Here is an 81,674-nt window from a genome sequence, read left to right on the forward strand (position 1 = left end):
GTTTCCACTTCACGTCTCATCCAACCAGCCGCGGCATCGATACCCGGCATTCAAAGCACCATGTCGTTGGCGCTGGTAATCGCCAGTACCACGCCGGTAATGATCAGGCCGAACACAGAGCCGATCAGCAGGATCGCCAGAGGCTCGATCAGCACCAGGGCCTTTTTCATTCGCGCCTGCCCGGCCTCTCCATAGAGCGTCGCCAGGCTCTGCAGCATCTCCGCGAGCTGCCCGGAGGCCTCTCCAACCCGCACCAGGCTCGAACCGATGGACGTGACCGCCTGGCGCTCCTCCAACGCTGCCGACAAGGCGATGCCGGCCCGCACATCCTGGGTGACTCGCTCCAGGGTCCGGCGCTGCCGGGCAATGCGGACGCCATCGGCGGAAAGCGCCAGGGCCTCCACCAGCGGCACACGATTTCCCAGCAGGGTTCCAAGCACCTTCGACCATTGCGCTATTTCCGCCTGCATCAACCATTCCCCGACTACGGGCAGGCGCACCAACTGGTCGAGCGCATGGGCGCGGAGCGCCGGATTGCGCAGCGCCACGGCAATGCCGCCAGCAAGCAGCAGGACGGCGAACGCCAGCAAGCCGGAACTCTCGTTGCTCCATACCCCGATGCTCAGCACTGCCCAGGCAAGCCACGGAAGCTGGGCGGTCTCGTTCAGGAGATTGGCGAATTTCGGAACGACGAAGACGAACAGGGTCGCCACGGCGAGCACCCCGCTGAGCACCAGAATCGCAGGGTAGATCAGCGCCCCTTGCAACTCGGCGCGGGTTCGCCGTTCGTATTCCATCTGTGTGGCACAGTCCCTCAGGGCTCCTGCGAGGTTTCCGGTCATCTCGCCGGCCGCCACCAGTTGATATACATAGCGCGGCAAGTCGAGGCCGGCGCTCTCCAGCACCACGGGAAAGGATTGCCCCTGGCGCAGGCCATTGGCCATCGCCTGCAGGGCGGTAATCAACTTCGGGTGGCGCGCACCTCGCTCCTGAGCCTCCACCGCGTCGGCCATGCTCACTCCCGCCGCGAGCATGGTGGCCAGCTCATGGATGGCCATGTTCAATTCCTCGGCCTTGAGCCGACGTCGCGAGCCCAGGTTGCGGCGTTTCACCTCCAGGCTGAGCGGGGTGAGCCCCTGGCGCTGCAACTGCCGCAGCGCATCCTGGCGCGTGGGGAGGCAGAGTTCGCCACGAACGCGCCTGCCCTTGCGATCGACGGCTTGGTAGATGAAATTCATGGGCTTAGCCGCTGGTCACGCGATGCACCTCGTCAAGACTGGTCATACCCAACCAGGCCTTGATTAAGCCATCTTCACGCAGATTGCGCTGTCCCTGGCTGGCGGCAAGCCGATGCATCTGTTCGAGGGAAGCTCTCTGCACGATCAGGTCGCGCATCTCGGAAGACAGATCGACGAGTTCGTAGATGCCCACACGGCCGCTGTAGCCGGTACCTTCGCAGCGGCCGCAGCCTCGCGCCACGCGCCATTGCGCTGCCTGCCCCGGGAACAGCCGCGCGGTGGCCGCCTCGGTCGCTGCCAGATCGGCCGCAGCAAGGGTTGGCTCGCAATGTTCCGCGCAGTGGGCGCACAACCTGCGCACCAGTCGCTGGGCCTGGACACCGCGCACCGGCGAAGCCACCAGGAAGGGTTCCACGCCCATGTCGATCAAGCGCGTGAAGGCGCTCACCGCATCGTTGGTATGCAGGGTCGAAAGCACCAGGTGACCGGTGAGCGAGGACTGTACGGCGATCTCCGCCGTCTCCAGGTCGCGTATCTCCCCGATCATGATCACATCGGGATCCTGCCGCAGGATCGAGCGCAAGGCGGCAGCGAAGGTCAGGCCGATGTCGGCATGGACCTGGACCTGGGTGATATTGGGCACCTGGTATTCCACGGGATCTTCCACGCTGATGAGCTTGCGCACGCCATCATTGATTTCCTCCAGCGCGCCATAGAGCGTGGTGGACTTGCCCGATCCGGTGGGGCCGGTCACCAGGATGATGCCGTGGGGTTCCGCTACCCATGCACGCATCCTCCGCAAGTGGTCCGGGAGCATCCCGAGCCGGTCCAGGCGCAACCCCTCGCGCTCCTTCGGCAACAGGCGCATGACCACCGATTCGCCATGCACCCCTGGCAAGGTGGAGACCCGCACGTCGAGCTCCGTACCGCTGACCCGGATGCTCATGCGTCCATCCTGCGGCAACCGTCGCTCCGCGATGTCGATGGCGGAGATCAGCTTGATCCGCGAGACGACCGCCGCGAATCGCTCGCGGGGAAGGCTCAGTTGGTCGTGCAGGACGCCGTCGACGCGGAAGCGGATACGGAAGTCGAACTCCCGGGGTTCGATGTGAATATCCGAAGAGCGCTTTTCCATGGCCTGGCTCATCACGTTGTTGACGAGTTCGACTACCGGCGCCTCCTCCGCCAGCTCCCGCAGGTAGCGGATGTCTTCGCTGCCGTAGGCGTGCCGATCCGCACCTTGCCGAGCCAGGTCCAGGGAATGCTCCAACCAGCCGTCCAGATCCTGGGAGCGGCACAGCACCGCTTGAATCGAGCGCTCCGGATAGAAATAGCCCAGGGTTTCGCGTATCGAAGGAGATAATGGGTCACGCGCCGCGAACAGCAGTTGCTCGCCCTCCTCCCAGACCACCAGCTGTTCTTCGACGAACCAGTCGGTATTGATCGGGGTACTGAGCAGGAATGCGGCGATGGACTCTTCGCTCGGCTTCCGCAGGTCGGCCCCCACCATCGGCAACCGCAGTTGCTCCGCCAGCACCTGCATGAGGGTATTTTCCGAGATGGCTCCGGAACGCACGAGAATGCCTCCCAGACGGCCGCCAAGCCGGCGTTGCAGGTCGAGCGCCCGCTCGAGTTCCTGGCCGCTCACCAACCCGCGTTCGAGCAAACGCTGCCCCAGCGGTATCCACTCGGCCGTCACCTGCGGGCCCGGGGAAACGGCCTCAGAGGACATCTGCAAAACCTTCCTGTACCCGACGGAACCAGAGGAAGCCCGATGAACAGACCAGCAGCGACGCAACGCAATAAACGCTGAAGACCCCAAGGGTCGGATAGGGAGCATCGAAAAGGATCGCCCTGACCATTTCCACCGGGATCGTCAGCGGATTGAGGTACAGGTAGGGCTGCATTACCGGTGGCAAGGATGACAGCGGATAGAACACCGGGCTGATGAATAGCAGAAGCACCAGGAGAAACTGGACGAACTGCCCTATGTCGCGAACATAGACCCCGAGCCCCGCGAGGAACCACGCCAGCCCCGTCACGCAGAGCAGGAAGGGGAGCAGGGCAAGCGGTAGCAGAACCAGTTGCCAGCCCGGCTCGACGCCGCTGAAGAGAAGAAAGATACAGAGCACCAGATAGCCGAGCATGGCGTTGAAGAAAGCGGCCAGCAGCGGTGTGAGGGGAAGTATCTCCAGGGGAAAAACCAGCTTCTTCACGTAGTTGGCGTTGGCCTGGATGATAGTCGGGGCCCTGGACAGGCTTTCAGCGAGAATCCCGTTCAGCAGGAGTCCGGAAAACAGGGTCAAGGCGAAGGAGAGCGTGCTCTGGCTTCCGCCCCAGCGCGACTTCAGCACGAAGCCGAAGACAAACGTATAGATCAGCAAGAGCAGGAACGGCGAGACGATGATCCAGATGCGGCCCAACATGGCGTCGCGATAACGCAGTTCGACCTCGCGCCGGGTCATGACCAGCAGGAGCCTGATGCGACTGGCGAGACTGGCCGGTACCAAGAGGGAACCACTCACAGAAAAACTCTCCACGGCGAAGAAGAACAGAACCCGCTAACCATGAAGGATCGAAGCGAGCGGGGCCATCAGCCCCCACTACTTCTGGCGTAAGGTTTTTCTGATTCGATAAGAGCCTTCAACAGGCTGAAACACCTTGGCACTCCCGCCAGATTGAACGCCCCTCATCTGCGTACCCGCAGGAGAACGCCCGGACGATCCGGGCAAGGGGCAACGACTCTCACCGAGAAGAGCCGATCATCCTGGGAAGTGCACCCTCGATATCCAGCAACCGGCGCAATGAAACCGGGCGAAGACAAGACCCATCTTCGATGCAGTGCGTTTTCCACACGACGCGCGAAACCTGCAACGAAAGTGGATGCATCGCAAGTCGCCTGCCCGCCGAACCGAGATAGCGAACCTGCCATGCGTCTGCTCGGTGGCCGTATCCCGCTATATCGACCTCAACGCTCCGGCCCGCGCACCCGGCCCCGCCAATGCGACGGGGTGTCGCCCGCCTCTTTGCGAAACAGCCTGACGAAGAAGCTGACATTCTCGTAGCCCACCTCGTAGGCAATCTCGCGAATCGACAGCGGGGTGGCCAGCAGCAACTTCTTCGCCCGGTCGACCCGGACCTGTTGCAGGTAACGGATCGGCGAAAGCCCGGTGGCAGCACCGAAGCGACGTTTCAGGGTACGCAACGCAAGGCCGGCCTGGGCGGCCATACGTTCCAAGCCGAGGGGCTCGGCGTGGTTGGCCTCGATCCAGTCCTGCAACGCAAGGATGCTCTCATCGCGATGGTTGCGGCGACCCGGCAGGATCGGACTCAGGCGTTGCGCATCGGCGACCAGCAGGTGGGTGGCGCAGAGCTGCGAGAAGCGGTCGCCTCGCTCCCGGGCGATGATTTCCAGCAAGGCATCGAAGCAGCCGCCCAGGGAGCCGGTGGTATAGAGTCCGTCAGCCTGCAGGTACGAACGCTGGCCGATGAAGCGGCATTGCGGATAGCGCCTGGCCAACTGCCGAACGTAGGCCCAGTGGCTGGCCAGCAGGAGACCGTCGGCGCGCCGGCTGGCGGCCAGCCAGGCGGCCCCGGTGGTGAGGGCGAGGACCCGGGCACCGGCGTCGATCCGCTGCGCGATCCAGGCCAGGCTCGCCGCATCCGGTACGAAGCCGGCCAGCCGCGCTCCCTCGATGGCGGGAATCACCAGCAGGTCGCAGTCCGCGTCGATCTCCAGGATCGCGTCCGCTCGCAGCGAATGGCCGCTGGCGACCGTCACCTCGCGGGCCGATGCAAGGATGCGCACTCGAAAGGATGGCTCCAGGCCGATATGCGCCTCCAACAGAGAGACGATGCGGAAAAAGTCCGCCACGGCGAACACCCCCATCCCCCAGCAACCATCGTAGGCTAGCACCGCAACTTCTTTCACCGCCCCTCCTGGCCCGATCGGACTATCGAAGAGCCCTTTCGAGGATCGTTTCCTGCGAAGAGCCTACATAGTATCGACAAGCCTCCCGTCACCCTAGCGACGGATAAGGCCGGCCCATGCCGACCAATCGGCCTATTGCGCCAGTCAACCACCCGAGACTCGAGAAGGAAGCCGTCCATGTCCCCCATAGAAAGCCGCGAATACCGGATCGACACGCCCCGCGGGCAGCTCTTCGCCAAACGCTGGACGCCCGCCGCAGCCGGCTCCGCGCTGCCGATCGTGCTGCTGCACGAGTCGCTGGGCTGCGTGGCGTTGTGGCGGGACTTCCCGGAACGGCTGGCAGCCGCCAGCAGACGTCCGGTGGTCGCCTATGACCGGCTTGGCTTCGGCCTCTCGCCTGCCCACCCCGATGCCCTGCCCCTGGACTTCATCGAAGACGAAGCGCGCCGGGACTTTCCCGTCGTCCTGCGACAACTAGGGATCGAACGCTTCATCGCCTTCGGCCACAGCGTTGGCGGCTCGATGGCGGTGGCCTGTGCGGCGGCGTGGCCGCAGGCCTGTCAAGCGCTGGTGGTCGAAGCGGCGCTGACCTTCGTCGAGCCCCTCACCCTAGACGGCATCCGCGCCGCCGACCGCGTCTTCGCCCGCGACGGACAGTTGCAACGCCTGGAACGCTACCACGGCGAAAAGGCACGCTGGGTATTACGCAGCTGGGTGGACACCTGGCTTTCCGAAGACTTCGCCGACTGGAACCTGGACGCCGACCTGGCGCGGGTGCGCTGCCCGATCCTGAGCCTGCATGGCGAACTCGACGAGTATGGCTCGCAACGACATCCGCAACGCCTCGCCCGCCTTGCCGGCGGTCCGGCAACGTTGCGACCGCTACCGGGTTGCGGCCACGTTCCCCATCGCCAGCAGCCAGAAGCGGTGCTGGACGCGGTGGTCACGTTCCTCCGCGGTCATGACTGAAGACTCGAAGCGCTTTCGATAGCTCAGCGGATCACCCCGGCGCGCACTGTCAGCGGCCAACTGACCCGATAGCGCGTCTGCGGGTCGCCCCAGGCTTCGCGCAGCTCATCGACGAACGCGGCGCCCGGATCCTGGCCAAGGGCCTTGCCGGCTTCCTTCACCGCCGACCAGGTACCGACATAGCCCAGCAGTTCGTCCAGGGTCCAGGCCACCTCGATGGCCAGGTCCGGCAGGCGACGCTCCTCGAAGGGGAACGGCAGATTGCGGTAGCCCTCCTCCACGTGGCGCCGCTCGGCAGGCCAGTAGGGGCCGACGACCTGGTGGTAGAAGTGCTGGACCAGCGGTTCCATGGGGCCGTCGACATGCAATACGCCATAGGTAACCAGAGCCAGGATGGCGTCCGCACGGGCCACACGCCGGACTTCCTCGTAGAAGCGCGGCAGGTCCAGCCAGTGGGCGGCCTGGGCGACCGTCACCAGGTCGGCGCTGGCCGCCGGCAGCCCGCTGTCCTCGGCCAGGGCCACGCGATACTCGACCCGCTCGCGAGCCTGCGCCTTGTCGATCTGCGCGGCGCTGGCGTCGGTACCGACCACCCGTTCGAAACGCTCGGCCAACAGCACCGTGAGCTGTCCGGTGCCGCAGCCGCAGTCCAGGGCCAGGCGGGTGCCGGGGCAGAGCGCGGCCAGCTCGTCGACCAGCCGCGCCGGGTAGGTCGGACGATGTGCGGCGTAGTTCGCCGAACCGGTGGAGAAATGATCCTTGAAAGGTGCCGTCATGGGACTCTCCCGAAATGATCCCGGCGACCACAGGGACCATGGCCGTCCAGGCTGCCGCCTTACACTAGGCGAATCCCGTCGATACGGAAACACGACTTTCGGTCACCTTGGAGCACCGTCTCACTACTGCATGTGGTGCAGCAATCAACTGCAAAGAACCTACCTGGTCATCCCCGGATGCTTCATTAGACTGCCGGAACGACGAACGCAGCCAAGGAGACCGCCATGCCCAGTCGCATCACCCTCAACGCAAACGGAGGCCCCGAGGTCCTGCGCCTGGAGCAAGTCCAGGCGCAGCAACCGGGCCCCGGCGAGGTCTGGCTGGAGCAGGCCGCCATCGGCGTCAATCCGCTGGACCTCGGCCAGCGCTCGGGAGCGGTACCGATTCCGCTGCCGTCCGGCCTCGGCCTGGAAGGCGCCGGAGTGGTCGCCGCGCTGGGTCCGGGAGTCTCCGGACTGGCGCCGGGCGACCGCGTCGCCTATGCCACCGGCCCGCTGGGCGCCTATGCCAGCGCCCGGCTCTACCCCGCCGAGCGCTTGCTGAAGCTGCCCGACACACTCGCTTTCGAGGACGCGGCGGCTCTGCTGTTCAAGGGGATCACCGCGCACTACCTGCTGCATGCCACCTACCCCGTCGGGCCCGGCACACGCATCCTGCTGTACGGCGCGGCGGGCGCCGTCGGCCAGTTGATGGCGGCCTGGGCCCGGCACCTGGGCGCCTGGGTGATCGGCGTGGTGTCGAAGGCGGAAAGCGTCGAGCGGGCCAGGGCTGCCGGCTGCGACGAGGTGCTGGTGTTCGACGCGGCCAGTCTCGCCGCCCAGGTCGCCGAGCTGACCGCCGGGCGCAAGGTCGATGTGGTCTACGACCCCATCGGTCGCGCTACCTTCGAGGCGTCCCTGGACAGCTTGCGTCCGCGCGGCCTGCTGGTGTCCTTCGGCGCTACCTCCGGCGTGCCGCCAGCCGTCGAAGTCGCCACCCTCAACGCCAAGGGTTCGCTGTTCCTCACCCGTCCCTCGCTCGCCGCCCACACCGCCAACCCGGAGGAATACCGGCTACGCGCGCAGGCTGTGCTGCGCGCCCATGCAGACGGTGTCATCCAGCCCCGGGTCTGGCGGCGCTACCCGCTGGCCGAGGCGGCCGTGGCGCATACCGATCTGCTGGAGGGACGCTCGCAAGGCGCGCTGGTACTCTTGCCCTGACCCACCCGCAAGAGGCGCATGCATGCAACCGTTCGACAGCCGGCAGGCCGATGAAGTCGCCACGCTCCTGGCCCTGGCCGAGCACGGTTCGTTCGCCGCCGCCGGCCGCGCCCTGCAACGACATCCCTCGGTGCTCTCGAAGCGGCTCGGCGCACTGGAGCGTCGCCTCGGCATCCGCCTGGTCGAACGCACCACCCGGCAACTGCGCTTCACCGATGAAGGCGAGCGCCTGGCGAGCCGCTTCCGCCAGGCCGTCGACCTGCTCGACGAGGCCGAGCACGAAGCCAGCCTGGGCGCCGCGCAACTGCGCGGACGCCTGCGCGTCGCCCTGCCGTCGGCGATGGGCCGGCTCTGGCTCGGTCCGCTGCTGGCGGAGTTCGCCCTGGCGCATCCGCAGGTGGTGCTGGAAACCGACTATTCGGAGCGCTTCGTCGACATCATCGCGGAAGGCTTCGACCTCGCGATCCGGGTCGGCGAACTGGCCGACAGCCGCCTGGTGGCCAGGCGGCTGTGCGCCCATCGGCGCATCCTCGGCGCCGCTCCAGACTACCTGGAGCGGCATGGGGTACCGCGTATCCCGGCCGACCTGGCGGCACACAACTGCCTCGGCTTCAGCGGACTGCACTCGTACCCGGAATGGAAGCTGACCCGCCAGGACGAACAGCAGCCCGTGCGGGTACGCGGCTCGATGGTCAGCAACGACAACGAGGCCCTGCTCTGCGCCGCACGCCAGGGCCTGGGCATCTTCGCCGCCGGCGAGTGGCTGATGAGCCGCGACCTCGAAGCCGGCAGGCTGGTACGGGTGCTGCCGGAGTGGCAACTGGATGCCGACGCCGGCGTCTACCTGGTGCGCCCCTCGGCGCGCTACGCCACGGCGGCGGCCAGCGCGTTCCGCCAATGGGTGGAAGCGCGGTTCGCCGCGGGCCCGCCCTGGCAGCGCCAGCGGGACTGAGCGGTATCCGCGAGCGGCTCGCCGAGGATCGCGCCGCCTCCCGCCCCTCGCTCCCGGACAATCCGGATACCCTCCCGCCAGCATGCGGATAGCCAATGACCCGCCGGCCGGTTCCTACTAGGCTGGTTCGCTTCGCTTTCCCGTTTTCCCACTCCAACAACAACCCGATGAGGAATCCAGGCATGGGACAGTACGTCAGCATCGCCGCGTCCGACGGCAGCGGCCGGTTCGACGCGTATCTCGCGCTCCCCGCCAGCGGCAAGGGGCCGGGCGTGGTGATCGGTCAGGAAATCTTCGGCGTCAACGCGAACATGCGCGCGGTGGCCGACCTGTACGCCGAAGAGGGCTACGTGGCCCTGGTCCCCGACCTGTTCTGGCGGCTCCAGCCGGGGGTCGACCTGGGCTACGACGAAGCGGCCTTCGCCAAGGCCATCGAGCTGTTCCAGCGCATCGACCTGGACGCCGCGGTGGACGACATCGCCGCCTGTATCGAGCACCTGCGCCAACGCGAGGAGGTGGTCCACGCCGGGATCGGCTTCGTCGGCTTCTGCATGGGCGGCAAGCTGGCCTACCTCGCCGCGACGCGCACCGACGTCTCCTGCTCGGTGGGCTACTATGGCATGGGCATCGAGGCGCTGCTCGACGAGGCGAAACAGATCAAGGGCCGGCTGGTGCTGCATTTCGCCGAACAGGACGCCTACTGCCCGCAGCAGGCCCGCGACGCGATCCTGCCCTGCCTGCGCAACCTGCCCAAGACCGAGTTGTACCTCTACCCCGGCGTCGATCACGCCTTCGCCCGCGTCGGCGGCATGCACTTCGACAAACCGGCCTACCTGATGGCCCACGAACGCAGCATCGCCGCCCTGAAGCGGGAGATCGGGCCGAACTTCGACCTCTCCGCGCTGTGGGACGAGCATGTGCGCCACGAGTTCGATACCCGCGACGTCGCCGCGACCATGGCGACCATGGTCGCCGAGCCCTACGTCAACCATGTCCCGACCCTCACCGGCGGCGTCGGCCAGCGCGAACTGAGCCGCTTCTACCGCCATCACTTCATCCACGGCAACCCGCCGGACATGACCCTCACGCCGATTTCGCGGACGGTGGGGGCGCTGCAGGTGGTCGACGAGTTCGTCATGCGCTTCACCCACAGCTGCGAGATCGACTGGCTGCTGCCCGGCGTCCCACCCACCGGGCGCTTCGTGGAAATCCCCATGCTCGGCGTGGTGCGCTTTCGCGGCGACCGCCTGTACCACGAGCACATCTATTGGGACCAGGCCGGCGTGCTGGTGCAGATCGGCCTGCTCGACCCGCAGGGCCTGCCGGTCGCGGGGGTGGAAAGCGCGCGCAAGCTGCTCGACGAAAGCCTGCCGTCGAACCGCCTGATGGCGCGCTGGGCAGCCAGCGAAGGACTCGGCCTCTAGCGGCCGGCTAGCCGCCGAGCAAGGCGCAGAAACGCGCCAGGTCGACGTTACCGCCGCTGAGCAGGATCCCGACCCGCTTGCCGCGCAATTCGTCCTTGCGCTGGCGGGCGGCGGCCAGGCCGAGGCAACCGGTGGGCTCGACCAGCAGCTTCATCCGCGCGGCGAGGAAGCGCATGCCATCCACCAGTTCGGCGTCGCTGGCGGTGAGGATGTCATCGACGTTGCGCTGGATCAGCGGGAAGGTGAGATTGCCCAAATGCTGGGTCTGGGCGCCATCGGCGAGGGTCTGCGGCGTATCGATATGCACGATGGCGCCGCTGCGCAGCGAACGCTGGCCATCGTTGCCGGCCTCCGGCTCCACCCCGTAGATCCGGCAGGCCGGCGCCAGCGCGCGGATCGCCAGGGCGCAGCCGGAGAGCAAGCCGCCGCCGCCGAGGGGCGCGAAGAAGGCGTCCAGCGGACCGACTTCTTCGAACAGTTCCTTGGCCGCGGTGCCCTGCCCGGCCAGCACGTCGGGGTGATCGTAGGGCGGGATCAGGGTCAGGCCATGGCGCTGCGCCAGGTCGCGGCCGATCTGCTCGCGATCTTCCGTATAGCGGTCATAGAGCACTACCTGCCCGCCGTAGCCACGGGTCGCCTCGATCTTCACCGCCGGCGCGTCGGCCGGCATCACGATGGTCGCCGGGATCCCCAGCAAGCGCGCCGAGAGGGCGATGGCCTGGGCGTGGTTGCCGGAGGAGAACGCCACCACCCCGGCGGCACGCTGCTCGGCGGAAAACCGCGACAGCGCGTTGAAGGCGCCGCGGAACTTGAACGCTCCCATGCGCTGCAGGTTTTCGCATTTGAAGAAGACTTCCGCGCCGAGTTCTTCGTCGAGGGTACGCGAGGACATCACCGGCGTGCGGTTGGCATGCCCGGCGATCCGCGCGGCGGCGGCGATCACATCGTCGTAGGTAGGCAGGTCGTGCATGGTCGGTTCCTTGAACGCGGGAAGGATGACTGGCCGGCGCCTCGCGCAGGGCGCATGGGCGAAACGCCCGTCCGCCGACCCGCCACAAGATTACCAGTGGGAAGCCGCCAGCAGAGCCTCGGCGAACGTATCGCGGGCGCCTGGAGAGCGAAGGCGTGCGACTGGTTCCAGCGGACGGGCTCGCCTGACCGATCAGTCGCGACTGGCGAACGAATCAGCCGTGAGCTGTTGACAGGACTCGTGTGTTGAAAATACTCTGCATACATTGCTGCACACAGCATGGAACACAACGAAACACGCAGCGATAGGTTATTTGCCCTTCTGCCTACAAGAACAAATCAACGGAGAGGTCAAAATGGTTCGTTTGCTTCCTCGCTCCATCCGTCACCTACTGGTCTGTGCGGGTGCCCTCGGCATCCTGCTCGGCCACGCCCCTTCCCAGGCCGCCGACGATGCTTCTCTGTGGCAGAACGTACAGAAGGCCGGCGTGCTACGCTGCGGCGCCGCGGTCGCCGCGCCGTATGTCATGCGCAATGCCGGCAGCGGCCAATACAGCGGTTACTTCGTCGACCTGTGCCGCAACTTCGGTGAGAAAGTGCTGAAGGTCAGGGTGGAATTCGTCGACACCAACTGGGACAACCTCGTCGCCGGGCTGCAGAGCGGCAAATGGGACCTGGCCATGGCCCTCAACCAGACGCCGGAGCGGGCCCTGGCGGTATCCTTCTCCGCACCAGCGACCGATTACCAGGTGTCGCTGGTGGTCAACAAGGAAAACCCCAAGTTCAGCGGGGCAGGCAACGCCATCGCAGATTACGACAAGCCCGGTGTGACCTTTGCGGTGATGTCCGGCACAGCCCAGGATAAGGCGATTTCCAATGTCGTCAGGCAAGGCCGCGTGATGCGCCTGCCAGGCATGGACGAAACCCGCCTTGCCCTGATGTCGCGGCGTGCCGACGTGCTGGTCGATGCCAGCGACACCAACCATCTGTACACGCTGGCCAACGCCTGGGCGAAAGAGGTCCTGCCCCGGCCGGCGCTGGCCAAACAGGGCGTCTCCTTCGGTATGCGCCGCGACGTTTCGGCAGCGGACCTGCAGGTTCTCAACATCTACCTGACCCAACGCCGCGAGACCGGCGAGATCGACCGGCTGGTGGACGAGGCGTCCGCCCAGGTCAACGCCCAGGCTTCCGCCCAGTAATCCTGCTCAGCAGATCCCGACTCGCATAGCGGGCTGCCTCCCCACTGGCGGCCCCGGAGAAGTCCTGCAATGAACATTCCCCGTTTGGTGGCTACCCAGCCACAGGTTCCGCTCGCCTCGAACATCTCCCTCGACGGCGACTTCATCCAGTTGCGCGGCGTCCGCAAGACGTACGGCGAACAACTGGTGGTAATGGACGACATGAACCTGGACATGCGCGCCGACGACCGCCTGGTGATCATCGGCCCGTCCGGTAGCGGCAAGAGTTCCCTGCTCCGGGTGCTGATGGGCCTCGAAGGCATCCAGGGCGGCACCATCTCCTTCCAGGGCAAGCCCTACATCAACGGCGAGCGACGCCACGGCAAGCCGCTGGACGAATCCCTGCGTACGCAGATCGGCATGGTCTTCCAGCACTACACCCTGTTCCCGCATCTATCGGTGCTGGGCAACCTGATCCTCGCACCATGCAGGGTCCGCGGCTGGTCCAGGGCCGAGGCCAGCGCAAAGGCCCACGCCTACCTTGCCCGCCTGGGCCTGGAAAACAAGTTGCACGCCTACCCCAGCCAGCTTTCCGGCGGCCAGAAGCAGCGCGTGGCGATCGCTCGCGCACTGATGCTCGAACCCCGGCTGATGTTGTTCGACGAAGTCACTTCGGCGCTCGACCCGGAGATGGTCATCGAGGTGCAGAACGTGATGCTGCAACTGGCCGAGCAGAAGATGGCGATGATCATCGTCACCCACGACATGCATTTCGCCCGTCACATCGCCACCCGAGTGGTGTTCTGCGCGAATGGCAAGGTGGTCGAGCAGGGCCGCCCCGAACAGATATTCAGCCAACCCAGGGAAACCCGCACCCGCGAGTTCCTGGAAAAGGTCGTGCACCTGGACTGAGGAGGCGGCGTCGTGAACTACCAGTTCGATTTCCACTTTCTCGGCGGCAGCCTGCCGGCATTGCTCGATGGCCTGAAGGTCACTCTGGAGTTGGCGCTGGTGTCGAACCTGATCGGTCTCGTCGCCGGATTCGGCCTGAGCCTGATGACGCTCAGTCGCTGGTTCTTCATCCGCTGGCCGGCGCAGCTGTTCGTCGAATTCTTCCGCTGCACCCCGGCGCTGCTGCAGATCGTGTGGTTCTTCTACTGCTTGCCGATGCTCTTCGGCCTGTTCATCGAGCCCATCGTCATGGGCTTTCTGGCCCTGGGTCTGAATCTCACCGCGTTCAACGCCGAAGCCTACCGGGCCGGCGTACAGGCGGTGCCGCGCGAACAGCTGGATGCCAGTACCGCCCTCGGCCTCAAGCCCTGGCAGCGCACGCTCCACGTGGTGCTGCCACAGGCCCTGCGCAGCGCAGTACCGGTGCTGATGACCAATGGCATCGGCAGCCTGCAGCAGAGTGCTCTGGTGGCTATCGTCGCGGTTTCCGACCTGATGTACGTGGGCAAGAGCCTGGCCACCGAGGCCTACCGTCCGCTGGAAACCTACACCCTGATCGCCCTCGTCTATTTCGCCCTGTCGCTGCCCGTCGGCCAGTTGGTGCAGTACCTGGAGCGGCGCCAGGATCTGGCCGTGCAGCGCTGAGGAGAAACCGCCATGCAGCTCGACTTCACCCTCGTTTTCGCCTATTGGCATGTGCTGCTCAAGGGCCTGGGCCTGACCCTCGCTTTCACCCTGGGCTGCGCATTGCTCGGCAGCCTGGCCGGCTTCGGCCTGGCCCTGCTGCGCAACGTACGCAGCCGTCTGCTGAAGGTCCCGGCGATACTCTTCGTCGAATTCTTCCGCGGCACGCCATTACTGATCCAGCTGTTCTGGGTGTTCTTCTGCTTTCCGGTGGTGTTCGGCCTGGATATTCCGCCCTACGTCTCGGTGGCCATCTCCCTGACGCTGTTCATGACGGCGATCACCAGCGAGACCTTCCGCGGCGCGCTGAAATCCATCGCCGCCGAACAGCACGACGCCTGTGTCGCGCTGGGCCTGACCATGCGGGTCAAGGTGTTCTACGTGGTTTTCCCGCAGGCCCTGCTGCGCGCGGTTCCACCGCTGCTGTCGAACCTGGTCAGCCTATTCAAGGAGAGCGCTCTGATCTCCTCCGTCGGCGTCGCCGACCTGATGTTCGTCGGCCAGAACATTTCCAACAGTACCGCGCGGCCAGTGGAGTTCCTCTCCGCCGTCGCCGTCATCTATTTCCTCGTCGCCTTCCCGCTGACCCGCCTGGTCGGCATGGTCGAGGCGCGGATGCTCAGACGCTTCGCCTATTGACCCACCCCACCGAACCGGAGACGCACCATGCACATGCAAGGCATCCTGCCCGCTCTCGTCACGCCCTTCGACAAATCAGGGGCCGTCGATCACGACACTCTCGCCTCGATCATCGAGTACCAGCTCGAGGCCGGCGTCAGCGGTTTCGTACCCCTGGGCTCCACCGGCGAGTACTACGCCCTGACCAACCCGGAGCGCCGCCAGGTGCTGGCTACCGTCAAGGAAGTGGTTGGCGACCGCGCCCTGCTGATCGCCGGCGCCAACGGCTCCTGCACCCGCGAGGTGCTGGAGCAGGTCAGGCAGACCGTCGATGCCGGCTACCACAACCTCCTCATCGCCCCACCCTACTATGCACTGCCGTCGCAAGCCGAGCTGATCCAGCACTACAAGACCATTCTCGAGGCCTTCCCCGAGATCAACCTGGTGCTCTACAACTACCCGGTGCGCACCAACGTGGAAGTCGGCTACGAGGTGCTCGGCGCGCTTGCCGACCACCCACGCGTGATGGGTATCAAGGAGAGCAGCGGCAACCTGCTGCGCGCCATCGAGATAGGCGAAACCTACAAGGGCAGGCTGCAACTGTCCTGCGGCTCGGACGACCAGGCCCTGGACTTCTTTATCTGGGGCGCCAGCAGTTGGATCTGCGGGCCGGCCAACTGCTTCCCGGACCAGGTGGTGGACTTCCACCGCAAATACGTCTCCGGCGACCTGGCCGGCGCACAGGCCGTGGTGCGCTCGCTGTTCCCGGTGATGGCCAGCATGGAAGCCGGCAAGTTCGTGCAGAAGGTCAAGTACGGCTGCGAGCTGGCCGGCTTCGCCGCCGGCGAAGCGCGCGCCCCGCTACTGCCGCTGAGCGATCAGGAGAAGACCGAGTTCCGCAAAGTCTTCGAGGCGTCCCAGCGCTGAGCACCCCCGCACCGGTACCCCGCCATAGGTGGCGGCGGTACCCCAAGGAGCCCGAGATGACCCGTCATACGTTCCGCTGTATCGAAGGCCATACCGAAGGCATGCCGGTGCGCATGGTGATCGCCGGTGCACCCGAGCTGAGCGGCGCCAGCATGAGCGAGCGGCGCCGGCAGTTCGTCGCCGAGCACGACTGGATTCGCCGCGCGCTGATGCTCGAGCCACGTGGCCACGGCCACATGTCCGGCACTCTGCTCTATCCGCCGCTGAGCGCGGAGGCCGATTTCAGCCTGCTGTTCATCGAGACGTCCGGCTGCCTGCCGATGTGCGGGCACGCCACCCTGGGTTCGATCGCCTTCGCCCTGGAAAGCGGCCTGGTCGAACCGCGCACGGCAGGCGAAGTGCTGGTGGACGTTCCGGCCGGGCAGGTTCGCGCACGCTATCGGATGGAAGGCGGCAAGGTTGGCTCGGTGCGTTTCACCAACGTGCCGAGCTTCCTCCTGCTACGCGACCTGACGGTCCAGTTGCCGGCCTTGGGCGAGTTGCGCCTGGACATCGCCTACGGCGGCAACTTCTACCCTATCATCGAGCCGCAACCGAACTACCCCGGTTGCGAGCACTTCAGCCCGCAGCAACTGCTGGAGTGGGGGCGCGAAGTGCAGCGGCGAATCAACCGCGAGTTCACCGTGGTCCATCCGCAGGACCCGAGCATCCGCGGCGTGCGGCACTGCATGTGGACCGGCCGCCCCCTGGCGGCGGACTCCGACGGGCGCAGCGTGGTGATCGCCGGCGACAGCCTGGTGGACCGCTCGCCCTGCGGTACCGGTACTTCCGCACGAGTCGCCCAACGCCATGCGCGGGGGCTGCTGGCGCCCGGCGAGGTGTTCCGCCACGAAAGCCTGATCGGCAGCCGTTTCGACGCGCGCGTCGAGTCCGCCACCGAACTGGCCGACGGCACCCCGGCGGTGTATCCGAACATCGAGGGCCGCGCCTTCATCACCAGTCATTCGGAGCATCATGTGGACCGCAGCCACCCCTATTGGAACGGCTTCAGCCTGGAAGACTTCTCCGGCACAGCCCATCACGACGAGAACCTGAAATGAACGGATCGCAGGCCCCTGTCCAGGACGCGGTGGTCATCGGCGGCGGCATCGTCGGCGTCTGCTGCGCGCTCTACCTGCAACGCGAAGGCTACCGCGTCATCCTGGTCGACCCCGCCGCTCCCGGCGACAGCACGGCGAAATGGAGTTGCGGGCAGATGGCGGTGAGCGAGGTGGTACCGCTGTCCAAGCCGGGCATTCTGATGAAAGTCCCTGGCTGGCTGTTCGACCAGCAGGGTCCGTTGGCCCTGCGCCCCGGCGCCCTACCGGGCATCTTGCCCTGGTTCCTGCGCTTCGTCGCCTGCGCCAGGCATTCGAAGATCACCGAGATCGCCCGCGACCTGGCGCGGCTAACCCATCGCGTCTACGAGGACTACGCGCCCTTGCTGGATGCCTGCCCAGACAGGAACCTGCTGGGCCAGCGGCCGATCATCGAGGTGTTCGACTCCCCCGCCGCCCTGGTCCGCGAACGTCCGCATCTGGAGCTGCGTAGGAGCCTGGGATTCAAGTCCGAAGAACTGGACGCCGCCGCCATCGGCGATCTGGAACCGGCCCTGGCCGGAAAGTTCGACCATGGCCTGCTGTTCCCCGACTGGCGCGCGGTGAGCGACACCGAAGGCTTCATCGCCGCGCTGACCGAAAGCTTCATCGCCCAGGGCGGCATCCGTCTACGCGATGAGGTCCGTCGTATCGACGAGAGCGCCGACCGCGCCAGCGGTGTAACCCTCGCCGGCGGCCAGCGCCTGCCGGCCAGCCTGGTGGTGGTCGCCGCCGGCACAGGCTCGCGGCGCTTCTTCGGGCAGTTGGGAGTCGCCATTCCGCTGGTCGGCATCGCCGGCTACCAGGCCGTATTACCCGCGCCCGGCGTGGAAATCCGTCACTCGGTGATCTACGCCGACGGTGGTTTCTGCTTCAGCCCCATGACCCGCGGCCTGCAGATCGGCGGCACTATCGAATTCGCCGGCCCCGACGCCGAGCCGAACTTTCGACGCGCCGAAATCATCCTGGAAAAAGCGCGCCGCGTGTTGCCTCGATTGAAAACCGAGCAGGTCGAATTCGGCGTCGGCTACCGGCCGTTCCTGCCCGATACCAAGCCGGTGATCGACCGCTCGCCGCGCCTGAACAACGTGCTGATGGCCTTCGGCCACGGCCAACTCGGCCTGACCCTCGGCGCCACCACCGGCCGCCTGGTCACCGACCTGGCCGCGGATCGCCAGCCGGCCCAGGACCTGACGCCTTTCTGCGCCCATCGTTTCGCCCTTATCGGAGGACTCGCATGAACTATCAGCAGCTCTATATCGACGGCCAGTGGATCGCTCCCGCCAGAGGCGGCAGCTTCGAGACCTTCGATCCGAGCGACGAATCGTTGCTCGCCCGTGTCGGCGCCGCCACCGCCGAAGACATCGATACCGCGGTCAAGGCCGCCCGCGCCGCCTTCGACGACGGTCCCTGGCCGAACCTCGCCGGTGCCGAGCGCGCCGCCGTACTGCGACGCATCGCCCAGGGCATCCGCGGCCGCCAGCGGGAGCTGGCCGAACTGGAGGTACGAGACAATGGAAAGCCGCTGCCCGAAGCCCTGTGGGACATCGACGACACCGCCGGTTGCTTCGATTTCTACGCCGACCTCGCCGAACGGCTGGACACGAACCGGGAGCGGCAGATCGCCCTGGCCGACGAGCGCTTCAGTGCCGTGGCGCGCAGAGAACCCGTCGGGGTGGCCGGCGCGATCATCCCCTGGAACTTCCCGATGCTGATGGCTTCCTGGAAGGTCGCACCGGCACTGGCCGCCGGCTGCTGCATGGTCCTCAAGCCTTCGGAGCTGACCCCGCTGAGCGCCTTGCACCTGGCTGAAATCGCCCATGAGGCCGGCTTGCCGGCGGGCGTGCTGAACGTGGTCACCGGTCTCGGCGCGGACGCCGGCGCACCGCTGGCCGAGCACCCGGATATCGACAAGCTGGCCTTCACCGGCAGCGTCCCCACCGGCAGCCGGATCATGCAGGCCGCGGCCCGCGACATAAAGAACATCAGCCTGGAACTGGGCGGCAAGTCGCCCTTCGTGATCTTTGCCGACAGCGACCTGGAAGCCGCGGTGGAGTGGATACTGTTCGGCATTTTCTGGAACCAGGGCGAGGTCTGCTCCGCCACCTCCCGTGTGCTGGTGGAGCGCGCCCTGTACCAGCCCCTGCTCGAACGCCTGGCCGAGGAAGCCCGCAAAATCACCATCGGCAACGGCCTCGAGAAAGGCGTCCTGCTCGGTCCGCTGGTGAACAGGACCCAGTACGACAAGGTGCTGCAGGCCATCGCCCGTGGCCACGAGGATGGCGCGCGGCTGGTCTGCGGCGGCAAACGCCCGGCCGGCCTGGACAAGGGTTTCTATGTACAGCCCACGGTATTCGCCGACGTGCCGGAAGACGCCTGGATCTGGAACGAGGAAATTTTTGGGCCGGTGGTCTGCGTGCGCCCTTTCGACGACGAGAAGGAAGCCGTACGTTCGGCCAACGCCTCGCGCTTCGGCCTGGGTGCCGCAGTGATGTCCCGCGACCTGCAGCGCTGCCAGCGCGTCGCCCGCCGCCTTCGTGCCGGAATCGTCTGGATCAACTGCTCGCAGCCGACTTTCACCGAGGCGCCCTGGGGTGGCTACAAGCACAGCGGCATAGGACGCGAGCTGGGCGAATGGGGCCTCGACAACTACCTGGAAACCAAGCAGATCACACGCTACGACAGCGACCGCCCCTGGGGCTGGTATATCAAGTGAGGTAGGAACGATGCGCTGGAAGAAAACGCTACAACTGGCCGAGGTGCACTGCGAGGGCGAGATCGGCAAAGTGATCACCGGCGGTGTGCTCGGCATCCCCGGCGCGACCATGCTGGACAAGATGAACCACATCAACCGGGTGGACGATAGCCTTCGCCGCCTGGTGACGCTGGAGCCACGCGGCTGCCTGCAGATGTCGGTGAACCTGCTGCTGCCGCCGACCCGCCCGGAGGCCCACGCCGGCTTCATCGTGCTTCAGGCCGACAAGGCCCACCCCATGTCCGGCAGCAATTGCATCTGCGTGGTCACCGCTTTGCTGGAGCTGGGCATGTTGCCGATGCACGAACCGGAAACCACCGTCGTGCTCGACACCCCGGCCGGCCTGGTCACCGCCCGCGCACGCTGCTCCGACGGGCGCTGCCTGAGCGTTTCGCTGGACATGGTAGCGTCCTTCGTCGAGCAGCTCGACGTTTGCATCGACGGCGACGCGTTCGGCCCGCTGACCCTCGACCTGGCGTTCGGCGGCGTCTATTACGCACTGGTGGACGTCGACCAGGTCGGTCTGCGCATCGCTGCGGAGAACGCCCGCCACTTGGCCGACGCCGGAGTCCGCCTGAAGGAACTGATCAACCGCCAGGTGCGCGTACGCCACCCCTTGTATGCCGGGATCGACGAAGTGGCCTACGTGATGTTCCGCAAGCGCCTGGACGCCCGCACCTACCAGACCTGCACCACCTTGCCGCCGGGTCGGGTCGACCGCTCGCCCTGCGGCACCGGCAGCTCGGCCAACCTGGCGACGCTGAGTGCGCGCGGCCTGGTACAGGTCGGCGAACGGCTGCTGTCGCGCTCCATCATCGGTGGCGAATTCCAGGTCGAGCTGCTCGGCCATACCGAGGTTGGCGGACGACCTGCGATTCTCCCCCGAGTGGAAGGACGCGCCTGGCTGTATGGCCTGCAGCAGCTCGGCATCGATCCGGACGACCCGCTGGCAGCCGGATTCATGCTCAGCGATACCTGGGGTCCGGCATTCCCGAGGCCGACCACGCCACGCTAAGATGACGGGCTGGTCTGTATGACACAGTCCGCGAACACCGAGACCTGATGATGGGCAAAGAGCAAGAAACCGAAAGCGGCGGACGGCGCCATGGCGGCCGCTACATCTACGAGGAACTGCGTCGGCAGATCCTCACGCTGAAGCTCAAGCCCGGCGTACAACTGGACGAAGTGTCTCTGGCCGCACAGTTCGGCCTGTCCCGCTCGCCGGTGCGCGACGCCCTGGCGCGCCTGGTCACCGAAGGCCTGGTGACCATCCTGCCCAACCGAACCACCCTGGTCACACCGTTCGAGATCGAGGAATTCCCCAACTACATCGCCGCGCTGGACCTGATCCAGCGCGCAGTGACACGCCTGGCGGCCAGCCAGCACAAGGAGGACGACCTGGAGAACATCCGTCGGGCCGACGCCGCCTACATGGAAGCGGTCGCCAGCGGCGATTTCCAGGCCATGTCGGAACTGAACAAGGCGTTCCACATGAGTGTCGCCGAGGCCGGCCGCAACCCATATTTCATCAGCTACTACGAGCGCCTGCTGGGCGAAGGCCAGCGCCTGCTGCACCTGCATTTCGACCACATCGTCAGCTCGGCCAGCTCGATCAAGCTGGGCCGCGACCACGACGAGATCATCGAAGCCATCACCGCACGCGACGCCGACGCCGCGGAAAAGGCCGCCCACGAGCACACCATGCTGTTCCAGCGGCGCTTCCTCGACTACATGCAGCAGAACCTCACGGCCAGGATGTCGGTGAGCTGAACCGACGGCTCACTCGTCCAGGTAGCCGTCCCTGATGCCCTTCGAGCGGCGGTAGAGGTAGAGCCCGAGGCGCAACACGACGAGCACGCCGAAGAACACCCCGACGGTCACCCAGGTGTTGCCGAAGAACCATTCCAGGCAGACGTAGAGCAACGCCAGCGGTATGCAGACGAGGGTCATCAGCAGGTAATGCTTGATCATTGCGGCGGGCACTCCTCTTCTTCGTCCTTCAGTGGGCATTTGACGATCTGCTTGCCCGTCTGCCAGGCGGCCTGGGTGGCCACGGCCTTCTTGATGGTATCGGCATGGGCGGCCTTGCGCGCGGCCAGCTTGGCCGCGCGGTTGGCGGTGTTGGCCGCCTGTCCGGAAAGGGTCCTGATCGCCTTGGCGGACTGCACCACGGTCTTGCCGGTGCTGAGCATGCCCGGCGCCACGGTGCCAATGGCCGCCGAGGCGCCGACGTGTTTCCAGTTGATGTCGATGCACTTCCACTTGATATCGGTGAGGTCGCGATCGTTGTCCCAGTTGTCCTTCATCTGCCCCAGCACCTGCTTGCCGGTCTGCATCCCCAGCTCGATGCCGGCGCCCAGCGCCGCTCCGATCGCGGCGCGGGCGGCGAAGGCGCCGATCACCACCAGCGGGATGATCAGGCCGGTGGGATCGTAGGCCAGCGTGGGCGCGTTCAGCGCGTAGGCATAGGGGTTGGGCCCACCGCCCAGGCCGAGCGGGTCCTGGCTGGCATAGCGCCCGGCTTCCGGCAGGTAGTAACGGTAGCGGTTGTAGTAGAGGCCGCTTTCTTCGTCGTGGTACTGCCCCTGGAAGCGGATCGGCTGCGCACCCGGCTGTCGTTCCGGCGCCACCGCCCGCCAGTCGTCCGGAACGCCCTGCCAACGCAGTTGGCCACGTTCGTCGCTCAGTTGCAGGGGGGTACCGAGGTGGTCGGTGTGGAAGAAAGCGACCCGCGCCTCGCCCAGCGCCGGCACGCATTGCGCCGGCAGCGGCTGGCCCTCGGCGGCGAACGCCTGGCGCAGTTGCAGCAGCTCCGGGGGATCGGGCTCGCAGGCCTGCTCCAGGCGCAGCAACGGGACGAAACCGCCCGGTTCGTGAACGGTGGTGCGCAGTTCCCGCGCAAAGGCTTCGGCGCATTGGCGATCGCCGTCCCAGCCGAAGCGCACCTGCTGTTCGACACCCTCGCGCAGCACCACCTTGGCGATCCGTCGCGACAGCGCGTCGTAGCGGTAGCGCGCCTCCAGCCGCGTGCCGTCGGCGCAATCGCGCAACAGATGGACCAGGCGCTGCGCGCCGTCGTAGGCCAGGCGCAGGCGCTCGCCGTCGGCGCCGATACGCTCGACCAGGTTGCCCAGCGCATCGAAGCGATAGCGGTTGCCGGCGATCCTCTCCACGCGGTTGCCGGCCCAGCGCGCCGGACCTTCGCCGGCCTGGCTCGCGCGTGCCTCGGAGCGACTGAAACCGGAGCGGTACAGTTCGTTCTCGGCGAATGCCTGGCGAGCGTCCTCGCGCGCATGCTCGCCGACGCCCTCCAGGCGGTTGCCGGCGGCGTCGTAGCGGTAGGCGCTGGCCGCCGCGCCAGCGCGCCGGCTGGCCAGTAGGCGACCGCCGAGGTCGTATTCGTAGCGCACCGACGGATACTGGTTGTCGTCGATGCCGACCAGTTGTCCAAGTCCGTCGTAGCGATAGCCGCGCTGCCAGTCGAAACCGCCGGCCAGACGCAGACGGCTGCGCTGCAGGCGTCCCAGCGGCGCGTGCTGGCGCTCCTGGGTGAACAACGCGTCATCCTGCCCGTCACGGCGGGCGTCGCGACGCACCTCGCGGTGCAGGGCGTCGCGCTCGAAGGCCAGCTCGACCGCACCGACCAGCGCGCCGTGCAGATGACCCGGGCCATAGGTCAGCCAGGCGACCGGCGGCGCGTCGCCGTAGCGGCTGGTCTGGCGCACGCCCAGCGCATCGTGGCTGTGCTCGACGCTGTAGACCCAACCGTCGGCATGTACCTGGCTTTCCAGGCGCAGGTTACCGACCTCGTCGTACGTGTAGCGCACCTCGCAATCCGCCCCGCCGGCGCTGGCCAGGCGGCCGTCGGGCAACCAGCGGTAACGCTCGACCAGGGCCGGTGCGTGCTCGGTGGCGGGAACCCGGATGCTCGCCAGGCGGCCGTCGCGGTCGTAGGCATAGGTGGTCTCGCGACCGTCGGCATCCTCGCGGGCGACCAGTTCGTCAGCGGCGTTGTAGCGATAGCATTGGCGACGACCGTCGAAACCGGTCTCTTCCACCAGACGGTCCAGCAGGTCGTAGCGGAACTGCGCCTGGACGCCGTTCTCGTTGGTCAGGGCGACCAGCCTGCCGGCTTCGTCGTGCAGGTAGGACAGTTCGCCGCCGCCGGCGTCGGAAACCCGCGCCAGCAGATCGCCGTGGCCCCAGGAAAACAGCGTGGCGTGCCCCTCGGCATCGGCGATACCGGTCTGCCGCCCAAGGGCGTCGTATTCATAGCTCAGGGCGCTGCCGTCGGCCAATTCCAGGCCGATCAGTTGTCCCAGCGGGTCGTAGCGGCGCCGGGTCAGTTGTCCCAGCGGGTCGCTGCTGGCGACCAAACGCCCTTCGTTGTCGTAGTCGTAACGCCAGACCTGGCCGGAACAATCGGTCAACGCCGCCAACAGGCCGAAGCGGTTCCACTCCAGGCGCCGCTCGCCGCCGCGCGGGTCGACGATTCGCGTCGGGCGGTCGGGCAGGCGCGGGTCTTCGTAGGCGTAGCGGGTGCTGCCGGCCGGGCCGCGCACCGTCGTCGCATTGCCCCGTTCGTCGCGCTCGAAGGTCCAGCGGCGCTGCATCGCGTCCTCCAGCTCGACCAGCAGCCCGGTCTCTTCGTCGACGCGCTTGCGATAGCGCGCCTTGCCCGGCGACTCCTCCTCGAGCATCCGCCCCTGGCCATCGCGCCGGCGCCGCGTCTCCCGCCCCAGCGGGTCGCGCATGGCGACCAGGCGGCCGAACAGGTCGTAGTCGAACTCGCTACGGCTGCCGTCGGCCCTGACCAGCGCGGTCCAGCGCCGCTGCCCACCCTCGCCGGCGAACTCGTAGCGTTCGACGCGGCCGAGGCTGTCGCTGACCTCGGTGGCATCGCGCAGGTAGCGGAAGGTACGGGTCAGGCCGCCCGCCTCGATCTGCTTCACGACCCGCCCGTGCGGAGCATGGACATCCCACTCGTAGCGAACCTCCAGCCCGCCCGGCTCGCCGTGGGCGACCAGCATGTGCTCGCGCCAGGCGAATACCCGGACCACCTGGCCGAGGCGGTCGCGCACGGCGATCAGGTCGCCGCTGTCGCTGAACTGGTAGCGCACCAGCCAGTCGAGCCCCGGGCTCTGCGGATCGATGTAGTCCGGCGGCGGTCCGTCGTGGCTGGCCAGGATCACGCCGAACAGACGCAGGCCATCGTCGCCCTCGCTCGGCTCGCAGGCCTGCTGGTAGACCAGAGCATAGCTGCGCCCGGCGCTGTCGCGCACGCCGGTGAGCAGGCCACGTCCGCTCCAGCGGAACTCGGTGCGGTAGCCGGCGCGGCCGAAGCTGGCCTGCAGGCGCCAGATACCGTCGGGGCAACGCTGGAAATGCAGGTAGCTGTGGCCGGACAGCACCAGCACGGAGCCCTCCTGCGTCTGCAGTTCGGCCGGCACCGCCGCCCAGCGCCCGCGCCAGGCCTGCGCTGCGCCGCCGTTCGAACCGCCGCGGCGCAGCCACAGCTCCTCGCTGCCGGAATAATGCTGCGCGCCGGGAGCCAGCGCGGGAAAGCCGATCCGGCGGCCCTGGGCGTCGACCAGCACGCAGGCGTCTTCGCTCAGTTCCAGGTACATGCTCTCGCCCGGCAGCCACCAGCCCCGGCCGAGCCGGCCGATACGCGGGTTGCTCGACAGGTAGCCACGGGCGAAGGTGAAGGTGTCCGGCGCAGCCAGGGCGAAATCGACCTCTTCCGGCAACAGCTTGCTGCCGAGCATCGGGTTGACCGGCTTGCCCACCAGCGGCACGCAGGCGGACGCCCGGTCGGCCAGGCCGACCGCGCTGCTGCCGACGTGCACGGTGGGCGAGCCGGTGGAGATAACCCCTCCCGAGACTTTTTCGCCGACATGGGAAACCGGTAGGCCACTCATCTATCCATCCTTCCTTGGGAAAAGCCGCGACAGGACATCCGCCCGCCGCTCAACAGTTGATATCGACATTGGGCGAGAGGATCTCGATCTCCCCCGGGGTCAGGCGGATCGTGCTCTGGCCGCAGCGCAAGAGGATCTCGCGGTCGGCGGTCAGCTCGATGCGCTGGCTGCCGAGGGTGATGCTCTGACCGTCCAGGGTGATCTTCGAGCCATCGTCGCTGCCGCCCACGCTCACTTCGTAGCTATCGCCCACCGACAAGGTCTTCTTCTTCATCACCTGGGTGCTCTGGTTCAGCCCGACCACGGTGTTCATCATCATGCCGACGTTCAGGCTGTAGCCGAGCCCGACGTTTTCCATGCGCCCCATGCCGACGTTCTGCAACGAGGCCATGAGGATGGTTTCCGTCTTGTTCATGCCGATCCTGACCGTCTCGTTGCGGTCGACCGTCTTGCTGCGGTTGGCATGCACGGTGATGGTCTCGTTGTTGTCCACGGTCTCGGTGCGATCGTGCTTCACATGCACCGTCTCGTCGTGGTCGATGGTCTTGGTCCGGTCGTGGCCGACCCAGTGGCTCTCGTCGTTCTCGACCTCGATGTCCTGGTTCCTCTCGGCATGGATGAACAACTGCTCGGCGCCCTTCTTGTCCTCCATGCGGATCTCGTTGAAGTTGGCCGGCGTGCCGCCCTTGCTCGAACGGCTCTTGGTGCCGCTCTGGGTAGCGTTCGCCGGCAGCTCGTAGGGCACCGTCTGCTCGGCGTTGTAGACCCGCCCGGTGATGATCGGCCGGTCCGGGTCGCCTTCGAGGAAGCTGACGATCACTTCCTGGCCGATCCGCGGGATCTGCACCGAGCCCCAGTTCTTCCCCGCCCAGGCCTGGGAGACGCGCATCCAGCAGGAGCTGTTCTCGTTGGACTGGTCGTGGCGATCCCAGTGGAAATGCACCTTGACCCGGCCATACTGGTCGGTCCAGATCTCCTCGCCCTTGGGCCCGACCACCACCGCGGTCTGCGGGCCGCGCACCACCGGCACCGGGGTCGACGGCAAGGGGCGGAAAGCCTGGCCGGCGTCGATACAGTCCAGCTCGCTCTCGAACTGCGCGCCGCCCCCGCCATTACCGGTCTCGTAGAGTTCCTGGACTACCCGGTACTCGGCGCCAACCACCAGGTATTCGCGGTTCTGGTCCAGGCGCGGGTAGTTGCTCAGGTGGAACAGATGGCCCGCCCCGATACCCCTGGCGCATCCCCGCAGGCGAACTCGCTCGTACTGGGTCTGGATCGCCTCGATGCGGGTCCGTGCATAGTGTTCGCCGTCCTGGCTCTGCACATACTCGCCAGGGTAGTCGTAGAGCGGGTAGTCGGCCGCGGCATGGGCGCGCCCGACATTGGAGCGCACTTCCAGGCGGGTGCCGGGACGCTGGAAGTCGTAGTCGTTGAGGCTCAGCGAGCCGGGCTGGACCTCGCGCGCCATGTGCCAGTCGAAGAAGTGGTCGCGCTCGCGATGGCCGAGGCTCGGCGGGTAATAGGGCACGCTGGTGTAGCCGGCCGGGCTGTGGTGCGCGCCGTAGGCATCGGAGAGCACCAGGATGTGGCGCTTCTTTTCGTGGCGGAACCAGTAGTAGATGCCTTCCTGCTCCATCAGCCGGCTGACGAAATCGAAGCTGGTCTCGCGGTATTGCACACAGTATTCCCACTCGCGGTAGGAGCGGCTCAGGGCGTCCTCGAAGTCGGAGAAGCCGAGGTCGCGGAACACCTGCTTGATGATGTCCGGGACCTTCTGGTTCTGGAAGATGCGGCAGTCGGAGGTGCGCGTCAGCAGCCACAGCCAGGGCCGCAGGGTGACCTGGTAGCTGGCGAACTGGCCGGCGCCGGCGCCCTGGCTACAGCGCGCGACGATGCCGTGGAAATACCGCCGGCTGCCGCCGGGGAGTTCCAGCGCGAGGCTCATCGGCTTGCCCAACAGGGCATCCAGAGGCAAGGCGGGATTGCTCGAGACCAGTTCGAGCTCGTGGCTGAACAGCCGGCCCAGCTCTTCGCGACCCTCCAGCCGTTGCAGTTGCAGGACCTCGGGTCCCAGCGGGGAGTCCACGTGTACCAGGCGGGTGTGTTGGGAGAACAGCATGGGAAATCTTCCTTGATAGTCACCTGCGGCGGGCGGCCCGAACAACGCGCCAGCAGCGCGCCAGATGATCGTACAACCCCGTGCCGTCGCGAAAGGCTAGCCAATAGCCACGACACCCCTGCCCGCCTCCTGCGGACCCGCCGACCCTAAGCCAGAAAAAAAACCGAAGCAACGACGGCTTTGTCGAAAAGTATTTCCGCTCCGTGCGCGATGCGTCGCATTGGCCCATTGCCCGATCCCCGGCAAAAATGAGATATTCACGAACGTGAATCATTCTCATATCTCAAACCCATCTCCCCGCCTGCTGCTGGTCGAAGACGACCCGCGCCTGCGCGAGGATCTCGACGCGCATTTCCGCCAGCGCGGCTTCCGCGTGACCGTCTGCGGCGATGGCTCGCACGGGCTGGAAGCCGCCGGGCGCGAAGCGTTCGACCTGGTGTTGCTGGACATCATGCTGCCCGGCCTCGACGGCCTGGCCCTGCTGGAGTTGCTGCGCCGCGAGCAGGCCACGCCGGTGATGCTGATGTCGGCCCTGGGCGCCGAGCAGGATCGCATCAGCGGCTTCACCCGCGGCGCCGACGACTACCTGCCGAAGCCGTTCAGCCTGGCCGAGCTGGATGCCCGCACCGACGCCCTGCTGCGCCGCGTACGACTGGACCGCCTGCCGTCGGCGCAGCGGCGGGATACCCGGCTGGTGTTCGACGACCAGGCCCAGGATGTGCTCCACCAGGGCCTTCCGGCGGGGCTGACGCCATCCGAATACCGCCTCCTGGCGACGCTCCGCGAACACGCTGGCGAGGCGCTGAGCAAGCCGTTCCTCTACCGGAGCGTGCTGCACCGCAGCTACACGCGCCTCGACCGCGGTCTCGACGTGCACGTCTGCAACCTGCGGCGCAAGCTCGCCGCGGTCCCCGTCCGTCACCTGCAGATCCAGGCGGTGCGCGGCCAGGGCTACCTGCTGGTGGAGACGGAACACCCCTGATGCGCAGGCACCCGCTGTTATGGAAACTGGCGCTGCTGCAGGTCGGCTTCTGCCTGCTGCTGACCTGGCTGATCTACACCTGGGGCCTGTCGGTGGAGCGCAGCACCTACTTCCTCGCCCCGGCCGACCGCCACTACCTGGCGGATTACGCGCGGCAGGCGGAGGATGCCTGGCGCAGCGAGGGCGCCGCGGGCGCCGAACGCTTCCGCAAGGAACTGTCGGCGAAGGAAGATACCTGGGTGGCGCTGGTCGGACCGCACCTGGAAAGCCTCGGCAGCACGCCGCTGAGCGCCGAGGAGTCGAGCCACCTGACCTTCATGCGCAAGCTCGACTGGCCGATGAGCCGGCGCCTGCAGGACGAACTGCCGTACGTCAGCATCGAGTTCCCCGGACATCCCGAGCAGGGCCGGCTGGTAATCCAGTTACCGGAGCGCCTGCTGCCCGGCGGACTGACCCCCTGGACCCACCTGGTCACCCACGGCATAGTCCCGACCTTGCTGGCCGCCCTGCTCGGCCTGCTGCTCTACCGCCACCTGGTGGTGCCGCTGAACCGCTTGCGCGATCGCGCCGACGCCCTGCGCGCCGACGAACTGGAAAGCACTCCCCTCGCCGCACCGCTGGCGGCCCGCCGCGACGAACTCGGCGAGCTGGCCCAGGCCCTGGAGCACATGGCCGAGCGCCTGCGCCTGAGTCTCGCCCAGCAGCGCCTGCTGCTGCGCACCCTGTCCCACGAACTGCGCACGCCGCTGGCGCGCCTGCGCATCGCCCACGACAGCGAGCTACCGCCGGAACAGTTGCGCCAGCGCCTGGATCGCGAAATCGGCGACATGCAACGATTGCTGGAAGACACCCTCGACCTCGCCTGGATGGACACCGAGCGCCCGCAACTGCCCACCGAGCCGGTGCTGGCGCTGTCGGTGTGGGAAGCGCTGCGCGAGGACGCCTGTTTCGAAAGCGGCTGGGACCCGGCGCGGCTACCCTGCCGCTTGGGCGTCGACTGTCGCGTCGAGGTCCACCTGGACAGCCTGGCCCAGGCCATGGAAAACCTCCTGCGCAACGCCATCCGTCACTCGCCCGAGGACGGCACGGTCAGCCTCGACGGCGAGCGCGAGGGCGACTTCTGGCACCTGCGCCTGCAGGACCAGGGCCCTGGCGTGGCGGAAGACCAGTTGGAACGCATCTTCCTCCCCTACCAGCGCCTGGACGATAGCGCCGGCGAAGGTTTCGGCCTCGGCCTGGCGATCGCCCGGCGCGCCATCGAGCTACAGGGCGGCCGGCTCTGGGCCAGCAACGGCAAGCCCGGATTGTGCCTGCACCTGTGGCTGCCGGCGGCCGCCTGAGGGCGAAGTGTTTAGAAAGTTAATGCGCTTTACTCTCAAATAACAATCAATATCATTCGTGATCTCTTGCATTTCGCTGCATTGCCCGGAGATCACCGATGTCCTCACGCGCCCTTCCCGCCGTTCCCTTCCTGCTGCTGTCCAGTTGCCTGCTCGCCAACGCCGTACACGCCGCCGGCCAGGGCGACGGCTCCGTCATCGAGCTGGGCGAGCAGACCGTGGTCGCCACCGCCCAGGAGGAAACCAAGCAGGCGCCGGGAGTTTCCATCATCACCGCCGAGGACATCGCCAAGCGACCGCCGAGCAACGACCTGTCGCAGATCATCCGGACCATGCCGGGGGTCAACCTGACCGGCAACAGCTCCAGCGGCCAGCGTGGCAACAACCGGCAGATCGACATCCGCGGCATGGGCCCGGAGAACACCCTGATCCTGGTCGACGGCAAGCCGGTCAGCTCGCGCAACTCGGTGCGCTACGGCTGGCGCGGCGAGCGCGACAGCCGCGGCGACACCAACTGGGTGCCGGCCGACCAGGTCGAGCGCATCGAAGTGATCCGCGGCCCGGCGGCGGCGCGCTACGGCAACGGCGCGGCGGGCGGCGTGGTGAACATCATCACCAAGCAGGCCGGCGCGGAAACCCACGGTAATCTCAGTGTCTACAGCAATTTCCCGCAGCACAAGGCCGAAGGCGCCAGCGAACGGATGAGCTTCGGTCTCAACGGGCCGCTCACGGAAAACCTCAGCTACCGCGTCTACGGCAACATCGCCAAGACCGACTCGGACGACTGGGACATCAACGCCGGCCACGAATCCAACCGCACCGGCAAGCAGGCCGGCACCCTCCCCGCCGGTCGCGAAGGCGTGCGCAACAAGGACATCGACGGGCTGCTCAGCTGGCACCTGACGCCCGAGCAGACCCTCGAGTTCGAGGCCGGCTTCAGCCGCCAGGGCAACATCTACACCGGCGACACGCAGAACACCAACAGCAACAACTACGTGAAGCAGATGCTCGGCCACGAGACCAACCGCATGTACCGCGAGACCTACTCGGTCACCCATCGCGGCGAATGGGACTTCGGCAGCTCGCTGGCCTACCTGCAGTACGAGAAGACCCGCAACAGCCGGATCAACGAAGGCCTGGCCGGCGGCACCGAAGGCATCTTCGACCCCAACAACGCCGGCTTCTACACCGCCACCCTGCGCGACCTGACCGCCCACGGCGAGGTCAACCTGCCGCTGCACCTGGGCTACGAGCAGACCCTGACCCTCGGCAGCGAGTGGACCGAGCAGAAGCTCGACGACCCCAGCTCCAACACCCAGAACACCGAAGAAGGCGGCTCGATCCCCGGTCTCGCCGGAAAGAACCGCAGCAGCAGTTCCTCGGCGCGGATCTTCTCGCTGTTCGCCGAGGACAACATCGAGCTGATGCCCGGCACCATGCTCACCCCAGGCCTGCGCTGGGACCACCACGACATCGTCGGCGACAACTGGAGCCCATCGCTGAACCTGTCCCACGCGCTCACCGAGCGGGTCACCCTGAAGGCCGGTATCGCCCGCGCCTACAAGGCCCCCAACCTGTACCAGCTGAACCCCGACTACCTGCTCTACAGCCGTGGCCAGGGTTGCTACGGGCAAAGCACCAGTTGCTACCTGCGCGGCAACGACGGCCTCAAGGCCGAGACCAGCGTGAACAAGGAACTGGGCATCGAGTACAGCCACGACGGCCTGGTAGCGGGGCTGACCTACTTCCGCAACGACTACAAGAACAAGATCGAATCCGGCCTGTCACCGGTCGACCACGCCAGCGGCGGCAAGGGCGACTACGCCAACGCGGCGATCTACCAGTGGGAGAACGTGCCCAAGGCGGTGGTCGAGGGCCTCGAAGGCACCCTGACCCTGCCCCTGGCCGACGGCCTGAAGTGGAGCAACAACTTCACCTACATGCTGCAATCGAAGAACAAGGAAACCGGCGACGTGCTCTCGGTGACGCCGCGCTACACCCTCAACTCGATGCTCGACTGGCAGGCCACCGACGACCTCTCGCTGCAAGCCACGGTCACCTGGTACGGCAAGCAGAAGCCGAAGAAATACGACTATCACGGCGACCGTGTCACCGGCAGCGCCAACGACCAGCTCTCGCCCTACGCCATCGCCGGCCTCGGCGGCACCTATCGGTTGAGCAAGAACCTGAGCCTCGGCGCCGGCGTCGACAACCTGTTCGACAAGCGCCTGTTCCGCGCCGGCAATGCCCAGGGCGTGGTCGGCATCGACGGGGCCGGCGCGGCGACCTACAACGAGCCCGGACGGACCTTCTATACCAGCCTGACCGCGTCGTTCTGAGCCATAACGAGAAAGCCTGATGAGAACCTCCCTGCTCGTCGCCGCCCTGGGCCTCGCCCTGGCGGCGGCCCTGCCCGGCGGCGCGCCGCTGGCGCAACCGGACCCCGAGGCGACCATGGACCGCAGCCTGCTGCAACGCCAGGACCTGCCCTATCGCTTCAGCGCCGTGGACCTGGACTCCGTCGATGGCCAGCGGCATTACCGGCTGTGGCTCGGCCGACCGCTGCAGGCACCGCCCGCCGCCGGCTACCCGGTGGTCTGGATGCTCGACGGCAACGCCGCCGTCGGCGCCCTCGACGAGTCAACCCTGAGACACCTGGCCGACGGCGACGCGCCGCTGCTGGTCGCCATCGGCTACCGCACGCCGCTGCGCATCGACCGCGCCGGGCGTACCTTCGACTACACCCCCGCGAGTCCCGGCCAGGCCGATCAGCGCGACCCGCTCAACGGCCTGCCCAGCGGCGGCGCCGACGCCTTCCTCGACCTGCTGCGCGACGGCATGCGCCCGGCCGTGGCGGCGCAGGCGCCCCTGGACACTGCGCGACAAACCCTCTGGGGACACTCCTACGGCGGCTTGCTGGTGCTCCACGCACTGTTCACCCGTCCCGGCGAGTTCGCCCGCTACGCCGCGGCCAGCCCGTCGCTGTGGTGGCGCGACGGGGCGATCCTCGGCGAGCGAGCGGGGCTCGAACAGCGCCTGCGCGGAAAGCGCGCGGAACTCCTGCTCTGGCGCGGCAGCGCCGAACCGGCCAGCCCGCGCGGCTCGCTGAAAGCCGAGCCGGGCCAGGCGATGGCGCGGCTGGTAGATGACCTGCGCCGGGTTGCCGGGCTCACGCTGGACTTCCAGCCGCTCGACGGCCTGGGTCATGGCGAAACGCTGGGGGCCTCGTTGCGCCTTCTGCTCGCCCGTCCGGCGGTGGAACGCCAGCGCTGAAGGCGCACGCTCCCAGGAGGCCTTTACGCCGTCCCTTTCTTCCGCCCGCGGGAGAAGGTCGGGCTGTAAGGAAGACCGACGCAACGGCGGATAACCGCTTCGCGGTTATTCGCCCTACCGGAGGCCAGGCATCCGCGCGCCGCTGCATCCCTCTACGCCGCACGGCATCCTCTCCCGCCTGCGGGAGAGGGTTGGGGTGAGGGAAAATCGCCCTACGCCACCACCGGAATCAGCGGGTCGGCCGCCGCCAGCGCCACGGCGCGGTCCGCCGCCGGCGGGTAGATCCACACGCCATTGATCTCGGTCTTGATCTTCTTGCCCTCCTCGCGCACGAACCGTACCTGGCGGTCCCAGCCCTCGGTGAACACCGCGCCCCAGCCGCCGAGGTCGAGACAGGTCACGTACTTCACCTGGCTGTAGGGAATCGGCTCGACGCCGAGCAGGTCGGCGGCCACGTTATTGCCGGCCGAGCGACCCAGGGCGATGGCGTGCTGGCAGGTCATCAGGGCATGGTTGCCGAGGTCGTCGGTAGCCGCGCGGGCCACGTCGCCGGTGGCGTAGACATCGTCGAGACCGAGCACCTTGAGGTTGCGGTCGACATGCAGGCGACCCTGGGCATCGCGCTCGCCCGGAATCTGCCCGGTCAGGGTGCTGGCCCGCACGCCCACGGTCCAGACCACGGTCTTCGCCTCGATCCGCTGGCCGTCGTCGAGCGTCACGCCCTCGGCATCCACCGCCGCCACCGAACGCCCCAGGCACCACTCCACGCCCAGTTCCGCCGAGGCCTCGGCGATCAAGCCGCTCAGGTCCGCGCCCATCGATGCGCCGATGGCGGCGCCGCGGTCGACCACGATCACTCGCAGCGCCGCTTTCTCGCCGAGGATCGCCCGCAGGCGCGCCGGCATCTCGGTGGCGGTCTCGATGCCGGTGAAGCCGCCGCCGGCGACCACCACGGTGTTGCGTGCCGGCGAATCCGGCAAGTCGCGCAGGGCATGCAGGTGTGCCTCCAGGCGCAGGGCGTCTTCCAACTGGTCGACATCGAAGGCCGCGTCGATGCCGACGACACTCGCCGGACGCCACACGCCGCTGCCGGCCGCCAGTACCAGGCGGTCGTAGTCCAGCTGCGCCGGCGTGCCCTCGGCATCGCGGTACTCCACCCGCTTGCCGGCCACGTCGATGCGCTGCGCGCTGCCCTGCACGAAACGCACGCCGACCGCGGCGAACAATTCGCCCAGCGGCGCCGCCATGCGCTGCACGTCAGGCTCGTAGAAACGCGGGCGGATGCGCAGCTCAGGCTGCGGCGCGAGCACCGCGACCTCGACGTCGTCGCGGCCCTGGCGGTCGAGCTGGCGGACTGCGCTCAGCGCGCTCCACATGCCGGCGAATCCGGCACCGACGATCAGGATACGTTGTTTCATTGGGGGCTCCTGGAGGGAAAGGACGGGATGTCCGGAGAAAGGCCTCTCCGTAACTACGACTATATTTGTCGTAGTTACGGAGATCAATCCCCGAAAAGCGCTCCGACAGGCAACCGCCCCTCGCCGTGAAAGAGAGGGAAAGACGGCGAAAACATACGGAAATAAGCCGAGATAGAGCGCTTCAAGGCGGAAGACAGCGGACGACCTGTCCTTGTGAGCGACCTGAAAACCGCGCAGAATATTGCGAATATTTCTGTCGGAGTTAGTGATGGCTCTCTATAGCGCCGGCGTCGAATACGGCATCCACTGCCTGTTGTTCCTCGCCGACGAGAAAGGCGACAGCCGCGAGTCCAGCGTGCGCACCCTCGCCGAGTTGCAGGGCGTGCCGCCGGAACTGCTGGCCAAGGTCTTCACCCGCCTGGCCAAGGCCGGCCTGGTGGCTGCCACCGAAGGCGTGCGCGGCGGCTTCCGCCTGGCGCGGCCGGCCAACGAAATCAGCGTGCTCGACGTGGTCCGCGCCATCGACGGCGACAAATCGATCTTCGAATGCCGCGAGGTCCGCGAGCGCTGCGCGATCTTCGAAGGCAACCCGCCTTCCTGGGCGACCCGCAACACCTGCTCGATCCACGCGGTGATGCTCACCGCGCAGAAGCGCATGGAAGAAGCGCTGGCCCAGCAGACCATCCTCGACCTGGTACGCCGGGTGGGGCGTATCGCGCCGCCGGAGTTCGGCGAAGAAGTGCTGCGCTGGATGGATGCCAGCCGGGAAGGACGCGGCGGCTCCCGCGACTAGCCCTGGCGCATACGGAGCGGCGCCGCAAGCCCGTTTCGCGGAAAACACCATTGTCGACTGCGGTGCTAATCGCGCCGGCGTTTCTCCCTACCCTATCGCCAGAGGCCGCCGCAGAGCGGCCGCCGGCCCACTGCAATGGCCCGTGACCAACTTGCGTGATAGGTGAACGATGGAACCTGGCAGCTACCAACTGACCATGAGCGTGCTCATGACCCCCGACAAGGCGAACTTCTCCGGCAACGTCCACGGCGGCGCGCTGCTCAAGCTCCTCGACGAAGTGGCCTTCGCCTGCGCCAAGCGCTACGCCGGACGCTACGTGGTGACCCTGTCGGTGGATCAGGTGATCTTCCGCGAGCCGATCCATGTCGGCGAACTGGTGACCTTCCTCGCCTCGGTGAACTACACCGGGCGCACTTCGATGGAGGTCGGGGTGAAGGTGATGACCGAGAACATCCACGAGCGCACCGTGCGCCATACCAACAGTTGCTTCTTCACCATGGTGGCGATGGACGACCAGCGCCGGCCGGTGGCGGTGCGTCCACTGGAACCGGAGACCGCGATCGAGAAACGCCGCTACGCCCAGGCCCTGGCCCGGCGCGAGCAGCGCAAGCTGATGGAACTGCGCTACCAGGAGATCCGCGAACAGGTGGATCACGCGATGCCGGCCTGAACACCGCCCGGCCCGCGGGCCGGGTTCTCAGCCCTCGCCGACCAGGCTTTCGAACGCCTCTTCCAGCACGCTGGCGCTGCCGGGGCGAACCACCCGCGCTACCTCCCGGCCGTCGCGAAGAAAGACGAAGGTCGGCCACAGCTTGACCTGGAACGAGCGCCCCAGGCGGCGCCCGGGACCGTCCTCGACCTTCAGGTGGCCGACCTCCGGATAGTCGCCGAATACTTCCGCCAGCAGCGGCTGGGCGGCCTGGCAATGGCCGCACCAGTCGGTACCGAACTCCACCAGCGTCGGACCGGCGAGCCGGTCCAGTTCGTCGCGCGCCGGTGCCTCGGCGCTGTATCGGGTCTTCATACGCTGCTTCTCCATGAACTTGGCTGACAGGACGGCAGACTCCCGCGGCGGCGCCAGGTTCGACCCGCGCGACGATGGACTCAGCGTTTCCGCACGCGCGCCATGCAGCGCTGGTAGCGTTCGTCGACGCGCTTAGCGAACCAGGCGGTGGTCAGCTTGCGGGTGATCTTCGGGCTCTCCAGGGCGATCCCCGGCAGCACGGCGCGGGGCAGCGTCTTGCCGGTGGCGCTTTCAGCCAGGGCGAAGACCTTGCGGTACAGCGCGCTGTCGGCGAACTCCGGGCTGTCGCCCTGCTCCAGCGCCCGGCGGATCGCCGCGTCGCTCATGTCCAGGCGCTTGCCGAGGCTGCGCACGGCCAGTTCGGTGGAGCCCGGCGTGCGCGTGCCGTAGCGGATCAGATCGCCATCCAGCGCCAGCGGAATCCCCGAGACGCGACTCACCGCGCTCTGGAACGCGGCGTTGCGACTGGCATACCAGCCGGCGTTGAAGTCGGCGAAGCGGTACAGCGGCGCCGGGTAGTCCGCCGGATAGCCAAGCAGGTGGGCGATGCCGAAATACATGCCGCCGCGTCGGCTGAACACCTCGCGGCGGATGCTGCCGTCCAGCGGATAGGGATAGCCGTCCGCGTGCTGCTCGGCGAAAGCGATGCTGACCTGCATCGGCCCGCCGGTGTGTACCGGGTTGAAGCCGCCGAACAGCTTGCCGCCCATGGGCACGATGGCGATGAAATCGTCGAATGTCTCGCTCAGTTCCTTCTCCGTGCGCGCCGCGGCCAGGCGCTGGCTGTAGGTGCGGCCATCGGGCGACTTGATATTCAGCGCCGAGCTGACCAGGAACGCCGGCACGTGCAGCTTGCCGGCACGACGCTCGACCTCGCGGGTGGCGATCCTGCCCAGGCCGGCCACCGGCGGGTCGACCTGGTAGGTGGACTCCTGCTCGGTCACCGCCAGCACCGCACAAAGATTCTCGTCGCTGGGGTAGATCTGCTGGGCGGAAAAGGCCGCGTAGATATCGCTGGCCCACCCTTGGCGATCGCGCACCGTGGCCGGCATCAGGCGGACGATCTTCGCCCGTACTTCGTCGGGGTTGGGCGGCGGCGGCTCCGCCGACCGCGAACTGCACCCGGCCAGCGCCAGGAGCATGAGCAACCCCGTTACGCCGCGACCCTGGCGTACTGCTTTCATCTGCGATTCCCTGTTCCGTTGCGAAGTGGGCGGCCGGTGGCGACCGCCGAAGCCAGGGCATTCTAGCCGAGCATCCGGCGGCTTCCGTACCGTCCGTCACGCACGGTCGCGGTTCAGAGCGCTGCGTCGGTGCGCTGCCGCTTGACCCGACGCCAGGTCGAGGGCGAGGCGCCGGCCAGCCGGAGAAAGATCCGCGAGAAATGCGGCTGGTCGGAAAAGCCGCAGGCGACGCCGATCTGCGAAAGCGGTTCGTCGCTGCCCAGCATCAGCTCCTTGGCCCGGTCGACGCGCATGCGCATCAGCCATTCGTGGGGCGAAACACCGGTGCTGCACTTGAAGGCCTTGGTGAAATAGCTGCGCGAGAGCCCGCACTCCTCGGCCAGGCGCGCCACCGATACGCCCTCGGCCAGATGCCCGGCGATCAGCTCCTTGGCCCTGCGCAATTGCCAGGGCGCCAGGCCCTTGCCGGTGCAGACCGGGACCTGGGTCGAAGCGAAGCGATCCTGAACGTGGGTCAACAGCGCCAGCATGACCTGTTCGATGAACAGTTCGTTGCGCTCGCCCGCCCTGGCGAAGCTGGGCAGCAGCGCCAGCGCCAGGTGATAGACCACCGGATCGTCGACACCGATGATCCGCTCCGGCTCGGCGGACGCGCGTTGCCCTTCTTCGTAGAGAAACTCCTTTATCGAAGCGCGCGGCAACATGAAGCGGACATTGTCGTAAGTTGTCCGGTGCTGGCACTTTATTTCATCGCCAAGATAGGCGATGGAGATACTTTTCCGTGGATGTCCGCCATCGAAAACCAGTTTGTTTCCATTCCAGAGACGATGGGAATTGAAATCGCGCAACTGCACGATGACGGAAAACGAATCGGCACAAGGAATATGGATCACCTTGTCCGGATCGGGAGTCGCCTCACTATTGCGAATCAAGGCGTACCCTTCTCCCCTTATGATGTTCCCTGGCGTGGATTGGTCGCCCTTTGTTCTGTCTATGGCAACAGTCATGACTCCCCCTGATTCCATGCGCCTGATGATCTCGTGACACTTTTCTCTCGACGCGAAAAACGACGCACGAAAGCTCCCCCAGAGATTAATCCGAGGGAGCCGTTCCGGGGAAATCTAACCGACGAAGATAACTACCAGATTACTGCGCTGTTACTCGATGATATAGCGCTCAACCCTTTTCCTGTTCCGACGGGCCAGCGGCCTGGTCGAGGCGATGCCGACCCGGTAGTTGCCCCAGCACATGGCCGACCGAACCCGCCTTGTCGCAGGCCGAGGCGAACGCGCAACCGCCGAGCAATTGCTTGCCGACCGGGATGACCTGCTCGCCGAGCAGGATGCCGAGCAACCCCACCAGCGCCACCAGCGGCGGAGCCGGCGAACGCACCTGCAGCAGGCTGTAGACGATCCCCACCAACAGTCCGGCGCCCAGCGACAATACGTAGAGCTTCATCTTCGTTCTCCTTCGCGGCCGTGCCGCCCGGCGGGCCGGAGCGGCACGGCCGGCATTCACTTGGCCGGATTCGGGCCGATGCGTTCGCCGTGGGTCACCCGCTCGGGCGCCTTGTGCACCATGGTGTAGGCGTAGTCCACGCCCATGCCGTAGGCCCCGGAATGCTCCTTGGCGATGGCCATCACGGCGTCGTAGGTATCCCGGCGGGCCCAGTCGCGCTGCCACTCCAGCAGGACCTGCTGCCAGGTCACCGGTACCACGCCGGCCTGGACCATGCGGTCCATGGCGTACTTGTGGGCGTCGCTGGAGGTGCCGCCCGAGGCATCGGCCACCATGTAGATCTCGTAGCCGCCCTCGAGCATGGCGCAGAGGGCGAAGGTGGTGTTGCAGACCTCGGTCCACAGCCCGGCGACCACGACCTTCTTGCGCCCCGCGGCGGCCAGCGAGTCGCGCACGTTCTGGTCGTCCCAGGAGTTCATCGAGGTGCGTTCGAGGATCTTCTGCTCGGGGAACACCGCCAGCAGCTCCGGATAGGTCGGGCCGGAGAAGCTGTCGGTTTCCACCGTGGTGATGGTGACCGGGATGTCGAATACCTTCGCCGCCTTGGCCAGGCCCACTACGTTGTTCTTCAGCGTCTGGCGATCGATGGACTGTACGCCGAATGCCATCTGTGGCTGCTGGTCGATGAAGATGATCTGGCTGTTCTGCGGAGTTAGAACTTCGAGATAGTGGCTCATGATTGTTTCCTGACAACGAACGATGAATTCCAGCTGTTGCGCACAACAGCACGCGGGCCAACAGATAATTTCCCGTGGCCGGCCAGACTATGAAGCATGGATATTGGAAAAAACAAACTTTTCGAGAAAATAAATCACTGAACTGCGACCCTGGATAAAGTTGAACGACGATATTCAAAATATTCGACACATCCATACAAAAAGCGCACACGGAGACAATAAAAAAAAGATTACCAGCTAGCAGAATCGACAGTCCGTCCTATAAGAAAAAGCCCCATGAAGTTCAGGATATTTCTCGCGCCTTACTTGCTATCGATTACCAGCAAGTTGCGCTTGCAGGAGGATGCGTCATTCGGGAAAACCGCTCTTTCGTCCCGTACGTTTCCCGCCGCACCTATCCTGTCCGGTGGCCTCTCTCGCCGCCGCCCTCGCTGACCGATTCCGCCCCGCTGCCAGGAGCACGCCATGAGCCACGATCCGCCGAGCAAGGACCGCCGCCATTTCCTCACTACCAGTTCGGTGCTGGGCGCCGCCGGAGTCCTGTGGTCCGCCCTGCCCTTCGCCAACGCCGCCAGCCTTTCTCCCGCAAGCAACCCAGGAGGTTCCATGACCGCCGACCTGATCCTGCACAACGGCCGCTTCCACACCGTGGACCGCGACAACCCCACCGCCACCGCCGTGGCGATCAAGGACGGCAAGTTCCTTGCCGTCGGCAACGACGCCGAGGCGATGCTCCATCGCGGCAGCGCCACCCAGGTGATCGACCTGCAGAAGCGCACCGTGATCCCCGGTCTCAACGACTCGCACCTGCACCTGATCCGCGGTGGCCTCAATTACAACCTGGAGCTGCGCTGGGAAGGCGTGCCCTCCCTGGCCGACGCCTTGCGCATGCTCAAGAACCAGGCCGAACGCACGCCCAGCCCTCAGTGGGTGCGGGTGGTCGGCGGCTGGAACGAGTTCCAGTTCGCCGAGAAGCGCATGCCGACCCTGGAGGAATTGAACAAGGCCGCGCCGGACACCCCGGTGTTCGTCCTCCACCTGTACGATCGCGCCCTGCTCAACCGCGCCGCCCTGCGCGTGGTCGGCTACACCAAGGACACGCCCAACCCGCCCGGCGGCGAGATCGTCCGCGACAGCAGCGGCGAACCCACCGGCATGCTGATCGCCCGGCCCAACGCGATGATTCTCTACGCCACCCTGGCCAAGGGACCGAAGCTGCCGCTGGAGTACCAGGTCAACTCCACCCGCCAGTTCATGCGCGAACTCAACCGCCTCGGCCTGACCAGCGCGATCGACGCCGGCGGCGGCTTCCAGAACTACCCGGACGACTACCAGGTGATTCGCGAACTGGCCGACCAGGGCCAGCTCACCGTACGCATCGCCTACAACCTGTTCACCCAGAAACCGAAGGAAGAACTCGCCGACTTCAAGAACTGGACCGGCAGCGTCAAGTACGGCCAGGGCAGCGATTTCTTCCGCCACAACGGCGCCGGCGAGATGCTGGTGTTCTCCGCCGCCGACTTCGAGGACTTCCTCGAACCGCGCCCGGACCTGCCGCAGACCATGGAGCAAGAGCTGGAGCCGGTGGTCCGCCACCTGGTGGAGCAGCGCTGGCCGTTCCGCCTGCACGCCACCTACGATGAATCGATCTCGCGGATGCTCGACGTGTTCGAGAAAGTCGACCGCGACATTCCGTTCAACGGCCTGCCCTGGTTCTTCGACCACGCCGAGACCATCACCCCGCGCAACATCGAGCGGGTGCGGGCACTCGGCGGCGGCATCGCGATCCAGGACCGCATGGCCTTCCAGGGCGAGTATTTCGTCGACCGCTACGGTGCCAAGGCCGCCGAGGCCACGCCGCCGATCCAGCGCATGCTCGCCGAGGGCGTGCCGGTGGGTGCCGGCACCGACGCCACCCGGGTCTCCAGCTACAACCCCTGGACCTCGCTGTACTGGCTGGTCAGCGGTCGCACCGTCGGCGGCATGGCCCTGTATCCGCAGGGCCTGCCGCGGGAAACCGCGTTGCAACTGTTCACCCACGGCAGCGCCTGGTTCTCCAGCGAGCAGGGCAAGAAAGGACAGATCAAGGTTGGCCAGCTCGCCGACCTGGCGGCGCTGTCGGCGGACTTCTTCGGCGTCGAGGAAGAGGCCATCAAGTGGATCGAGTCGGTGCTCACGGTGGTCGACGGCAAGGTCGTCTACGCCGCCGCCGAGTTCGACAAGCTCGGTCCGCCGGCGCCGCCGGTGCTGCCGGACTGGTCGCCGGTGGCCAAGGTACCCGGCCACTGGCGGCAAGGCGCGCCGCTGACCGCCCAGGTCCACCAGTGCGTCGGTGCCTGCACGGTACACGCCCACGAGCACAACCGCGCGCGCCACTCCAACGTACCGGTGAGCGACTTCCAGGGCTTCTGGGGCGCATTCGGCTGTTCCTGCTTCGCTTTCTGACGTACCCGGGCGGGCCCTTCGCGGCCCGCCTCGCCCGGAGTTTTCCCGATGATCCGCGTTCGACCGGTCGGCCGCCTGGCCCTTTTCCTGGCGCTGGGCGGCACCTCGCCGTGCCACGCCGCGACACAGGAAGCCAAGGCGCCCGACTACCTGGAGTGGCGCCTGCTCAACCGCAACTACTTCCTCTACAACGACTATCGCCGCGCGGACGCCGGGCGCGGCTACCGCAAGGAATGGGCACACGGCCTGATCGCCGACCTGGAGTCGGCCTATACCCCCGGCCGCGTCGGCTTCGGCCTCGATCTCCACGGCTTCGCCGGCTTCAAGCTCGACGGCGGACGTGGCCATGCCGGCACCGGCCTGTTGCCGCTGGACTCATCCGGCGATAACGCCAGCGAGTATTCCGACGCCGGCGCCGCACTCAAGCTGCGGCTCGGCGAGAGCCTGCTCAAGGTCGGCGAGATGACCGTCGAGACCCCGGTCTTCGATACCAGCGACAAGCGCCTGCAACCCCAGTACGCCAGGGGCTTCTTCCTGCAGAGCGACGACCTCGACCGCGTGCGGATCCAGGCCGGGCGCTTCACCGCCTTCAAGGAACAGGCCTCCAGCTCCGGCCATGGCGACTTCGACGGCTACGGCGCGAGCACCGCCGGCAGCGCCATCGGCTTCGCCGGCGCCAGCCTGGCGGCCAGCGACAACCTGAGCGGCTCGCTGTTCGCCGCGCAACTGGACAACGTCTGGCGCCAGGTCTATCTCAACATGAACCTGCAACGTGCCGCGTTCAGCCTGGATGGCAACCTCTATCGCACGCGCGACCAGGGCCGCAGCCGGGCCGGCGCGATCGACACCCTGGCCTACAGCCTGCAACTGAAGTACCGCGTCGGCGCGCAGGGTTTCTCCCTGGCCTACCAGCGTGTCCATGGGGATACGCCGTTCGACTTCGTCGGAGGTGACTCCATCTACCTCGCCAACTCGATCAAGTACGCCGATTTCAACGGTCCCGGCGAACGCTCCTGGCAGGCCCGCTACGACCTCGACCTGGCCCCGTTCGGCCTGCCGGGGCTGAGCTTCATGGCGCGTTACGTCAGCGGCCGCGCCATCGACGGCAGCCATGCGCCGGCCGGCGGCGCCTACAACCCGCTGGGCGCCGATGGCCGCTACCGGCCCTTGCAGGGCAGCGGCGGCAAGCACTGGGAGCGCGACCTCGACCTGCGCTACGTGTTCGCCTCGGGCCCGCTCAAGGATCTCTCGCTGAACGTCTCGCACCTCAGCCACCGGGCCAACGCGGCCCAGGCCGGCGACGACATCGACCGCCTCTACCTGATCGTCGAATACCCACTCAAAGGCTCGCTCTGACCATGACCGCACCCGCCGCCTCACCCTGGAGTCCCCTGCGCCAAGCCACCTTCCGCTGGCTATGGCTGGCCAGCATCGCCTCGAACATCGGCACCTGGATGCACGAGGTGGGCGCCGGCTGGCTGATGACCTCGCTCTCCGCCAGCCCGCTGAACGTGGCCCTGGTGCAGGTCGCCGGATCGCTGCCGATGTTCTTCCTGGCCCTGCCGGCCGGCGCCCTCGCCGATATCGTCGACAAGCGCCGCTACCTGCTCGGCGTGCAATTGTGGATGGCCTTGGTGGCCACCCTGCTGGCCAGCCTCACCCTGCTCCAGTTGACCAGCGTCTGGCTGCTGCTCGGCCTGACCCTGTGCATGGGCATCGGCACCGCGCTGATGATGCCGGCCTGGAGCGCCACCACTCCGGAACTGGTGGGCAAGGACGAACTGCCGGCGGCGGTGGCGCTGTCCAGTGTCGGGGTCAACCTGGCGCGGGCGGTCGGACCGGCCATCGCCGGGGTCCTGGTGAGCCTGGTCGGCCCCTGGCTGACCTTCGCCCTCAACGCCCTCTCCTTCTTCGCGGTGATCGCCGTGCTGCTGGCCTGGAAACGCAAGGCCGTGCCCTCGGTGCTGCCGGCGGAACGCCTGTTCGGCGCCCTGCGCGCCGGCTGGCGCTACAGCCGCAGCTCGAGGCCGCTGCAATCGGTGCTGGTGCGCGCGGTGGCGTTCTTCCTCGGCGCCAGCGCCGGCATGTCGCTGCTGCCCCTGATCGTGCGCGGCGAACTGCATGGCAACGCCATGGACTTCGGCCTGCTGCTGGGCAGCGTCGGCGTCGGCGCGGTGCTCGGCGCCGCGTTCCTGCCGCGCCTGCGCGAACGCCTCGGCAGCGACCGCCTGGTGCTGCTCTCCAGCGTGCTCTACGCACTGGTGCTGGTGGCCCTGGCGCTGCTGCGCAACCTCTATTTGCTGGTGCCGGTGATGCTGCTCAGCGGCGCGGCATGGATCGCCGTGCTCTCCAGCCTGCAGGTCGCCGCGCAGACCTCCGTGCCGGCCTGGGTCCGCGCCCGCGCGCTGGCGGTCTACATCCTGGTGTTCTTCGGCAGCATGGCCGCCGGCGGCGCCCTGTGGGGTCTGCTCGCCAGCCACCTGTCGATCACCTTCGCCCTGCTCTGTGCCAGCGCCGCGCTGCTGCTCGGCCTGTTCGCGTCGCTGCGCTGCCGGCTGCCGGTCACCGAGGCCGAGGACCTCGCGCCGTCGCTGCACTGGCCGGCACCACTGGTCGACGAAGAGGTGGACCAGGAACGCGGCCCGGTGATGGTCACCCTCGAGTACGACATCGACCCGCAGGACGCCGCGGCATTCCAGGCGGCGATGGTCGAGGTGCGCGCCATGCGTCGGCGCAACGGCGCGGTGTCCTGGGGGCTGGTCCAGGACAGCGGCAACCGTCGCCTGTGGCTGGAGTTCTTCATCGACGAATCCTGGCTGGAGCACCTGCGCCACCACCAGCGGGTGACCCGCGGCGAGTTGCGGGTCGAGGCCGCCGCCCGGCGCTTCCAGAGCGCCGGCGTGGAGGTGCGCATCCGCCATTACCTGCACGGCGCGGCCAGGCCTTGAGCCTGCCGGGCGACGGTCGTCGCCTGCCCCTGGCGGATCCGCCCACGGCTGTTATCCTGCTCGCCGATGGCGCCACAAGGACGGTGGTCGGTAGCGATGCCGCGCACCCGCGGCGCCGCGAACGCAACCCACAGGGAAGTCCATGCATGTCCTACGACTACGAGAAAACCAGCCTCACCCTCTACCGGGCGGTATTCAAGGCCAACTACGACGGCGACGTCGGTCGCTACCTGCGTCCCGACAAGGAACTCGCCGAGGCTGCGGAAGTCGCCCCGCTGCTGCATCCGACCTTCGACAGCCCCAACACCCCTGGCGTCCCCGCCCGCGCGCCGGACATCGTCGCCGGCCGCGACGGCCTCTACGCCCCGGACACCGGCGGCACCTCGGTGTTCGACCGCGCCGGCGTGCTGCGCCGCGCCGACGGCGACTTCGTGATACCCGACGGCACCGACATCCCGCCGGACCTTAAGGTGAAACAGGACAGCTACAACAAGCGCCTGCAAGCCACCCACTACACCATCATGCCGGCCAAGCCGATGTACCGGGAGGTCCTCATGGGCCAACTGGACAACTTCGTGCGCAACGCCATCCGCCGCCAATGGGAAAAAGCCCGCGGGCTCTAGGAGTGAACCATGAACCTGAAACCCCAGACCCTGATGGTGGCGATCCAGTGCGTCGCCGCGCGCACCCGCGAACTCGACGCGCAGTTGCAGAACGACGACCCGCAGAACGCCGCTGAACTCGAACAGTTGCTGGTCGGCTACGACCTCGCCGCCGACGACCTGAAGAACGCCTACGAGCAAGCCCTGGGCCAATACAGCGGCCTGCCGCCCTATGACCGGCTGATCGAAGACCCGGTGTCCTGACGGCCCGTGGGCGGGCCGTCGTTGGCCCGCCCGCTCCAGCGCGCGCAGAGAAACGACAGATGGTCTTCGGCTGGCACGGCGACACCATCACCCGCGACACCGCAGTGTGCCGCGACTAGCGCAACGCCCAGGACGTAGGGCGTTTCCTCGTCGGGCTGCGCGGCGCCGACTTCCGCTTCGATCGTGCCTTCATGGCCTGGATTGGCGACGGCGCGGCAAAGCCCCTGGGCGAGGTGGCGGACGAACGGCGGCGGCGCCACGCCGACACCAGCCCCTCCGCCTGAGCGAACGCTCAGGCGCGGAAATGGCTCGGCGGCTGGCCGCTCCAGCGCTGGAAGGCATGGCGCAGGCTGGCGGTCTCGCTGAAGCCGAGTTCCTCGGCGATCCGGTAGATCGGCATGTCGCCGCTCTGCAACAACTCCTTGGCGCGGGCGAAGCGCAACTCGTCGAGCAATTGCTGGTAGCTGGTGCGCTGCTGCTGAAGGTGCCGGCGCAGGCTGCGCGACGAACAGTTCAGGCGCCGCGCCAGTTCCTCCAGGCCGGGCGGGTCCTGCAGGCGCTCGGCGAGGATCGCCCGGACCTTGTCCAGCCAGGCGCGACGCGCGGCCAGGTCGATGTTCTGCCGCCGGCACTGTTCCAGCATCTCCCGGTGGGTCACCGGGTCGGCCAGCGGCAACGGGCGCTCCAGCCATTCGGCGGCGAAGCCGATGGCGCTGCGCTCGCGTTCGAAGTGCAACTCGCAGGCGAAACCCTCGGCGTAGGCCCGCGCCATCGCCTCGTCGCCGGCATAGTCGAAGGCCGCTTCCAGCAAGGGCAGCGGCTGGCCGAGCAGGTCGGCGCAGGTGACCTTCAACGAGCCCAGGCAAAGCTCGGTGTTGAATGGCCGCAGCGCCTCGTCCTCGCCGTAGCCGGTGGCCACCAGCCAGGCGCGGCCGTCGGCGACCTCCAGCGACAGGTGGAAGTAGGTGCCGAGCAAGACCGGATAGCTGAGGCCGATGCGCAGCGCCTCGCCGAGGGTCGGCGCGGAGAGCAGCGCGTAGCCGAGCAGGCCGTAGGCGGAAATCCGCGTGCGCAGCCCCAGGCGCAGGCCGAGGGCAGGCTCGTCGCTGAGCCGGCAGGCGTTGGCGAACACCTGCTGCTCCTGCCAGGGGCTGATCAGGCGCCGCAGGTCGAGCAGGTCGGCGGGGGTGATGCCACTGCCTTCGAGCAGTTGCTCGCGGGCGAACCCTTCCTTCTCCAGCAGCGAGAGAGTGAGGGTCGACATGTGCAGCGAGTTGAGCCAGGTGGCGCGGGAGAAGGTCGAATCGATCATGGCGTGCCCATCGTTACCGGTGGCCGCGCCGCGCTGTTACCGCGCGGACGGGATACACAGGGTAGGCAAGTTGCGTGCCGCCGCGCCTGTCGCCGGTCCCGCAGGCAGTTGGCTCAACCGCGCGAGAGGAAGCGCATACCCTCCTCCAGGCCGCTCAGGGTCAACGGATACATCTGTTCCTTGACCAGTTCGCGGACCAGGCCGGTGGACGCCGTGTAGTTCCAGGTGTCCTTCGGATAGGGGTTGATCCAGATGAGCTTCTTGTACTTCTCCATGAAGCGCTGCATCCAGACGTAACCGGCTTCCTCGTTCCAGTGCTCGACGCTGCCGCCGGCCTGGGTGATTTCGTAGGGCGCCATCGCCGCGTCGCCGACGAACACCACCTTGTAGTCCGGACCGTACTTGTGCAGCAGGTCGAAGGTGGCGGTGCGTTCGCTGCTGCGACGCAGGTTGTTCTTCCACACCGACTCGTAGATGAAGTTGTGGAAGTAGAAATACTCCAGGTGCTTGAACTCGGTCTTGCAGGCCGAGAACAGCTCCTCGCAGACCTTGACGTGGGCGTCCATCGAGCCGCCGATGTCCAGCAGCAGCAACAGCTTCACCGTGTTGCGCCGCTCCGGGCGCATCTGGATGTTGAGCAGCCCGGCGTCCTTCGCGGTGTGGTCGATGGTGCCGTCGATGTCCAGCTCCTCCGCCGCGCCCTCGCGGGCGAACTTGCGCAGGCGCCGCAGGGCGATCTTGATGTTGCGCGTACCCAGTTCGACCTGGTCGTCGAGGTTCTTGTATTCGCGCTGGTCCCAGACCTTGGCCGCCTTGCCCTGGCGCTTGCCGGCGTCGCCGACGCGGACGCCCTCCGGGTTGAAGCCGCCGGAGCCGAACGGACTGGTACCGCCGGTACCGATCCACTTGTTACCGCCGGCATGGCGCTCCTTCTGTTCCTCGAGGCGTTTCTTGAACTCCTCGATCAGCTTGTCCAGGCCGCCGAGGGACTGGATCTGCGCCTTTTCCTCATCGGTCAGCAGGCGCTCGAACTCCTTGCGCAGCCATTCCTCGGGGATCAGCGCCTTGAGGTGGTCGTCGAGCTTCTCCAGGCCCTTGAAGTAGGCGCCGAAGGCCCGGTCGAACTTGTCGAAGTGGCGCTCGTCCTTGACCATGATGGTGCGCGCCAGGTAGTAGAACTCGTCCATGTCGGCGAACACCACGCGGTGCTTCAGGGCGTCGATCAGGTCGAGCAGCTCGCGCACCGACACCGGCACCTTGGCTGCGCGCATTTCGTTGAACAGGTTGAGCAGCATGGCTGCGACCTCGTCTGTTGTCCGTTGATCCCGGCGCGCGAGCGCCGGTCAGTATTGGTGTTCCTGCGGCAGGTCGTCGGCGATGACGTACCAGTCGGCTTTCGAACCCACGTAGATGTGCCGCTGCGCTACCGATGGCAGCGGCGAGTCGAGGGTGCCGAGGGCAATAGAGGTGTACGTCGGGTCCTCGTTGCCGCCAAGCCACTGCAGGTTCGATCCGCAGTGTCGGCAGAAGGTACGGGTGACGCCTGGCGACGAGTGGTATTCGGCCACCGCGTCCGCTCCGGCGACATAGCGGAACGCCTCGCGGCGCACCTTGCCGTAGGTGGCGAACGCCGCGCCGTGGGCCTTGCGGCACTGGCTGCAATGACAATGACTGGCCGACTCGATGGGCGCGTCGATTTCATAGCTTACCGCGCCGCACAGGCAACTTCCGCTGAGCATGGGATGTTCCTCCGCTGTCTGGCGTGCCGCCCCGCAGCCCTTTCCCCGGAAAGGGCCGACGCACTCAGCGGCTGGCGCGGCGGCTCATGAACGCCAGGCGCTCGAGAAGCTGCACGTCCTGCTCGTTCTTCACCAGGGCGCCGGCCAGCGGCGGGATCGCCTTGGTCGGGTCGCGTTCGCGCAGCACCGCTTCGCCGATCTCGTCGGCCATCAGCAGCTTCAGCCAGTCGACCAGCTCGGAAGTCGAAGGTTTCTTTTTCAGGCCGGGCACCTTGCGCACGTCGAAGAAGATGTCCAGCGCCTCGCTGACCAGCGACTGCTTGATGTTCGGGTAGTGCACGTCGACGATCTTCTGCAACGTCTCGCGGTCGGGGAAGGCGATGTAATGGAAGAAGCAGCGGCGCAGGAAGGCGTCGGGCAGTTCCTTCTCGTTGTTCGAGGTGATGATGATGATCGGGCGCTGCTTCGCCTTGATGGTTTCGTTGGTCTCGTAGACGTAGAACTCCATCTTGTCGAGTTCCTGCAGCAGGTCGTTGGGGAACTCGATGTCGGCCTTGTCGATCTCGTCGATCAGCAGGATCACCCTCTCCTGGGCCTCGAAGGCCTCCCAGAGCTTGCCCTTCTTGATGTAGTTGCGCACGTCGTGAACCTTGTCCACGCCCAGCTGCGAATCGCGCAGGCGGCTTACCGCATCGTACTCGTAGAGGCCCTGGTGGGCCTTGGTGGTGGACTTGATGTGCCAGGTGATCAGCTTGGCGCCGAAGGACTCGGCCAACTGCTCGGCGAGCATGGTCTTGCCGGTGCCCGGTTCGCCCTTCACCAGCAGCGGCCGCTGCAGGGTGATGGCGGCGTTGACCGCGAGCTTGAGGTCGTCGGTGGCGACGTAGGACTGGGTGCCTTCGAACTTCATCAGGAAATCCTCGAACGGTAACGCCCTGGCTGGAAAACCGGGCAGTTCAGTATTGTTTGAAAACCCGACTATAACGCGGGGACAAGCGCACTGTGAACGCAGACGGGTCATTCAGTCACTGAATGCCCGGCCACCTCGCGACCCGCCGTTCCGCCCGCGTCTTCAGCCGTCGTCGTCGCGCGTCGCCGGGGAACGCTCGAAACGAGCGTTGAACGCCTCGACGAACGCGTTGCGGAGAATCCCGAGGAACGCCTGGAACGCGCTGACGTCCCGCTGGTGGACATTACCGCTCAGGCTCACACGGGTTGCGAACTGGTCTTTGCGCTGGTTCTTCAGCACCGTCTCGCCACCGCCGACCAGCGCCTCCCACACCGAGCGGAACAGGTTCTTGTCGCCATCCTCCACGTCCTGCCGCCAGTTGAATACGTCCACGTCGCGCAGCAGCGGCTTGATGTAGCCATCCAGCTGACCGCGCTTAGCCTGGGCCTCCAGCACCAGGTCGCCGGTGCCGGCATTGAAGTCGAACTTGCCATAGGCGCTGGCGAAGTCGTTGAGCCGCTTCAGCTCGACGCGGGTGACCCGCAGGCGCAGGTCGAAGTCCTCGAAGTCGCTCAGCGGGTCGAAATGCGCCGCCACTTCCAGCGGCGCCTGGCCGAGTATCCGCGCCGTGCCTTCGAGACGCGCCGGCCGCTCGCCCCGGGCGTCGGCCACGTTGGTCAGGTTATAGATGCTGGCGTTGAGCGCCGAGGCGTGCAGGTTCACCGGCGGCTTCGAAGTGAAGTTGCGGAAACGCAGGGTGCCGTCCACCACCCGCACCTCGTTGAGGGTGATCGGCAGCAGCTTGTCCAGTTGCTCGCGCCAGTCGGTGCCGGCACCGGTCTGCGAGGCGTCGCGGTCGCCGCCGGCATCGACGAAGTTGAGCTGCGGACGCTCGAAGACCACCCGCGCCACTACTGCGTGATCATCCCAGAGCGCCTGCCAGCTCACCGACAGGTCGATGCTCGGCGCGTCGAGGAACGGCACCGGCACCTTGCCGTTGTCCTTGACGATGCTCAGCCCGTCGATCCGATACGCGCCGCGCCAGAGCGCCAGGTCGACGTCGGCGATGTGCCCACGGTAGTCGCCCATGTCGGCCAGCTTGCCGTTCAGGTAGTCGCGCACCAGGTACGGCAGCGCCAGGTGCAGCGCCAGCAACAACAGAAGCAGCGCCGCCAGGCTGCCCAGGGGAATGGCATAGCGTTTCTTCATCGGTACGGCCCTCCTGGACAGTGGACACGCGCGGCGCGCCGCTGGTTCGAACGCGTCTGGACGCGCGGGCGGGGGCGGAATAGGCTGATTGATCTTTCTCCATGCGACAAGGACACCATCATGAGCCGCATCTTCGCAGACAACGCGCAGTCCATCGGCAACACGCCGCTGGTCCAGATCAACCGCATCGCCCCGCGCGGCGTCACCATCCTGGCCAAGATCGAAGGGCGCAACCCCGGCTATTCGGTGAAGTGCCGGATCGGCGCGAACATGATCTGGGATGCCGAAGCCAGCGGCAGACTGAAGTCCGGCATGACCCTGGTCGAGCCGACCTCCGGCAACACCGGCATCGGCCTCGCCTTCGTCGCCGCCGCACGCGGCTACAAACTGATCCTGACCATGCCGGCGTCGATGAGCCTGGAGCGACGCAAGGTGCTCAAGGCGCTGGGCGCGGAGCTGGTCCTGACCGAACCGGCGAAGGGCATGAAGGGTGCGATCCAGAAGGCCGAGGAACTGGTCGCGGGGGATCCCGGGAAGTACTTCATGCCGCAGCAGTTCGACAACCCGGCCAACCCGGCGATCCATGAGAAGACCACCGGCCCGGAGATCTGGAACGATACCGAGGGCGCGGTGGACGTGCTGGTCTCCGGGGTCGGCACCGGCGGCACCCTCACCGGCGTCTCGCGCTACATCAAGAACACCCGGGGCAAGCCGATCCTCGCCGTGGCGGTGGAGCCGGTGACCTCGCCGGTGATCAGCCAAACCCTCGCCGGCGAGGAGGTCAAGCCCGCCCCGCACAAGATCCAGGGCATCGGCGCCGGCTTCGTGCCGAAGAACCTCGACCTGTCGCTGGTCGACCGGGTCGAGAAGATCGGCGACGACGAAGCGAAGAACATGGCGCTGCGCCTGATGCAGGAAGAAGGCATCCTCTGCGGCATCTCCTCCGGCGCGGCGATGGCCGCCGCGGTGCGCCTGGCCGAGGAGCCGAACATGCAGGGCAAGACCATCGTGGTGATCCTCCCCGATTCCGGCGAGCGCTATCTTTCGAGCATGCTCTTCGACGGCCTGTTCAGCGAACAGGAACTGACCCAGTAACCACCGACCCGCGGCGCCGCAGCGAACCGGCGCCGCCTTGCGCCAGGCGTATCGAATCATGCTGGAAACCTCGCTCTTCGTAGCCACCCTCGCCACCCTGGGCATGCTCTCGCCCGGCCCGGACTTCTTCCTGATCATCCGCAACGCGGCGCGCTACCAGCGCTCGGCGGCGATGATGACCTCGCTGGGGGTGATCCTCGGCGTGGCCACCCACATGGCCTACTGCGTCGCCGGCCTGGCGGTGCTGATCACCACCACGCCGTGGCTGTTCAACGCGCTGAAGTACACCGGCGCGGTCTACCTGATCTGGATCGGCATCCAGGCCCTGCGCTCGCGCGGCGGCGGCACGCTCGACCTGGCGGTCGGCGGCGTGCAGCGCGTCGGCCACTGGAGCGCGTTCCTCCAGGGCTACCTGTGCAACCTGCTCAACCCCAAGGCCACGCTGTTCTTCCTCGCCGTGTTCACCCAGGTGCTGAGCCTGGACTCCAGCTTCGCCGAGAAGCTCTGGTACGCCGGCATCATCGTCGGCCTCGCCGTACTCTGGTGGCCGCTGCTGGTGGTGCTGATCCAGAGCGCGGTGGTGCGCCGCAGCCTGGCCAGGGCCCAGGGGGTGGTGGACAAGCTGCTCGGCGGCCTGCTGATCGCCCTCGGGGTCAAGGTCGCCCTGAGTTGAGGCAGGCAGGCGGAGCGACGCCCCGTTGCGGTGCCGCCTACTGTCTGCGGGCCCGCAGGTAAAAGCCGCCCCTTTCCTCGCTTCCGGCAACGCGGGATAAAACCCGGGTGCCGGCCAGCGTTGCCGGCGCCCCCTGAGCGCCGGCGGCGAACCAGTCCGTCGCCGACGCTGTCGTCAGCCGACAGGACACCTACAACAATGAAGACCCGCATCGCTTCCCTCACCCTCCTCGCCCTCGCTTGCGGCAGCGGTGCAACCCTCGCCGCGGACAACCTGAAGATCTACAACTGGTCCGAATACATCGCTCCCGAAACCGTGGCGAACTTCGCCAAGGAAACCGGCATCCAGGCCACCTACGACGTCTACGACAGCAACGAGACCCTCGACGGCAAGCTGATGACCGGCCAATCCGGCTACGACGTGGTATTCCCGTCGAACCACTTCATGGCCAAGCAGATCCAGGCCGGCGCCCTGAAGAAGCTGGACAAGTCCCGGTTGCCCAACTGGAAGAACCTCAACCCGGTGCTGCTCAAGGCCCTGGAGGTCAACGATCCGGGCAACCAGTACGGCTTCCCCTACCTCTGGGGCACCACCGGCATCGGCTACAACCCGGCGAAGATCAAGGCGGTGCTCGGCGACGACGCGCCGCTGGACTCCTGGGATATCTTCTTCAAGCCCGAATACATGCAGAAACTGAGCAAGTGCGGGGTGGCGGTGCTGGACAACGGCCCCGAGCTGCTGCCCATCACCCTCAACTACCTCGGCCTGCCACACCACAGCCAGAAGGCCGACGACTACAAGCAGGCCCAGGCGGCGCTGCTGAAGGTGCGCCCGTACATCCGCTACTTCCACTCCTCGAAGTACGTCAGCGACCTGGCCAACGGCGAGATCTGCATGGTGGTCGGTTTCTCCGGCGACATCCTGCAGGCCGCGACCCGCGCCAAGGAGGCCAACAACGGCGTGGAAGTGCGCTACTCGACGCCGAAGGAAGGCTCGCCGCTGTGGTTCGACATGGTCTCGATGCCGGTCGATGCGCCCGACGAGAAGGCCGGCTACGCCTTCATGAACTACCTGCTGCGTCCCGAGGTGATGGCCGCGATCAGCAACCATGTGCACTACGCCAACGGCAACCTGGCCGCCGACCCGCTGGTGGACGCCGAGATCAAGGCCGACCCGGCGATCTACCCGCCGCAGGAGAAGATGGCCAAGCTGTTCGCCCTGGAATCCATGCCGCAGAAGATCGACCGCGTGCGCACGCGCACCTGGAACACGGTGAAGACCGGCAAGTGAAGCCCGGCGCCGGCCCGGTTTGTCGCCGGGCTGGCGTTTTAGCGCAAGGCTCGCCCACAGGCTCGTCAAATCCCGGACGGCCCGCTATAGTCCCTCTCGTTGTCTTCATCGACCGGATAGCCTCCATGAACCAGCGCTCGCACAGCTCGCTCCCCGCCCTTCCGGTAGCCACCGGCGAGGTCGGCGCGCTCCAGCCGTGCGCCAGCCTGGGCTGCGTTTCCCCTCCTGTAGTCGCCTCGCCTCCGCCTCCCCCTCCCGGTTCGGCCGCCTGCCCGCCGCCGGGCGTCAGTCCCTGACGAGCGCGGTAGCGCCCCAACTCTCTTCCACAGCCCGCCGCAAGCAGCGCCATCCGCTGCCGAGGCGTGCCGTCCGCCGCCGGCCCGAGCCCGCGGCATGCCCGACTACAAGGTGGCAGATCCATGTTTGCACTGAACAAATCCGCACTGGCCGGCCTGGCCAGCACCAGCCTCTTCGTCCTGCTCTGGAGCAGCGGGGCCATCGCCTCGAAATGGGGCCTGGCGCATTCCTCGCCGTTCGCCTTCCTGGTGTTCCGCTTCGGCATCGCCCTCGCCTGCCTGCTGCCGCTCGCCCCGCTGCTCAGGCTGCGCACGCCGCGCAGCGCGCGTGAGCGCGGCAAGGCCCTGCTCACCGGCCTGGTGATGCTGGGGATCTATCCGATCTTCTATATCTTCTCGCTGAAGCTGCAGGTCACTCCCGGCATGATGGCGACCATCCTCGGCGTGCAACCGATCCTCACCGCCGTCATCCTCGAACGCCGGCAGTCGCCGGCGCGCCTGTTCGGGCTGCTGCTGGGCCTGGCCGGCCTGGTGCTGGTGGTCTACCAGGGCATCGGCCTGGCCGGGATGTCCACGGCCGGCATCCTCTGCGCACTGCTGGCGCTGGCCGGCGTCACCGGCGGCTCGATCATGCAGAAGGGCATCCGCGAGAACCCGCTGGGCACCCTGCCCCTACAGTACCTCGCCGGCCTCGGCCTGTGCCTGGCGTTCGTGGCCTTCCAGCCGTTCGAGTTCGAATGGAACGCCGGCTTCCTGGTCCCCGCGCTATGGATGGGCGTCGTGGTCTCGGTGGGCGCGACCCTGCTGCTCTACCGGCTGATCGCCCAGGGCAACCTGGTCAACGTCACCAGCCTGTTCTACCTGGTGCCGGCGGTGACCGCGATCATGGACTTCATGGTCTTCGGCAACCGCCTCGGCTGGCTCAGCCTGCTGGGCATGGGGCTGATCGTGGTGGGGCTGATGTTCGTCTTCCGCAAGGCCGGCTGAGCGAACCGAGCGGGTCGCGGCCCGCCCTTGGCAGAGCGCGCGCGGATTCAGTTCTGCGCGAGCTTGCCAGCCATCGCCGCGAACCCCGGCCCCGGCACCGCCGTCACATCGCGCGACCCCACCGGCTCGCCGCACTCCGGGCAGACCATGGTCGGCCGGAACTTGTGGCCACAGGCCTTGTGCACGTACTCCACCGGAGCGCCGCGGCCCTCGTCGAGCCAGCGGTCGCCCCAGTTGGCCAGGGCCAGCAGCACCGGATGCAGGTCGTGGCCCATCTCGGTGAGGCGGTACTCGTAGCGCGGCGGTCGCTCCTGGTAAGGCACCTTCTTCAGCGCGCCCGCCTCCACCAGCCGGCTCAGGCGGTCGGCCAGTACCTGACGGGTGACCCCGAGGCTGGCCTGGAACTCATCGAAGCGGCGCATGCCGAGAAAGCAGTTGCGCAGGATCAGCAGCGTCCAGCGGTCGCCGAGGATCGCCAGGCTGCGCGCCATCGAACAGGGCGTTTCGCCGACTTCTTGCCATTTCATGGGGTTCTCCCGGAAAAACCTCCGTCCATTCTAGGGGGCCGCTTCGGAGCTTGACCAGTTCCAAATTGGAACTTAGTATCCGGCCGAAAAGGTCATGGACCCGGCGCGCTCCTGCCAGGATCGGACAAACCAGCACTACGGACGGGTCCCATATCAGCGCCCGCATAGTAAGTTCCGATTCGGAACTGTAGAAGCGTCGAGCATGAGAGGGAAAGGCCGATACGACGGGGTTCCGTGTGCCGCCCGCGCGTCGTCCTTGCAGCACAGCGTCAGGCAGTCCCGAAAGAACGAAGCCCGCACGGCTGGGGTGCGCCCCAGGTTGCGCCGGCAACGACAACAACGAGGAACACACCGTGACTACGCCGTCCCCGCAATGGAAGAAGACCGCCTGTATCCTCTGCAGCCTCAACTGCGGGCTGGAAGTGCAGACCGAGAATGGCCGCATCAGCAAGATCCGCGGCGATGACGACCACCCCGCCTCGCAGGGCTACGTCTGCGAGAAATCGCAGCGCATGGACTACTACCAGAACGGCGCCGACCGCCTGGACACGCCGATGCGCCGGCGCCCCGATGGCAGCTACGAAGCCATCGACTGGGACACGGCGATCCGCGAGGTGGCGGAGAAGTTCCTCGCCATCAAGCGCAGGCATGGCGGCGAAAGCATCCTCTACTACGGCGGCGGCGCGCAGGGCAACCACCTCGGCGGCGCCTACGGCGACAGCACGCTGAAGGCCCTCGGGGTGAAGTACCGCTCCAACGCCCTGGCCCAGGAAAAGACCGGCGAGTTCTGGGTCCAGGGCAAGATGTTCGGTACCGGCGTGCACGGCGACTTCGAGCATTGCGAGGTGGCCATCCTGATCGGCAAGAATCCCTGGCAATCCCATGGTTTCGCCCGCGCCCGCGTGCTGCTCAACGCCATGGCCAAGGACCCCGCACGCTCGATCATCGTGATCGACCCGCGCCTGAGCGAAACCGCCGCCCTGGCCGACTTCCACCTGCAGATCCGTCCGGGCACCGACGCCTGGTGCCTGGCGGCGCTGGTCGGGATCATCGTCCAGGACGGGCTGCTGGCGCGCGACTGGCTGGCCGAACACACCAGCGGCTACGAGCACATCGTCGACGAACTGAACGCCATCCCGGTGGCCTACTGCGCCGAGACCTGCGGGGTGGCGGAAGACAAGCTGCGCGCCGCCGCCCGGCGTATCGCCAGCGCCAGCAGCGTATCGGCGCTGGAAGACCTGGGCATGCAGATGAACCTGCACTCGACCCTCGGCAGCTACCTGCAACGCCTGGTCTGGTTGCTCACCGGCCATTACGGGCGCCCCGGCACCAGCAACGCCTTCGTGCCCTTCCTCTCGCTGTCCAAGGCGAGCAAGGGCGATACCTCGATGGGCAAGAAGGGCGCGCCACGCGTCGAGAAGCGCAGCCCGGTGGCCAATGCCAAGATCATCATCGGCCTGATTCCCTGCAACGTGATTCCAGAGGAAATCCTCACCGACCATCCCAAGCGCTATCGCGCCATGCTGGTGGAGACCGGCAACCCGCTGCATTCGCTGGCCGATAGCCAGCGCATGCGCGAAGCCATGCGCGCCCTGGAGTTGTCGGTGGTGATCGACGTGGCCATGACCGAGACCGCGCGCCACGCCGACTACGTGCTGCCGGCGGCGAGCCAGTTCGAAAAAGCCGAGGCGACCTTCTTCAACCTGGAATTCCCGCGCAACGCCTTCCATCTGCGCGCGCCGCTGTTCCCGGCGCGCCCCGGCACCCTGCCGGAAGCGGAGATCCACGCCCGCCTGCTGGAAGCCATGGGCGTGCTCGGCGAGAAAGACTACCGGCCGTTGCGCCTGGCCCTGAAGCTCGGGCGCAAGGCGTTCTCGGCGGCTTTCCTCGCCGCCGCGGCGACCCGCCCCAAGGTCATGAAATACGCGCCGGTCCTGCTCTACCGTACCCTCGGCCCGACCCTGCCCGCCGGCATGGAAGCGGCCGCGGCGATCTGGGGCATCTGCCAACTGCACGTGCTGAACAACCGCAAGACCGCTGCCCGCGCCGGCTTCGACGGCTTGCCGCCGCTGGCCGCCGACCGCCTGTTCCAGGCCATGCTCGACAACCCCTCCGGGGTGGTCTTCGCCGAAACCACCTACGCCGAAAGCTGGCAGGCCGTCGCCCGTCCCGAACAGCGGATAAACCTGCACATCCCCGAACTGTTGCCGGAACTGGCCAAGCTCGCCCACAGCGCGCCACCCCACGATCCGGCCTACCCGTTCATCCTCGCCGCCGGCGAGCGGCGCAGCGACACCAGCAATACCGCCGTGCGCGACACCGGCTGGCACCGCCGCGGGCGCTACGGCACCCTGCGCATCAGCCCGCAGGACGCCGAGGCGCTGGGCTGCGCCGACGGCGAGGTGCTGCGCGTGGTGACCCGCCGCGGCGACGTCGAGGCGGAAGTGGAGATCAGCGACATGATGCAGCCGGGCAATATCTCCCTGCCCAACGGCCAGGGCCTGGACTACCGCAACGCCGAGGGCGAGGTGGTGCGCCGGGGCGTGGCGCCCAACGAGGTGACCGACTGCACCCAGCGCGACTTCCTCGCCGGCACGCCCTGGCACAAGTACGTGCCGGCGCGCCTGGAACGGCTGGCGACGCCCGCCGCTACGAACGCCTGAGCCAGGGAGGACGATCATGACCTTCGTCGTGCTGGAAGAATGCATCCGCTGCAAACACACCGACTGCGTGGAAGTCTGTCCCGTGGACTGCTTCTACGAAGGCCCCAACTTCCTCGTCATCCACCCCGATGAATGCATCGACTGCGCGCTCTGCGAGCCGGAATGCCCGGTCGCCGCGATTCGCGCCGAGGACGAGGTGCCGCTCGGGCAACGGCAGTTCATCGCCCTCAATGGCGAACTCGCCGCGCATCCCAACTGGACGCAGATCACCCGCAAGAAGCCGGCGCCCGACGACCACGACGCCTGGTTCGGCCTGCCGGGCAAGCTGGCCGAACTCGACCGCAACGGCGCCTGAGGCGCTGACGGTGCTCAGGCTTCGGCGCGCGAACGCATGAGCCGCCGGTAACGGCGGGTCTGCAGGAGCGCGCCGGCCTGCTGCGCGAGCAACGCGCACAGCGGCGACACCCGTGGGTTGGTCGCCCTGCCCCGGCTCAGCTTGCGCAACTGGAACTTCACCGCGGCCATGTTCGCCAGCGAGGCCAGGGGTTTGTTCCTCCAGGTTATCGGCCGCAACTGCGGCGCCGAGTCCTTGCCGGCGCGCCAGTCGCGCGGCAGGTTCGGCTCGATCGCCAGCGCCGTGCCGATGCCGACCATGTCCACCCCGCTGGCCAGCACCTGCTCGGCCACCGGCCGCCGGCGGATGCCGCCCGTGACCATTACCGGCATCCGCGCCGCCGCGCGGATGTCGCGGGCGAACTCGACGAAGTAGGCCTCGCGGGCTAGGGTCCGCCCGTCGCGCGCTTCGCCCTGCATGGCCGGCGCCTCGTAGCTGCCGCCCGACAGCTCGACCAGGTCGACGCCCAGCCCATCGAGCATCCGTACCACCTCGCGGGCATCGTCGGCGCTGAAGCCGCCGCGCTGGAAGTCGGCGGAATTCAGCTTCACCGCCACCGCGAAGCCAGGGGCAACCTCGGCACGCACCGCCCGGACGATCTCCAGCAGCAGGCGCGCGCGATTCTCCAGGGAGCCGCCCCAGGCGTCGCTGCGGCGGTTGCTCAGCGGCGAGAGGAACTGGCTGAGCAGGTAACCGTGGGCGGCATGGATCTCCACCCCGCTGAAGCCGGCCCGCTCGGCCAGGCCGGCGCTGCGGGCGAACCGCTGGATCACCTCGGCGATCATCGCCTCGTCCATCGCCTTCGGCGTAGCGAAGTGCCTGGACATCCCGCCCAGTTCCAGCGGCACCGCCGAGGGCGCCCAGGCCTGCTGGCCGAGATTGGCCTGCATCTGCCGGCCGGGATGGTTGATCTGCAACCAGAACTGCGCGCCGGCGGAACGCCCGATGCGCGCCCAGCGGCGGAACTTCTCCAGTTGCGCGTCGTCTTCCAGGACCACCCCGCCGGGGCCGGTCATGGCACGGCTGTCGACCATCACGTTACCGCTGATCAGCAGCCCGGCGCCGCCGTCGGCCCAGGCCTGGTAGAGGCGCATCAGGCGTTCGGAGGGGGCCTGCGCGGCATCGGCCATGTTCTCCTCCATGGCGGCCTTGGCGAGGCGATTGGGAATGGTCGAGCCGTTGGGAAGCGTCAGCGTGTCGAACAGGTTCATGGGCCTACCTCATGAGGACAGTGGCCCGACGATAAGATTGAAGTCGACTTCAAGGTCAACGCTTTTTTTTCCGCGCCGCCTGAGCCCCGACCGGGTGCCGGGAGCGCGCCCCGGCACCCGGCGCGCTCAGCCGCGGATGAAGGCCAGCAGGTCGGCGTTGATCACCTCGGCCTGGGTGGTCGGCATGCCGTGCGGGAACCCCGGATAGATCTTCAGCGTGCCGTTGCGCAACAGCTTCGCCGAGAGTACGCCGGAATTCTCGTAGGGCACGATCTGGTCGTCGTCGCCATGCATCACCAGCACCGGGATGTCGATGCGCTTCAGGTCATCGCTGAAGTCGGTCTGGGAAAAGGCCACGATCCCATCGTAGTGGGCCTTGGCGCCGCCCATCATGCCCTGCCGCCACCAGTTGCGGACGATCCCTTCCGAGGGCTGCGCCCCGGGACGGTTGTAGCCATAGAACGGGCCGGCGGGAATGTCCTGGTAGAACTGCGCGCGATTGGCCGCGAGCTGCGCCTGGAGATCGTCGAAGACGCTCTTCGGCAGGCCGCCCGGATTGCCCTCGGTCTTCACCATCAGCGGCGGTACCGCGCTGATGATCGCCGCCTTCGGCACCAGGTCGTCGGGATAGCGGGCGATGTAGTGGACGACCTCGCCGCCGCCGGTGGAATGGCCGACATGGATCGCCCCGCGCACCCCGAGGCGCTCGACCACCGCCGCCACGTCGTCGGCGTAGTGGTCCATGTCATGGCCGTCCCAGACCTGGCTGGAACGACCGTGGCCACGGCGGTCGTGGGCCACTACGCGAAAGCCCTCGGCGAGGAAGAACAGCATCTGCGCATCCCAGTCGTCGGAACTCAGTGGCCAGCCATGATGGAAGTAGATCACCTGGGCGTCGCGCGGCCCCCAGTCCTTGTAGAAGAGTTCGACGCCATCCTTCGTTGTCACGTAACCCATGTCGCTTCTCCCGATCGGTGTGGATGCAGGCAACGGCGCCACCCTGCGGCCGCCGTCCCCTGTGTAGAGTAGAAAGCCGCCTGCGTTGCGCCGCCTGGACGAGGAAAACGCGACCGGCGGTAGCGCCCATGCGGCCTGGCGAACCCGTCGATGGAGGCGAGTTCGTCGCCCGGCCGTGAAACCACCCTAGGCTTGAAGTAGGCTTGAAGGTCAACGCGTTTCGAGGTGCGACATGAAAATCGGCGAACTGGCCAAGCTCACCGGCCTGGCGACATCGCGCATCCGCTTCTACGAGGCCAGCGGCCTGATCCGCTCGCAGCGCAAGGCCAACGGCTACCGCGACTATGCGGCAGATACCGTGTGGATCCTGGAGTTGGTCACCGGCGCCCAGGGCGCCGGCTTCTCCCTGGAGGAGATCGCTCGCCTGCTGCCGAGCGGCGACGGCGCCTGGCAGCACGGCGAGCTGCTCGAAGGCTTGCGCCGCAAGGTGGCCGAGATCGAGGCCCTGCAACGACGCCTGGAACAGAACAAGGCACAATTGCTGGTGGCCATCGAAAGCATCGAGAACAAGCCGGACGGCCTGCAGTGCACGGAAAACACCCAGCGCGTGCTGGAGCGCCTGCGCGAGGAAGGCCCTCCACAGACGGTCGGGCGTCCACGGCAAACCCGCTCGCGGGGGGCCTCTTCCACGCCGGCGGAGCAGCGGCTTTCCGACGCTTGACCTTGAAGTCGACTTGAATCTTAGAGTGACGCCAACCCACCCGGACAGCCTGCCGAAACCGGCTGCCGAAGGGATCACTCACCGAGGAAGGTCAACCCAATGACCAAGCGCATCCTGCACGTCGTCACCAACGTCGCCCACTATGCCGATCCGACCCAGCCCACCGGGCTGTGGCTGTCGGAGTTGACCCATGCCTACGAGATCTTCGCCGCCCGGGGCTACCAGCAACGCCTGGTCAGCCCCCGCGGCGGCGAGTCGCCGCTGGAGCCGCGCGCCCTCGGCTGGCCCCACGCCGACGCCAGCGCCAAGGCCTGGCTGGCCGACGAGGCGCGCCTGGCGCTGCTGGCCGACACCGCCGCTCCCGAGCAGGTCGACGCGGAGGCCTTCGACGCCATCTATTTCACCGGCGGCCACGGCGTGATGTGGGACTTCCCCGACGACGCCGGGCTGCAGCGCCTGACCCGCGAGATCTACCAGCGCGGCGGCATCGTCTCGTCGGTCTGCCACGGCTATTGCGGCCTGCTCAACACACGCCTGGACGATGGCCGCCTGCTGGTCGCCGGGCGCCGCCTGACCGGCTACTCCTGGATCGAGGAAGTGCTCGCCGGGGTCGCCCGCAAGGTGCCGTACAACGTCGAGGAAGAAATGAAACGACGCGGCGCGCTCTACGAAAGAAGCCTGCTGCCGTTCACCAGCAAGGTGGTGGTCGACGGCCGCCTGGTCACCGGGCAGAACCCGCAGTCGGCCAAGGCCACGGCCGAGCAGGTGGCCGCCCTGCTCGGCTGAACGCGCGGCGCGTCAGTCCTGCGCGCGCCTCATCTGGAAGTCGTGGCGCCGCTTGCCGATGAAGAACGACATCTGCATCGTGCCGTCAGCCAGGGGCCGCAGGATCGTCGCAGTGCTGGTCTTGTGGTAGGGGTCGAACTCGTCGAAGGGCGACCTGACATGGATGGAGCCGCCATCGTCCGGTTCCGCCTTGCGGGCTTCGCGACGCGGCGGCCTACGCCAGTGGCTTGAGCATGAGGAAGTTGCGCACGCTGTAGTAGCCCTGCGAATCCTGCCAGTCGAGAGCGGCCAGGTTCTGCATGCCGGCCTCCCACGGCTGGTTGTCGAACAGCGCCTCCACCGTGCGCTGGTTGCCGAAGGCACAGAAGAAATGCCGGAACCAGTGCAGGCGCGCGTCCAGCGGCTCGGCGCGAATCGCCCGCTCGATGCTCGGGAACAGCCCGGCCGGCAGCGGCGGCGCCTTGCCCTCGGCGCCGCGCAGGCCGAGGTTGCCGATATGCACCTCGAAACGCCGCTCGCCGATCTCCCAGCTCTCCACCATCACCTGGTCCTCCTCGGCCTGGCCCCAGAGCGCGGAAAGCAGCACGTGGAAAGAGTTGGAGGCGAAGTTACGCAACGCGTCCTGCAAGCCGCCCTCGCCGCTGCCGATGCCGGCGAAGGCTTCCTGCAACTGGCGCTCGTCCTCCAGCAGCACATCGACGTCCAGCCGTCCGGTCTTCTCCCCCGCATACCAGGTGGCGCGAATCGCCGGTAGCCGCCCGGCTGGCGCCACCCATTCGCCGTGCACGACGCAGTCGATCCGGTGGGATTCGAACAGAGCAGCCAGATGCTGCGAGACGGAGACCGCTTCCATGGGTTGTCCTTGCATGGTCGAGGGCGCGCCGCCGAGGCGCTGCCCGGAAAGCCCGGCGAGGCCGGGCGAAACGCGGCATAGGGTAGCGCAGATCGGAATCCTCGGCGCCGCCAGCTTCGTCACGCTGGCGCAGCGACAGCCAAGAGCCCTCCTGCCGTCGCTGCTGCGAGCGGGGCCTCGTCCACCTGGCCGGTCTGGCGCAGGCGTGGGACAGGTCGTGCCGAAGCCCCCTCCCAGGCCCTGGCCGAGAACTCGGGCGCATAGGCAGGGAAACGCATCGGTAACGATGAGCCGGACGTAGTGCGCAGGAACCCGGAAGGGAATGCGACATCAGATTTTCCTGTTTGGCAACGTCCGCGGCTGCTTCATGTGTTGGCCGAACAAGAATGACCATCGGCAAGCCCGCGACGTTGTTCTGCGTCTGTCCTTCAGACCGACTCGACGGTGACCCAGTAACGCGTCAGGTAGCGCACGCGCACGGGCAGCGACTTGCCCAGGTTTTGCAGGACCGCGTCGATCCGGTCCAGGCGGTAGGTGCCGGAAAGGCGCAGCTCCGCCACCTCGGCGGCGCAGCGCAACACCCCGGCGCGATAGCGGGACAGCTCGGCGATGAACTCGCCCAGCGGCCAGTCCACCACCGTCAGCACGCCCTGCGTCCAACTGCCTTCGCCTTCGCGCAAGGGCGTCGACGAGTAGCCGCGTCGCTCGTCGAAGAGAGCCTGCTGGCCGGCTGGCAGGCGCATCGGCCGGGTCGGCGTTTGCAACGGGCGTAGCTCCACTGCATGGCTGAGGACGCAAACGCGCGTGCGCGGCCCCTCGCAACGCACGCTGAAACGGGTTCCCAGCGCGCGCACGCTGCCTTGTGCGGTGTGCACGAGGAACGGGCGAGCGCTCTGCGCGCTTTCCACGAGGATCTCGCCCCGCCACAGGTACGCCTGGCGCAGGCTTTCGTCGTAGGCCAGGTCCAGCGCGGTGGCGCTGCTCAGGTCGACCCGGGTACCGTCCGCCAGGCGCAGTTGGCGGCGTTCGCCGACGCCCGTGCGCTCCCCGGCGAGGAGCGCACGGTAAGGCAGGCCGCCGCTCGCCAGCCAGCCGCTACCCGCGGCGCAGGCCAGCAGGGCGAGCGTCTTGAGCAGCGCTCGGCGCCGCGCATGCACGCCTGCCAGCGTGTGCAGGGAGGTCTCCGCCGGCAGCGCCGCCCATTGGCCCTGCAAGCGCTCGATACGCTCCCAGGCCCGACGGTGTCGCGGGTCGGCCTCCAGCCATTCGCGCCAGGCCTGGCGCTCGCCATCGTTCGGCGGTTCCGCGCCGAAGCGCACGTACCAGGTGGCGGCGGCCTCCAGCACCTCGATCTCCAGTTCCATGGTCAGTCCTTGCAGAGCAACAGGCAGCGGGTCATGGCGCGAACCATGTGGTTCTCCACGGTGGTCATCGAGACGCCCAGGCGCTCGCCGGCCGACCTGTAGGTAAGCCCTTCGAGCTGTACCGCGAGGAACACCTGGCGGGTACGCTCGCCCATGCCGTCGAGGGCGAGGTCGATGGCAGTCAGGGTCTCCAGGATCGACAGTCGCGTTTGCGCTGGAATGTCCAGCGGCTCCGGCCGCGCGGCCAGGCTGTCCAGATAGGCCTGCTCGGTGGCGCAGCGGCGGAAGCTGTCGCTCATCAGCGCCCGGACGCTCGCGCTCAGGTAGCAGCACTGTTCGCGGAAGGCCTCGGCGCTACGCCAGGCGAACACGCGCACGAAGGTGCCGTGGGCGAAATCGGCGGCATCCTGGGCATTGCCCAGGCACAGGCGAAGCCATTGCCGGAGCCGGCTTCCATGCTCGACGCGGGGTTTGCCTATCGAGGCCGTCGGGCACGCTGGCCGTTCTTCTTGCGGTGGATGGGGGCTGGCGGGAGGGAGCATGGCAGTCCACGACACTAATGATAATGAGTCTCATTCTATTTACGCCCGAAGCGGAACTGCAACTGCGCATGCGATCGCCCGGCAGCGCCACCGTTCGGCGCCCAGCACGGCTCGAAACGCCCGCAGGTCTAGACTTCCACGGTCGCCCCCGCCCATGGAGACCCAGCCATGATCAGCAAGAACACCATCTGCCTCTGGTACGACAGTGCCGCCCTGGAGGCCGCGACCTTCTACGCCGAGACATTTCCTGACAGCGCCGTGCTGGCTGTCCATCGTGCGCCCGGCGACTACCCTTCCGGCAAGGAGGGCGACGTGCTGACGGTGGAGTTCCGGGTGATGGGCATTCCCTGCCTCGGCCTCAACGGCGGCCCGGCCTTCCGCCACAGCGAAGCGTTCTCCTTCCAGGTCGCCACCGACGACCAGGCCGAGACCGACCGCCTGTGGAACGCCATCGTCGACAATGGCGGTGAGGAAAGCGCCTGCGGCTGGTGCCGCGACAAATGGGGCATCTCCTGGCAGATCACCCCGCGCGTTCTCAGCGAAGCCATCGCCAGCCCCGACCGCGCGGCGGCCAGGCGTGCCTTCGAGGCGATGATGACGATGGGCAGGATCGATATCGCCGCCATAGAGAAGGCTTTCAAGGGCTGAACGCCCCAACGCCTTGCAAAGGAGTTCCGAAATGGATCGATTCACCGGCGGCTGCCTCTGCGGCAAGGTCCGCCTGGTGGCGAGCGGCCAGCCCTATCGGGTCGGCCTCTGCCACTGCCTCGACTGCCGCAAGCACCACGGCGCGTTGTTCCACGCTTCGGCGATCTTCCCCGAGGAGGCGGTGAGCATCGAGGGCGAGACCCGCGACTACGCCGGGCGTTTCTTCTGTCCGCAGTGCGGCTCGTCGGTGTTCTCGCGCAGCGCCGACGAGATCGAGGTCAGCCTCGGCGCCCTCGACGCTCCCGACCAGTTCCAGCCCACCTACGAACTCTGGACCATCCGCCGCGAGGGCTGGTTGCCGGCGTTTCCGCTGGCACGGCACTATGAAAGGGATCGCGAAGGCGACGGCCGTAGCGAAGAGTGACGTTATTCCGTCAGGAGAAGGGAGGCAGCATGGACGAACTGTTCGAAGAGCACCTGGAGATCGCCAAGGCGCTGTTCGCGCAGCGCTTGCCGTACTGGTGCGATGTCTTTCTGCGCCCGGCCGACCGGGCTTTCAACGCCTACCTGAATGCCCGCGGCCAGGCCTCCACCTACCTGGTGCTCGAAGGCTTCGATCCGGTCTATATTCCTCGCGGCTGCGACCTCGACGCCGTGCGCGCGACCGCCAGGGCCAGGGCGCGACTGAGAGAAGCGGGGCTGGGCGAAGACGCGCTGCCCGTACTGCTCTGAGCGCAGGCCGCCAGTATCGCGGAAGCATCTGCTGGCAATTCCTCCCACCGCACTGTCCGCCAACGGAAGGCTACATGAACGCCCACCCCTACCGGCTCCGTCTCGCCGCCGGCCTGGCGCTGCTCCTGCCGGCCGCCTGCACGTCCCCTGCCCCGCCAGCACCGAACCTGACCGCGCTGTTCGCCGACGCCCTGCACTGCCGCGGCGACTTCCCCGACGCCCGCGACCGCGCAACCGCCGAGCGCCTGCGCGCCGAGGGCGTCGAAGTGCTGGATCGCGCGCCCGGCGAGACCCTCGACCTGCTCTACCGCTTCGCCACCCCGCTGCGCATCGACGGCAGCCTGGTGAACGCGGTGCGGGTACGCGGCGACAGCGGCGTGCTGGTGATGGCCTACGCCGAGGGCGACCTCGAAGACTTCGCCCGGCGCCAGGGCGCGACGCCGCACCCGGCGGAACGCGCCGCGCTGGATGGTTTCGGCGAGCTGGAGGTGCTCTACAGCCGGCCGCTGTCGCCGCGTCCCGGCCTCGACGAAAGCCCGCCGCGCCTGGTGATCGGGCGCGGGATCGAGGCGGCGGCGCAGGCGTTCCGCTGGGGCTGCCGGAGCTACGACGGCTGAACCCCGGGCAGGCCTTGATCGAGGACAGCCAGAGCGTGCTCCGACTCTGCTAGGCTCGCCTTTCCAGCTTCGATGAGGTCACACCCGGATGGTCAACGAATCCCCCGTACCCCAAGCGGTCGACAGCCCGATCACCCGCAGCGCGATCTTCCTCGTCGCGACCCTGGCGCCAGGCGAGGAACCCGCCGCCGCCGTGCGCGCCCTGTGCGGCGACATCGCGGCGCTGGTGCGCTCGGTCGGCAAGCGCGTGCCGGGCGGCGACCTGTCCTGCGTGACCGGCTTCGGCGCCGCCGCCTGGGAACGCCTGTTCGGCTCGCCGCGCCCGGCGTCGCTGCACGCTTTCCGCGAGATCGGCAGCGGCGAGCGGGTCGCCGTGTCCACCCCGGGCGACCTGCTGCTGCACATCCGCGCCGAACAGATGGACCTCTGCTTCGAACTGGCGACCCAGTTGCTCGGCCGGCTCGGCACAGCGGTCAAGGTGGTCGACGAGGTCCACGGCTTCCGCTACTTCGACATGCGCAGCATGGTCGGCTTCGTCGACGGCACCGAGAACCCGACCGGTCGCGACGTCGCCCGCCATACCCTGGTCGGTGACGAGGACCCGGACTTCGCCGGCGGCAGCTACGTGCTGGTACAGAAGTACCTGCACGACATGGCCGGCTGGAACGGCCTGACCACCGAGGCGCAGGAGCGCATCATCGGCCGCACCAAGCTGTCCGACATCGAGCTGGACGAAGCGCTCAAGCCGAGTTGCTCGCACAGCTCCCTGACCACCCTGGTCAAGGACGGCGAGGAAGTGAAGATCCTCCGCGACAACATGCCCTTCGGCCGTCCCGGCTCCGGCGAGTTCGGCACCTACTTCATCGGCTACGCGCGCTCGCCGCAGCCACTGGAGGAAATGCTCGAGAACATGTTCGTCGGCCGTCCAGCGGGCAACTACGACCGCCTGCTGGACTACAGCAGGGCGGTGACCGGCAGCCTGTTCTTCGTACCTTCCGCCGACCTGTTGGAGGCACTGGCCGACAAGGCACCGTAGGCGGCGGGTGCCGCTCTCTCCGCCGGCATGCGGCGGCGCCTGCGCCAAGTGCCAGCGGGCGGCGCGGATCCCCTGCCGAGCATGGGTGGAACGAGGAGGCGCCCGAGCCGGGCAGAGGAAAGGCCACCCACGCAGCGCACGCCTGACTGGCAGGTTTCGTCGCCTCCGGCGAGGTCAGGGTTGGAGACATGGCCCTCGGGGCAATATGCTGTGGCCACGACACACGCTGTGAGCGACTATCGATGCCAGGGACTGCACTGTTCGAAAAGCCACGCTGGTTGCGCGACCTCCTGCGCTTCCTGCCCCTCAAGAGTCAATTCGTCCTCTCCGGGAACATCCGCGACCTGCAAGCCTGTGAAGTGGTGCCGGGTACGGTCACTGCGCAGAGCTTCAACCAGACCCTCTGCGACGCCCTGCTGGGCGCCGGCTACACCCAGGTGCTGGCCTGGGATCCGCTGGCCGGGTTCCGTGTGCTCGGCCGGCCGGGCAGCGAGGCGGGCGCCACTCCGCAGGTGCTTCTCGACCTCGGCCTGACCCCGGTGGACGGCGCCGCGCCGGCCGGCATCGACCTGCTCGGCGCGACCCTGCAACGCCTGGTCAACCGTAGCGGCGAGCCGATCGCCCTGATCGTCGACTTCGCCTCGCGCCTGGCGGTGCGCAACGACGCCCTGAGCGCCGCCGAGCATCAGTTGTTCACCCAGGCCCTGGTACTCTCCCACCAGGCCCGCAGCCGTCCCGCCGGGGAACAGCGCAAACCGTTCTTCAACAGCGTGCTGTGGGTGGTGGAAAAGGAAGGCGACCTGCCCGACTGGCTGCTGGTGGACAACCCGCGCCTGCGCCATATCCCGGTGTCGAAGCCCGACCAGGCGGCGCGCCGGGCCCTGGCCCCGGCGCTGCTCCGCGGGCTCGGCGGCACGGGCGTCGCCGAGGAGGCCCTGCAACAGGCCGCCGCGACCTTCGTCGAGAACACCGAAGGCCTGCTGCTCCTCGATCTCAACGCCATCGTCCAGTTGGCGCGCGTGGAAGGCCTGGCCATGGAACGCATCGCCGACGCCGTGCGCCGCTACAAGGTCGGCGTCACCGAAGACCCCTGGCTGAAGATCGACCGCCAGCGCATCCGCCAGGCCGACGAGATCGTCCGCCGCCGGGTCAAGGGCCAGCAGCACGCGGTGACCCACATGCTGGACATCGTCAAGCGCGCGATGACCGGGGTCGGCGCCAGCCGCAAGGGCAACCGCCCGCGCGGCGTGGCCTTCCTCGCCGGGCCCACCGGGGTCGGCAAGACCGAGCTGGCGAAGACCGTCACCAGCCTGCTGTTCGGCGACGAGAGCGCCTACATCCGCTTCGACATGTCCGAGTTCAGCGCCGAGCATGCCGACCAGCGCCTGATCGGCGCGCCGCCCGGCTACGTCGGCTACGACGTCGGCGGCGAACTGACCAACGCGATCCGCGAAAAACCCTTCAGCGTGGTGCTCTTCGACGAGATCGAGAAAGCCCACCCCCGGATCCTCGACAAGTTCCTGCAGATCCTCGACGACGGCGTGCTCACCTCCGGGCGCGGCGATCGCGTGTACTTCTCCGAGGCGCTGATCGTGTTCACCTCGAACCTGGGCATCTACCGCCAGGGGGAGAACGGCGAACGGGTCGCCAACGTGCTCCCCGGCGAGCCCTTCGAGGCGGTGCAGGGCAAGGTCCACGGCGAGATCGAGCGCTACTTCAAGCTGGTTCTCAACCGCCCGGAAATCCTCAACCGGATCGGCGAGAACATCATCGTCTTCGACTTCATCCGCGCCGACGTCGCCGAGCAGATCTTCACCCAAATGGTCGACGGCACCTTCGCCGACCTCCGCGAGCAGCGCCTCGTCATCGAACTGGCCGAGGCGCCGCGCCAGGCGCTGCACGACCTCTGCCTGGGCGACCTGTCCAACGGCGGCCGCGGCATCCGCAACCAGCTCGAAGCGCGCCTGCTCAACCCGTTGTCGCGGGCACTGTTCGACCAGGACGCGCAGCCGGGCGAGCGCTTCCTGATCAGCGCCCTGGACGCCGACGGCCTGACCCTGGAACGCCGCTGAGATGGAACTGAGCCTGTCGCGGGTGCATTTCCCGGTGACCACCCTGGGCCCGGGACGGCGCCTGGGCATCTGGTTCCAGGGCTGTAGTATCCGCTGCCCCGGCTGCATCTCCGCCGATACCTGGGGGCCAGGCCGGCGGCGCATCGCCCTGGCACGCCTGCTCGCAGACATCCAGCCATGGCTGGAGCAGGCCGAGGGCATCACCGTCTCCGGCGGTGAACCCTTCGAGCAGTTCGCTGCCCTCCTCGCCCTGCTCGGCGAACTGCGCCAGCGCAGCCGCGCCGACATCCTGGTCTACAGCGGCTACCCGCTGGAGCATCTGCACGTGCAGCTGGAACAGGCCGCCGGGCTGATCGACGCGCTGATCAGCGACCCCTACCAACAGCACGCCGAACAGAGCCTGGCCCTGCGCGGCAGCGACAACCAGCGCCTGAGCCTGCTCACCGAACTCGGCCGCGCGCGCCTCGGCGGCTACCAGCGGCCACTGCGCGAAGACGACAAGGCCCTCGACCTGATGTTCGACCATGACGGCAGCGTGTGGATGGCCGGCATCCCGCGCCGCGACGACCTGCTGCGGCTGCAGGACCTGCTGCGCGAACAGGGCCACCAACTTAGCGTCAGCGCCCATCGGCCGCGCTGAATGGATCGATACCGATGATACGTTTCTGCCCCAACTGCCAGAGCGAACGCTCGCTTTCGGAAATCTTCTGCGAAGGCTCGATCCAGGGCCAGCCCTGCGGCTGGGACCTTTCCGCCGAAGCCATCCATCCCGCCGGCTGGCGACCGCAACCGGTGCTGACCCAGGAAGCCATCGCGCCGCCAGCCAGCGAGCCGCCAACGGCGTCCGCCCCGCTCTGCGCCAACGGCCACCCGCTGCAACCCGGCGACCTGATGTGCCTGGAGTGCGGCGCCGCGCCGGCCGAAGACCCGCTGCCGATGCAGGCCGAGGCCACGCCGCAGCCCGCCGTCACGGAAACCCTGATCGACGGCTGGCGCCTGCTGCGGCAGATCGCCAGCAGCGACGGCGTGCGCGAGCGCTACCTGGCCGAACATGCGGAAAGCGCCCGCCAGGCGGTGCTCACCCTGTATCGCCCGGGCGCCGAGCCGGACCCGGCGATCTACGACGTGATCCGCCGCCTGCCGCGCGAACACGTGCCGGAAATCCTCGCCACCGGCCGCTGGGACGAGCGCGCCTACGAAGTGGTCGAGGAACTCACCGGCGGCAGCCTCGCCGACCTCGGCACCGTGCTGGAGGACCGCGAGGCGGTGCGTCACGTGGTCCGCGAGCTGGGCCACGCCCTGCACGTGTTCAACGAAGCCGGCCTGCGCCACCGCGACCTGCGCCCGGCCAGCCTGCTGGTGCGCAGCCACGAGCCGCTGGACCTGGTGATCAGCGGCTTCGGCTCGGCGCGCCTGTCGGAATTCGACCTGGATATCGTCTCGCCGCTGGAGACCAGCCGCTACATGGCCCCCGAGGCGATCGCCGGCGGCGTGGCGGCGGCTTCCGACTGGTGGAGCCTGGGCATGATCCTGCTGGAGCAGTTGACCCGCGGCGCCTGCTTCGAAGGGGTCAACGCCAACGCCTTCCTGATCCACGTGCTGGCCAACGGCGTGGCGCTGCCCGACGACCTCGACCCGCAGTTGCACCTGCTGCTGCGCGGCCTGCTTGCACGCGACCGCCACCAGCGCTGGCAGTGGCCGCAGGTACAGGCCTGGCTGAACGGCGAGGCGGTGGACGCGCCGGCCTCGGCGGACAGCGAAAAGGACGACGCCGAAGGCGCCAGCATCGCCCTCGGCGCCCGGCGCTTCCGCAAGCCGACGGTCTTCGCCCTGGCCGCGGCCCAGGCCGAGCACTGGGCGGAGGCCCTCGACCACCTGCTGCGCGGGGCGATCGTCACCTGGGCCGAGCACATCGGCCTGTCGCCCAGGCTGCTCGCCGGCCTGCGCCAGGTGGCCCAGCACGAGGGGCTGGAGGACGACTTCCGGCTGATGCTGGCGCTCAAGCTGCTGAACCCGGAAATCCCGCTGATCCAGCGCGGCGAGATCGTCACCCCCGGCTGGCTGCTGGAGCATCCGCTGGAGGGCTACCGGCTGATCAGCGGCTCGGTGCCCGACCTGCTCGAACAGTTACACACCGAAAGCTGGCTGTCGCGGCTCAAGACCCGCGCCGAGAACGTCCGCCAGCGCGCCCTGCACCAGCACATCGAACTCGCCGAAGAACAGTTGCGCATCTACCTGCTGTCGACCTCGCGGGCGCGCCTCGCCGCGCAGTGGCAGGAGCGCCAGCGCCTCCTGCCGGACACCGAGCACCCCGGCCTGCTGGCCCTGGCCGAGCGCCGGGTGATCGCCGAGGAAGACCTGATCGTCCTGCTCAGCGCCAACATCGGCCAGTTCCGTGCCGCCGAGGCGATCGTCGAGGAAGCCGCCGGCCTGGCCCGCGACGCCGATGTGCACCTGTTCGACGCGGAGACCGCGCGCGGCCTGTTGCAGCACTCGCGGCAGGAGCTGTACCGCCGCGTCGACGAACGCATCAGCGGCTTCGCCCGCAGCGGCGTGCCCAGGGTCGACGAATGGGCCGAGCAGTTCCGCCTGGAGCGGCGCATGCCGTTGGCGAGGGTCCTGGTGCTGCTGGCGATCCCGCCGGAACAGTGGCTGGAACCGCAGAAGCAGCAGTACGTGTCGCAGATCCTCGATTTCTTCGAGAAGAAAGTGGTCGCCGCGGTGATGCGCGGGCCGCTGGTGCGCATGAGCATCGGCAAGAGCACCCCACGCATCGACCTCAACGAACTGCACAGCGCGCGACGCCCCGCCGCCGCCCTGCTCGACCATCTGCTGCAACGCAACGCCCGCGCGGTGAGCCTCGACCCGGACAGCTTCCTCGCCAACCCGCAACTGGAAGTGCGGCTCAACGCGCTGTCCCGGCAAAGCTCGCTGTACAAGCGCGACACCGGCATCGACGGCCTCTACCTGGGCTTCCCCTTCCTGCTCAACCGCGACCCGCGCGGCACCACCCGCACGCGCATCGTGCCGCTGCTGCTGTGGCCGCTGAAGCTGCAACTGGAAGTCGGCAGCCGCGGCCAGGTGGCGCTGGCCTTCGACGGCGAGCGCGAGGAAGTGCGCCTCAACCCGGCCCTGGAAAGCCTGCTCGGCCCCGAGCCGTGCAAGCGCTGGCGCAAGGTCGCCGACGAACTGCTCGGCCGCTCCGCGCTGCGCGCCGCCGACGTGATGGATGCCTTCGGCCTGCTCGCCACCCCGCGCGGGCGGGTGCTGGAAGGATTGCCGCCGAGTTCCACCGAGGTCACGCCCTACCAGGACCAACTGGCCTGCGCCGCGGTGCTGTTCCACGTCACCTTCATGGGCCAGGCGATCGGCGAGGACCTGCGCCAGTTAAAGAGCCTGCCGCCCTCCGGCACCGGCCTGGAGACCGCGCTGCGCCTGCGCGAGAACGGCGAGCCGGAAGCCCGCGAGAGCCCGCCGGAGTTGCAGCGCTACTTCACCGTGGCCAGCGACCCGTCCCAGGAGGCCGCCGTGTTGCAGGCCCGGCAGAGCCCGGGGCTGCTGGTGGAAGGCCCGCCCGGTACCGGCAAGAGCCAGACCATCGTCAACATGGTCGCCGACGCCATCGGCCGCCAGCGCAGCCTGCTGATCGTCTGCCAGAAGCACGCCGCCCTGGAAGTGGTGCACAAGCGCCTGGTGGCCGAGGGCCTGGGCCAGCGCATCGTCATGCTCAACGACGTCAACCGCGACCGCGAACCGGTGATCCGCAACATCCGCGAGCAACTCGAAGCGCTGTTCGCCGACGCCGGCGGCGCCCAGGGCTGGGAGCGCCAGCGCGAGCGCCTGGCGGCGCGTATCGAGGCGCTGGAAGGCGAACTGGACCGCTACCACCAGAGCCTGCACCGCGTGGACGAGGCCACCGGGCTGAGCTACCGGCGCCTGCTCGGCGAACTGATCGAGCTGGAGAAAGGCTCGCCGCCGCTGGACTTCCCGGCCCTGCGCCAGCGCCTGGCGGCGCTGGACATCGGCAGCCTGGCGCGCCTGGAGGAAAACTGCGCGCCGCTGGTCCGCCTCTGGCTACCGGCCCGCTACGAAGGCAGCCCGCTGGCGCAACTGCGCGCCTTCGCCACCGACCAGGCCACCCTGCAAGCCTTCGCCGACAGCCTGCGCGCCTTCGGCGAAGCGGAGAACGCCCGGCAGAAAGCCCTCGACGAACACCCGGCGAGCTTCGAGGTCGACGACCCGACGCCCTACCGCGCCTGGCTGGCAAGCCAGGTCGGTACCCTGCTGAATTTGCGCGAGGAGCAGCGCCAGCGCCTGGCCCACTGGCTGCCGCTGTTCCGCGACGCCGCGCCAGGACAGCCGAGCCGTGGCGACGGCTTGCTGGCGGAGGCCGAGCAGATCGAACGGCAACTGCGCCAGCTCGACCTCGAACGGCACGCGCCGCTGCTGTCGCCGGCCCTCGCCATGCTCGAAGAGAACAACCTCGAACGCTTCCAGGCCCACGCCCGCCAGGTGCTCGAGGCACGCACCTGGCTGGCCCGGCTCAACCCGCTGCGCCTGCTGCGGCGCGGCCGCCTGCGGCGCTTCCTGCGCGAGCACGGCGAGGCCGACGACGACAACCGCCTGGCCGTCCTCCTCGGCGCCTGCGACCTGGAGCGCCAATGGCGGCCGCTGCGCCGGCAACTGGCGGCGCTGCAACAGAGCCTGGGGCTGGCGGCGCTCGCCGCTGACGCCGGCCCCGAACTAGCCAACCTGGCCGGCCACGCCAGCCAGCAACTGCGCGAGATCCAGGCCCTGGCTCGCGGCCTGGCCCAAGCGCCACGCGCCGAGCAGCTCGACGCGGTGATCCTCACCGGCGAGAAACAGCGCTTCGAAGCGCTGCTCGGCGACATCGACGCCGCGCTGATCCGCCAGGCCGCACGCCAGCTCAGCCTGGACAAACTGAAGGTGCTCGCCGACTGGCTCGGCGACGAACTGCTGGAACAGCTGCACCGCGCCATCGCCGGCAACCAGAGCAACCTGCCGGCCCTCGGCCGCCTGCGCGAGGCGCTGCCGCAACTGGTCGCCTACCAGCGCTTCCGTGGCCGCGCCGGCCAGCTCGAAGCCACCGACCTGGAATTCCTGGCCCTGCTGCGCCAGCGCCAGGAACGACTCGACGCGATTCCCGCCGAAGCACTCGAAGCCACGGTGCGCCGCATGCTCAATCGCGAAGCGCGGCTGGGCTGGAAGCAGCGCCTGGAACAAGACAATCCGGAACTGCTGTTCAGCCAGGACGAAGCCAGGGCCAGGGTCGCCAGCCTCGCCGAAGCCGACGTGCAGATGCGCGCGCTGAACCGCGAACTGCTCGGCAAGGGCATCGACGCCGCGCGCCTGGGCAGCCGCAAGCAGTGGGAAGACGTCACCCGCCTGACCGGCAAGCGCTCGCGGCGCCTGCGCGAGTTCATCGAGCTGGGCGCCGAACTCGGCCTGATGAGCCTGCGCCCGGTCTGGCTGATGAACCCCGACCTGGCCAGCCGCGTGCTGCCGCTCAAGGCCGGGCTGTTCGACATGGTGATCTACGACGAAGCCTCGCAGATGCCGGTGGAGTTCGCCCTGCCGACCCTCTATCGCGGGCGGGTCACGGTGGTCAGCGGCGACGAGAAGCAGATGCCGCCGACCGCGTTCTTCTCCAGCCGCGTGGAAAGCGACGAGGCCGAGCTGTTCGACGGCGAAGCGCCCGACGAGGACGCCGACGAGGAGCAGCGCGAAGCCTACGAGGACACCTGGAACCGCCGCGAGATCAAGGACTGCCCGGACCTCCTGCAACTGGCGCGCAACGCCCTGCCCAGCACCACCTTGCAGATCCACTACCGCTCGGCCTACCGCGAGCTGATCGGCTTCTCCAACGCCTCGTTCTACGGCAACCGCCTGAGCGTGCCGGTACGCCATCCGCAGGCCAACATCCTGCGCATCAAGCCGCTGGAACTGATCCAGGTGAACGGCCTGTACCAGAACCAGAGCAACGAGCGCGAGGCCGAGCGAGTCGTCGACTACCTCGCCGAACTCTGGCGCCAACCCTATGCGGCGCGGCCGTCGGTGGGCGTGGTCACCTTCAACCGCAAGCAGGCCGACCTCATCGAGGAGCGCCTGGAACTGCGCGCCGAGCAGGACGAGGCGTTCCGCGCCGCCTACAGCGAGGAGCGCGAGCGCAGCGAAGACGGCGAGGACATGGGCGTGTTCGTGAAGAACGTGGAGAACGTGCAGGGCGACGAGCGCGACGTGATCGTCTTCTCCTCCACCTTCGGCCGCAACGGCCAGGGCAGCTTCCGGCGCAACTTCGGCGTGCTCGGGCAGACCGGCGGCGAGCGCCGCCTCAACGTGGCGGTGACCCGCGCGCGGCGCAAGGTGGTGATGATCACCTCGATGCCGATCGGCGACATCTCCGACATGCTCGGCACCCAGCGCTCGCCGAGCAGCCCGCGCGACTACCTGCAAGGCTACCTGGAATACGCCCGCGCACTGTCCGCCGGCGAGTTCGCCGGTACCGGCCAACTGCTCGAGCGCCTGCACACCGACCGCAGCGACCAGCGCCGCCAGCACTACCAGCGGCACGACGGCTTCAGCGAGATCGTCGGCGAGTACATCCGCTCGCTGGGCTGGTCCGCCGCGCCCGCCAGCGAAGGCGACGCCTTCGGCCTCGACTTCGCCATCGAGAACCCGGCCACCGGCCTCTACGCCATCGGCATCGAATGCGACGCCCCCTGCCACCCGCTGCTGGAACGCGCCCGCGCCCGGGAAATCTGGCGACCCTCGGTGCTGCGGCGGGCGATCCCGCACCTCCACCGGGTTTCCTCCCAGGGCTGGTACCACGACGGCGACAACGAACGCGCACGGCTGCGCGCCGCCATCGAGAAGGCCCTGGCGCCCAGCGCGGAAACCCATCCCACGGCAGCAGCGGAGGCCTCCCAATGAGCGGACCGAAAGTCGTACGAATCGTCACCCGGGAAGAAGCCATCGCCACCTGCGAGCGCGACCTGCAACGCCTGGACAAGGCCCTCGCGCGCTGGGAAAACCAGGCCAGCCGGCTCGCCCAGCTCAGCGACGCCGAGCGCGCCGCCGCCCACGCCCGCCGCGCCAGCCTGCACGCCCTGCTCGAACAGGAACGCTGGCTGGACGTGCAACTACAGGTGAAGATCGAAAGCGAATTCCTCAAGCGCGACCTCGCCGAACGCGAAGAGCGCGCCATTCGCCAGGCCGCGGAAACGCGCCAGCAACACCGCCGCCTCCAGGAAAACGCCAGCGCCCTGCTCCAGGCCCTCGACGCCAGGCCCGATGCCGCCAGCGCGGCACTCCGGCAAACCCTGCAAGCGCTGGCCGACGGCGCCCTCCGCGACGACGCGGAAGCCCTGCTCGCCCAAGGCTTCGCCGCCCTCGCCAGCGTCCCCGCCGAAGAACGCCTCAGCGCGGCCCAGCACGAACTCGCCCAGCGCCTGAAGACCGACGAAGCGCCCATCACCCTGGAACAGTGGCGCGCCCGCCAGCAACAGGACGCCCCGCGCGAACAGCGCCTGGCGCGCATCGACCGGCACATCGCCGAACTGCAACTGCTGCAAGGCGAGGCCAGCGCCCAAGCGTTCCTCGAGCGACTGGCCCGCGCCGAAGCCGAACAGCGCCCGGAGCGCCGCAACCTGCTGCTCGACAGCCTGGTCCTCGACCTCGCCCAGGCCGCCCGCGAACACCAGCAGCAACGCCAGCGCCTGGAACACCTGCAAGACCTCGCCAGCGAAGTCGCCGCCCTGGGCGCCGCCGAACACGCCGAACTGCTCCAGCGCGCCGCCGCCTGCCAGCCCGACAGCGATCCGCAGCAACTCGCCGAACTCACCGAGCGATGCAATGCCATCCTCACCGCCCACCTCCAGCAACAGGCCGCCCTCGCCCGCCGCCAGGCCGTGCTCCAGGGCCTCGCCAGCCTCGGCTACGAAGTCCGCGAAGGCATGACCACCGCCTGGGCGCAGACCGGCAGGGTCGTCCTGCGCAAACCCGCCACCCCCGGCTACGGCCTGGAAGTCGGCGGCAAGGCCGACAACGGCCGCCTGCAACTGCGCGCCGTCGCCCTCAACGCCAACCGCGACAGCCAGCGCGACCGCGACATCGAAACCCTCTGGTGCGGCGAATTCCAACGCCTCCAGGCCCTGCTCGCCGCCCAGGGCGGCGAACTCAGCCTGGAACGCGCGCTGGGAGTGGGAGAAGTGGCGTTGAAGGAGATTGGCGAGGAGGAGCAGCGGGAGATGGGGGTGGCGCGGCAGAGGGGGTTGTGAAGCTCGTGTAGTGAAAGGGTCAATGCCTTCTAGGCAGTGGGGCCAATGTCTCTTTGTTTATAGTAGGTGGGGTAGCGTAGTGTCCTACTGAACCCGGACACTACTGCACGTCGCTGACGTAACGATTTATAACGAAAGAGAACCCGTGAGCCTGCGGGATTAGCAGGCGCTTGTGTATACCAACAGCCCAACCGTGACGATCACGTCACCCGAGAGAACTCATTCACTGATGACAAACTGAAGTCCACCCCGTAGCTTAAACACCTTCGTAACGCAGCTACCGCATCATTCTACCATAAGCCAGGCTTCCTGCCATTATCTAGCTAAACATTAGGCGCCATAAATGAACCCATCTGCCACCATAAAACTTTTTCTACCACTGGGAGATCCTAAGCGCGTCCGTACGGCAGAGATATCCAATTGGTCGGGAAAAGCTATCGCAGCCCCACGCTCTGATTTAGACCGACTTTTAAATCGCCGCGAACTTCTGCAGCCGGGTGTGTATCTCTTGCTCGGAGAAGACCCCGATTCCGGCAAGCAGGTTGCATATATAGGTGAAGCTGAGGTCGTTCTAGATCGCATTAAGCAGCATCGGAGCAAAGAGTACTGGAACTCCGCCATCGTTTTCGTTAGCAAGGATGAAAACCTCACCAAAGCCCACATTCGCTACCTTGAAGGGCGAATCATTGAGCTTGCCAGTCAAGTTGGCCGCTACAGCCTAATTAACGCAAACAACAGTGGATCGCGCCTGCCAGAGTCAGATCAACACGATATGGAGGTCTACCTTGAGCGCATCGGACAGCTATTGCCCGTTCTTGGCTCGGAACTACTCACTCCGGTAAAGCCGGTCGCCGAGCTACTCCAGCCTACAGAAGTACTTGTATCCAAGATTAAGAGTGCGGAGGCACGCGGAATGCGATCACCCAATGGCTTTGTCGTTTTAGCCGGTTCAACAGCCATTCTGCAGGAACGACAAAGCGGAAAAACACATGGCGCCTGGATACTCAAGTTGCGGCAACAACTGATCGAGAATGGAACGCTTCAGCCGCAGAATGGACTGTTAATCTTCACTAAAGACGTCGAGTTCTCAAGTCCAAGCGCAGCCGCAGGAGTGATCCGAGGTGGAACGGCGCCTGGACCGATATCCTGGAAGAACCAAGCCGGTCGCACACTAAAAGAGATTGAAGGTGACGCCTAAGCTATTATTGGAATTTGCGTGTAGACGCCTAACTTATCATTGCATACAGATGATGTTCTGTAGGAGGTCTACTGATCCCGGATCACTGATTCAAGCGAAAAACTTCGTCATATTGAGCAAACAACGACGTGCATTTCCGCCGAGTTCAAACTCGGAACTGCTGCCTTGGAGTTAAAGCTACAGCTATATCGAAGCCTACTGGCCGCTCGACATCGTGGCCTTTGCGTTACAGCCGCTGGGAAAAATCGCTTCAGGAGGAGCATCCGGGATAGGTTGATTACCACATACGGCATCTATCGAAATAAGGTTCTATTCATGCTCAACGAAATATCCTTAATAGTCTCGTTTTCTGCAGCAATTATCTCAGGACTTAGCCTGGCGGTCTCCATTTACAGTACTCGTCAGGATCGTGCACGGATACACACAAGATCAGAGATTTTCTACGACGCAACTCGTGGGTTAGAGCTAGCCCCCAGCATGAGAGTAATCATTGTCAATGCAGGACGCCGCCCTATAATAATGACCCGCTTCGTAATCATAAGCGAGCAAGGCAACTGGTTCACACCTCTTCGGGAACTTGGAGCCCATGAACTACAAGAAGTAGTTACCGAGGCACGGCCACTGATAGAGAAACTTGTTGCGCAAAATACATCTATTCGCCTTTCTGAAGGTGATATTTTCGAAATAATAATCCATCATGACGATGACCGTATACTTTATAGCGTCTTTGAGGACAGCCAGAGAGAAGCAAAGGACATTCAGATTGAAGATGTCTTAGGACGAAGATACTGGATCAAAGATGCAAAGAAGAACATTTCAAATTTGAAATCATTCTTCAGTAACACATGAGTCATTCGATGGAGCAGATACAACCGTCAAGTTCATCGAAAGAATGGAGACACCGTGAGCAAATCGGGCGGTTCAAGGTATGTACCTGATGCGTGAGCTGCGTTGATCAGCAAGCAGCCAGGCTCACATGCGTACAAAAAGGCCACAGTAGAGCGGCCAGATATTCCGAATATCTTGAATTGGACTACCCCCGATACGATAGACATTCCCGGCCTATGCTTTGAGCATAGGAGGAAGTCCATGTAACCTGCCCCCCGATTTCAGTACCACGTCAAACTTAGTAGAGTCCGTGTTCCGAGCAGGAGACGGCAGTGAAAAAGCGTTTACCGAAGAGCAGATTCTCGACTTCCTCAAGCAGGCGGAGGCCGGTGTGCCGGTGAAGGAACTGTGTCGCCGACACGGCTTCAGTGATGCCTCGTTCTACACCTGGCGGGCCAAGTT

The 81,674-nt window shown here is 67.0% G+C and carries 71 protein-coding genes and 2 pseudogenes; 47 read left to right on the top strand and 26 right to left on the bottom strand.

Going from position 1 to position 81,674, the window contains the following annotated elements; translation table 11 throughout:
• Positions 1 to 50 precede the first annotated feature (50 nt).
• The 4 genes from AC4OR5_RS24385 to AC4OR5_RS24400 all read right to left on the bottom strand — a co-directional run bounded on the left by AC4OR5_RS24385 (position 51) and on the right by AC4OR5_RS24400 (position 5,169).
• On the bottom strand, positions 51 to 1,238 hold the full coding sequence (locus AC4OR5_RS24385) for a type II secretion system F family protein (RefSeq protein ID WP_058155733.1): 1,188 nt from the start codon (positions 1,236 to 1,238) through the stop codon (positions 51 to 53).
• A 4-nt stretch (positions 1,239 to 1,242) separates the two neighbouring features.
• Positions 1,243 to 2,970, bottom strand: a complete 1,728-nt coding sequence (locus AC4OR5_RS24390) for a GspE/PulE family protein (protein WP_058160142.1) — start codon at positions 2,968 to 2,970, stop codon at positions 1,243 to 1,245.
• Positions 2,960 to 3,763, bottom strand: coding sequence for an ABC transporter permease (locus tag AC4OR5_RS24395; protein ID WP_003097732.1), 804 nt, complete (start codon positions 3,761 to 3,763; stop codon positions 2,960 to 2,962). Before AC4OR5_RS24395 ends, AC4OR5_RS24390 begins: the two co-directional genes overlap by 11 nt.
• Positions 3,764 to 4,206: 443 nt before the next feature.
• Positions 4,207 to 5,169 (bottom strand): GlxA family transcriptional regulator, encoded by a 963-nt coding sequence (locus AC4OR5_RS24400; protein ID WP_023094659.1) that lies wholly within the window; start codon positions 5,167 to 5,169, stop codon positions 4,207 to 4,209.
• A gap of 177 nt (positions 5,170 to 5,346) precedes the next feature.
• Between AC4OR5_RS24400 and AC4OR5_RS24405 the strand changes: the two genes are divergently transcribed.
• Positions 5,347 to 6,138, top strand: a complete 792-nt coding sequence (locus AC4OR5_RS24405) for an alpha/beta fold hydrolase (protein WP_022579960.1) — start codon at positions 5,347 to 5,349, stop codon at positions 6,136 to 6,138.
• Between the two features lie 23 nt (positions 6,139 to 6,161).
• On the opposite strand, the gene AC4OR5_RS24410 is transcribed toward AC4OR5_RS24405, so the two are convergent.
• On the bottom strand, positions 6,162 to 6,914 hold the full coding sequence (locus tag AC4OR5_RS24410) for a class I SAM-dependent methyltransferase (RefSeq protein WP_033942299.1): 753 nt from the start codon (positions 6,912 to 6,914) through the stop codon (positions 6,162 to 6,164).
• A 225-nt stretch (positions 6,915 to 7,139) separates the two neighbouring features.
• Between AC4OR5_RS24410 and AC4OR5_RS24415 the strand changes: the two genes are divergently transcribed.
• From AC4OR5_RS24415 to AC4OR5_RS24425, 3 genes are all read left to right on the top strand, one after another.
• Positions 7,140 to 8,114 carry a quinone oxidoreductase family protein gene (locus tag AC4OR5_RS24415; protein WP_003110096.1) on the top strand — a complete coding sequence of 325 codons (975 nt, stop codon included), beginning with the start codon at positions 7,140 to 7,142 and terminating at the stop codon, positions 8,112 to 8,114.
• Between the two features lie 22 nt (positions 8,115 to 8,136).
• The gene (locus tag AC4OR5_RS24420; protein WP_019485838.1) at positions 8,137 to 9,066 is read left to right on the top strand and encodes a LysR family transcriptional regulator; all 930 of its coding nucleotides are present in this window, start codon (positions 8,137 to 8,139) and stop codon (positions 9,064 to 9,066) included.
• Between the two features lie 182 nt (positions 9,067 to 9,248).
• Positions 9,249 to 10,490: a dienelactone hydrolase family protein gene (locus tag AC4OR5_RS24425; RefSeq protein WP_003113399.1), complete on the top strand. Its 1,242-nt coding sequence runs from the start codon at positions 9,249 to 9,251 to the stop codon at positions 10,488 to 10,490.
• A gap of 7 nt (positions 10,491 to 10,497) precedes the next feature.
• Here the strand turns inward: AC4OR5_RS24425 and AC4OR5_RS24430 are convergent, their stop codons facing one another.
• A complete protein-coding gene (locus AC4OR5_RS24430; RefSeq protein ID WP_003090528.1) occupies positions 10,498 to 11,460 on the bottom strand; it encodes a threo-3-hydroxy-L-aspartate ammonia-lyase in 963 nt (320 codons plus the stop codon).
• Between the two features lie 355 nt (positions 11,461 to 11,815).
• Here AC4OR5_RS24430 and AC4OR5_RS24435 point away from each other — a divergent pair, with 355 nt between their 5' ends.
• The 10 genes from AC4OR5_RS24435 (at position 11,816) to AC4OR5_RS24480 (ending at position 21,478) form a co-directional block, all read left to right on the top strand.
• A complete protein-coding gene (locus tag AC4OR5_RS24435) occupies positions 11,816 to 12,658 on the top strand; it encodes a transporter substrate-binding domain-containing protein (RefSeq protein WP_003090529.1) in 843 nt (280 codons plus the stop codon).
• Positions 12,659 to 12,727: 69 nt separating this feature from the next.
• Positions 12,728 to 13,549, top strand: coding sequence for an amino acid ABC transporter ATP-binding protein (locus AC4OR5_RS24440; RefSeq protein WP_058134622.1), 822 nt, complete (start codon positions 12,728 to 12,730; stop codon positions 13,547 to 13,549).
• 12 nt (positions 13,550 to 13,561) lie between these two features.
• The gene (locus AC4OR5_RS24445; protein ID WP_003090531.1) at positions 13,562 to 14,233 is read left to right on the top strand and encodes an amino acid ABC transporter permease; all 672 of its coding nucleotides are present in this window, start codon (positions 13,562 to 13,564) and stop codon (positions 14,231 to 14,233) included.
• A 12-nt stretch (positions 14,234 to 14,245) separates the two neighbouring features.
• Positions 14,246 to 14,911, top strand: coding sequence for an amino acid ABC transporter permease (locus tag AC4OR5_RS24450; RefSeq protein WP_058155745.1), 666 nt, complete (start codon positions 14,246 to 14,248; stop codon positions 14,909 to 14,911).
• A 27-nt stretch (positions 14,912 to 14,938) separates the two neighbouring features.
• On the top strand, positions 14,939 to 15,817 hold the full coding sequence (gene dapA, locus AC4OR5_RS24455) for a 4-hydroxy-tetrahydrodipicolinate synthase (RefSeq protein WP_003110100.1): 879 nt from the start codon (positions 14,939 to 14,941) through the stop codon (positions 15,815 to 15,817).
• Positions 15,818 to 15,873: 56 nt separating this feature from the next.
• On the top strand, positions 15,874 to 16,917 hold the full coding sequence (locus tag AC4OR5_RS24460) for a 4-hydroxyproline epimerase (RefSeq protein WP_003090534.1): 1,044 nt from the start codon (positions 15,874 to 15,876) through the stop codon (positions 16,915 to 16,917).
• A complete protein-coding gene (locus tag AC4OR5_RS24465) occupies positions 16,914 to 18,194 on the top strand; it encodes an NAD(P)/FAD-dependent oxidoreductase (RefSeq protein ID WP_058155747.1) in 1,281 nt (426 codons plus the stop codon). The genes AC4OR5_RS24460 and AC4OR5_RS24465 overlap by 4 nt, the downstream gene beginning before the upstream one ends.
• A complete protein-coding gene (locus tag AC4OR5_RS24470; RefSeq protein WP_003090537.1) occupies positions 18,191 to 19,669 on the top strand; it encodes an aldehyde dehydrogenase family protein in 1,479 nt (492 codons plus the stop codon). The genes AC4OR5_RS24465 and AC4OR5_RS24470 overlap by 4 nt, the downstream gene beginning before the upstream one ends.
• Before the next feature lie 10 nt (positions 19,670 to 19,679).
• A complete protein-coding gene (locus AC4OR5_RS24475) occupies positions 19,680 to 20,723 on the top strand; it encodes a proline racemase family protein (protein ID WP_003090538.1) in 1,044 nt (347 codons plus the stop codon).
• Positions 20,724 to 20,773: 50 nt separating this feature from the next.
• Positions 20,774 to 21,478: a GntR family transcriptional regulator gene (locus AC4OR5_RS24480; protein ID WP_003110102.1), complete on the top strand. Its 705-nt coding sequence runs from the start codon at positions 20,774 to 20,776 to the stop codon at positions 21,476 to 21,478.
• 9 nt (positions 21,479 to 21,487) lie between these two features.
• On the opposite strand, the gene AC4OR5_RS24485 is transcribed toward AC4OR5_RS24480, so the two are convergent.
• Genes AC4OR5_RS24485 through AC4OR5_RS24495 form a run of 3 tightly spaced genes read right to left on the bottom strand, consistent with a single transcriptional unit; the run spans position 21,488 to position 27,748 of the window.
• Positions 21,488 to 21,679: a hypothetical protein gene (locus AC4OR5_RS24485; RefSeq protein ID WP_003090543.1), complete on the bottom strand. Its 192-nt coding sequence runs from the start codon at positions 21,677 to 21,679 to the stop codon at positions 21,488 to 21,490.
• Complete coding sequence (gene tse5 / locus AC4OR5_RS24490; protein WP_058160143.1) at positions 21,676 to 25,629, bottom strand: type VI secretion system effector Tse5; 3,954 nt, start codon at positions 25,627 to 25,629, stop codon at positions 21,676 to 21,678. Before tse5 ends, AC4OR5_RS24485 begins: the two co-directional genes overlap by 4 nt.
• A gap of 49 nt (positions 25,630 to 25,678) precedes the next feature.
• Positions 25,679 to 27,748 carry a type VI secretion system tip protein TssI/VgrG gene (locus tag AC4OR5_RS24495; RefSeq protein WP_058160144.1) on the bottom strand — a complete coding sequence of 690 codons (2,070 nt, stop codon included), beginning with the start codon at positions 27,746 to 27,748 and terminating at the stop codon, positions 25,679 to 25,681.
• Positions 27,749 to 28,013: 265 nt separating this feature from the next.
• Here AC4OR5_RS24495 and AC4OR5_RS24500 point away from each other — a divergent pair, with 265 nt between their 5' ends.
• The 4 genes from AC4OR5_RS24500 (at position 28,014) to pfeE (ending at position 33,343) form a co-directional block, all read left to right on the top strand.
• Positions 28,014 to 28,730, top strand: a complete 717-nt coding sequence (locus AC4OR5_RS24500) for a response regulator transcription factor (protein ID WP_043102431.1) — start codon at positions 28,014 to 28,016, stop codon at positions 28,728 to 28,730.
• Positions 28,730 to 30,070: a two-component system sensor histidine kinase PfeS gene (gene pfeS / locus AC4OR5_RS24505; RefSeq protein ID WP_031685708.1), complete on the top strand. Its 1,341-nt coding sequence runs from the start codon at positions 28,730 to 28,732 to the stop codon at positions 30,068 to 30,070. Before AC4OR5_RS24500 ends, pfeS begins: the two co-directional genes overlap by 1 nt.
• Before the next feature lie 98 nt (positions 30,071 to 30,168).
• Positions 30,169 to 32,409 carry a siderophore enterobactin receptor PfeA gene (gene pfeA / locus AC4OR5_RS24510; RefSeq protein ID WP_034026300.1) on the top strand — a complete coding sequence of 747 codons (2,241 nt, stop codon included), beginning with the start codon at positions 30,169 to 30,171 and terminating at the stop codon, positions 32,407 to 32,409.
• Positions 32,410 to 32,428: 19 nt separating this feature from the next.
• Positions 32,429 to 33,343, top strand: coding sequence for a ferric enterobactin esterase PfeE (pfeE, locus tag AC4OR5_RS24515; protein ID WP_058134374.1), 915 nt, complete (start codon positions 32,429 to 32,431; stop codon positions 33,341 to 33,343).
• A 212-nt stretch (positions 33,344 to 33,555) separates the two neighbouring features.
• Here pfeE and AC4OR5_RS24520 read toward each other — a convergent pair whose 3' ends face one another.
• A complete protein-coding gene (locus AC4OR5_RS24520; protein ID WP_003138874.1) occupies positions 33,556 to 34,761 on the bottom strand; it encodes an NAD(P)/FAD-dependent oxidoreductase in 1,206 nt (401 codons plus the stop codon).
• Positions 34,762 to 35,029: 268 nt separating this feature from the next.
• Between AC4OR5_RS24520 and AC4OR5_RS24525 the strand changes: the two genes are divergently transcribed.
• Together AC4OR5_RS24525 and AC4OR5_RS24530 are read left to right on the top strand one after the other, a co-directional pair.
• A complete protein-coding gene (locus AC4OR5_RS24525) occupies positions 35,030 to 35,554 on the top strand; it encodes an RrF2 family transcriptional regulator (protein ID WP_003090553.1) in 525 nt (174 codons plus the stop codon).
• Between the two features lie 169 nt (positions 35,555 to 35,723).
• The gene (locus AC4OR5_RS24530; RefSeq protein WP_003090555.1) at positions 35,724 to 36,224 is read left to right on the top strand and encodes an acyl-CoA thioesterase; all 501 of its coding nucleotides are present in this window, start codon (positions 35,724 to 35,726) and stop codon (positions 36,222 to 36,224) included.
• Positions 36,225 to 36,251: 27 nt separating this feature from the next.
• Here AC4OR5_RS24530 and AC4OR5_RS24535 read toward each other — a convergent pair whose 3' ends face one another.
• The 5 genes from AC4OR5_RS24535 to AC4OR5_RS24555 all read right to left on the bottom strand — a co-directional run bounded on the left by AC4OR5_RS24535 (position 36,252) and on the right by AC4OR5_RS24555 (position 39,957).
• A complete protein-coding gene (locus AC4OR5_RS24535; protein ID WP_003131054.1) occupies positions 36,252 to 36,578 on the bottom strand; it encodes a thioredoxin family protein in 327 nt (108 codons plus the stop codon).
• Positions 36,579 to 36,658: 80 nt separating this feature from the next.
• Positions 36,659 to 37,762, bottom strand: a complete 1,104-nt coding sequence (locus AC4OR5_RS24540) for a DUF1615 domain-containing protein (protein ID WP_003119474.1) — start codon at positions 37,760 to 37,762, stop codon at positions 36,659 to 36,661.
• A gap of 113 nt (positions 37,763 to 37,875) precedes the next feature.
• Entirely contained in the window at positions 37,876 to 38,769 is an 894-nt protein-coding gene (locus AC4OR5_RS24545) for a helix-turn-helix domain-containing protein (protein WP_003119473.1), read from the bottom strand.
• A gap of 169 nt (positions 38,770 to 38,938) precedes the next feature.
• Positions 38,939 to 39,220 carry a XapX domain-containing protein gene (locus AC4OR5_RS24550; protein WP_003090560.1) on the bottom strand — a complete coding sequence of 94 codons (282 nt, stop codon included), beginning with the start codon at positions 39,218 to 39,220 and terminating at the stop codon, positions 38,939 to 38,941.
• Positions 39,221 to 39,276: 56 nt separating this feature from the next.
• Positions 39,277 to 39,957, bottom strand: a complete 681-nt coding sequence (locus AC4OR5_RS24555; RefSeq protein ID WP_003090561.1) for a hydrolase — start codon at positions 39,955 to 39,957, stop codon at positions 39,277 to 39,279.
• Positions 39,958 to 40,563: 606 nt separating this feature from the next.
• Between AC4OR5_RS24555 and AC4OR5_RS24560 the strand changes: the two genes are divergently transcribed.
• From AC4OR5_RS24560 to AC4OR5_RS24585, 6 genes and pseudogenes are all read left to right on the top strand, one after another.
• Entirely contained in the window at positions 40,564 to 42,402 is a 1,839-nt protein-coding gene (locus AC4OR5_RS24560) for an amidohydrolase (RefSeq protein WP_033963915.1), read from the top strand.
• A 48-nt stretch (positions 42,403 to 42,450) separates the two neighbouring features.
• Complete coding sequence (locus tag AC4OR5_RS24565; protein WP_058160145.1) at positions 42,451 to 43,758, top strand: OprD family porin; 1,308 nt, start codon at positions 42,451 to 42,453, stop codon at positions 43,756 to 43,758.
• 2 nt (positions 43,759 to 43,760) lie between these two features.
• Positions 43,761 to 45,350, top strand: coding sequence for an MFS transporter (locus tag AC4OR5_RS24570; RefSeq protein WP_033995200.1), 1,590 nt, complete (start codon positions 43,761 to 43,763; stop codon positions 45,348 to 45,350).
• Positions 45,351 to 45,496: 146 nt separating this feature from the next.
• Positions 45,497 to 45,973 (top strand): type VI secretion system effector Tse2, encoded by a 477-nt coding sequence (tse2, locus tag AC4OR5_RS24575; protein WP_003119469.1) that lies wholly within the window; start codon positions 45,497 to 45,499, stop codon positions 45,971 to 45,973.
• A gap of 9 nt (positions 45,974 to 45,982) precedes the next feature.
• Complete coding sequence (gene tsi2 / locus AC4OR5_RS24580) at positions 45,983 to 46,216, top strand: type IV secretion system immunity protein Tsi2 (protein WP_003090566.1); 234 nt, start codon at positions 45,983 to 45,985, stop codon at positions 46,214 to 46,216.
• A 131-nt stretch (positions 46,217 to 46,347) separates the two neighbouring features.
• Positions 46,348 to 46,500, top strand: a pseudogene (locus tag AC4OR5_RS24585) (DUF6434 domain-containing protein); the annotation flags it as partial.
• An 8-nt stretch (positions 46,501 to 46,508) separates the two neighbouring features.
• Here the strand turns inward: AC4OR5_RS24585 and AC4OR5_RS24590 are convergent.
• From AC4OR5_RS24590 to AC4OR5_RS24610, 5 genes are all read right to left on the bottom strand, one after another.
• A complete protein-coding gene (locus tag AC4OR5_RS24590; protein ID WP_003101519.1) occupies positions 46,509 to 47,528 on the bottom strand; it encodes an AraC family transcriptional regulator in 1,020 nt (339 codons plus the stop codon).
• Positions 47,529 to 47,641: 113 nt separating this feature from the next.
• Positions 47,642 to 48,823, bottom strand: coding sequence for a vWA domain-containing protein (locus AC4OR5_RS24595; RefSeq protein WP_003090569.1), 1,182 nt, complete (start codon positions 48,821 to 48,823; stop codon positions 47,642 to 47,644).
• A gap of 48 nt (positions 48,824 to 48,871) precedes the next feature.
• Complete coding sequence (locus AC4OR5_RS24600; protein ID WP_003101529.1) at positions 48,872 to 49,267, bottom strand: GFA family protein; 396 nt, start codon at positions 49,265 to 49,267, stop codon at positions 48,872 to 48,874.
• 64 nt (positions 49,268 to 49,331) lie between these two features.
• Complete coding sequence (locus AC4OR5_RS24605) at positions 49,332 to 50,177, bottom strand: AAA family ATPase (RefSeq protein WP_003101531.1); 846 nt, start codon at positions 50,175 to 50,177, stop codon at positions 49,332 to 49,334.
• A gap of 162 nt (positions 50,178 to 50,339) precedes the next feature.
• Positions 50,340 to 51,425: a DUF748 domain-containing protein gene (locus AC4OR5_RS24610; protein WP_023091219.1), complete on the bottom strand. Its 1,086-nt coding sequence runs from the start codon at positions 51,423 to 51,425 to the stop codon at positions 50,340 to 50,342.
• Positions 51,426 to 51,545: 120 nt separating this feature from the next.
• Here AC4OR5_RS24610 and cysK point away from each other — a divergent pair, with 120 nt between their 5' ends.
• The 4 genes from cysK to AC4OR5_RS24630 all read left to right on the top strand — a co-directional run bounded on the left by cysK (position 51,546) and on the right by AC4OR5_RS24630 (position 55,766).
• Positions 51,546 to 52,520: a cysteine synthase A gene (gene cysK, locus AC4OR5_RS24615; RefSeq protein WP_003090573.1), complete on the top strand. Its 975-nt coding sequence runs from the start codon at positions 51,546 to 51,548 to the stop codon at positions 52,518 to 52,520.
• Between the two features lie 58 nt (positions 52,521 to 52,578).
• Positions 52,579 to 53,193 carry a LysE family translocator gene (locus AC4OR5_RS24620; protein ID WP_003114384.1) on the top strand — a complete coding sequence of 205 codons (615 nt, stop codon included), beginning with the start codon at positions 52,579 to 52,581 and terminating at the stop codon, positions 53,191 to 53,193.
• 198 nt (positions 53,194 to 53,391) lie between these two features.
• Positions 53,392 to 54,483: a polyamine ABC transporter substrate-binding protein gene (locus tag AC4OR5_RS24625; protein WP_003114385.1), complete on the top strand. Its 1,092-nt coding sequence runs from the start codon at positions 53,392 to 53,394 to the stop codon at positions 54,481 to 54,483.
• 419 nt (positions 54,484 to 54,902) lie between these two features.
• Positions 54,903 to 55,766, top strand: coding sequence for a DMT family transporter (locus AC4OR5_RS24630; protein ID WP_058160146.1), 864 nt, complete (start codon positions 54,903 to 54,905; stop codon positions 55,764 to 55,766).
• Positions 55,767 to 55,813: 47 nt separating this feature from the next.
• Here the strand turns inward: AC4OR5_RS24630 and AC4OR5_RS24635 are convergent, their stop codons facing one another.
• The gene (locus AC4OR5_RS24635; RefSeq protein ID WP_003090577.1) at positions 55,814 to 56,293 is read right to left on the bottom strand and encodes a winged helix-turn-helix transcriptional regulator; all 480 of its coding nucleotides are present in this window, start codon (positions 56,291 to 56,293) and stop codon (positions 55,814 to 55,816) included.
• Between the two features lie 353 nt (positions 56,294 to 56,646).
• Here AC4OR5_RS24635 and AC4OR5_RS24640 point away from each other — a divergent pair, with 353 nt between their 5' ends.
• Both AC4OR5_RS24640 and fdxA read left to right on the top strand, forming a co-directional pair.
• Entirely contained in the window at positions 56,647 to 58,956 is a 2,310-nt protein-coding gene (locus tag AC4OR5_RS24640; protein ID WP_003090579.1) for a molybdopterin oxidoreductase family protein, read from the top strand.
• Between the two features lie 16 nt (positions 58,957 to 58,972).
• The gene (gene fdxA, locus AC4OR5_RS24645; protein ID WP_003090580.1) at positions 58,973 to 59,311 is read left to right on the top strand and encodes a ferredoxin FdxA; all 339 of its coding nucleotides are present in this window, start codon (positions 58,973 to 58,975) and stop codon (positions 59,309 to 59,311) included.
• A gap of 14 nt (positions 59,312 to 59,325) precedes the next feature.
• Here fdxA and AC4OR5_RS24650 read toward each other — a convergent pair whose 3' ends face one another.
• Together AC4OR5_RS24650 and AC4OR5_RS24655 are read right to left on the bottom strand one after the other, a co-directional pair.
• On the bottom strand, positions 59,326 to 60,561 hold the full coding sequence (locus tag AC4OR5_RS24650; RefSeq protein ID WP_003114387.1) for an NADH:flavin oxidoreductase/NADH oxidase family protein: 1,236 nt from the start codon (positions 60,559 to 60,561) through the stop codon (positions 59,326 to 59,328).
• 126 nt (positions 60,562 to 60,687) lie between these two features.
• The gene (locus AC4OR5_RS24655) at positions 60,688 to 61,518 is read right to left on the bottom strand and encodes an alpha/beta fold hydrolase (protein WP_058160147.1); all 831 of its coding nucleotides are present in this window, start codon (positions 61,516 to 61,518) and stop codon (positions 60,688 to 60,690) included.
• Between the two features lie 232 nt (positions 61,519 to 61,750).
• Between AC4OR5_RS24655 and AC4OR5_RS24660 the strand changes: the two genes are divergently transcribed.
• Both AC4OR5_RS24660 and AC4OR5_RS24665 read left to right on the top strand, forming a co-directional pair.
• The gene (locus tag AC4OR5_RS24660) at positions 61,751 to 62,239 is read left to right on the top strand and encodes a MerR family transcriptional regulator (protein WP_003110523.1); all 489 of its coding nucleotides are present in this window, start codon (positions 61,751 to 61,753) and stop codon (positions 62,237 to 62,239) included.
• Between the two features lie 99 nt (positions 62,240 to 62,338).
• The gene (locus AC4OR5_RS24665; protein WP_003131041.1) at positions 62,339 to 63,025 is read left to right on the top strand and encodes a type 1 glutamine amidotransferase domain-containing protein; all 687 of its coding nucleotides are present in this window, start codon (positions 62,339 to 62,341) and stop codon (positions 63,023 to 63,025) included.
• 214 nt (positions 63,026 to 63,239) lie between these two features.
• On the opposite strand, the gene AC4OR5_RS24670 is transcribed toward AC4OR5_RS24665, so the two are convergent.
• From AC4OR5_RS24670 to AC4OR5_RS24680, 3 genes are all read right to left on the bottom strand, one after another.
• Entirely contained in the window at positions 63,240 to 63,878 is a 639-nt protein-coding gene (locus tag AC4OR5_RS24670) for a DUF6348 family protein (protein WP_004344329.1), read from the bottom strand.
• Positions 63,879 to 64,306: 428 nt separating this feature from the next.
• On the bottom strand, positions 64,307 to 65,242 hold the full coding sequence (locus AC4OR5_RS24675) for a FecR domain-containing protein (RefSeq protein ID WP_058160148.1): 936 nt from the start codon (positions 65,240 to 65,242) through the stop codon (positions 64,307 to 64,309).
• Positions 65,243 to 65,244: 2 nt separating this feature from the next.
• Positions 65,245 to 65,784, bottom strand: a complete 540-nt coding sequence (locus AC4OR5_RS24680) for a sigma-70 family RNA polymerase sigma factor (protein ID WP_079976658.1) — start codon at positions 65,782 to 65,784, stop codon at positions 65,245 to 65,247.
• A 168-nt stretch (positions 65,785 to 65,952) separates the two neighbouring features.
• Here AC4OR5_RS24680 and AC4OR5_RS24685 point away from each other — a divergent pair, with 168 nt between their 5' ends.
• The 13 genes and pseudogenes from AC4OR5_RS24685 to AC4OR5_RS24745 all read left to right on the top strand — a co-directional run.
• Positions 65,953 to 66,432 (top strand): VOC family protein, encoded by a 480-nt coding sequence (locus tag AC4OR5_RS24685; RefSeq protein WP_003131038.1) that lies wholly within the window; start codon positions 65,953 to 65,955, stop codon positions 66,430 to 66,432.
• 31 nt (positions 66,433 to 66,463) lie between these two features.
• Complete coding sequence (locus AC4OR5_RS24690) at positions 66,464 to 66,856, top strand: GFA family protein (RefSeq protein WP_003090602.1); 393 nt, start codon at positions 66,464 to 66,466, stop codon at positions 66,854 to 66,856.
• 29 nt (positions 66,857 to 66,885) lie between these two features.
• A complete protein-coding gene (locus AC4OR5_RS24695; RefSeq protein ID WP_003090604.1) occupies positions 66,886 to 67,164 on the top strand; it encodes a hypothetical protein in 279 nt (92 codons plus the stop codon).
• A 74-nt stretch (positions 67,165 to 67,238) separates the two neighbouring features.
• Positions 67,239 to 67,781: a hypothetical protein gene (locus tag AC4OR5_RS24700; protein ID WP_058160149.1), complete on the top strand. Its 543-nt coding sequence runs from the start codon at positions 67,239 to 67,241 to the stop codon at positions 67,779 to 67,781.
• Between the two features lie 88 nt (positions 67,782 to 67,869).
• Complete coding sequence (locus tag AC4OR5_RS24705) at positions 67,870 to 68,817, top strand: Dyp-type peroxidase (protein ID WP_023106410.1); 948 nt, start codon at positions 67,870 to 67,872, stop codon at positions 68,815 to 68,817.
• Between the two features lie 188 nt (positions 68,818 to 69,005).
• Positions 69,006 to 70,889: an AAA family ATPase gene (locus AC4OR5_RS24710; RefSeq protein WP_024947538.1), complete on the top strand. Its 1,884-nt coding sequence runs from the start codon at positions 69,006 to 69,008 to the stop codon at positions 70,887 to 70,889.
• 1 nt (position 70,890) lies between these two features.
• A complete protein-coding gene (locus tag AC4OR5_RS24715) occupies positions 70,891 to 71,529 on the top strand; it encodes a 4Fe-4S single cluster domain-containing protein (protein ID WP_058151905.1) in 639 nt (212 codons plus the stop codon).
• Positions 71,530 to 71,543: 14 nt separating this feature from the next.
• A complete protein-coding gene (locus tag AC4OR5_RS24720; RefSeq protein WP_058160150.1) occupies positions 71,544 to 77,840 on the top strand; it encodes an AAA domain-containing protein in 6,297 nt (2,098 codons plus the stop codon).
• Positions 77,837 to 79,186 (top strand): coiled-coil domain-containing protein, encoded by a 1,350-nt coding sequence (locus AC4OR5_RS24725; protein ID WP_058160151.1) that lies wholly within the window; start codon positions 77,837 to 77,839, stop codon positions 79,184 to 79,186. The genes AC4OR5_RS24720 and AC4OR5_RS24725 overlap by 4 nt, the downstream gene beginning before the upstream one ends.
• Before the next feature lie 343 nt (positions 79,187 to 79,529).
• Complete coding sequence (locus AC4OR5_RS24730; protein WP_071534255.1) at positions 79,530 to 80,384, top strand: GIY-YIG nuclease family protein; 855 nt, start codon at positions 79,530 to 79,532, stop codon at positions 80,382 to 80,384.
• A 315-nt stretch (positions 80,385 to 80,699) separates the two neighbouring features.
• The gene (locus AC4OR5_RS24735) at positions 80,700 to 81,233 is read left to right on the top strand and encodes a hypothetical protein (RefSeq protein ID WP_127891044.1); all 534 of its coding nucleotides are present in this window, start codon (positions 80,700 to 80,702) and stop codon (positions 81,231 to 81,233) included.
• A gap of 56 nt (positions 81,234 to 81,289) precedes the next feature.
• Positions 81,290 to 81,413 (top strand): annotated as a pseudogene (locus AC4OR5_RS24740) (IS3 family transposase); the annotation flags it as partial.
• A 109-nt stretch (positions 81,414 to 81,522) separates the two neighbouring features.
• Positions 81,523 to 81,674 (top strand): transposase (locus AC4OR5_RS24745; protein ID WP_491952850.1); only part of this gene is annotated, 152 nt, incomplete at its 3' end.

It is taken from the genome of Pseudomonas sp. YA1, assembly GCF_058680555.1.

What these genes read in the sequence shown, in the direction of transcription:
- AC4OR5_RS24695 (WP_003090604.1), top strand. Translation starts at nt 66,886, where the DNA reads ATGGACGAACTGTTCGAAGAGCACCTGGAGATCGCCAAGGCGCTGTTC.
- AC4OR5_RS24655 (WP_058160147.1), bottom strand. Translation starts at nt 61,518, where the DNA reads ATGGGTTACGTGACAACGAAGGATGGCGTCGAACTCTTCTACAAGGAC.
- AC4OR5_RS24495 (WP_058160144.1), bottom strand. Translation starts at nt 27,748, where the DNA reads ATGCTGTTCTCCCAACACACCCGCCTGGTACACGTGGACTCCCCGCTG.
- AC4OR5_RS24705 (WP_023106410.1), top strand. Translation starts at nt 67,870, where the DNA reads ATGGTCAACGAATCCCCCGTACCCCAAGCGGTCGACAGCCCGATCACC.
- AC4OR5_RS24570 (WP_033995200.1), top strand. Translation starts at nt 43,761, where the DNA reads ATGACCGCACCCGCCGCCTCACCCTGGAGTCCCCTGCGCCAAGCCACC.
- AC4OR5_RS24410 (WP_033942299.1), bottom strand. Translation starts at nt 6,914, where the DNA reads ATGACGGCACCTTTCAAGGATCATTTCTCCACCGGTTCGGCGAACTAC.
- AC4OR5_RS24690 (WP_003090602.1), top strand. Translation starts at nt 66,464, where the DNA reads ATGGATCGATTCACCGGCGGCTGCCTCTGCGGCAAGGTCCGCCTGGTG.
- dapA (WP_003110100.1), top strand. Translation starts at nt 14,939, where the DNA reads ATGCACATGCAAGGCATCCTGCCCGCTCTCGTCACGCCCTTCGACAAA.
- AC4OR5_RS24630 (WP_058160146.1), top strand. Translation starts at nt 54,903, where the DNA reads ATGTTTGCACTGAACAAATCCGCACTGGCCGGCCTGGCCAGCACCAGC.
- AC4OR5_RS24680 (WP_079976658.1), bottom strand. Translation starts at nt 65,784, where the DNA reads ATGCTCCCTCCCGCCAGCCCCCATCCACCGCAAGAAGAACGGCCAGCG.
- AC4OR5_RS24665 (WP_003131041.1), top strand. Translation starts at nt 62,339, where the DNA reads ATGACCAAGCGCATCCTGCACGTCGTCACCAACGTCGCCCACTATGCC.
- AC4OR5_RS24460 (WP_003090534.1), top strand. Translation starts at nt 15,874, where the DNA reads ATGACCCGTCATACGTTCCGCTGTATCGAAGGCCATACCGAAGGCATG.
- AC4OR5_RS24635 (WP_003090577.1), bottom strand. Translation starts at nt 56,293, where the DNA reads ATGAAATGGCAAGAAGTCGGCGAAACGCCCTGTTCGATGGCGCGCAGC.
- AC4OR5_RS24520 (WP_003138874.1), bottom strand. Translation starts at nt 34,761, where the DNA reads ATGAAACAACGTATCCTGATCGTCGGTGCCGGATTCGCCGGCATGTGG.
- AC4OR5_RS24620 (WP_003114384.1), top strand. Translation starts at nt 52,579, where the DNA reads ATGCTGGAAACCTCGCTCTTCGTAGCCACCCTCGCCACCCTGGGCATG.
- AC4OR5_RS24610 (WP_023091219.1), bottom strand. Translation starts at nt 51,425, where the DNA reads ATGAAGAAACGCTATGCCATTCCCCTGGGCAGCCTGGCGGCGCTGCTT.
- AC4OR5_RS24385 (WP_058155733.1), bottom strand. Translation starts at nt 1,238, where the DNA reads ATGAATTTCATCTACCAAGCCGTCGATCGCAAGGGCAGGCGCGTTCGT.
- AC4OR5_RS24725 (WP_058160151.1), top strand. Translation starts at nt 77,837, where the DNA reads ATGAGCGGACCGAAAGTCGTACGAATCGTCACCCGGGAAGAAGCCATC.
- pfeA (WP_034026300.1), top strand. Translation starts at nt 30,169, where the DNA reads ATGTCCTCACGCGCCCTTCCCGCCGTTCCCTTCCTGCTGCTGTCCAGT.
- AC4OR5_RS24595 (WP_003090569.1), bottom strand. Translation starts at nt 48,823, where the DNA reads ATGCTGCTCAACCTGTTCAACGAAATGCGCGCAGCCAAGGTGCCGGTG.
- AC4OR5_RS24550 (WP_003090560.1), bottom strand. Translation starts at nt 39,220, where the DNA reads ATGAAGCTCTACGTATTGTCGCTGGGCGCCGGACTGTTGGTGGGGATC.
- AC4OR5_RS24555 (WP_003090561.1), bottom strand. Translation starts at nt 39,957, where the DNA reads ATGAGCCACTATCTCGAAGTTCTAACTCCGCAGAACAGCCAGATCATC.
- AC4OR5_RS24420 (WP_019485838.1), top strand. Translation starts at nt 8,137, where the DNA reads ATGCAACCGTTCGACAGCCGGCAGGCCGATGAAGTCGCCACGCTCCTG.
- AC4OR5_RS24590 (WP_003101519.1), bottom strand. Translation starts at nt 47,528, where the DNA reads ATGATCGATTCGACCTTCTCCCGCGCCACCTGGCTCAACTCGCTGCAC.
- AC4OR5_RS24605 (WP_003101531.1), bottom strand. Translation starts at nt 50,177, where the DNA reads ATGAAGTTCGAAGGCACCCAGTCCTACGTCGCCACCGACGACCTCAAG.
- AC4OR5_RS24675 (WP_058160148.1), bottom strand. Translation starts at nt 65,242, where the DNA reads ATGGAACTGGAGATCGAGGTGCTGGAGGCCGCCGCCACCTGGTACGTG.
- AC4OR5_RS24560 (WP_033963915.1), top strand. Translation starts at nt 40,564, where the DNA reads ATGACCGCCGACCTGATCCTGCACAACGGCCGCTTCCACACCGTGGAC.
- pfeE (WP_058134374.1), top strand. Translation starts at nt 32,429, where the DNA reads ATGAGAACCTCCCTGCTCGTCGCCGCCCTGGGCCTCGCCCTGGCGGCG.
- tse5 (WP_058160143.1), bottom strand. Translation starts at nt 25,629, where the DNA reads ATGAGTGGCCTACCGGTTTCCCATGTCGGCGAAAAAGTCTCGGGAGGG.
- AC4OR5_RS24700 (WP_058160149.1), top strand. Translation starts at nt 67,239, where the DNA reads ATGAACGCCCACCCCTACCGGCTCCGTCTCGCCGCCGGCCTGGCGCTG.
- AC4OR5_RS24470 (WP_003090537.1), top strand. Translation starts at nt 18,191, where the DNA reads ATGAACTATCAGCAGCTCTATATCGACGGCCAGTGGATCGCTCCCGCC.
- AC4OR5_RS24540 (WP_003119474.1), bottom strand. Translation starts at nt 37,762, where the DNA reads ATGAAAGCAGTACGCCAGGGTCGCGGCGTAACGGGGTTGCTCATGCTC.
- AC4OR5_RS24535 (WP_003131054.1), bottom strand. Translation starts at nt 36,578, where the DNA reads ATGAAGACCCGATACAGCGCCGAGGCACCGGCGCGCGACGAACTGGAC.
- AC4OR5_RS24650 (WP_003114387.1), bottom strand. Translation starts at nt 60,561, where the DNA reads ATGAACCTGTTCGACACGCTGACGCTTCCCAACGGCTCGACCATTCCC.
- AC4OR5_RS24435 (WP_003090529.1), top strand. Translation starts at nt 11,816, where the DNA reads ATGGTTCGTTTGCTTCCTCGCTCCATCCGTCACCTACTGGTCTGTGCG.
- AC4OR5_RS24440 (WP_058134622.1), top strand. Translation starts at nt 12,728, where the DNA reads ATGAACATTCCCCGTTTGGTGGCTACCCAGCCACAGGTTCCGCTCGCC.
- AC4OR5_RS24715 (WP_058151905.1), top strand. Translation starts at nt 70,891, where the DNA reads ATGGAACTGAGCCTGTCGCGGGTGCATTTCCCGGTGACCACCCTGGGC.
- AC4OR5_RS24425 (WP_003113399.1), top strand. Translation starts at nt 9,249, where the DNA reads ATGGGACAGTACGTCAGCATCGCCGCGTCCGACGGCAGCGGCCGGTTC.
- AC4OR5_RS24685 (WP_003131038.1), top strand. Translation starts at nt 65,953, where the DNA reads ATGATCAGCAAGAACACCATCTGCCTCTGGTACGACAGTGCCGCCCTG.
- AC4OR5_RS24450 (WP_058155745.1), top strand. Translation starts at nt 14,246, where the DNA reads ATGCAGCTCGACTTCACCCTCGTTTTCGCCTATTGGCATGTGCTGCTC.
- fdxA (WP_003090580.1), top strand. Translation starts at nt 58,973, where the DNA reads ATGACCTTCGTCGTGCTGGAAGAATGCATCCGCTGCAAACACACCGAC.
- AC4OR5_RS24465 (WP_058155747.1), top strand. Translation starts at nt 16,914, where the DNA reads ATGAACGGATCGCAGGCCCCTGTCCAGGACGCGGTGGTCATCGGCGGC.
- AC4OR5_RS24660 (WP_003110523.1), top strand. Translation starts at nt 61,751, where the DNA reads ATGAAAATCGGCGAACTGGCCAAGCTCACCGGCCTGGCGACATCGCGC.
- tse2 (WP_003119469.1), top strand. Translation starts at nt 45,497, where the DNA reads ATGTCCTACGACTACGAGAAAACCAGCCTCACCCTCTACCGGGCGGTA.
- tsi2 (WP_003090566.1), top strand. Translation starts at nt 45,983, where the DNA reads ATGAACCTGAAACCCCAGACCCTGATGGTGGCGATCCAGTGCGTCGCC.
- AC4OR5_RS24730 (WP_071534255.1), top strand. Translation starts at nt 79,530, where the DNA reads ATGAACCCATCTGCCACCATAAAACTTTTTCTACCACTGGGAGATCCT.
- AC4OR5_RS24735 (WP_127891044.1), top strand. Translation starts at nt 80,700, where the DNA reads ATGCTCAACGAAATATCCTTAATAGTCTCGTTTTCTGCAGCAATTATC.
- AC4OR5_RS24485 (WP_003090543.1), bottom strand. Translation starts at nt 21,679, where the DNA reads ATGATCAAGCATTACCTGCTGATGACCCTCGTCTGCATACCGCTGGCG.
- AC4OR5_RS24525 (WP_003090553.1), top strand. Translation starts at nt 35,030, where the DNA reads ATGGCTCTCTATAGCGCCGGCGTCGAATACGGCATCCACTGCCTGTTG.
- AC4OR5_RS24545 (WP_003119473.1), bottom strand. Translation starts at nt 38,769, where the DNA reads ATGACTGTTGCCATAGACAGAACAAAGGGCGACCAATCCACGCCAGGG.
- AC4OR5_RS24720 (WP_058160150.1), top strand. Translation starts at nt 71,544, where the DNA reads ATGATACGTTTCTGCCCCAACTGCCAGAGCGAACGCTCGCTTTCGGAA.
- AC4OR5_RS24670 (WP_004344329.1), bottom strand. Translation starts at nt 63,878, where the DNA reads ATGGAAGCGGTCTCCGTCTCGCAGCATCTGGCTGCTCTGTTCGAATCC.
- AC4OR5_RS24475 (WP_003090538.1), top strand. Translation starts at nt 19,680, where the DNA reads ATGCGCTGGAAGAAAACGCTACAACTGGCCGAGGTGCACTGCGAGGGC.
- AC4OR5_RS24625 (WP_003114385.1), top strand. Translation starts at nt 53,392, where the DNA reads ATGAAGACCCGCATCGCTTCCCTCACCCTCCTCGCCCTCGCTTGCGGC.
- AC4OR5_RS24480 (WP_003110102.1), top strand. Translation starts at nt 20,774, where the DNA reads ATGGGCAAAGAGCAAGAAACCGAAAGCGGCGGACGGCGCCATGGCGGC.
- AC4OR5_RS24530 (WP_003090555.1), top strand. Translation starts at nt 35,724, where the DNA reads ATGGAACCTGGCAGCTACCAACTGACCATGAGCGTGCTCATGACCCCC.
- AC4OR5_RS24390 (WP_058160142.1), bottom strand. Translation starts at nt 2,970, where the DNA reads ATGTCCTCTGAGGCCGTTTCCCCGGGCCCGCAGGTGACGGCCGAGTGG.
- AC4OR5_RS24415 (WP_003110096.1), top strand. Translation starts at nt 7,140, where the DNA reads ATGCCCAGTCGCATCACCCTCAACGCAAACGGAGGCCCCGAGGTCCTG.
- AC4OR5_RS24565 (WP_058160145.1), top strand. Translation starts at nt 42,451, where the DNA reads ATGATCCGCGTTCGACCGGTCGGCCGCCTGGCCCTTTTCCTGGCGCTG.
- AC4OR5_RS24430 (WP_003090528.1), bottom strand. Translation starts at nt 11,460, where the DNA reads ATGCACGACCTGCCTACCTACGACGATGTGATCGCCGCCGCCGCGCGG.
- cysK (WP_003090573.1), top strand. Translation starts at nt 51,546, where the DNA reads ATGAGCCGCATCTTCGCAGACAACGCGCAGTCCATCGGCAACACGCCG.
- pfeS (WP_031685708.1), top strand. Translation starts at nt 28,730, where the DNA reads ATGCGCAGGCACCCGCTGTTATGGAAACTGGCGCTGCTGCAGGTCGGC.
- AC4OR5_RS24710 (WP_024947538.1), top strand. Translation starts at nt 69,006, where the DNA reads ATGGCCCTCGGGGCAATATGCTGTGGCCACGACACACGCTGTGAGCGA.
- AC4OR5_RS24405 (WP_022579960.1), top strand. Translation starts at nt 5,347, where the DNA reads ATGTCCCCCATAGAAAGCCGCGAATACCGGATCGACACGCCCCGCGGG.
- AC4OR5_RS24600 (WP_003101529.1), bottom strand. Translation starts at nt 49,267, where the DNA reads ATGCTCAGCGGAAGTTGCCTGTGCGGCGCGGTAAGCTATGAAATCGAC.